Source organism: Paenibacillus sp. EB106-05-06-XG162, assembly GCF_058791655.1.
The window spans coordinates 1-115,343 of sequence record NZ_JBYTDT010000007.1; the positions used below are offsets into that span (position 1 = coordinate 1).

The window sequence follows — 115,343 nt, forward strand, 5'->3', positions numbered from 1 at the left end:
TGCATGTATTAGGCACGCCGCCAGCGTTCGTCCTGAGCCAGGATCAAACTCTCCAATAAAGTGTTTGACTTGCTCATTTAAAACTTCTGGCGAGATCATTGCTGATCTCATGTATTCTTTCAATCATTCGTTGTTCAGTTTTCAAAGATCAATGTCTTTCTCGTTGTCGCCGTTGTTCTCAGCAGCAACTTTTATAATATATCATGTTTGATTTCATAATGCAAGCTTTTTTTTGAATCTTTTTTAAAATCTCTTTTAAAGAAGATAAGCTGCGATATATTATTGTCCCGCCTCTCTTGGGCGGAATATTAATATATCACAGCTTATCTATATCAGTCAACTTTTTTTTAAAAATAAACCTTAACTTATAATCTCTTGGATATATAGGTTGCGCTCATGAACCAAATTAATAATCTGTCCTTTAACGGAAACCCATGGACGTGTCGGATGTTGATGATCTGAGAATACAATCTCCCCCATACGCCCATCATTCAATCGTACGATCATACCATTGTGGAACTGAGTTACACGATGAATAAATGTACGTACACAATCCGCATCCAATTTGCCGAAAGATTCTTCTGCAAGCAGCTCTAGCACCGAATAGGGCGATGCTGCTTTCTTGAACGCTCGATTCAACGTCATCGCATGGAAAATATCTGCTACAGCAACAATTTTGGCATAAGGATGAATCTGCTCCGATTTAACACCTAACGGGTAGCCCGAGGCATCAATCTTCTCATGATGCTGCAAGGCTGTCCTTTTGACCCCATCATTAATCGATGCAAGATTCTTAAGTAAGTTATATCCGTAGGTCGTATGACGCCGTACCTCTTCCGTCTCTTCGCTCGTTAATGCGATAGGCTTGAAGAGAATGTCCGGATCGACCTTGGCATTCCCAATATCGTGCAGCAATCCCGCTAAAGCAACCTGCATAAGTTCTTTCTGCGGGATACCCTTCCACTTCGCGAGCATATAAGAGGTTAAGGCTACGAGTACAGCATTGTGATACATGTACTCCTGCTCTTTCATCTGGCGAGGTGTGAAGGTTAGCACGTTATATTGCGATATCTGATCAATTAGTAATTCAAGTTGAGAACGCAGCTCCAGCACGGGAATATCATTCACGATAGCGCTCTTGAATGCCCGTTTGACCAATGAGACCATTTTCTCATATTGCTCATAAAAAGATAACGAGGCGGGAGTTGTCACAGAAGGAGTGACAGAATCACTCCCCTCCTCTATTTCTTGTGCCTTTAATTTGTCTTCCTGTCGATCAACCGCCACCTGCGTGATAAGAAAAGCTTGTAGGATTTCTAAATCACGCTGAAGAATGACTTTCCCCTTATGAAACAACAAACTACCGAGCGGAGTATGCACATCTTGTATGATTTTATCGCCTAGTTTCAGCCCTGATACCGTCACATTCGCCATTGTGGCTTCACTTCTCCCGTATATGCAACTACGATTGTCTATTCTTCTGAATCCCCTGGTTCTTCTGCATCTTGCACTTCTGTACCCGACTCAGCTGCTTCATCAACTGATTCTAGACCCTCTGCTTGATCCTGGAATTCCCCATTCGACTCTTCTTCTTCTTCACTCTTATCCGCGCGTGCTACCGTTGCAACCGAATCATCTTCACGGATATTAATCAATCTAACCCCTTGCGTATAACGTCCCATCGTGGAGATACCTGACATGCTCATCCGAATCAATGTGCCTGATTCCGTAATGATCATCAAGTCTTCTTCATTACGAACCACTTTGAGTCCTACAACAGGGCCATTCTTCTCCGTGACGTTAATGGTCTTAATCCCTTTACCGCCACGAGTCTGAGAACGATACTCTGTTGCTGGGGTACGTTTACCGTAACCTTTGGAAGTTACAATCAACACCTCAAGCTCCGGATCCACGATATCCATATCGATGACTTTATCATCTTCAGCAATGTTAATCCCTTTAACCCCGGTTGCGCTGCGTCCCATCGAACGAACATCGCTCTCGGAGAAGCGGATCGACATTCCTTGGCTTGTTCCCATAATAATCTCTTGATTACCGTCTGTTAACTTAACCCCGATCAGATCATCGTCTTCACGAAGATTAATCGCAATCAAGCCGCCCTTACGAATATTCGTATAATCATCAAGCGGTGTCTTCTTCACAATCCCTTGACGTGTCGCGAAGAACAAATATTCATCACTGTCAAATTTCTGGACTGGAATGACGGCATTAATCGTCTCACCCTGCTCGATATGAATCAAGTTGATGATTGGTGTCCCTCTAGCCGTACGGCTTAGATCTGGGATCTCATAACCCTTGATCTTGTACACCTTACCTTTATTCGTGAAGAACATGAGGTAATGATGCGTATTGGTTACGAAAAGATGCTCAACGAAGTCGTTGTCTTTCGTATCCATCCCAATAACACCTTTACCGCCGCGTCGTTGACTGCGGTATGTGTTCACTGGAAGACGCTTGATATAACCCGAATGGGTAATCGTCACGATCACATCTTCCTGTGGGATAAGATCCTCGTCCAAGATGCTCTCTTCACCAACCGTAATTTCGGTACGGCGCTCATCACCAAATCGTGTCTTGATCTCGTTCAATTCTTCACTAATGATATCGAGCACAAGCTGTTCATTCGCAAGAATCTCACGATACTCCGCAATCTTCAACATGAGTTCTTGGTACTCATTCTCGATCTTATCGCGTTCCAAACCGGTTAACCGGCGTAGACGCATATCGAGAATCGCTTGAGCCTGATCGAAACTTAGACCGAACCGAGTAATTAAGCCTTCACGCGCTTCTTCGTCTGACTTGGATCCACGAATCAATGCGATCACTTCATCGATATGATCAAGCGCAATACGAAGTCCCTCTAAAATATGAGCGCGAGCTTCTGCTTTCTTCAGATCGAACTCTGTACGACGACGGATAACGACCTTCTGATGCTCCAGGTAGTGATAGAGCATATCTTTCAAATTCAGAACTTTAGGCTGCTTATCGACTAGAGCAAGCATATTAATCCCGAAGTTCGTCTGCATCGCTGTATGTTTATAGAGATTATTCAATACCACATTCGGATTCACATCTTTACGAAGCTCAATCACGATGCGCATGCCGTTACGGTCGGATTCATCTCTTAAATCTGTTATTCCTTCTAATTTCTTCTCACGAACCAATTCAGCAATTTTCTCGACGAGACGCGCTTTGATGACTTGGTAAGGCAGTTCATGGACTACGATTCGTGCACGATTCCCGTTCTCTTCGATGGTTGCACGTGCGCGCATCGTAACCGATCCGCGTCCTGTGGCATAAGCTTGACGAATTCCTTCCCGTCCAAGGATATAGCCGGATGTTGGGAAATCAGGACCCTTTATGTAATCCATTAGTTCCATTGGCGTGATCTCAGGATTGTTAATCAGCGCCTGAACCCCATCAATAACTTCGGACAAGTTGTGTGGCGGAATATTCGTAGCCATCCCGACAGCGATCCCCGAAACCCCATTAACGAGCAAATTCGGAAAGCGAGCCGGCAAAACAACCGGTTCATGCTCTTCCCCGTCATAGTTCGGTGCAAAATCGACCGTTTCTTTGTTAATGTCGCGCAGCATTTCCATTGCAATCTTAGACAACCGTGCTTCGGTATAACGCATTGCCGCTGCAAAATCACCGTCAATGGAACCGAAGTTACCATGCCCGTCGATCAACATATATCGAAGCGAGAAATCTTGTGCCATCCGGACCATGGTCTCATAGACAGCCGAATCCCCGTGAGGATGATACTTACCGATAACTTCTCCGACGATTCTCGCCGATTTCTTGTACGGCTTGTCGGGCGACATGCCGAGCTCCGACATCGCGAACAAAATTCTACGGTGAACCGGCTTCAGACCATCGCGAACATCAGGTAAAGCACGGCTAGCAATGATGCTCATCGCATAATCCATGAAGGATTCGCGCATTTCAACACCAATGTCCCGATCTTTAATTTGCGAGCGTGTTTCTTCTGACATGCTGGACCTCCTCAAACTGTATATCCCTCAAAACATAATCCATTTATTTCTATTTGTTCCACCATCCAAGTACAATTAAACCTATGGACGATGGCGTCCGTGCAACGCGGCACAATACCTCTATTATACCATTGAATAAGATGATTGTCCTGCTGTTTTCATTTCTTTTCATGGTATTACCCTGTTTAAAAGAAAAGGAAGATGGTTCCCCATCTCCCCTGTGATCTAAATATCTAGGTTCTTAACATCTTTCGCATATTGATGAATGAAGTCACGTCTTGGTTCAACGTTATCTCCCATCAGTGCATCGAAGATCGCATCTGCTTCCATCGCGTCATCGATTGTCACTTGCAGCATCGAGCGGCTCTCAGGATCCATTGTCGTCTCCCACAGCTGCCCAGCATTCATCTCACCGAGACCTTTATAACGTTGGACATTATATTTCGCACCTTCGCCGAACTCCGCAATGATATCGTCACGTTCTTTTTCACTACCAGCGTAACGCACGACTTTATTACGTTCCACTTTGAATAGTGGCGGCTGCGCAATATAGATATAACCTGCATCAACCAACTTGCGCATGTAACGATAGAAGAACGTCAGAAGAAGTGTCCGAATATGCGCACCGTCGACATCGGCGTCCGTCATGATGATGATTTTATGATAACGTGCTTTCGCAAGATCAAAATCTTCACCAATTCCTGTACCTGCTGCCGTAATGATCGCACGAATCTCAAGGTTCGATAGAATCCGATCGAGGCGTGCCTTCTCAACGTTCAAAATCTTACCACGAAGCGGTAGAATCGCTTGGAAATGACGATCGCGTCCTTGCTTCGCCGAACCGCCCGCAGAGTCACCCTCTACGATGTACAATTCGCTGATCGAAGCATCCTTCGAGGAACAGTCTGCTAATTTCCCAGGCAATGAACTCACTTCAAGCGCACTCTTACGACGTGTCAGTTCACGAGCTTTCTTCGCAGCTTCACGTGCACGTGCGGCTTGTTGGCCCTTCTCAACGATTTTACGCGATACAGCAGGATTCTCATCCAAGAACTCCTGGAATTTCTCTGCGAAGAAGGATTCTACGATCCCGCGAACTTCACTGTTCCCGAGCTTCGTCTTCGTCTGACCTTCGAATTGCGGTTCAGGAATTTTCACGGAGATAATCGCCGTTAATCCTTCACGTACATCATCACCTGAGAAGTTGGAGTCATTATCCTTAAGCAAGTTCACACGACGTGCATAGTCGTTAATGATCCGCGTCAAGGCACTCTTGAAGCCCGATTCATGCGTTCCGCCCTCATGGGTATTGATATTATTGGCAAAAGAATAAATATTCTCGGTATAACCTTCATTGTATTGCAGCGCGACTTCCACTTGGATATTATCCTTCATTCCCTCAACGTAGATCGGCTGTTCATGCAATACTTCGCGGCTGCGGTTCAAATATTTAACGAATTCAATAATCCCGCCTTCGGCTTTGAATGTATGTGTCTGGCCTGAGCGCTCATCAAGAATAACAATGGAGATGCCTTTGTTCAAGAAGGCAAGCTCACGAACACGAGATACCAAGGTATCGTATTCATAGACCGTTGTATCTGTAAAGATCTCTGGATCCGGTTTAAATCGGATGGTTGTTCCCGTCTCATCCGACTCGCCAACCACTTTCATATCATATTGCGGCGTACCCCGACGGAATTCTTGTTGATAGATATGACCGTCACGTCGAACTTGAGCAATGAGTTGCTCTGACAACGCATTAACGACGGATACCCCTACCCCGTGCAAACCACCCGATACTTTATAGCCTTCACCACCGAATTTACCCCCGGCATGCAAAACGGTTAGAACAACTTCAAGTGTCGGACGCTTCAGCTTCGCATTCTCACCTACTGGAATACCGCGCCCATTATCAATAACGGTAATACTATTATCTTCATGAATAATAATTTGAATGGTGTCGCAATAACCGGCCAAAGCCTCATCAATACTATTATCGACTACTTCCCATACCAAATGATGAAGCCCTTTACCGCTGGTTGAGCCGATATACATCCCAGGACGTTTACGAACAGCCTCAAGCCCTTCGAGTACCTGAATCTGACTCTCATCATAAGTATTTTGGTTCATAGACATGCCCTTCACCTACTTCTATAGTTTCAATTCAACGAATCGAGGATTTTTACGCCCCCGCCGTAAAAGAGTTCGCTCTTTTTTTCAACGTCGTAGAGGAAATCGGGGAATAATATATTTTGCCTTTGGTGACAACGATGGATTTCGCTTCTTCCTCGCCGATTACTTCCACGTTCTTCTGCCCTTCCGCATGGGATAGAAATTGCTTCGAGCACTTAGATGATTTCTCAATGGATACATCGAAAATTGCTACGAGCTCTGACGAGCGAATCACCTTTTCCCCGCCTAAATGAATATACATCAGATTCCACTCCTCAAAGCCTTCTTCAAAAGGCTGATTTCAGTGCTTAACGCATTACATTTCCCGAACGGACATGGTAGATGTTCGCATCTTTCAGCTTGCTCGCATGAATGCTCTCGATACCTGTCGTCGTAATGAACGTCTGCACCTTGCTCTGGAACGTCTCGATCAACTGCGTTTGTCGATTCTGGTCAAGTTCTGACAGTACATCATCCAGCAGAAGTACCGGATATTCGCCAATTTCCTCATGAATGAGCTCAATCTCAGCTAATTTAAGCGATAGTGCGGTCGTGCGCTGTTGGCCTTGTGAACCGTACGTTTGAACTTCTTTATCGTTGATATAAAAAGAGAGATCATCGCGATGAGGCCCTACGAGGGTTATTCCACGCCGTATTTCCTGTTCCTTCATTTGTGATAACTTTATCATAAAATGCTCAAATAAGACAGCTTCATCTTCCGACCCGTCCATGGGGAAAGAAGGAAGGTAGCTAATCGAGAGCTCTTCAATACCGTTCGTAATCCCTTGATGAATCGATTTGGCCCACTGTTCTAATTTACTTATAAATTGTTTCCTTTTTTTGATGATTTTAACACCTTGTGTCACAAGCTGTTCGTTCCATACATCGAGCATCGCTTGGGAGGAGGCTCCTTGCTGCCATGCATTCTTAAGTACATTGTTACGCTGAACGACAATTTTCTGATATTGCTGGAGAGCGTAGAGGTAATTGGGCTGGACTTGACCGATCTCGATATCGAGGAACCGCCGGCGAATCCCAGGTGTCCCTTTGACAATTTCCAAGTCTTCCGGCGCGAACATGACAACATTGAGCGCCCCAATGAAATTGCTAAGCTTCTTCTGCTCGAGCCCGTTGATCTTCGCCTGCTTGCCTTGTTGGGCGAGATTGAGCTCGAGATGAACGGGCCCATACTTCTTATCCACAACTGCTTCGAGATGCGCTCTCGATTCTCCCCAGCCGATTAGTTCTTTGTTCTTATCCGTGCGATGCGATTTGGTCAGGGCAAGTACGAAGATCGCTTCAAGCAAATTCGTCTTGCCCTGCGCATTCTGACCAATGAAAATGTTCACTTTTTGGTCGGTATTTAGTTCTATCTCGGGAATATTGCGGTAGTTCTGCAGCCGAATGTTTTTAACGAACACGCCTTCGTCTCCCCTCGTGTCTGAATCGACAACTTATTACGAAAGCGTAGATCGTTCGACTTGAAACTCGCCATGCCCGTCCACTTTGACAATATCGGAGTCATATAGCTTGCGTCCGCGACGATTTTCAGGTTCTCCGTTGACCCATACTTGTTCCTCCTGCAGGAAAAACTTCGCGTGGCCTCCTGTTGCAATGCAGTCCGATAGCTTCAAGAATTGGCCTAATGTAATATATTCGGTCTTAATCGTAATCTTCTTCATCATCCCGTCCCTTTCAAAAAGCGATTCGTGGTGCCTAATTAGACTTGCGGTGTACGATACGGCAGGATCAGATGCAAGCTGTTCTGATGATCTGTCGGTTTAATGATGATCGGGCTCATGGCGCCTGTGAATCCAATAAATATATATTCGCTTTCGATGACTTTCAGCACGTCTAGCATATATTTGGAGTTAAATGTGATGCGAAGTGGCTCGCCGTTAAATTCACGCGCGTCCAACTGCTCTGTTACTTTACCAAGCTGTGTCGAGCTCGAAGAAATCTCGATGCTGCCGTCCTCTTTGGTCAAGAGTAGTACAATGTTCGTCTTTTCTTCGCGGGATAGCAAATAAGCACGATCAATTGCTTCCGTTAATTTTTTTGTATCCAGGACGAGTTCTGTTTTGTAATTCTGCGGAATAATTTTAGAAGTATCGGGATAAATGCCGTCCAATATACGCGAATAGAACAAGACACGATCGATTTTGAATAACACTTGGTTATCCGATACGACAATGTCGACAATTGTATTTTGATCCGGCACGATTTTGCTTAATTCATTTAAGGTTTTACCTGCAATAACAACATTGTTAAACCGAGCCTCGGATTCAACTTGGATCGTTGCCGTGCGGCTTGCTAAGCGGTGGCGGTCTGTTGCTGCAAATTTCAATTCATTGCCGGATAGATTCCAGAGGATCCCCGTTAGAATCGGTGTGCTTTCGTTCGTTGAAATTGCGAATACGGTTTGTTTGATCATCGTTTTGAGAAGATCCCCGTTAATACTGAGTACTTCGTTTTCTTCGATCGTTGGAAGTACAGGGAATTCTTCAGGATCCAGGCCGACCATTTGAATATCTGTTGCACCAGAACGGATAAACGTCTGGAAATGTTCTTTTACTTCAATTTCGATAAATTCTGACGGCAATTTCTTAATCATTTCGATAAAAAATTTAGCAGGCAATACGACGCTACCAATTTTCTCGATTTGAACGATGGTTTGTTTATCGTCTTCAACAGGAATAAAACTTTGAATCGAAATATCTGTATCACTTGCTGTTAAAGTTACCCCTTGGTAAGAAACATCGATTTTGATACCACTGAGAATGGGAATTGTAGTTCGACTGGAAATCGCCTTAGATACATTTTGTATCGAATCATTGAGTTCATGTTTTAAAATACTGATTTTCATGGGAATTCTCCTTTTACATTTTCCTTGGGAAAAATGAATTCGTACGACGCTGTGTATAGTTGTAATTCTTTAAATAATTATTAGTAATCGTAGTAGGCACCCTGAATATGTGGATAAGTGCCTTAAACGTCCAAAAATGAAGCCTATCCACATGTGTATAGATTGTGCATAGGCGTTTTTGTTTTGAAGTATAGGTGTTGATAGATTTTTAGAAGAAAACGTCATATCACGTAGGGTTTTTAATTTTCTCTGTGATGTTATTGATGATTTTATATAATTCCTGATCGTTCTTCAGATTTTGGCTGATTTTCTCATGGGCATGGATGACCGTCGTATGGTCGCGCCCGCCAAAAGCTTCGCCGATCTTCGGAAGGGAATAATCCGTTAATTCGCGTGAGAGATACATCGCAATTTGTCTCGGATAAGCAACCGCTTTGGTCCGCTTTCTTGCTTTGAAATCCTCGAGCTTCAAATTGTAGAATTCGCCGACTTTCTGTTGAATATGTTGAATCGTAATCATTCGCGGACGGGCAGATGGGATAATATCCTTGAGTGCTTCGGCTGCGAGATGCGATGTGATGTCTTCATTAATGAGCGAAGAATAGGCAACGACACGAATAAGAGCGCCCTCGAGCTCTCGAATGTTCGTATCAATTTGACTGGCAATATAGACCATGGCTTCATTCGGAATATCCAGATTCTCTGCTTTCGCTTTTTTCCGAAGAATTGCGATACGCGTCTCCAGATCCGGAGCCTGAATATCGGTAATTAAACCCCATTCAAACCGGGAACGAAGTCTTTCTTCCAATGTCGGTATTTCTTTCGGCGGCCGGTCACTGGAAATGATGATCTGCTTCCGTTCTTCATGCAGCGCATTGAAAGTATGGAAGAATTCCTCTTGTGTCCCGTCTTTCCCCGCTAGAAATTGAATATCATCGATCAGCAAAATATCGATGTTGCGGTATTTATTCCGGAAGCTTTCCCCACGGTTATCACGAATGGCATTAATAAATTCATTCGTAAATTTCTCAGATGAAAGATAGAGTACTTTGGCGGAAGGATTATGCTCCAATATAAATTGACCGATCGCATGCATTAAGTGCGTCTTGCCAAGACCAACGCCCCCATATAAGAAGAGCGGATTATAGGCTTTGGCCGGAGCTTCTGCTACGGCAAGCGACGCAGCATGGGCAAAACGGTTATTCGCACCAATAACAAATGTATCGAAGGTATACTTCGGATTTAACATATGAGGAAATGGTTCGTCTTGAACGACCGGCTCTGTAGCTGCCGTTAATGGTTGAGGTGGCAGTAGATCGATCTGTTTCGGTTCGTCGATGACAAACTTGACGTCAACTTTTTTGTCCAAATATTCAGAAATGGCAGATGCGACTAATTTGGTATAGCGGCTTTCAAGCCATTCTACTGCGAAAGAAGTCGGTGCCGATATGATGACGGAAGAATCACTCAGGGATACGAGTCGCGTTGCTTTAAACCAGGTATCAAAGCTGGGTTTGCTTAATTTTGTTTGGATGACAGACAAAATTTGATGCCATATTTCGTTCGTATGGCTGCTATCCACAGAAGTCACTCCTTATTATTATTTCAAATGTGGTTGTAGCCATGGGGGTGCCTTTTGAACAAGCTAAGCTTGTCCAATGTCGTAGAAAAAGAAAAAACGATGTAGAAATATCCACAAAATGCAGTATCGTGCAACTGATTTTGTACCCTTACATCGAAGTTTGTTCACAACGTTATCCACAGGCTGTTGATAAGATTGTTAATTTAAACGGCTATTCACAGCAAAAAGTAATCTAAGCATAGCAAAAAGAGGCTTGATTTTCAACGGATTCAAGGATTTTATCCACAAATTCAATAACTTGTGTATAATTTTTATATACAACACAAGATATTGTTTATAACTTGTTGAATAAACGACAAAGTTATCCAAAATGTGATTTTTATTATTCACAGGTTGTCCGCTGTGGGTAAGTTTTTGTCGAACAAATCTGTGTATATGTATTCGGGCAGGGCTGTGGATAATGTGAGTGGTATAGTTTATGGATCAAGGAAGAATGTCATACATTTGAGCGAATATCTTCTATATGGTATAAAGAGGGATTGGTTGACATTTGGAGCAGCCCATGATTTAATGGTATAAGGTGTTTTTTGAAGACCGATAATTGGAATTCCTTTGAGGAGGTGCAAATAAATGAGACCTACATTTAAACCAAATGTAAGTAAACGTAAAAAGGTTCATGGTTTCCGTAAGAGAATGAGCACGAAGAACGGCCGCAAGGTTTTAGCTGCTCGTCGTCTTAAAGGCAGAAACAAATTAAGCGCTTAGAGCGTATGATAAGACCACTTTTGGTGGTCTTTTTTTCATGTAAGGAGAAGAAATCGTATGCAATGGTACGGTTTATAAAGGTGTCTGTTGGTCGATACTGACAGTTGATCTAATCTCATGAGGCCAGAGGAGTTCGTCGTGCAAAAAAAACTGCGTTTAACTAATCGTGCAGACTTCACACGTGTCTATCGGCATGGCAAATCATTCGCCAATCATCAATTTGTGGTGTATTGGTTCAACAAGCCGGAAATCGATCGGTTTCGATTAGGCATCTCTGCAAGTAAAAAAATTGGGAATGCGGTCGTTCGCAATAGAATGCGTAGGCTCATTAAGGAAATTGTCCGTAAAAATGAAGCACGGATCATCGACCATGTCGATATGGTCTTTATTGTACGAAAAGGGGCTGTCCAGATGTCTTTTCAAGAGATGGAGAAGAGTATTCTGCATGTGCTCAAAAAAGCATCGCTCATTAAGCGGTCCCGCTAGCATGTGGACAGTTTCTTTGTTGTATTAAATATGTTATTATTTACATTGGAATCGGTAGGCGAAGAGAGGAGTTATGAATCTTGTTTCTGAATAAGCTACGTAACCGTAAATGGATTGTCCTCGTCGCACTTGTGATGCTGGTTGTCTTGCTCGCGGGCTGTACTTCGACAACACAACATGCATCGTTGACGACGGAAGAGATGAAAAACGGAGGATTTTGGCAGTCTAATGTCGTGTATTATTTCTCCTATGCACTGGATACATTCGCAAGATGGTTTGGCGGAGAGTATGGTCTAGCTATTCTAGTGCTCACGTTGATCGTACGTACGTTAATCTTACCACTCACAATCAAGCAAATGCGCAGTTCCAAAGCAATGCAAGAGATTCAGCCGGAAGTCAACAAGATCAAGCAGAAGTATAAAGACGATCCGAAGAAACAACAGGAAGAGACAATGAAGCTGTTCCAACAGAATTCAATCAATCCTCTTGCAGGATGTCTTCCATTACTTATTCAGATGCCGGTATTCATCGCACTGTATAATTCGATTTACATGAACATTCATATTAAAGAGCACGCTTTCTTATGGATGGAGCTGGGCAAACCAGATCATCTCTACATTCTACCGGTCATTGCGGCAATCACAACATTCGTACAATCGAAGATGATGCCAACGCAAGCGACGGGCGCAATGAAAATGATGTTCTTCATCTTCCCAGTATTGATCTTCGTGATGGCGATTCAGTTCCCAGCCGCGTTGCCACTCTATTGGATATACAGTAACCTTTATACAATTATTCAGAATTACTTCCTATATAAAAGAAAATCGGGTAAAGACAAGGAGGCCCTCCCTGCCAAATGAGAACAGTCGTAGCTTCAGGTAAATCGATTGAGGATGCAGTAAAGAACGGTTTAACCCAGTTGAATACAACTGAGGATCGCGTTTCGATTACAGTATTAGAGCAGCCGTCCAAAGGATTGTTCGGCCTCATCGGTGCCAGAGCAGCAAAGGTAGAATTAACGCTGTTCCCTGAGCCAGAGGCTGCAACGATTTCGGCGGTACAAGCTGTAGAGCCTGTTGCAGTGGAAGAGAAAGACGATACGTTCCCGGTAAGAGAAGCCATACGCTTTATTCAAGAAGTGGCAAGTACAATGGATTTAGAGATTGAAGTCGAGCATACACAAGATCGTGAAGGTCATGTCTTGAACATTACCGGATCCAATCTCGGATTGCTCATCGGGCGTCGAGGTCAGACCTTGGATGCGCTGCAGTATCTGACGAATATTGTCGTTAACCGATATTCGAAGAATCATCTGCGCGTTGTGCTCGATGCTGAATCGTTCCGCGACCGCCGCAGAAAGACGCTTGAGGATCTAGCGGATAGACTCGCTGGCCGAGTGATCCGGACTCGGAAAGAGGTCGTACTCGAACCGATGTCGCCGCAAGAGCGGAAAATGATTCACGCGAAGCTTCAAAATCATCCAAAAGTAAAAACATTTAGTAAAGGCGAAGAACCAAATCGCCGTGTGATTATTACACTTAAGTAGACGAAAATGCAATGACTCCTGGATCGATGCCGAGTCATTGCTTTTTTCATAGATGAAGAGGTGTTAGCATGATCAATGATACGATAGCAGCCATTGCAACAGCCGTAGGTGAGGGGAGTGTTGCGATTGTTCGCGTGAGCGGTCCAGAGTCGGTCACGATTGTCGATTCGATATTTGCCGCGAAAAATAAATTAACGCAAGTGGATTCCCATACGATTCACTATGGATATATTGTTAACCCGAATACGCGTGAGAAAATGGAAGAAGTGCTCGTGACCGTAATGCGTGCGCCGCGTTCCTTTACGATGGAAGATGTCGTTGAGATTAGTACACATGGCGGCGTGATCGCAGTCAAAAGAGTGATGGACATTTTACTGCAGCAGAATGTTCGTCTGGCTGAGCCCGGTGAATTCACAAAGCGCGCCTTCTTGAATGGCCGGATTGACTTATCTCAAGCCGAAGCCGTTATCGACTTAATACGTTCCAAATCAGAACGTGCGTTCTCGGCAGCGTTCAAGCAAGTACAAGGAAATTTGTCGAAAGAGATTGAAGCCCAAAGGTATACGTTGCTTGAGACGATGGCGCATATTGAAGTGAATATTGATTATCCAGAGCATGATGTCGAATCGCTGACGAGTGCGTTTATTCGTGAGAAATGTTCACAGGTGATGGAGAGTATCGAGAAGTTGTTAAGAACGGCGAATGAAGGCAAAATATTAAGGGAAGGGATCGTAACGGCGATTGTCGGACGTCCGAATGTCGGTAAATCTTCCTTATTAAATGCATTAGCCAAAGAGAGCAAGGCAATTGTTACGGATATTCCTGGGACAACGCGTGATGTGATTGAGGAATTCATTACGATTAATGGTATTCCGCTTAAGTTATTAGATACAGCGGGTATTCGCGAAACAGCGGATGTGGTCGAGCAAATTGGTGTCGAGCGGTCGAAATCTGCGCTTGAGGATGCGGATCTTGTCGTTTTGGTGATGAATCAGAATGAGCCGCTGCATGCCGATGACTTGCAACTGATGGAACAAATCAAGAGTAGACAAGTGATTGTCGTACTGAATAAAATGGATTTACCACGACAACTCGAGCTGCGTCAGATTGAAGAGATGTTCGAACCGGATCGGATTGTGAAGATGTCGGTTAAAGAGCAAGAGGGACTGGATGCATTAGAGGCAGCCATTGCCGGCATCTTCTTCAGCGGCGGTATTGAATCGAATGATTTGACCTATGTGAGCAATGTTCGACATATTGCATTGCTGAAAAAGGCCATTGTGTCACTTCAAGATGCGATTGGGGCAACGGAAGAGCATATTCCGATTGATTTGATCCAGATTGATGTAAGAGCGGCGTGGGAACAGTTAGGTGAAATTATTGGCGATGCAGTAGGCGATTCGCTGATTGATCAAATATTTAGTCAATTCTGTCTAGGTAAGTAATAAGGAGGATCGGAAAATGGGCTATTTAGCTGGGGAATATGATGTGATTGTCATCGGTGCAGGGCATGCAGGTGTTGAAGCTGCACTCGCATCTGCAAGGATGGGATGTGAGACTTTACTGCTCACAATCAATTTAGATATGGTGGCGTTTATGCCGTGTAATCCATCGATTGGTGGTCCGGCTAAAGGTCATGTCGTGCGTGAAATCGATGCCCTTGGGGGAGAGATGGGACGCAATATCGATAAGACGTTCATTCAGATGCGAATGCTGAATACAGGGAAGGGACCGGCTGTTCATGCCCTTCGGGCGCAAGCTGATAAATTCCTGTATCAACATGAGATGAAGAAGACGATTGAAGAGACGGCGCATTTAACACTTCGCCAAGGGATGGTAGAAGAGCTTATTGTTGAGGATGGCAAATGTGTAGGTGCTGTAACGAAGACAGGTGCGCAGTATCGTGCGAAGGCTGTTGTCTTAACGACAGGGACGTATCTACGCGGTAAGATCATCATGGGTGAACTGATGTATGAGAGCGGACCAAATAACCAACAGCCATCGGTTAGATTGTCTGAATCGCTTCGTGAGTTAGGACTACAGTTGGTTCGATTCAAAACAGGAACACCACCGCGTGTTCATAAAGATACGATTGACTTCTCCAAGACCGAAATTCAACCTGGTGATGAGCATCCGAAGTTCTTCTCCTTCGAGACGATTTCATCGAGCAATGAACAGCTCCCTTGTTGGTTGACGTACACATCATCTGCGACGCATCAGGTTATTAATGATAACTTGCACCGTGCACCAATGTTCTCGGGTGCGATTGAAGGGACAGGGCCACGTTATTGCCCTTCCATTGAAGATAAAATTGTACGGTTCAGCGATAAGCCAAAACATCAAATTTTCTTGGAGCCAGAAGGTAAAAATACATCGGAGTATTATGTACAAGGACTCTCGACTAGTATGCCAGAAGATGTACAATTGCAAATTCTTCGTTCGATTCCTGGCCTCGAGAAAGTCGATATGATGCGTACAGGGTATGCGATCGAATATGATGCTGTTGTGCCTACACAGCTTTATCCTTCTTTGGAAACGAAGCTGGTACCTGGACTATTCACAGCGGGACAAATTAACGGAACATCAGGGTATGAGGAAGCGGCAGGACAAGGAATTATGGCCGGAATTAATGCTGCTCGTAAAGTACAAGGCAAAGAAGCTGTCGTGTTAGATCGATCCCAAGGGTACATTGGCGTACTTATTGATGATCTGGTAACGAAGGGCACGAGCGAGCCTTATCGATTGCTGACATCTCGTGCAGAATATCGTCTTTTATTGCGCCATGACAATGCGGATCTTAGACTTACACCAATAGGGCATGAGATTGGTCTGATCACAGAAGAACGATATGCGAAATTTATGCATAAGAAGGAAATGGTCGAGCTAGAAATCGAGCGACTTCGCACGACGAAGATTCGCCCAGACGAGCAAGTGCAAGCGATGCTTGCTTCGGTCGGATCTGCACCATTAACGAATGGGGTGGACATTCTGACATTGCTTCGTCGACCTGAAGTGACTTATGCGCATATCGAACCGATTTCACCATCTTCGCATGAATTAACAGAAGAAATGAAAGAGCAAGTAGAAATTCAAATTAAATATTCGGGTTATATTGAGAAGCAATTACTACAAGTTGAACGTCTTCAGAAGATGGAGAAGAAGAAAATCCCGGATGATATTGATTACACCGACATTCATGGAATCGCGACAGAAGCGAAGCAGAAGCTGAATAAAATCCGTCCGATTTCCATTGGGCAGGCTTCACGGATTTCCGGCGTAACACCAGCAGACATTTCAATTCTGCTCGTATACTTGGAACACTATAACCGCGTAACAGCATCGAGAGGATAAATTATGGATCACATTCAAACTGTGTTTGCAGAACGGTTGGCGAAATATGATATTTCGCTGACCGAGCAACAACTCAATCAATTTGAGATTTATTTGAGAGAATTGGTCACTTGGAATGAGAAAATGAATTTAACGGGTATTACAGAAAGAGAGCAGGTCTATACGAAGCATTTCTACGACTCTGTATCACTTTCTTTCTTTTTGAATATGAAGGAGATAACGACAGTCGCAGATATTGGTTCTGGTGCAGGATTTCCGAGCATTCCTCTAAAAATCTGTTTCCCGCATTTAAAAGTTACGATTGTAGATTCGTTGAACAAGCGCATTCAATTTCTGAATCATTTAGTTGAGCAGCTCGGATTCTCCGATGTGCAATGCATTCATGGACGTGCAGAGGATGTTGCTCGACAATTCAAATATCGTGATTATTTCGATCTCGTAACCGCACGTGCGGTTGCGCGTCTTGCAGTCTTGAACGAATTCTGTCTTCCATTTGTAAGAGTTGGGGGAACCTTCGCAGCGATGAAGGGAACAGATCTGACAGATGAAATTAAGGAAGCTGCACGAAGCTTCAAAGAGTTGAAGGGCAGCGTTAATCGGGTTGAACATTTCAAACTCCCCGTAGAAGATTCAGATCGTCATATCGTTATCGTCGATAAGAAAGGCCCAACCTCAGCCAAATACCCTCGCAAAGCAGGAACGCCTTTAAAAAGTCCGCTCGTATAAATTTTCCGCAGCATAAGGAAAGAGATGTTTCACGTGGAACATTTCATGAAAATGTTGCTTCACGCCAAATGTCTGGCAGGAAAACGCGATAGAACTGGAGAATATATAGTAATAGAAGTAATTTGCTAGAAGAACCAACTTTGTCGTACTTCTAGGGACGTTATCCATGTGAGGCTATTCAGCTATGAAAAGCCTCATTCTCTTAATTTTTGTTTTTTATGAATTGAATATCGAAACGAATGCACGGATTTTGTTCATTGGCGAAAACATTTTTTGCGGTTGGATAGACATGCTGAAGTTTCTACTGGATCATGGTTTAGGTACATCGAGAGGCAAATGGATTGAAACGTAGCGGCGCTACTATTCCATGGAGTGAAGTGCGTGAGCTGTTTTTTCATGTGTTCTCTGAACGCAAGAATCCATCAGAACATTCATAGATTGATAGGGTAGAATCAACAAAACAGTGCCTGTTAGTTATCGTTCTGATTGCCATTCGAGTGCGATTATGAATTTAGGTGGTATCATACGAAATGAAAGAACAATTGTCTAAACTATTTGGAATCGCAGAAAAAAATAATCAGGATGAGATCAAGCAAATCCCGGTTGCGGAGATTGTTACAAGTCCTTATCAACCACGAACAATATTTGACGATGAAAAAATCGATGAACTATGCCAGACGATCAAAACGCATGGCGTGATTCAACCGATTGTTGTTCGTATGCGCAATGGGAAGTATGAGATTATTGCGGGGGAACGTCGTTGGCGGGCGGTTACGCGTCTTGGCCTGGATACGATTCCTGCAATTGTTCGCGAGTTCAATGACTCCCAAGCGGCGTCAATCGCCTTAATCGAGAACTTACAACGTGAAGGCTTAACTTCGATTGAAGAAGCGGTAGCGTATCAGAAATTAATGGATTTACATAGTCTAACGCAAGAGAGCTTGGCTCAGCGTCTGGGTAAGAGCCAATCGACCATTGCGAATAAAATTCGTCTATTAAATTTACCTGAATCTGTGAAATTGGCGCTGATGGAACGTCAAATTACGGAGCGTCATGCAAGAGCGCTGCTCTCACTTGATTCGGAAGAACTGCAATTAAAGGTATTGAATGATATAATAACAAAAGAACTAAATGTAAAACAGACGGAAACTCGTGTTGCCTTCTATAAAGAAGCGTTGCAGCCGAAGAACAAGTCCAAACGTATTTCATTCACGAAAGATGTACGTCTTGCTCTGAATACAATTCGTCAATCGATTGAGATGGTGTCCGGTACAGGGATGCAGATTAAAACCGATGAGAAAGATCATGAAGACCATTACGAGATTGTCATTAAAATTCCAAAAAGATCATAAAGAAGCTTCACGGTTCAGCGGTAGCGATGACTGCTGTCTTCTTGTTGATAAATTTGAGGTGAGAATGAGTGTCTAAAATCATAGCTGTAACCAACCAAAAGGGGGGCGTTGGTAAAACAACGACTTCTGTTAATTTATCAGCTGCACTTGCCACGCTCGGCAAACGAGTCTTATTGGTTGACATCGATCCGCAGGGGAATACAACAAGCGGTATCGGTGTGAATAAAGCAGACGTTACGAATTGCGTCTATGACGTAATAATTAATGATGTGCATCCGAAGGATGCGATTCTTCCAACTCAAATTCCAGGACTAAGTATTCTGCCGGCAACGATTCAACTAGCTGGTGCAGAAATTGAATTGGTTCCTACGATATCTCGTGAGGTTCGTCTTAAGAAGTCGCTTCACCTGGTGAAGCATATGTTCGATTATATTATTATTGATTGTCCGCCATCGCTCGGGATCCTAACGATCAATTCACTAACAGCGGCGGATTCGGTCATTATCCCGATTCAATGTGAATATTATGCGTTAGAAGGATTGAGTCAACTGCTGAATACGGTGCGGCTCGTTCAGAAACATTTAAATACGTCGTTGCAAATTGAAGGTGTCCTACTTACGATGTTCGATGCTCGAACCAATTTAGGCATTCAAGTGATTGAAGAGGTCAAAAAATATTTCCAGCAAAAAGTATATCAAACCGTTATTCCTCGCAACGTAAGGCTGAGTGAAGCCCCTTCGCATGGCGAGTCAATTATTACGTATGATCCGAGATCGAAAGGTGCGGAAGTGTACTTGGAACTTGCAAAGGAAGTGATATCAAGTGAATAAACGTCTAGGTAAAGGGTTGGATGCACTTATTCCATCATTGTCTATTCATGAAGATGACAAAGTAATCGAAATTATGTTAGGTCAATTACGTCCCAACCCGTATCAGCCGCGCAAGACATTTGATGAAGCTTCGATTCAAGAATTAGCCGAATCGATTAAGCAACATGGTGTTATTCAACCGATTATTGTTCGTAGTGTATTGAAGGGTTTTGAAATCATTGCAGGGGAACGTCGTTTCCGTGCTTCGCAATTATGCGGGAATGCTACAATTCCGGCGGTTGTTCGTAACTTTAATGACCAACAAGTGATGGAAATTGCACTAATCGAGAATCTCCAACGTGAGAATCTGAATGCCATTGAGGTTGCGGTTGCGTACCAAGGCTTAATGGATCAGTTCTCCTTAACGCAAGAGGAGCTATCGATGAAGGTTGGCAAGTCACGTTCACATATCGCTAATTTCTTGCGGTTACTGCAGCTCCCTGAAGAAGTGAAGGATTATGTTTCACGTGGAACATTATCGATGGGACATGCTCGTGCAATAGCCGGGGTCAAAGATGTCGGTAAGGTGAAAGAATTAGCCAAACTTACCATTAGCAATGAATGGAGTGTCCGGGAATTAGAGGAAGCCATTCAGAACCTAAGCGCGAATACAACGGCGGTTAAGGAAAAGGCGAAGGCAAAAAAACGCGATCCATACATTCATCAAGTAGAAGAATCTTTACGAGAACGATTCAAAACAACGGTCAAAATTAAGGCGAACAAAGATAAAGGTAAGATTGAACTAGCCTATTATAGTCAGCAAGATTTGGAACGGTTGTTAGAGTTGTTGGGCTAATGAATTAAGAATAAATGTTGCCAAGTAGCATGCCATTGAATTCTTCTGTGTGAAGGATTACACTAAGGTATGCTATTCTTTTTTTGGGGGAAAGAGGGGTGCGATTCTTGGAAGACTCAGTGCAACAACGCGTCATATATATGGACCATGCAGCAACATCATGGCCGAAGCCCGATCAGGTCGTCGAAGCTATGCGCAGCACTATGCTTATGTATGGTGCCAATCCAGGTCGGGGCAGTCATTCAATGGCGGTTCAAGCTAGTCGAGTGATCTTTCAGACAAGAAGAAATCTAGCAAAATTATTCGGGATTCGAAACCCGAATGATATCGCATTTACGATGAATACGACGATGGCACTTAATATGGCGATCCAGGGTGTGTTATCATCCGGAGATCATGTGATCGCAACGTCCATCGAACATAATTCGGTACGAAGACCCCTGGAGTATTTGAGACGTACGCGTGGGATAGAAGTAACGTATATCGAGACAGACACTGCAGGTAATCTGGATATGGCGAAGTTTAGAGAGTCATTCCAGCTACATACGAAACTGGTTATCTGCAGCCATAGTTCTAACCTGCTTGGGACGATCTTACCTATTGAAGAAATAGGACAATTCACACGATCTCAAGGTGCGTTCCTGCTTGTAGATGCTGCGCAGTCAGCTGGTATTCTGCCTATCGATGTAGAACGCATGGGGATCGATTTACTAGCCTTCCCAGGACACAAAGGGCTTCTGGGCCCTCAAGGGACTGGCGGGCTCTATATCGCCCCTCACGTCGATCTGGAGCCGCTCATGCGAGGGGGGACAGGCAGCCGTTCGGAAGACATGGAGCAGCCACTGGTACGACCGGATCGTTACGAGGCAGGAACACCGAATACAGTAGGGATTGCAGGATTAAATGAAGGGGTCAAATTTATTCTGAATGAGACCGTCGAAAAAATTCATACTAAAGAATGGTTGTTGACGAGGCTGCTGATGGAGGGATTAGAAACTCTTGAGGGTATCCAATTGTTAGGACCACCCAAGAATCAGCCACGGACGGGAATTGTCTCCTTTATTATTGAAGGCATAGATGCATCACAGATCGCTTTTCGTCTGGATCGCGAATATGGGATTGCCGTCAGATCGGGTATGCATTGCACACCATTAGCGCATGCATCTGCTGGAACACTGGATAGCGGAGCTGTACGTGTTAGCGTGGGTTATGCAACAACAGAAGAAGATATTTATGCCGTGATATCGGCAGTAAGACAGATCATTGAGGATTTTGCACGGTAGGGGAGAACAGATGAGATGGACACGATGATGTTAGAACAAATGCAGTGGATTATTATGGGTGTAATGGCTTTACTCATGATCATCGTATTGATCATGTTTATTGTCCAGGCTGTGAAGCTGAAGCGGTTAAGACAGAAGTATGATCTCATGATGGAAGGCACAGGTGTGAATGGACTTGAGGATGTCATCATTGAGATGAAAGAACATATTTATGCATTACGCGAAGGTCAATTGGAACATTCGAATCAAGTGAATGGGATCCATCAGCAAATGAAGAAGATGAAATCCAATGTTGGATTTCTACGATACAATCCTTTTCAAGGTCATGGCGCAGATCTCAGCTTCTCCTTAGCGATTGTGAACGATGAACAAGATGGAATTATCCTCAGTGGTCTCCATAGCCGTGATAATACGTATTTGTATGCCAAGCCTGTGGAGCAAGGTGAATCCAAATATCCTTTATCTACTGAAGAGATGGAGGCACTTAATCTCGCCCAGCGTAAGAGTTAAGCCGATGATGCCATTGTTTGACGGCCATATATAAGCTGTTCGCAATAATGTCCGATAGCTTCATGACGAGGCTCAGGCGGGTATTCTGCAGGACGAAGTATTCCATAAAGCCGCCTACATTGACGATCCCTGTAATGTGCATATCGCCGACAGGCGGCAATTGTTTGTGCACCCCTGCACCAGGCCGAACAGGTCCAGAAGCGACTTGGATATTCCCAACGCTGCTCGTCTGGCCGAGGCATGCGTCAATACCGATAATGAACGGATTCTTGACAGAGGATTCGATGTACTGTAATGTATCGCTTAAATTCACGGCATGAACCGGATGATCGAGCGTCCCATAGATCTCGAATAGAGGGCTGTTGAACTTCGAGAGCGCGGAACCGACGAGAGGTCCAAGACAGTCTCCTGTTGAACGATCTGTACCCACACATACAACCGTAATTGTACTCTCAGCAGGAATGGGTGTCAGGAAATCTACTATTCTGTTCGTGACGGCTGCATGAATGTGAGATTCGGTATGCGCAATTTTGAGAGATGGTAGTTCTTTAATCCGGCTAGAATACAGGGGAAAGGACATATGGGGTTAACCTCCGTCTATGATTTGTATTCCTAGTATATGGATGGAAGAGCCAATTTATACTTCGAAGTGTAGAAGAATCCATTCTATATAGAGAGAGTGAGGCAGAATTATGGGGGCATGGATGCTGATTGCTTTTGATTCAACCCAGCAGGCTTTACGTACGGAGATGCTCTTGGAGTTCTTAGATATTGAAATCGATATTTGTCCGACCCCGAAGGAAATTACAGCAGGTTGTGCGTTATCGATTCATTTCCCTGCGCAAGAGGTTGAATTGGTGAAGAGGACAATTATAGATGAACAGGTGGAGATCCGGGGGATTTTTGAGCAGCATGAGAATGAATATGTGTTAGTGGAAATGTAGTACAATGGGATAGGGAGTGGTGTAGTGGCTTATTATGCGCTTGCCGAAGAGACAGGTGAGATCATCGAACAGAATCTGAATTGGTTCCAGAAGAAAATATGGGGGCCAATAACAAACCCAAATCTATGGGAGAATATGATGTGGGAGATCCTTAAGGTGATCCTTATCATTATCGTATGCCGCGTGTTGATTCGTGTTCTTCATAAGGCAATTAACCATCTGATTATTAAAAAGGGCGATAACCGATTGCAGTTCACACCGAGACGGATGATTACGATCGGTAAATTGCTCAAAAATGTAACGACATATGTCATTAACTTCGTCATGATTCTCATGATTATTAGTGAGTGGAATATCGTAGATTTAAGACCTATTCTAGCGGGAGCCGGGGTACTCGGACTTGCGATTGGTTTCGGGGCTCAGAGTCTCGTGAAAGATATCATTACAGGGTTCTTCATTATCTTCGAGGACCAGTTCGCCGTCGGTGATGTGATCGAAGTGAATACGCATCGTGGAACCGTTGAAGTGATCGGTCTACGCTCAACGCGCATCCAGAGCTGGACAGGGGAAGTTTTCATTATTCCAAATGGGATGATCAATGAGGTCACGAACTTTTCATTGCATAATTCCGTCGCATTTATCGATATTTCGGTCGCTTATGAAGAGAACGTGGATGAAGCGATTGAGATTATGAAGAAGGCGATGCCTGAACTAAAGGAACGTAACTTAGATATGGTGAAAGTACCGGAAGTGCTCGGCGTGCAAATGATGAGCGCATCGGATGTGAAAATTCGGATTATTGCCGAGTGTAAACCATATACCCAAGCAGGTGTAGCACGATTTGTTAATATTGAAATGAAGCGGCTGCTCGATGCGCATGGCATTGAGATTCCATATCCGCGAATGGTGACGTATCACCGAGCTGAGAAGGAGGGATAGAGCGTGGAACGCAAACAATTCGAACTATGGGATGTCGTACAGATGAAGAAACCGCATCCGTGCGGAACCAATGAAATGGAGATTATTCGGATGGGGATGGATATCCGGGTCAAATGTATCGGTTGTCAGCATAGTGTTCTCATCCCTAGACAGAAATTCGAGAAGAATATGAAGAAAGTCCTTCGAAATTCGAAGCACATCAAACCTCCAACGGAAGGCTAAATTTTTGGGACAATCCTGTTGCAGAAAGCCTTAAAGTGTGATAGAATTAGTTTTGCTGCGGAAAGGTACCCAAGAGGCCCAAGGGGGCTGACTCGAAATCAGCTAGGCGTCGCAAGGCGTGCGTGGGTTCGAATCCCACTCTTTCCGCCACCTTCATATAATAAGCACAACCTCTCTACTCGGTAGGGAGGTTTTTTGTTGTTTATAATCCGAAGAGGAACTATTTTCCTGAAAGCGCGTACATACAGGTACAAACAATAAGTTCAAGAGGAGAGGTTTCAATGTTGAGCAAAACGACCGTTGTACCTAGAGTCAAACAACTGCAGTTTCAAGATTGGGAATTTGGATTATTTCTTCACTTTGGTCTTCGGACATTTTACGAGGGGTATGTGGATTTCGACGCAAGGGCGATGACACCAGAAGCATTCATGCCGACAGGTCTGGACTGCGATCAGTGGATTCGGAATGCGAAGGAAGCGGGAATGGAATACGCCGTGCTGACGGCCAAACATCATGATGGATTCTCGAACTGGCCTTCGAAATATACGAAGTTCTCGGTTGAATATTCACCATGGAAAAATGGACAAGGGGATGTCGTGCGTGAATTCGTCGAGGCATGCCGTAAATATGATGTGAAGCCAGGTCTTTATTATTCACCTTTCGATGGTTCAGCGGATTTCTATACGCAGGATGCGAAGGCATACGATGATTACTTCGTGAATCAGATCACCGAGCTGCTCGGTGATTATGACGATATCGATATTCTATGGTTCGATGGCTGTGGATCGGAAGGACATGAATATGATTGGCCGAGGATTATCCGAGAAATTCGCCGTCTCCAACCGAATATTCTCATCTTTAACATCGGGGATCCAGATTTCCGGTGGATTGGTAACGAAGACGGCATTGCACCAATTCCTACGTGGAATGTGACGGATTCCGTTGAATGGTCTATCCTCTCGGATAAGGAAGATGAACTTGGTGGCCAACTCTGGCTGCCGGCTGAATGTGATGTACAGCTGCGTTCCACTTGGTTCTATAGTGATCAGAATGAAGATACATTGAAATCGCTCGATGAGCTAATGGGGCTCTATTATCATTCCGTCGGTAGAGGGACCAATCTCCTGTTGAACATCGGTCCAGACCGCGAAGGTCTGCTACCAGCGATTGATGTTGAGAGGCTGGAGCAAATGGGTGATGAGGTTCGTCGTCGATTTGGTCAACCGATTGCAAATACTTCTGCTTTTGTAGAAGAGAAGCCGGGTACTTGGGTCTATCAGACAGATTCACCACATCTGATCGATCATGTTGTACTGCAGGAGAACTTGGAGCAGGGGGAGCGGGTTCGTCGATTTACGGTCTCCATCATCTCCAAAAAGACGCATAAGCAGGTACAGATCTATGAAGGAATCAATATGGGGCATAAAGCCATTATTCGTATCCCATCCGTATATGTCCGTGGTGTCATCATTGAGGTGACGGAGAGCGAGGGTACACCGATCCTACGGGAAGCTTCATTACACTATATAGGAGAATAAAAAAGAGCCACCGCATTCGATTGCGGTGGCTTTGTTCGTTGTTATGAGAATAAGTGTAATAATTCATCAAAAGACGTAATGATGGCGTCAGCGCCTTCTAATTCACCAGACTTGCGGAAGCCTGCATAATCGCAGCCAATGGCTGTGATCTGATTTTTTTTACCGGCTTCAATATCGGAAGAACGATCTCCGACCATCCATGCCGTAGGGACCTGATGGTTCTCAAGAAGAATGCGCACCAAATCGACTTTCGTCGCGGTTTGGTATTCACCGGCACTGTACAGACCTTCAAAGAGATGATCAATGCCCATATAGCGCGTCACATCCTTGACATAGCCTTCTAGGCCGTTGCTGCCGACAAATAGACGTATTCCTTGGTCCTTAAGTGACTGAAGCGTCTCTGCCACGCCAGCATAGAGCTTCCCTTGACCACGGTCCAACAAATCATTCTCATATTCGTGCATGAGTACATTCGCGCGTTCTCTCACCTCGAAGGAAGCGTTCGGCATGAGGCGTTCCCATATATGTTCAAGGAGCATGCCTAGGCAGCCCAGAATTTCTTGATCGCCGGGTACGTCGCCATGATATAGATCCTCTTCACGAAGTTTAGCGTATGTAAGACGAAATGCTTCAATAACGATCGTCTCTGTTTGAAATAACGTGCCATCGAGGTCAAATATCATTGCTGCAGGTTTCTGTAACATTTTTGTATCCTCCGTTATCTAGGTTTTCTATAGTCATAACATAATTGAAACGGAAGTACAACCAAGGCGGGGCCTAGCTTTGCCGTGTCAAGAGTGAAATAATTAAGAAATTTTCATCGTTTTTTAATAATGATAAGGAATGTGTTGTGCAGCTTAGGGTTAATAAAACGGTGGTACATCATGGAAAAGAGTTCTATGTTACAGTAGGCATGTGGTTAACGACGGACATTCAAGTTTTACAAAAATAAAATATTGTGCAGACGAAGAGGAGGAACTAAACATGAAGAATCCAACGAACAAACGTATTCATAAAACAGCGGTTGCTATGATGCTCAGTCTTTCGATTACTTTGTCGGCAGGGCTATTCATCCCAGCTCCATCCGCACAAGCAGCTCCTACGACGAATAGCTACTCAATTGCCATGGCAATTATGAACACAGGAGAGCAATTCCTAGGTGTTCCTTATAAATTTAGTGCTAAAGCAGGAAGAACGGATCAGTTCGATTGCTCGTCTTTCACGCAATATGTATTTAAGCAAAATGGCATTGATCTTCCGCGATCTTCTCGTGATCAAGCTAAGGTGGGTACGCCCGTAGCGAAGAGCGACCTCCAGGCAGGGGATTTGGTATTCTCGGATACGAATCATGATGGCAAGATCAATCATGTAAGTATTTATATGGGTGACGGTCGATTGCTTCATACGTATCGAGTAGGCATTGGCGTTGCGATTTCCAATTTTGAAGGCAGTACATGGGATAAGACTTTCGTTACCGCACGCCGTGTTATTCAGGACAATACGAACTTGAATTCCAATAACTAGAATTTAGATCAGCCCTGTGTTCATTTAAATGGATACAGGGCTTTATTCATGTCTTCAATAAGAGGAACAAATGTTTGACAGATGCAAACTTTTACCTATATCATATATAGACCGATTGTTATAATTCTGACCGAGGAGAAGGTTCGATGCGAGAAAAATCAAATACGCGAGATCACATTGTCGATATTGCGACCCGCTTATTTTTTGTGCAAGGGTACCATGCGACTGGCATGAATCAAATCATTCAGGAAAGCCATGCACCAAAGGGATCACTGTATTATTATTTTCCGAATGGGAAAGAAGAACTGGCACAAGTTTGTATTGAACAACAGCGGAAGAGCACGACGGAAATATTGCAGCTTAACTTCGTGAAGTCGGATGATTTTGCCTCTGGTGTGCAGGCATTCTTCTTAGGCCTTGCGAATGTAGTCGAGCGGCAGCAATTCCAAGGCGTGGCGCCAAGCTGCTTCTGGAACGCTGTCGAGACATCATGTATTAGCAATCGATTGCGTGAAGCCTGCCAAGAAACGTTCGATACGTGGAAATTGGTCATGATCGAGCGGCTCAGGGAAGAAGGCTGCGAGGGAGAGCGCGCAGAATCGATCGCAATGGGCATTATCTCGTTATTGGAGGGATCTTTTGTACTGGCACTGACTTATCGTAATACAGAGCCATTAATCAATGCTGCAAAGATCATACCCCAGCTAACGAGTGAAGCAAACTAAAAATAGAGAAAAAGATTGGGGATAGAAATGGAAGCTGCTGTACATGCAACAACGCAAAAGGAAGAACAATCGTATAAAGTCATGCCGATTATGATCTCACTCTTGATCAGTGGATTCATCGGTATGTTCAGTGAGACGGCGCTGAACATCGCGCTTAGTCAGTTGATGGAGATTCTCCAAATTACACCTGCAACAGCCCAATGGCTCACGACAGGGTTTCTGTTAACGCTCGGCATTCTCGTCCCGGTATCGGGCTTATTACTCCAATGGTTCACGACAAGGCAGTTATTTATCGCGTCGCTGTCGTTCTCGATCGCAGGGACGCTGGTAGCGGCGCTTGCGGGCAGTTTTGAAGTGTTATTAATTGCACGTGTGCTTCAGGCCGTAGGAACAGCTTTATTGCTGCCGCTGATGTTCAACACGATATTGGTTATTTTCCCGCCTGCAAAGCGTGGGGCTGCGATGGGGATTATTGGACTCGTGATTATGTTCGCGCCAGCGGTGGGACCGACGGCTGCAGGACTCGTTATTGAGCATTTGACGTGGAATTGGATCTTCTGGATTTCATTGCCGTTTCTTGTGATTGGACTCTTGTTCGGTATCGTGTATTTGCAGAATGTATCGACAGTTACGCGTCCTAAAATTGATATTCTCTCCATTATTCTATCGAGTATTGGATTTGGTGGTATCGTATTCGGCTTCAGTAAAGCGGGTGAAGAAGGGTGGACCAATCCCGTCGTGCTTATAACCATTGGTCTTGGGATCGTAGCGCTCGCGCTATTCTCGGTTCGTCAGCTTAAGATGAAGCAACCGATGATGGACTTGCGGGTGTTCAAATATCCCATGTTTGTGATCGGCACGTTGATGGTATTAATATGTATGATGATTATTCTCTCCACAGTGCTGATTCTTCCGCTCTATATGCAAAAAGGTATGGGATTATCTGCATTCACAGCGGGGCTTGTCCTGCTGCCGGGAGGTATTCTCAATGGACTGATGTCGCCGCTCATGGGCTCGCTATTCGATAAATACGGCCCGAAATGGTTGGTTATTCCAGGGTTAATCATTGCAGGTGTCTGCTTGTGGTTCTTCACAGGCATGACGACGACATCTGCGATTGCACTCATTATTGTGCTTCACTCTTGTCTCTTCATTGGTATCTCAATGGTATTCATGCCAGCGCAGACGAATGGACTCAATCAACTACCGCCATCGATGTATCCGGATGGAACGGCGGTTATGAATACATTACAGCAGGTTGCTGGAGCGATTGGGACAGCTGTGGCTGTCAGTATCTGGTCGCATGGGATAAGCGATTACTTGAAGACTTCTGCGAACCCTCAGGATCCGTCTCCGTTGGAAATGGTGAAAGGGATGACCGTAGGGGCGCAGAATTCATTCGTATTCGGATTAATTGTTGCCGTTGTTGGTCTTATCTTAGCGTTCTTCATTCGCCGCGTTCATGTGGAGAAACAGTCCATGAAGGGCCCGACGCACTAAAATTAGTTCATTAGAAACCAAAAAGGACCTTTTTAGGGGTCCTTTGTTGGTATCGGTGGTCAGTTAGTTGGAATTCTTGTCCTACATCATCATGGTTAGCTTGTTCGACGGATTGCTGTTACGCAATGCATCTCTAAGGTGTTACAGACGGTAGCCTGCGGCACATCCACTCGCTTTCTATGCTGAGTAACTAAAGATATCCTTCTTCGTGTTCATGTTCAACTGAATTGTTCAATGGAACTACACCTCGCTTGCACCGACAAGAGTTATTATGGACAATGGCCCGATTATTATACATTCGATTTTTAGATTTATTTATGGACACCAAAAAGGACCCTTGCGGGTCCTTTTTCTGGCTGTCGGTACGTTTAGTAGCATAAGAAATCATAAGATACACATCATCATTTTAGCTGTTACATGTGTTGCAGACGGTAGTCTTTAGCACATCCACTCGCTTTCTATGCTGAGTAATCAAAGGCTTCCTTCGTGTTCATGTTCGACTGAATTGTTCAATGGAACCACACCTCGCTTGTACCGACAACAGTATTATGGACCGAATCGGAGAAGATTATGCACACAATCTTTTATCATTTTTCGGCCCGTGTTGTTTAGTGCACCATTGCGTGGTGTTTCTTCTTCCATTTGCGGTCTTTGTTCGTCGTCTCTGGGAATGTGTCACCGCGTTTGAGTTCAATAATCTGCGGGTTCTGGATCTCTGTATGGAAGCTGGCTTCACCAACCTCCATGTACAAGCCGTTATTCGGCGCTTTGTCGCCGGGTTCGTATTCTGTTTTCTCGCCCATTCAGGCCACCTCCTTAAGGGATAAGTGCGTTCCACATTATTGTGAGTCAAAGCGAAGCCGATCATGAATGGAGAATTGTTCCCTTGAAGCTACCACAAACCGGTACTTGCAGGTCGCGGCTTAATTTGTTACACTATTTGGGTGCGAGTTTGACTCGTGCCCCTTGCTCTCAACTTGAATTGAGGGCCGCTAAGTCCAAGAGGAGGTGAAAAATATGCGCAAATATGAAGTGATGTACATTATTCGTACTGATATTGAGCAAGAAGTTGTTCAAGCAGCAGTCGAGAAATTCCAAGGCATCGTCTCCAACGGTGGGGGAGAGATTACAAAGCACGATGTGCTCGGTAAACGCCGTCTTGCGTATGAGATCAAGAAGTTCCGTGATGGACACTATGTCCTAGTTAACTTCACAGCTGAACCAGCTGTTGTTGCGGAACTTGAGCGTGTGATGAAAATTTCTGATGAAGTTATTCGTTACCTGATCACTCAAGATGTTGCTTAATTGAGACAAGCTTTTGTAATTGAACGTTGAAGGAGAGGATTGGATGTTAAACCGTGTTATTCTTATCGGTCGACTTACCCGTGACCCTGAATTGCGCTACACGCCAGCTGGTGTTGCAGTGACTCAATTCACCATTGCGGTAGATCGTCCGTTCTCGAACCAAGGCGGCGAACGTGAGGCGGATTTCATTCCAGTCGTTACGTGGAGACAACTTGCAGAGACTTGCGCAAATTACTTGCGTAAAGGTCGCTTAACCGCGGTAGAAGGTCGTATCCAAGTTCGTAATTATGACAATAACGAAGGTAAACGTGTATACGTGACAGAAGTTATTGCTGATAATGTTCGTTTCTTGGAGTCTGGAAATCGTGAAGGTGGCGGATCTCGCGAAGAGGCTCAAGGCTCAGGTGGTCTCGGCGGTGGCGGATTTGGCGGCGGAAGCAGTCAAGGAAGCAACCGGAATACATCGCGCAGCAACAACCAGGATCCTTTTTCGGATGACGGAAAACCGATCGATATATCGGATGATGATTTGCCATTTTAATTGGAAAGGACTGACAACGAATGAGCTTCAAGCAAAGAGATAATAATGAAGAGCGTGGCGAGAAGAAATTCGGCGGACGCCGTGGCGGACGCAACAAACGTCGCAAAGTTTGCTTCTTCACAGTTAACAAAATTACTCACATTGATTATAAAGATACGGATTTGCTTCGCAAATTCATCAGTGAGCGCGGAAAAATTCTTCCACGTCGTGTAACTGGTACAAGCGCGAAATACCAACGCTTGCTTACAATCGCGGTGAAACGTTCCCGTCAAATCGCATTGTTGCCATACACTACAGAGTAAGATCTGTGAACAAAGCCTGTCTGAGATGATTCTCAGCAGGCTTTTTATATAATTTCAGGGTAGAAAGCAGGTGCGAAGGATGGGGCTCGGACTCATTGTCGTCGAAGTCTGTGAGAGTAATGCAATGGCCGCTCTACCGCTGGAGGACCTGGAAGATGAATTTCCCGAGGTCGCCATCATGCGGACCGATTGCTTGAATATGTGCAGCTTATGTAAGGCGAAATCTTATGTCATGGTGGATAACCAACGGGTTGCTTCTGCGGACAGAGATACATGTCTAGTTAAGGTTAAGGAAGTTATTAAGCAGCATCTTGATCAGTTCTACGGAATTGAAGAATAACGGAAGATGATAGCCGCTGTTCCGATTTTGGAATGGCGGCTTTTTTGAAATGTTTTCGGGGGTATTTTGGCATGGAAGTCATGGAGAGGTTAAGTTACAATAGGATTGAAATTGAAGTACATTCCGATCGGATTCATAATGTTAATTGTTGGAGATGGAGGCTGTGAAATGAAAATATCAGTTGAAGGATTTTCGTTCTTCCATTTATTGCAGCAAGAAATGATAGACGTCTTTGGTTATTTGGAGAGCTTGAAATATCGATATCGGGTCGACGCGGCGGGGCTCTGGAACGGATATTTCGTGGATCGAAGTGAAGAAATCTGTAAGCTTCGGGAAGTGGATTACATACGCAAAATTAAGCTTGCACTCGCAGAGCGCTCAATGACTGTGCCGAGTCTGGCGATCGATGGGGCGCATATTTGGGATCCGAACCCAGAGAAGCGGGAGCTGCTCTATCAAAATGCGCTTGCGCATCTCGATGTTGCTGAATATTTAGGAGCTCAGACGGTACGCATTGATACAGGCGGCTTCGGATCAACAGATATGACCGAGGAACAGTTCGATTATACGACCAAGCGGTTCCAGGAACTTGCGCAGCGTGCCTATGACGGTGGCTATCGGATTGGACCCGAGAATCATAGCGGTCCTTCACGGATGCCGAAATGGATGGTGAAGCTCGCGCAAGCAGTGGATCACCCCGGCTATGGCTTCTTGCTTCATATGGGGAGGTGGGATAGCGATGTAGATGCAGGTGACTCGCTGATTGCCCCTTGGGTGCATCACGTTCATTTGGATCCGAAATTTGTGCACCCCCATCAAATTGAAGAGCGGATGCAGCTCTTATTCAACCATGGCTATGATGGCTACTGGGGGATTGAGTATTATGCCCAAGCTGCACCATATGCGGAAATTGAGAGCTATGTTAGCGCGGTCAAAGCGGCCTATTTGAAACAAATCGGAGTTATTATACGTTAAACGATAAGTCGTGCGCTTAACTGGTGTTATTTGGTTTTTTTGCGAATGGTTCTCTTTTTGTTGTACCATGGAGGTAGGCGTGGGTGAACTGCAGCCGGAAAGGAGATGCGTGTCCGAAGATTGTGCCCATAAATCACCGCAAATAATTGAACCACTGGGTAAGGCACAATAACCACATCACATCATCTTGTAGACAAAGGAAAATATTGATGAAGAAATTAAACATGAAAAAACGTTATATTGCGATCTCCCTTGTCGCGCTCGTATTGATTGGAGGATTCCTATTCCGCAAACAGCTCATGCTGCTCGGATTCGATTTATTCCTGTCAGGACAAGTGGAGAAGAAGCTAGAGGGTTCTTATGAGCCGATTGAAGGCAAACCGATCGAGAATAAAATTACGCCGGCAGGCGACCCGTTCTCCACGTTGCTGCTCGGGATTGATCAGCGCGGCAAGGAAGTCGGACGATCGGACACAATTATCTACACCGTGGCAAGACCTAAGGATGATAAGATATTGATGGTATCGATCCCGCGGGATACGTATGCTGAAATCGTGGGCAAAGATAAAGAAGATAAGATTAACCATGCCTATGCTTTTGGCGGGAAGAAGATGATCATCGATTCGGTTGCTAAGCTCGTGGATGAGCCAGTAGATCATTATGCGACGATAAATTTCCAAGGATTTATTGATGTGGTCGATGCATTAGGCGGCGTGGAGCTTCCGATTACGAAGGATATCGTGAATAAAGGTGCTGAGCATGAGAAATTTACGGTCAAAGGCGGCAAACCGATCTATTCGGGTCAGGAAGCACTATACTATGTACGCTACCGGGAAGATGATCATATCAATCGAAGCGAGCGCAATATGGTGTTCGTCAATGCAATTATGAATCGAATGACTCAACTGAACCAAATTACGAAGGTCCCTGAACTTATTTCAATTATGGGTGATAATTTTACAACGGATATTGAACCAAAGAAAATTATTGATCTGGCGAAGGACGTATTCACGGCCGATCATCGTGAAATATATAGTTATACATTAAAGGGAGAAGGCGGACGCAAAGCGAATCATATATGGTACTACATTCCAGATGAGAAGGACTTAGCGTATATTCACGGTCTGATCGATAATTGGATGGATCCGAACACGAAAACGGATCAATTGATGGTGCCAGCCAAGGAGAAGTAATTAGATACGCTGCACGGTCAAGAAACAGGAGGTTATGGGGAAACATGAATATTGCTTTTTTCTTGTTGCCGAAAAATGAGGTTGTCTGTCTGACACAAGAAAGTACCTTGCGGCAAGCATTAGAACGAATGGAATATCATCGGTATACTTCGGTACCGGTTCTTACAGAGGATGGAGAGTATGTCGGTACGTGTACGGAAGGCGATTTGCTCTGGTTCATGAAGAACTCATCCGGTAAGACGACCTTCGAGACGGCATCCAAAGTAGTCTTGAAGGATATTCCGCTTCGAGGCGCGAACAAGCCTGTGCGCATTGATTCAAATATGGAGGACTTGATTAGTCTCGCGAAGGTGCAGAACTTTGTGCCCGTCGTAGATGACATGAACAAGTTCATTGGGATTGTACGTCGCTCGGAGATTATCGGCTATTGCGAGAAGAAGGTTTTCGCGAATAAGGTATAAAACAAGTTTAAATTGTATCGGATGTACAAGGTTCAAGCGACTGCAGGGTCTACGGCACCAACGGGACAATGCAGTCTTTTTTATGATATAATCGAGAGTAAAGCGTTTTTATTCATGGAGAGAGTGTGGGTGACAAAGATGCAGAAAGAAATGGATTTGGCCAAGCGCGCCAAAGTGATTGAATGGCTGAAGACAGAAGTGCTCGATCACGTTTCACGACTGTTTAAATCTTTGTGGGAAGGCAGTACAACACGTGTCGTTGACAGTCTGTCCAGCTTAATCGTGAGCAGCTATATTCTAGGCCGCCGACTCGGTGTGCCCTATAAGGAATTAGATGACAGCATTCTTGAGAAACTTAAGAAACATAAGCAAGAAGGGCATCAGCTTGAAGACTGGTATCAAGACATCTCCGCGCTCGAAGAACATTTACGTAAGAGGTGAACACATTGAAAATGCGCTGGTCTTCGGCACTGTGGAGCGTCCTCGCTCTACTACTGATCTTGTCGCTATTTACCCCGTTCCAAATTGTAACGATTAGCTTTATCGCTATACCGATTGTTGTGCTCTATGCGACAACAAGTGTACGAGCATTTATCCTGCATATGCTCTGTGTGTACCTGGTTGCATTTCTGGCCATGGGAACCTTCGGCTCTGCTGCGATCTTGTTCGCCATTTATTTTACAATACCCGCCGTGGTTATGGGCCGTCTGTATCGCCGTAAAGCCTCAGCGATGGCTGTCTTCATCGGTGGTACGATCACCGTACTCGCGGAATCGATCATTATGTTGTTCGTCATGAACACGATCCTTGGCTTTGACTTCAACCTATATCTTGGGGAGACGGTTCGGGCAAGTCTCGAGCCGCTGCAAACTGCCAATCTCATGCCTGTTGGTTGGACGCCTAAGATGACGGATGATCTGGTTGCGATGATGACGCAAATGGTTCCATTCGCGCTGATCTTCAGCTCGCTCCTGATCGCGGCTGTCACGCATACCATAAGTCAGCGTATTCTAAATAGACAGGGAGTCGAAGCTTCGAAATTCAAGCCGCTCCACGAATGGATGCTGCCGAGATCGCTTATTTGGTACTATTTCATTGCGGTGCTCGCAGATATGTTCATTGCCGATACGGACACATCTTTCGTAACGGTTGTCTTGGTTAACTTATTGCCTTTATTAAAAATCGCGTTTATGGTCCAAACGGTATGTTTCTTCTTCTTCGTAGCGCATATTAAAAAATGGAATCGCATCCTGCCTATTCTGTTCGTGATTCCGCTCTTCATTTTCCCGCCGCTTCGGATTATCGGCTTGTTGGATATTGCTTTTCCAATTCGCCAAAGTTTGGTAAAACCTAAAATGTAGGGTGAGGAATGGATGCCTAAATATTTATTTCAGCGGTGGCACGGTTATCATATGGTGTGGGCATTCATCGTCATGATGGTCATGATGGTTGCGCTCGCATGGCATAACTGGGTGCTCGGTGTAGCAGGTCTTGTATTGATAGTGATCCTTGTGATCTTTGCATGGAATGCGGAGAAGAACTTCCGGAAAGACATGAATGAGTATATTGCTACTTTAACGTACCGCGTGAAGCGGACAGGTAATGACGTCATCAATGAGCTGCCTTTTGGCGTCGTGCTCTATGACGAAGAAAAACATGTGGAATGGCATAACCCGTATATGCTCCAGATGTTAGGACGAGAGACGCTCATTGGTGTCTCCTTGAAGGAATTGGTGCCCGGTCTGCAGATGCAGAAGGAAAAGGATAAAGAGCGAATCGTTCAGAGCGAGGTTGCGATTGGAGATCGAATTTTCCTTACTGTACCGAAGCAAGAGGAGCGCCTGATCTACTTCCAAGACGTGACGGATTATGTAACGCTTCGTCGTAGTTATGAAGCAGAGAAGCTCGTAATCGGCATCGTGATGCTCGATAATCTAGATGAGCTGACGCAGGGGTTAGATGATCAACAACGCGCAGCACTGCTATCTCGCGTAACGAATCATATTACGGAATGGGCGCATGATCATCAGATTTATATGAAACGGCTCACATCTGATCGGTATTTGATTCTATTGGATCATGAGATGCTCAAGGAAATAGAGATGACTCGTTTCGTTATTCTCGATGAGGTTCGTGAGCTCACGGTGGATAATAAGCTGCCGCTCACGCTTAGCATCGGGATTGCAGCGGGGATTGATAATATTATTGAGCTTGGCCAGTTGGCACAATCCAGCTTGGATATTGCACTAGGTCGCGGTGGTGACCAGGTGGCTGTCCGTGAAGGGCAGCGGCTATCATTCTATGGCGGTAAATCGAATGCGGTCGAGAAGCGGACACGGGTCCGTGTTCGCGTCATTGCCCATGCGCTTCGCGATTTCATGCAGGCGAGCGATAAAGTCATTATTATGGGCCACCGGATGCCGGATATGGATTCCGTCGGTGCGGCGATTGGCTTACTGAAAGCAGCCCAAGCACTCAATGTCGAAGCGTACATTGTGCTTGAGGGAGTGAATCCATCCATTGATCGTATGATCAGTTATATTAAGCAGAATGATGCGCTCTGGGAGCAATTTATTACCCCAGAACAAGCAGTGCAGAAGATGACAGCGAATACACTCGCGATCGTCGTAGATACGCACAAAGCTTCGATGGTGAAGGAGCCGCGGTTATTACAGCTGACGAATCGCGTCGTTGTGATCGACCATCACCGACGTGGGGAAGAGTTCCTGCAAGATGCCGTACTGATCTATATGGAACCTTATGCGTCCTCGACCTGTGAGCTTGTAACCGAGCTGCTGCAATATATTCATGATCGGATTATTTTCCAGCCGCTGGAGGCGACAGTGCTTCTTGCGGGGATTACGGTGGATACGAAGAACTTCTCGATGCGGACGGGCTCAAGAACGTTCGAGGCGGCTGGATTCTTACGGCGTAATGGCGCAGATACGATTATGATTCAGAATATGTTAAAAGAAAATCTCAAGGAATATATCGCAAAAGCGGAGGTCATGCGCCTCACGCAAATGCTGTACGGACATATCGCTGTAGCGGTTACAGAACCAGAACGTAAATTTTCTCAGTTGATGATTGCACAAGTTGCTGATACGCTATTAACCATGAACGATGTGCTGGCTTCCTTTGTCATTAGTGAACGGCCGGACGGTCATATTGGAATAAGCGCTCGTTCCCTCGGTCAAATGAATGTGCAAGTGGTGATGGAACGGCTCGGAGGCGGCGGGCATCTAACGAATGCCGCAGCGCAATTGGACGGAACACTATCAGAAGCCGAAGCGAAGTTGAAGCGGGTATTAGCTGAAATTGATGCGGAAGAGGGGTTATTCGAATGAAAGTTATATTCTTGAAAGATGTTAAGGGTCAAGGTAAAAAAGGCGAGGTTAAAGAGATCTCAGAAGGATACGCACAAAATTTCCTTCTACCAAGAGGGTTGGCACGTTTGGCGACGGAGGGGAATGTGAAGACGCTTGAACAGCAGAACCTGTCGGAACAGAAGCGTAAAGCACAAGAGAAGGCTGACGCAGAAGCGCTAGGGAAGACACTAGAGGAGACTGCAGTTATTATCAAAGCGAAGTCCGGCGAAGGCGGCCGTCTATTCGGTGCCATTACAAGCAAACAAATTGCTGAAGCGCTTGTGAAAATGAAATTTAAAGTGGATAAAAGAAAAATTGAATTGAACGATCCGATTCGTTCACTTGGAACGATGCACGTCACGATTAAATTGCATCCGGAAGTGAAGACACAGGTGAAAATTCAAATCGTGGAGGAATAATATGAGCGAGGATCTGAATCTGAATTTCAATCGTCTTCAGCCGCAGAACCTCGAAGCAGAGCAAGCCGTGCTTGGCGCGATCCTCCTCCAACCAGAAGCTCTGATTACCGTCATGGAGCGGGTGCGGGAAGAGGATTTCTATGATCCGCGGCACCAATTCATCTTTGAGTCGATGATTCAGCTGGGTGAGGAGAATCAGCCGGTCGACCTGATTACGCTGACTGCGAAATTGCAGGATAAACAGCAGCTTGAGGATATTGGGAATGTAACGTATCTCATGAAGCTGGCGAATGCGGTACCGACAGCAGCGAATGTTGACTACTATGCACAGATTATTGAAGAGAAATCGATGCTCCGCCGTCTGATTCGGACCGCGACGCAAATTGTGAATGACGGATACGCTTCTGGAGACGAAGTCAGCGATTTGTTAAGCGATGCGGAGCGTAAAATATTAGAAATATCGAACCGCAGGTCGGGAAGTGGGTTTATCGCGATCAAGGATGTCCTCATGGAGGTATTCGAGAACGTCGAGAACCTGAGTATAAATAAAGGCGGTACGACAGGGATTCCATCGGGGTTCACGGATCTTGATAAAATGACGGCAGGCTTCCAGCGGAATGACCTGATCATCGTTGCTGCGCGTCCTTCCGTAGGAAAGACGGCCTTCGCACTGAATGTAGCGCAGAACGTCGGCGTTCGGGCCAAAGAGACCGTCGCGATCTTCAGTCTCGAGATGTCCGCTGCACAGCTCGTACAGCGGATTGTCTGTGCCGAATCCAATGTCGATGCGACGCGTATGCGGACAGGGAATTTGGAGAATGATGATTGGGAGAAGCTTACGATGGCGATTGGTGCACTCGCAGAAGCGAACATCTTCATTGATGATACGCCTGGCATTACAGTCGCTGATATTCGTGCGAAATGCCGCCGGTTGAAGAAAGAACATGGACTAGGCATGATTATGATCGACTATTTGCAGTTGATTCATGGCCGAGGCAAGGCTGGCGAGAACCGTCAGCAGGAAGTATCCGAAATTTCCAGAACATTGAAGATGATTGCCCGTGAACTTGAAGTACCGGTCATTGCCTTGTCCCAGTTAAGTCGTGGCGTTGAGCAGCGGCAAGATAAACGGCCGATGATGTCTGACCTTCGGGAATCGGGTTCGATCGAGCAGGATGCCGATATCGTCGCGTTCTTATACCGTGACGATTATTATAATCAGGATTCAGAGAAAAAGAATATCATTGAGATCATTATTGCGAAACAGCGTAATGGCCCCGTAGGGACCGTCGAGCTTGTCTTCTTGAAGAACTTCAATAAGTTCGTCAATTATGAACGAACGCATCATGATCCAATGCCAGGTAGCGCTTAGACGAATGTCGGGTTATTCCCGAACATTCGTCTTATTTGCTTTAACATTGTTCGTATTTTATTGACTTTGCTAGGTAACACTGCTAAACTTAACATGCCGCGTAAAGCGGTACAAACTTGGTGTATGAACACCCGAAACGGGGGAATAAGTCTTGTCAACAGTTGTTGTTGTCGGAACCCAATGGGGAGACGAAGGTAAAGGTAAAATTACGGATTATTTAGCAGAGAGTGCTGATGTCGTTGCACGCTACCAAGGTGGTAACAATGCGGGGCACACCATTCTAATCGATAATAAAAAATATAAATTGAGCTTAATTCCATCCGGTGTATTCTATACGGATAAAATTTGTGTGATCGGAAACGGCATGGTCGTAAATCCGAAGGCATTGATCGAAGAAATCAACTATATCCATGAAAATGGATTTACAACAGATAACCTACGTATTAGCGATCGTGCACATGTCATCTTGCCATATCATATGGTCCTTGATGCATTAGAGGAAGATCGTAAAGGTCCGAACAAAATCGGTACGACACGCAAAGGGATTGGTCCAGCTTACATGGACAAAGCGGCGCGTAACGGAATCCGTATTGCGGATTTAATGGATGCAGCAGAGTTCGAGCTGAAGCTTCGTCATGCAGTACAAGAGAAGAATCAATTGATTCAACAAGTCTATGGCGCAGAACCACTGAACGCGGACGAAATCCTCAAAGAATACTTAGAATATGCAGAATTCATTCGTAAGTACGTAACCGATACTTCGGTTGTATTGAACGATGCGATTGATGCGGACAAGAGAGTATTGTTCGAAGGCGCACAAGGCGTCATGCTGGATATCGACCAAGGTACGTATCCATTCGTTACATCGTCGAATCCATCTGCGGGCGGCGTATGTATCGGTTCTGGCGTAGGTCCTTCGAAGATTCAACAAGTTATCGGGGTTGCCAAAGCGTATACAACGCGTGTAGGCGATGGCCCATTCCCAACGGAATTGAACAATGAAATTGGGGATGCGATTCGTGAAGCAGGACATGAGTACGGTACAGTTACGGGCCGTCCACGCCGTGTAGGCTGGTTCGACAGTGTTGTAGTCCGTCACGCGCGTCGTGTAAGTGGGATCACAGGCTTGTCCTTGAACTCGCTTGACGTATTAACAGGTCTTGAGACGGTTAAGATCTGCACAGGCTACAAATTCCGTGGTGAGATCATTACGCATTACCCTGCAAGCCTGAACATGCTCGCAGAGTGTGAAGCGGTATATGAAGAAATGCCAGGTTGGTCGGAAGATATTACTTCGGCGAAGACGCTTGCAGATTTGCCTGAGACGACTCGCAACTATGTGAATCGTGTATCCGAGCTGACAGGTATCCCAATCGCGATCTTCTCGGTTGGCCGTAACCGTGAGCAGACGAACCAAGTTCTACCGATCTACGTATAATTAATTTGTAATTATATCGCTCCAATCTTTCGCTTTTAGCGGGGGGTTGGAGCTTTTTTAATTTCGGGGACCCCCGCAAAGTACCTGATTCAGCTACGAAGTCGAGTCCCCACTTTGTGGGGTTATTTATTGCCCGGGAAAAGTGGAAGACGAGCAAGCAAGGTACATGGATAATCGAACTGGAAATCTTGTAAAATAAGTGTTGACCGCATCGGTCAACAGGAATATAATCGGAATTGACCATAGTGGTCAACGATGCAGGAGGTTATTATTTTATGGTTGCAAAATTTCTTAATCTGAACCCCGATAAACAAGAGCGAATTATGAATGCTGCGATGAAGGAATTCGCACAGAAAGGATATGAGAAGGCCTCAACGAATGAAATCGTGAAGGAAGCTGAAATATCGAAGGGGATCCTATTTCATTATTTCAAGAACAAGAAGGAAATGTTCCTCTTCCTGTACGACCGGTCGGTTGAATTGATGATGGAGGATTTCCTTGCGAAGCTGGACACTCTGGAGAAGGATTTATTCGTGAAGTGGCGGCAGGCCGCGATGTTGAAGCTGGACCTCATAACCAGGCATCCGGATCTGTTCGATTTCCTCCGCGTCGCTTATGTGGAGGATGCAGCGGAGATTAAAGACGATTTGAAGCAGCGCAATCATGACCTCATGTCCACGGGATTCAACGTGATGTTCAGTCATATCGATACGACGAAGTTCAAAGAGGGCACGGACGTTGATCGCACGCTCAACATTATATTCTGGACGCTCGAAGGATTCGGAGCACGCCAGCAGGATCGCATCAAGGCTTCGCCCTTTACGGAAGCAGATATGAATGAGCTGATCTCGGAACTGGATAAGTATATGGAAGTGCTGAAGCAAGCTTTTTACAAATAAATTGAGGGTGGAAAAGGAGTGTTCAGGATGCATGTTATTGAAGTCAATAACCTGACGAAAACCTACGGAAGCGCGAGAGGAATCACGAATTTGAGCTTTCAAGTCGAGCAAGGTGAAATCTTCGGATTCATCGGGCCGAACGGGGCGGGCAAATCAACGACCATTCGGACACTGCTCGGGCTGATCTATCCGACGAGCGGGAACGCAAAGATCTTCGGCAAGGATTGTATCCAATATGGCCCTGAGATAAAGAAGGAGATTGGCTATTTGCCCTCGGAAGTCTTCTATTACGACAACATGAAGGTGAAGGATCTGCTGCAATACTCTGCGAGCTTCTACAAGAAGGATTGCCGGAAGCGTATCGCTGAACTTGCAGGCATTATGGATCTGGATCTGAACAAGAAGATCGATGATCTATCTCTTGGGAACAAGAAGAAGGTCGGTATTGTCCAGGGACTGCTGCATGAGCCGAAGCTGATCATCCTCGATGAACCTACGAGCGGGCTCGACCCGTTGATGCAGCAGCGCTTCTTCGATCTGCTCGAAGCCGAGAATAAACGAGGGGCGACAATTCTGTTCTCATCGCATATCCTGAGTGAGGTACAGCGCCTATGTGATCGTGTTGCGATCATCAAAGAAGGTAAGTTGATTCAGCTCGAGAAGATCAGCACGCTGCAGGAGAATAACTATAAACGGTTCAAGCTGGAGACAAAGGCGCCTGTCAGTCCAGACTACTTCCAGTTAAACGGTGTGAACGAGCTGAAGGTTGAAGGAACGACCGTTTCATTCCTCTACAGAGGCAATGTGAATGCGATGATGAGTAAAATTGCTGCCATTGATCTGGCGAACATCCTGGTGGAGGAACCGGATCTGGAAGAGATCTTCATGCACTACTATGAGAAGGAGGACTAATCCATGAATATGGTCTTGCATGAACTCAAGGCTTATCGCAAATCGACCATCATATGGACGTGTACGCTCGTTGCGATGGTCGTGCTTCTCTTATCGATGTTCCCGACCTTCGCAAGGGATGCAGATCAGTTCAAATCGCTGCTGCAGACCATGCCGGAAGCGGTGCTAAAGGCCGTTGGCGTACAGATCGAGACGATTACCTCGATTCTCGGATTCTATGCTTATGTATTCATGTACATCTCACTCTGCGGCGCCATTCAGGCGATGAATTTAGGGACTTCGATCTTGTCGAAGGAGATGCGGGAGAAGACGGCGGATTTCCTGTTAACGAAGCCGGTAACCCGGACCCAAATCGTGACCTCCAAGCTGCTCGCAGCTCTCATCTCGCTTCTGATTACGAATGTTATCTATCTTGCTGCATCGACGATCATGGTATTGGCTGTGAAGAATGGTGACTTCGAGATGTCGAAGCTGATGATGATCTCCGTGACGTTATTTTTTATCCAATTGATATTCATGGCGTTAGGATTCTTCGTCTCGGTCCTGGTGCTTAAGATCAAATCCGTATTGCCGATCTCCCTTGGCACAGTATTCGCGTTCTTTATCATCGGCATGCTCGGTGCGACGACAGGGGATGGGGCGATTCGGTATTTCACGCCTTTTAAATATTTCGACCCGGCTTACATCGTGCAGTATGCCAGCTATGAGGGGCCATTCCTCTGGCTTGGGCTTGGAATTGTCGTGGCAGCCATCGCCATCAGTTATGTCGTGTATCGAAAGAGAGATATCCATGCCGTCTAAGGCTGCAGGCGATGCTGTAAGCTTGCGTATGGATAAAGGGAGGCTATAATCATGAATCTCTGGACTCGAGAAATGAAGGCGCATCGCAAGTCGCTCATTCTATGGTGTATCGGGATTATTGCCATGGTCGGTGCGAGTATGAGCAAATATGCGGGATTGTCGATGTCCGGTTCAGGTGCGTCGATGAATGAATTGATGGCGGATATGCCGAAATCGCTGCAGGCCGTCATGGGTGTCGGGACGTTTGATTTATCGAAGGCAAGTGGGTATTATGGGGCGATTTTCATTTACCTACTCTTAATGGCGACCATCCATGCCGCGATGCTCGGTGCGAATATCCTCTCCAAGGAAGAACGGGATAAGACAGCTGAGTTCCTGCTCGTGAAGCCGATCTCCCGCAGCCAGATGCTGACGTTTAAGCTCCTAGCTGCTCTGACGCAGCTCGTTATATTCAATCTCGTGATGCTGGGGAGTTCCATTCTCCTCGTGAACCCATACAGCCATGGGGAATCGGTGAATCAAGACATCATGCTGCTGATGGTCGGGATGTTCTTACTTCAATTGTTGTTCCTCGGGATTGGTCTAGCCATAGCCGGAGTGAGTCGGTATCCGAAACGGGCGGTCTCGATCTCAACGGCCATTCTGTTATTCACGTTCATTCTATCGATAGCGATCGATATTAGCGGGAATATCGATTGGATGAAATATTTGACGCCATTCAAATATTTCGATGCGAAGCATGTGATGTACGGCGGAGGGCTTGATGGACGATTTATCGGGCTGACGGCGCTGATCCTGGTGGGATCGCTTATCCTTACGTATGTGGGTTATAACAAACGAGATTTGCACGTGTAGACGTGTATAGGAACAGGGACTCCAATCTGAGCTGTGAAGGCAAAGGTTGGAGTTTTTTTTGCGGGAGGGAGGTACCTTCTCCTTACGGTAAGCTTTATACTGAGGGGGAGGTGATCGGGACGGTGAAAATTACGGAGGTAGCGAGTCAATTGAATGTATCCGCACGGGCGATTCGGTTCTATGAGGAGAAAGGGCTAATTACGCCGGACAAAGAACCGGGCAATCAATATCGCCTATTCACAGAGGAGCATATTGGACAGCTGAAGACGATTATTGCCCTTCGAGAAATCGGCGTGCCGGTAGAGCAAATTAAAGTAATGCTGGAGGGTCTGGATCAAGGAGATACGGCCCCTCTGCAAGATATACTCGAACAGCATCGGAATCAGCTTTATCGCGAATTTCTGGAGATGAAACAATTGATTGAGACGGCGGACCGCATGCTGGAGCGGGTACAGATGGAGCATAAAGTGGATCAGACTTGGCTCTATAGGATGGCGGAAGGCTCGAAGCGGCTTCGAGATTCCCGTAATGCATGGAAGGATCGGTGGGACTTCGACCAATTGGCAGCTATCTATGATGAGGAAGTCGAACAAGGTTCGCCTGCACATCTTAGACCTTTTGCGAAGGAGATTGGCGGGAAGTATGCGCTACTATTGGATCGGATGGTCGAATGGATCGCGCCCCGCGCAGGGGAACAAGGGCTGGATATTGGCATTGGAACGGGAAATTTGGCGGAACGATTTCTAGCGCAGGGTGCTATGATGTCGGGCCTGGATCAGTCGCAATCAATGCTGAACGAGAGTCGGCGCAAGCTTCCTAACCTACCGACAAGACTTGGGAATTGGTTATCGATCCCCTATTTCGAGCGGACCTTCGATTTCGTCGTGAGCAGCTTCACGCTCCATCATCTGACCGAGGAACAGAAGCCACTCGCTCTAGAAGAGATGACACGCGTGTTAAAGCCACGGGGCCGAATCTGTCTCGTCGATGTCATGTTCGAGCATGAGGAAGCCCGAGAACGATATCGGGAGATGAAGGAAGCCGAAGGGGATCAAGACGTATTGCGATCACTCCATGAGCGGATGTACGCTGATATATCGCAGCTCCTCGCTTGGTTGCGCGATCACGGCTATGTCACGATGCATCAAGCATATACTGAGGTTCTGCATGTGGTCTATGCGATTCGAGCTTCAGATTAGGGCTTGAGCTTCTCCTTACGAGAACCTCTATGCTGTGCAAGAATGCATGAACATAGAGGAGGAACTCGAATGAATCAGAAGGAGAAAAAACAGGGAATGAAGGAGACCGACGTGCAAGGAGCGGGCAGTCTTCGCAGTACGGAGGTATATGCGCTGCCCGTTGCAGAGCGTTATGATGCCTTAATTGCGAAGGAAGATCGTGCGAAGAACATTGATTATTTCCTAGGGAATGTCTGTGCAGGTGCAGGGAAAGATCTCGATGTGTTGGATCTAGGAGCAGGGACAGGCAGGCTGTCCTGTATTATAGCCCTCCATGTCAGGTCGATTACAGCCTTGGATGCATCCGAGGGGATGTTGAAGCGGGCGGAGGCGAAGCTCGCGGGGATAGGACTCCAGCACGTTCGAGTTCAGGTTGCAGATATGCGGGAGAGGCTCCCGCTTGAAGACCAGTCGGTAGATCTCGTGATGGCTGGCTGGAGTATTTGCTACTTGGCAAGCGCGAGCAATCCACAACATGAACTCCATTTGAAGCAGCTGATGCAGGAAATTCGGCGGGTGCTGAGACCGAAGGGGAAGATAATGATTCTAGAGACGCTGGGGACCGGCCATGCGCAGCCAGAGGCTCCGGATTTTCTCGTGAATTATATGAGGGCGTTGGAAGAGGAGTATCGCTTAACGAAGACGATTCTGGATACGAGCTTTGCGTTCGATTCGGTGCAGCAGGCGGCGCTGTTGTGCCGAGATTTTTTCGGAGATGCGTTGGGTGATCTAATTGAGCGGGAGAATAGCCCGATTGTTCCGTCTTGGACGGGCATATGGTTCGGAGAACTATCATCTAAGGAATAAGAAGTATATAATTCGAGTGATACTATGGAAGAATGGCAAGAAATGAAATATTTGTTATAGGCATGCGTCCAGGAACATGGTACAGTGGAGTTCGTCCAATTGGACAGAATTTCAATCGATAAGAGCAGGGCGATGTGATCGCCGCTTCTTATGTATCATTTTCTAACAGATAGGAAGGATTTATAACATGGCACAACCAGAGGAACAGTCACCTCGAGAACGCTGGATGAAACTCATACAGGATCTCTGCGTCACGATCATATGCGGGATACTCGTCGGGCTAGGTATTCAGTTATTCTTAACGCCTCATCAACTATTAAGCGGCGGTATTCCGGGGATCGCGATGATTATGCAATATGCAGCGAATTGGAATGTATCCCTCGTCTATTTCGTCCTGAACGTACCCGTCATCGTGTGGGGCTGGATTTCGCTCGGACGTAGGTTCATTCTACTCAGCTTGTTATCCGTCGTCGTTACGACGATCACCTTGCAATACATACCTGCCTATCATGTCACGTCAGACCCGATTATGGGAGCGATTGTTGGCGGAATTGTCATTGCGATTGGCGTAGGATATTCACTGCGTGTCGGAGGATCGACTGGCGGGTTCGATATTATTGGATTCATCGTGACGCAAAAAAGAGATTTCCCGCTTGGTACCGTGTTGTCGGTACTGAACTCGGTGATCATCGTGTTTCTCGGGTTCTTGGTCAGCTGGGATGTTGCATTCTATTCATTACTCTCCTTGTTCATTAAAGGCAAATGCATTGATATGATTCATGTGCGGCATATGAAGGTAACAGCATTTATCATTACGCAGAAGAGTGACCTCATGGCGGAAGAACTAATTAAGTTCCCGCATGGTATTACGATGGTGAAGGCATATGGATGTTACAGCCATACAGAGAACTACATGCTGATGACCGTAACGACGCGCAGTGAGCTGCCGGTTCTGCGCAAGCGTGTGCTTGAGGTAGACCCGAGAGCATTCATTAATATCGTCCAGACGGCAGAAGTGGTAGGAAGATTCCGCCGCGTCATCTAACTATATAGTAACGTCGTAACGCGCCTTCGGGCGCGTTTTTTATCTGTCTACAGTGTGAAAAAAATGTGCGTTACAGCGAATGTTACCCTACGTTTCCGTTAATACTAAGAAGTATGTCTGTTTGGTAGGAAATGGAGGAATGATCTTATGGTACGACTGCTTATGAAACTATCCAAGTTATTAGGTCTCGTTATTCTTGTCAGTTCATTAACGCTGATTACAACCGGATTGATAGTCAATTCGTATATAGATAGCGTATTGAAGAAATTTAACATCCAGCTCGAAGGCAAGCCATTCGCGCTGTCTTCGTTGTGGGGCGGAGGCAAGCCGAGCAGCACGGGCGCCGGCTCCGCTCCCGCGATGGCAGACGACGCGGCGGGGTCGTCTGCCAAGCCGCAAGATGGCGCCGTCCCCGCGTTTGGCGGGGTGACGGAGCCGCCAGCGGCAACTGGCAGCGGCCATGACGATGCCGCCGCTGGTGGGCGAGGCGCCCCTGCGGGAGGCGAAGCGCCGGGTGCCACGGGCGCAACTGGCAGCAGCAGCTCTGGCAAGGCGACGGCCGATCCTGCGCTGCCTCCTGCAACCACACCGAAGGAAGACGTGATCATCCCTTCGGATGCCATCGCCAAGGCGAAGGATGGCTTATCAAAGGAAGAGAAGGAGAAGGTATTCACGACACTGATCTCGAAAATTCCAGCGAATGAGCTTCAGACGGTTCTGAATGCCGTGGAGGATGGACTCACTGGAAGTGAATTGACCGAGGTAGAACAGATCATTGCCAAATATGTGAGCACCGAAGAATATGACAAATTGATAGAATTATTGAAGCAATAAACACGAGGGACAATATAGATTCCTTTGGACTGGAAAATTGTCTAACGTACAAGATATGGTATGCGGTTTCAAAATAAGAATCAATCCATAGTCAAACAGGCGAACGCCTGTTTGTTTTTGTCTTCAAAACCATGCCAAAAGACGCTGATTTGACATATTCGACAAATTATGGAACGTGCCTCTATTCCTACTCGTGGAGTTGAATTTGGTAGGAAAGCTGTGGTAAAGTAGTTTCGTTGAGCAAAAAGGTTAAAATTTTGACACTTTTTGCAGACCTGAAATGGAAAATACCACGCAAAGGAGAATAGTATGTCGGATGTAAATGAAAAATCACGTTTTACGTTACCAGCATGGCTGAAGCGTCCTAAGAAACAATTGATCATCGCCGTCGGTAGCTTGTTCTTCGTAGGTGTGGCTGCTTTTGCAGGCAACCAGTATGTAACAGCGAACACGGTCGAATATTATAAAGTATATATGAATGGCAAGGAAGTAGGCTCCGTCAACAACAAAGCGCTTGTGAATCAATTGGTTGCGCTGAAGACGAAGGAAGCGAAGAAGGACTACCCGAATGTACATATGTCGCTTAATGCAGATCAGATTAGCTACAGTACAACGAAGGAATACAAACCGACGGTGGATAATAACGAAACGTTAGCCAAGCTAGGCAAGCTTCTCGTGCCAACAGCAACGGGGGTTGCGCTTGAGATTAATGGCAAAGTCGTCGGAACGGTGAAGGATCAGGATACTGCAGATGCCATTCTCGCGAAGGTGAAGAGTCAATATGAGCCTGCCGCTAAAGCGCCAGCCAAACAAGTGAGAACGCTCTCTGTGAGCGCATCGCCGACGAACAACGTTAAAACACCGATGAAGCGTCTAGAGTCGATCGGTTTCAAAGAAGAAGTAGAGACGGTTCCCGTGAAGTCAGATCCGTCTAAGATTCTATCCGAGAAGGAAGCTTATCAGCTATTAACGAAGGGCGAAATTGCTCCGATTACCTACAAGGTTAAGGAAGGCGACACAATCTCAGGAATTGCACATAAATATGGCGTAACGCAAGGGGTTATCTATAAGAACAATCCAACGGTAGATGAGTTCACACTTAAAATTGGTCAAGAGATCGATCTAACGGTGACGAAGCCAGCGGTTACGGTTGCAACCGTCGAGAAAGTAACAGAGAATATTGTAATTGAGCCGCAGACGATTATCCAGAAGGATCCGAAGATGCGGGCAGGTGAGTCGAAGGTGATCCGTCAAGGGAAGCCAGGACTGAAGCAAATGTCGTATATGTTAACCAAGCATAACGGCGATCTGGTCATTGAACAATGGCTAGGACAGAAGGTTATTACGGCAGCCATTCCGGAAATTATTGTGCGCGGGACGAAGGTTGTTATTGGTGAAGGTTCAGGGAACTTCGCTTATCCTGTCTCAGGTGCGAGTTTATCGAGCCCATACGGTAAACGTTGGGGACGTATACACAAAGGGGTCGATTTGACCTCGTCAAACCATAATATTAAATCGGCAGATGACGGCGTCGTTACTTTTGCAGGTACGAAGAGTGGTTACGGGAATGTCATCATTATAGACCATAAGAACGGCTACCAGACGCTGTACGGACATCTGAGCAGCATTAAGGTGAAGAAGGGTGCAGTTGTGGAAAAAGGCCAGCTTATCGGTATTATGGGTAACACAGGACGTTCCACGGGTACGCATCTACATTTCGAAATTCATAAGAATGGTTCGTTACGGAATCCATTAAGTTATCTATAGTATTTGTGATTTTGTTGAGTATAGCACTTATATCGAATAATAAGGTTTGATCAGAGGAGAGCACCATGGAGCGGGTTACCGTTCACTGGTGTTTTTTTCTTTGTCTAGGACCTGCGAGTTGTTAGGAAAGGCTCGTCTCTATGTGTTAGAATAGAAGAATCATTGTATAGTTAGGGGCGGTTTATCCTATGATCGGAAAAATTCTTGTAGTCGATGATGAGCAGCCGATTGCCGATATATTGAAATTCAACTTGGAGAAAGAAGGCTACCAGGTCATTTGTGCGTTTGACGGGGGCGCGGCAGTGGAGCTTGCGTTGCAGGAACAGCCGGATTTGATCCTTCTTGATCTTATGTTGCCAGTAAAAGACGGCATGGATGTATGCCGCGAAGTGCGGCAGCATCTGCAGACACCGATTATTATGTTAACGGCGAAAGATACGGAGATCGATAAGGTGCTTGGTCTTGAGCTGGGGGCGGACGATTATGTGACGAAGCCGTTCAGTACACGGGAACTGCTCGCGCGTGTGAAGGCTCACCTGCGCCGTCAGACGAAGGTCGTACAGACTTCGGCGGTCGATTCTGCGGTCGAAGAGCGGCAGGGCGTTGCTTATTTCAATCTGTTCATTGATACGGATATGTACGTTGTCTATAAGAACGGCGAGCCGGTAGATTTGACGCACCGGGAATTTGAGCTTCTACACTACATGATCCGCAGCAGCGGGAAAGTGATGACCCGGGAGCATCTATTGCAAGCCGTATGGGGCTTCGAATACTTCGGCGATGTGCGGACGGTTGATGTGACGATTCGCCGCTTGCGCGAGAAGATTGAGGATGATCCAAGCAAACCGGAATTTATTACGACGCGTCGCGGTCTTGGTTATATGATGCGCAGCCCAAAAACAGGAGGACTGTAATTTCATGAAATGGGTACGTTTTTTTCGCACGATCCAAGCGAAGTTAATCATTATCTATGTGCTGCTCATCTTGATTGCGATGCAGCTCATTGGTGTGTATTTCGTGAGCGTGATGAAAAATTCGTTAACGAGCAGTTTTACGCGGGATTTGAATAGTAAAGGTGAGATGCTCTCCATCTATGCCGTACGATATTTGACACCGAAAGTGGACGAGCAGACGTCAGATTCCTTGAATATTGAAGGGTTGAATGACCTCGTACGAGACCTCATTAATATTAACGACGGGGAAATCCAGGTGCTGGATGCGTCGGGGAAAGTACTGACGACCTCGCTGCAAGCGCATCAGGCCTATATTGGCCGTAAAAATACTCAGACGGTTGTTAGCCGTGCTTTACAAGGTATTCGCGACAATGAAGACGAGATGATCGATGAGAACCGCGTGCGGAAGAAGATTGTAGCCAAGCCGGTTATGAATGGCACGAAGGTCGTAGGTGCGATTTATATCGTCGCTTCAATGAAGGAGCTCTACGATACGATCGAACGCATTAATAATATATTTGTCTCTGGGACATTGATCGCGCTTGGATTGACGGCTCTGCTCGGGGTCATACTGGCCCATACGATCACGAGCCCGATTAAGGAGATCACGAAGCATGCGACCGATGTCGCCGAAGGGAATTTCGAGCTGCGATCACCTGTCATGGGGAATGATGAGATCGGCCAGCTCAGTGAGGCGTTCAACTATATGACGCAGCGGCTTCACCATGCGTTATCCCTGCATGAGGAAGAAAAGGAGAAGCTGCAGTCGGTCCTCACCAATATGAGTGACGGCGTGCTTGCGACCGATGAACAGGGACATATCATTGTCATGAATCGTCGTGCGAAGGAGATGCTCCGGGTTGAGGAGCGGGGCGCGACAGACCAAGATATCACGGAGCTGCTCGGGATCTCGATGCAGCATATTAACACGATGGAGCAAGAGGCTAGACCTTCAATGCTGATGAATCTGGGCATCGACCAGGAGCAAGAACAGGAGCTAATCTTGCGTGTCATGTTCTCCACGATTCATCGCCGTGGCGAAGGGGTAACGGGAACCATCGTGGTTCTTCAAGACGTCACCGAGCAGGAAAAGCTGGAGCAATCACGGCGCGAGTTCGTCGCGAATGTATCGCATGAGCTGCGTACGCCACTTACGACGATTAAGAGCTACGTCGAAGCGCTCGATGACGGTGCACTTGAGGAGCCGCAGCTCGCAGGGAGATTCGTTGGTGTCATTCGGAACGAGACGGAGCGGATGATAAGGCTCGTTACGGACCTGCTGCATCTATCACGATTAGACTCGAAGCAGGCGATTCTGCGGAAGAAGCCGACGAATATGGTGGAGATGCTGGAGGAAGTGGCTGACCGGTTCTCCTTCCAGATGAAGCAGCGGCGAATTAAGCCCTCGATATTCATTGCGAATGGCGTTGATCAGGTTGTACTGGATCGGGATCAGATCGATCAGGTACTGGATAACTTGATGTCCAATGCGATTAAATACACGCCAGACGGCGGTGTCATTGAGCTGGAGGCGCATAAAGCAGGTAATGACCGCATTGCAATCTCAATCAAGGATACGGGGATGGGGATTCCGAAGAAGGACCTGGACCGTATTTTCGACCGTTTCTACCGCGTCGACAAGGCGAGGTCACGCAGTATGGGCGGTACGGGATTAGGGCTATCCATTGCCCGGGAAATTGTGAAGGCACATGGCGGAACGATTAGTCTTGAATCGGAGCTAGGCGTCGGCACCAAGGTGACGTTCACGATTTCCACACTGGATGAAGGAAGTGAGGCATCATGATGGAGAAATCCAAGACCCTTATCCTGACTTTCTTGGTCGTGCTTAGCTTGGTACAGAGCTACTTCCTATCCTACAGCATGCCGAATTTCGAGCCCATTCAGAAGTCCGAGAGCAGTTATGTGAAGACGGAAGAGATGGGGCCGGAAGAGAAGATCGAGAATCTGGTCTTTCCGGAGCAAATGGTACTGCATTTGGGCGGGGGCAAGCATACGGTATTCTCACCGGATTATATTTTTTACAAAGAAATCTTCAAACGTCTGCAAGGACGGAAATTCGATGGGTTCCAACGGACTTCCACGCACTTGCTTGACCTATCCCGTATTCGAAACGAAGATCCAGGGATCGAGCTGGTATACGGACAAGGTGTTCCTGTGACCTTGCTGCGCAAGGTGATGCAAATTCAAGGTGATCCTGAATTCGGGGATGAAATGATTAACCGCATCTGGATCTTCACCTCCGACGATAAGGAGACGGTACGCGCTCTGTTCTTCAGCAGCAGAAACCAGGTGGTCTATGAGGCAACGAAGGCCGATTTGACGGTGCAGGACGTGAAGCAGCACGTGGAATTCGGGCAAGCGTGGGACAGCTATCGTTTGTTGTATGATCAGTATTATCTGCCGGATAAGCCGCTGAATATGGTCCAAATTGAAGTGCCGTATGAGGTGTTCACGGCGGAGCAGATGCAGCATAATCTCTTCTTCGATCCGAGTACGACACGCAATATTAAGGAGAAGGATGGCTCGGAGATTTATACAGATAGTAAGCGGAGCTTGCAAGTACGTCCCGAACATCAATGGGTGACGTACTCGGACCCGGTTGCTCGGGTTGAGGGTGCGAATGACGTCAGCGAGAACGTACTCTCGGCCGTGCAGTTCGTGAATCAGCATGGGGGCTGGAACGGCACGCATCGGCTTTCGATTTCACCCGTTCAGGTGGATGGTACGGAAGTGGTCTTCCAGCAGTATTATGGCGGCTATCCGATTGTGACGGATTCGATGTTCCGCTTCGGCAACATTCGTCTGAGCGTGCAGCAGGGGGTTGTCACGAGCTATCAACGATCGCTCATTTACTTGGATGATCGTGCGTCACTGAAGCAGCTGCGGACGCTGCCAGGCGGCGATGAGCTCGCGATGATGTTCAAACGTTATCTCGATACTACGAATAATAAAGTGCAGTGGGTTTTCCCAGCATATCGCCCTTTCCTGACGGATAAAGTCATTCGGTTAATTCCGACGTGGGCGGTTCGTCTGGAAGATGGCTCGATGGATTATTTGAAATAACAGCAGGTTTTATCATTTTCACCGAAAAGGAGGGTGTCCATGGATTGGAGTCGTGCGAAGAGTGTCTTGATTCTTGCTTTTCTGATTCTCAATATTATTCTGGGGTACCAGTTATGGCTTGATGTAAGGGAGCAGCTCAGCTCCAATCTGGACTGGACCTCGCTGCCGGAAGATACGAAGAAACAAATGGAGATGAAGCTCATTCAGGTGCAGGGCAAGATCCCATCTGAGACACCGGCGCTCATCGAGCGGACGTTCCAGTTCGTCGATGAGGAGCAGAATACGAATCGGGTGGATCTGCCGGCACCGGTGTCGAGTCAGTTGATCTTCAATGAGAAGGAATTGCGTAAAGCGTTGAAGGATGAGGTTCCAACGATTGAGAGGTATGTCTTTGACCCGCCTACAAGCCCGCCTACGAGCCCGGATGGTGTATTCCGACTGCAGTATATGCTCGATAACAAGTGGCCGATGTTCGAAGTAAGCCTAGAGCTATTCTACGCGAATCAGAACATCGTGGCGTACCGGGAGAATAAGGTGGTTGAGCTCGAATCGAAGGAAAAAGCCGATAAGGAGCAGAAGGTGCTGCCGGCGACGAATGCACTGGGGATCTTGATTGAGAAGTTCCTGCCGACGGGCTCGGTTGTGAAGGAGATTAAGCTTGGATACCATGGGCAGGTCTATAATGAGACGCTCGTGACGGCGCCGGCATGGCGGATCGTACTTGAGAGCGGGGATATATACTTCGTGAATGCGATTAGCGCAGAAGTCTATCATCCTAAGGGAGAGCAGCAAAAGGAGTAGTGAAACATGGGGATGCAGTTTACCGTGTTGTCGAGTGGTTCCACCGGCAATGCGACAGTGATACAGAATGAGTCTGCGACGGTGCTCGTCGATGTCGGTCTGAGTATGAAACGAATGAACGAATTGTTCGAGGAACAAGGGGTTCAGCCTGCGAATATTGATGCGGTCATGATTACGCACGAGCATTCGGATCATATTAAGGGGCTTGGCGCACTGGCGCGTAAATATGATTTGCCGATCTATGCAAATGAGGCGACATGGGAAGCGTTAGAGAAGCATATTGGTAATATTGCAGAGGAAAAGAAGGTCGTGATGCAGACGGGGGAAGCGCTGGATTTCGGGACGTTGCGCGTGGAATCGTACGGCATTTCGCATGATGCAGCCGAGCCTGTCGGGTACTGTTTCTACGATGGCGAAGAGAAGTTGAGCCTTGCGACAGACTTAGGCTACATGAGCGATAAGGTGAAAGCGGCAATCTCGGATTCGGATGTCCTCGTGCTGGAGTCCAATCATGATGTGGAGATGCTGCGGATGGGCCGGTACCCTTGGAATATCAAGCGGCGTATCTTGAGCGATGTTGGGCATTTGTCCAATGAAGCGTCGGGCGAGGCACTGAGTCAGTTGATGACGGCGAAGCTGAAGCGAACGTATCTGGCACATTTAAGCCGAGAGCATAACTTGATGGATCTCGCCAAAATGACGGTACGGGATGTGATGGAGGATCATGGGCACTTTTTCAAGGAAAAAGAGTTCGAATTGAGAGATACGTACTATGATCGTCCTACGCCATGGGATAAGGTGGGAAAACCATAAGCTGATCGAGCTCATTGGCTTTGGCGGCGATTTCTTCGCGAGTGAACAGACCTTTGTCCACGAGCAATTCGATGAGTGTACAGAGGGCAAGCGTGTTACGGTAGTGCTCCTCCTTAAGGTCTGCGAGCTTCGCAACTACGTTCACATGATCCAAAGTGCGATTGGTCATTGTCATTGTAATTCGTCTCCTTTCAGGGGTTGGTTTATGTTATGATAGGGAAGAATCATAGAGAAGTAGATTTGTCGTCTTCTCTATAATCTAGCTTTTATCGTCTAGTATTATTGTAGGCAGTTAGGGGTCAAAACATTCCTACGATTTTTGCGAGATTGAGAGAGGGGATGACCCGAGTGAGCTTTTTCGATGATGATTTCTATTCACCGAAGGTTTCTAGGCCTATCAAAAAGTTAATTGCTCGTAGAGGTACACGTAAATTGGGTCCCAGAAGGCGTTGGTCAACGCTTCAAATATCGGTTGTGAGTTCAGTATGTAGTGCAGCTGTAGGGATTGTGTTATTCAGCTGGATTACAGGTGCTGGCGGCCATATCGAAGGGACAGCACGTGCAGGCTCGGGCATGGAGACGAAGAATCAGGGCGCGTTGTCGGGAGATCCGTTCGAACGAATTATTGATGTGTCTGATCAAGTGAGCCCGTCTGTTGTTAGCGTCGTAAACCGTCAGAAGAAAGATGATAAGACGGTGGATGCTGGGCTGGGTTCGGGGATTATTTTCAGAAAAGAAGAGGGCCGGGCACTCATTCTCACGAATGCGCATGTTATAGAAGGTGCGAATGCTGTGCAGGTGGTTCTTAACAATAATGCAAGGAAAATATCGGCTACGGTCGTCGGGAAGGATCATACGACGGATATTGCGGTCTTGTCGGTGGAAGATGATAACCTGCCGGAAGCTGCTGTAATTGGGGATTCAACGAAGCTGCGGCGCGGCGAGATGGTGCTCGCGATCGGCAATGCGCTTGGACTTGGTGATTCTCTATCATACGGGATCATCAGTAAGACACTCCAGGTCGTCCCTGTATCGCTGAATGGTGATGGCACGTACGATTGGGAGGCAGAGGTCATTCAGACCGATGCGGCGATCAATGAAGGCAATAGCGGCGGCGCGCTGGTGAATTTGCAGGGGCAAGTGATCGGTGTGAACTCGATGAAGATCGCTGATGTTGGCGTCGAAGGCATTGGCTTCGCAATTCCGATCAATCAGGCGATGAAGATTGCCAATGAGATCATCCAAGAAGGCCGCGTCATTCGCGCCTACATGGGTGTCTATACGATTGATCTGAACAATGAATATGCGCCGATTACGGAGGAGCAGCGGAAGAGTCTGAAGCTGCCGTCGTCCGTGAAGGACGGCGTGATCGTCATGGAAGCGAGCGGGCCTTCGGAGACGGCAGGACTCGAGCTGAATGATGTCATTGTGAAGCTGGATAACGAGGAGATCACATCAACGCTTGATCTTCGTAAGTATCTGTATGAGCATAAGAAAGTCGGCGATACGATGCTGGTCTCGTATTATCGGGAAGGCAAAGGAATGACCACAGAAGTGAAGTTAACCGATCGTCCTCAGGAGTAGACCGGGGCCGAATCGGATACGCTAATAGCAGCTAAGAGAAAGAGGGACATGTGCATGTATGTCGTATGTAAAGATCACGTTGAATTAGCCATCGATCGATTTGTCGATGAATTCGAGGATGCACCGGATGTGGTGGATCTGAACGAGGTGGATTTCCCGCAGTGGAAGCCGCCGGTCAAATGCATGGAATGCGAGCATGAAGCGAAATTCTTAATTGTGTAGGTGAAGGGCCCGAGAGATCGGGCTCTTTTTTTTTTGTGCGTTGAGGGCTGTGGATATGTCGGTAAAAGGGCGTTTTGGGTAAAAATAAAAGATATCCACAGGGTTTCGGGTGGATTTTTACTAGGTGGAGGTTGTTGATAACTCCATCTATTGGTGTTGGGCCGAGGGAGATGTATGGTGAATGGCATGTAGAGGATTATGGGAAACTGTAAAGGGTGAGAATGGTTATGAAGGTAATTTGATTCGTCTCATATTTCAAAGGGGATTCTAGGACCTATAGAATCGGTCTTGTGTTTATTCTCGATATTAATGGTTTTGCATGATTTACAGCTGGATGAGGATCGCCTTCTGTCCACGCAGCAGGCGGCAACCCGTTTAAATCGATTTTTCATCCTACAGTACACCTTTATAATAGAAAAATCGTTCTGACAGCACCCTATCATGGTCTGTTTTTGGGTAAATTCGTGAGCAAGAAGGGGTCAAATTTGTGAATTTTATACATTACATATACATAACATTAATATTGAAGTTCATGTCACGTATTTTCGAGTCATTTGTAACAAAAACCCATATGATGTCACTTTCTATTTCATCCCCTCCCTCTTTTTGCGTTTTTTCACCCTATTTTGACGATTTTCACTGGATTTCGCCCTGTTTTTCTATCCAAATTCCGCGACGATTCGATTTTGTAAGATATTAGGTGTCGTTCACCAGATCACCACTATCGATATTATAGTATTACTTTATAGAACTACTAAGGTAGTGATTAGCATATATTCATCTCAAATCCCTTGCCTGTGATATAATAATGCGATTATATGGGTCGATGCCAACAACGTTAGAAGGAGCGATATTCGTTGAATATACAGATCGTGTGTGTAGGAAAATTGAAGGAAAAATACCTCGTTCAGGGGATTGCAGAGTATAGTAAGCGTCTTGCGCCGTATGTTAAATTAACCGTACATGAGGTACCTGATGAGAAAGCGCCGGAGAACATGAGTGATGCAGAAATGCGCCAAGTGCAAGAGAAGGAAGGCGATAAGATTCTAGCACATATCAAGCCCGATACTCATGTCGTGGCCTTGGCCATCGGCGGCCAATTGTGGTCGAGTGAGGATCTCGCAGTACACATGGACAAGCTGGGCACCTATGGTACGAGCACGATTGCTTATGTCATCGGGGGCTCGAACGGCCTGTCCGAGGCGGTGTTGTCTCACGCGCAGTCGAAGTTGTCCTTCGGCCGTATGACGCTGCCGCACCAATTGATGCGGCTTGTGCTCGTGGAGCAGATTTATCGAGCGGTGAAGATTAATCGGGGGGAACCGTACCATAAGTGACGGCAACGATTTTACCCTGCTCATGGTCGTATTGGAGTATGGGGAGCTTAGCATGGAATCACCAATGGAACTAATAACGGAGCCGCAGTGCATGTAGTTTCTATCCCGAGGTTGTATTAAACTACGCGGATTACCTGCTGGATGAGGTTGGTGTACCGCCAGTCGAGAAGGTTGATTCTTATAGGAGCTGGATACTGGACTCCAATCCGAGTAATACGAAGGACTTTGATCGCTTGGAATATAAGTGGCGAGTATACGCAGCGGAGGCTGGTTTGGTTGACGGCTCTGATTTGAAACAAAGCGTTTTCGGCGCATGATACGATAGGATTTTCACTGAGATGAAATAGGAGAGTTTGTAGGCTAGAGCGGGATAGAGGATGAAAATCCCCTCTCGCTTTTTGGGTTGCGCCGAGGATAAAGAAGCTTAGGCGTATCTATTCTACATTACGACGATTATGTCCAAGAAGGAGCTACGTCGCAGCCAAGACAAGCTGAAGGAACAGAAGTCGGTGAGTACAACGGTCGAGGAGATCAACTATCAAGTCTTTTATTATCCAGTAACCGAAAATCACACGATCACTGTACTGGCGCAAGGAGAGAATGAAAATCGATCAAATAGAGGGAAAACTGATAGCAATAGAGAAAAGTTATTAAATTAAAGAAATTTTTTAAAAAAACCGAATACAGAGAGGTTAAATCGCAATGAAAAAGGATACAAATTTTAACCTTTTACCAGACATGTCTAATGACAGCTATTGTCGAAAGATCAAAGACCGCTTGCCTGTGATGTAACAGAGCTTGTGCCTGAAGGGAATAGGGATTATGGCTTAAAAGAAATAAAGGGAGAAAGGACAACTATTCTATGAAAGCTGCTTTAATGGAGAGACTAACGACGTTCCTTCATCGAGAGGATAATAGCACACTACTAGGCATTCCAGCGAAACAAGAGGAAATTGTTAATGCACAGCAGCGTTTGAATGTAAGCTTTCATGAGGACTATTTACATTTTATCCAGACTTTCGGAGGGGCATATGCAGGGCTTGCCGTACATGCATTCTCAAATGGCTCCAGCCTCGGAAACGAAACGGTTGTCGATTTGACTCTTGGGGCCCGTGAACAATTTAATAACCCACCCTTTGCAGAAGTTTTACGCACCAGCTATGCCATTTCTATAGATGGCTCCGGTAATCCGATTATCATCAATGAAGCAGGAAACGTCTTTATTTGTTACCACGATAATGGGGAGTTCGAGTTATTAGCGGTTTCCTTTGAGGCGCTAATTGAGGAGCTTTTTTTTGAATGGTGATATCTGTGAAAAGGACTATGCTTCTATTAATAATAGATAAGGCGTGAGAGAAACTTGAGCAAATCACTTGATAATAATAAACGAATGGCACCACTATGGCTTATGTATCCATACATAGGAAGGTACAGTATAGGTTGGAGAATGGGGATGGGCGAGAGTTATAAGTATGAATTTGGAGATTGGTTTTCTGCATTAAGCATTGAAGATCAGAATAACTATCATGAAATGTTTCCAGAACCTAAAGGTTGGCTTGGCTGGTACGAAGAAGATCATCTTGATGAAGATTGTTATGATAATGAAGGTGACCTGCTTTGGAATGTTGAAGGCAAACCCGTTTATTCGATGAATTGGATACGTGAAAAAGTTAAAAGTGGTGAAGAATTACAATATTTATTCTTTTGGGGACACCAACCAAGTAGTAACGGTCATATTACAACATCTTGCTTAAGTCAGTGGTGGAAAGAACAATTTGTAATTGAGACCCATACATATTGCTGTATGGAACAATATATGATGGCAGAAAAAGCAACCGTTTTTGACGATAAGGATATGCTCGAAAGGATTTTAAATAGCGATAATCCGAAAGAAATCAAAGCGTTAGGCAGGAAAGTAACCAACTTTGATGAGGCAAAATGGATAAGCAAACGAAATTCCATTGTGCTAAACGGCAACTATGCCAAGTTTCTACAGAACCCTAAGCTGATGCAATTTCTATTACAAACAGAAAATAAAATATTAGTAGAAGCCAGTCCATATGACAACATATGGGGTATAGGCATGTCTTCTGATCATAATTCAGTTAATGATCCTTTGGAATGGAAGGGTCAAAACTTGTTAGGCTTTGCTTTAATGGAAGTGCGAGATGAACTCAGGCGGATAAGTAAACATTACAGTGAGCTAAACATAAACGAACTACATGAGGAGGAAATAAAGATGGATAACGATCTATTGGAACAGCTCACGCTTTGGCATAACGAGAATAAGTATAAAAAGATCATCACAACAATTAAGAAAATACCCGAAGCAGACAGAGACTATGACTTGGTTTGCCATTTGGGAAGAGCATTGAATAACCAAGGAGAATATAGTGAAGCTATCAACTGTTTCTTATCTGTGCAAGAACAAGGTGAGCACGACTCTCTTTGGCATTTTCGAATCGGATATGCTTATTATTACCTTAAACAGTATAAGGGAGCGATCGTTGCTTTTGAACAATGTGTAGCGCTAGACCCTAAAGATTCACAAGCCAGCATGTTTTTGAAAATGAGTCTCAATGCCGATAATAGTGCAGGAAATGAAACCACCCCTATCATGAACGTTAAAAAAGAGATGAGGTATGATCCCCGTTTGTCAGAGGTTAATGAAAAAATAGATCCATTTATGCTAGTTATACATAGTGATGAAAGCCTATCAATGATTTTAAATGTTGGAACCTATAAGCATGAGCTTTTTCAAACACGTGCCGAAGAAGGATTTGAGGGAAGTGGATATGATTGGGCTTCATTAGCAACCGTGTTTCTTGCAGAACTAATGCCTCATTTCGTTGATGTCATACGATTTGACCCAGAAGGCAGTATGTTTGCTGCATACACAGACAATAGAGATTCCATGTTCAGTTTTGCCATCGCTTTTAAGGATGCTTGTGAAGATGACACATTAATAAAAGACTTATTTTCACGAGCTATATTAGATTGATCGGTCGAATACAAGGGGATTTATTATGAATTTTTCTATTACGGAACATTGGAATGTTGATAAGCATGAACTGCCTGGATTTAATTGCATTCTCTTTCCAAACGGTACGATAACCCTTTTAAATTGTTATTGTACATATAACCCCAACACAAATGAACGCAACTTTTTCTGCTCACCTTTGTGTGACACAAGCCTTGAAAGCTTAGCAAAGTATAATGAGGACTGTTGGACGGTCGTTGATGCATGGGTCAGTATTGAGTATCAAGGCGGGAAAATCTGTGGCGGTGATGGGGCAATGGGAAATGAAGGCTTCATTGCCTGTACGGATGCTGAAGACCGTTTGGTATGGGGTATATTTTTTGAAAATTCAAACCCTATTAGAAGCTTAGAAATTAAAGATAAAATCCTAATAGCTATTAATGAACATACCGAACTACAAATTGAAATCAACTTAGAAAACCTCACCCAAATTAAAATGACTTCTATAACGGATTAATGAGGCTGGAACGAAATGATTAACCAGTAGGAGCAAAGTCTTGATACAAGAGGGGATTGAGTTGGATCGCAGGCTATGCGAAAGCCGGCATAGCCGTAAGTGTCAAAGAAGGACTTGTATCCGGGAAAAGTGACCGAGTATCGCTCCTGCCGATCCAATGACACGAGCTGAGGTAGCGACGATTTTGCAAAAATTGCTGCGGAAATCGGGATTCATCGATTAGTGCAACCGCTCAAGACAATAACAAATAACGAGAGGGAAGCTTTCTGATAAGAATTAGACATCTTATTTAGAAAGCTGTGATTCCTGTTATTGTATTAGGATTGATCGGGTATCAAATATTGCATTCAATCACATAACGATTATAAGTCTACGGAAACAGCATTTATTACGTTAACGGGTACGATAGTTGAATCATCAATAATAAGGCCGCCGATTACTTCGGCGGCTTTCTGTGTAGATGTATGAAAGCAGAATCGGATATTGAAAGGTTCGTAACTATGCGCCCGCCATGCTCCTTCTTACTTTTCGCCGATAGCCCCGTTAAGCTGAACCGTATCATAAGTAACGGCAAGTTTTTCATGATAAAATAAGTATGGAGTATCGAAATTGGGAGGTGTTTTGTGGGATCTATCTTTAAGAGCGGAGCAACCGAAAAAGAATACTATCTTTGTTATCAAAGAAGTTTAGATATGTTTGAAATGGAAATGACGTCACGTTATATCCCGACAACATTCGGAGATACACATGTACTATGTTTCGGTGATACGAGTAAGAAACCATTGTTTCTCCTTCATGGAATGACAATGAGTAGTACGATGTGGTTTCCCAATATGAAACAGCTGATTCAAGAACGCTGTGTTTATGCCGTTGACGTTATGGGTGATTTCGGTAAAAGCAAGCCAGAAGTTGCCATAAAGAATAGGAGGGCCGCCCACCAGTGGATTCTTGAAGTTTTGAACGCCATGCAGTTCAATAAGGTGGATTTGGCAGGTCACTCGATGGGCGGGTTCTTATCTTTAAATTTTTCGCTTGCATATCCAGATCGCGTATCAAAATTAATGCTTTATGCTCCAGCCGGTACTTTCCATAGAATAAGTTTGAAATTCTTCACAAAGATTTACCCTGCATTATTGTTTCATACAGAGCTGTGGATCGACAATGCTTTTAAATGGTTCTCAGGCAAGGGGGAGCCATTAGACCCTGTATTTCGTGCCCAAGTCATTGCGGGTTATCGTCATGCGAAACCACTTCTGCAGGTAATGCCCTCTGTATTTGATAAAGAGGAATTCCAAAGTTACAATATTCCTACTCTGCTCCTTATAGGAGATAAAGAAGTAATATACCCGGCCGAGAAGGCAATAGCAAATGCTAGACGTTTAATTCCTAATCTTGAGACCCATTTAATTGCTGGGGCAAGTCATTCCCTGACTATGGAGCATGCGGATGTTGTGAACGAACTAACACTTCTCTTCTTGCAAAAGGAGAATGACAATATAATGGGCTAAAACTTGCCGTTACAGACAGCGCGGAGAACCTTATCACAAGTAACATTGTTCCAGACAGTTCAATCAATTAACCGGGATGACATTGCGGGGGTATATCTGAGGACTTGAAGGATCAGCGGGTTCTGGATGTTGCCGTAAAGTATGGACTCTCATCACAAGAGGCGTTTACACGAGCATTCAACAAGGCTATTCAGCTCACCCCTGCAGCCTCCCCAAAAGCTTCCCGGCCTATTCCGTTGGCTATTCGTCAGGAGGTAGTAAGGAACTTTGACCCCCAAGGGAGAGCCATACAAATGGATTGAAGTTGGTTGTAAACAGTGTTACTCTTACAACGATAAACTCAAACTCTATGCTCTACGATACTTTCAATAATAGTCACAAATTTAGTAATAAAGAAAGGTAATACCATGATAAAAGTTGAAAACTTATCCTTCTCATTTCCACAAAAAGAACTATATACAAACATTTCATTTACGTTAGAAGAGGCACAGCATTGCGCTTTTATAGGAACAAGTGGCAGTGGTAAAAGTACACTGATCGATATACTGATGGATCCAGAAAGATATTTGTTCGAGGGCAAGTTAGAGATAGATCCAACCTGCACAATTGGGTATGTAAGTCAGTTCTCTCAACTAGACAGAACGAAAGAAACAACCGTTTTTGAATATATTGGAGAAGAATTTATTAAAATACAAAATGAAATACAATCTCTTTGTACTGAAATGGAAACATCATCGGATATTGAGCCGTTACTCGAAAAGTACCAATTAGCTTTAGACGCGTTTGATGCAATCGGCGGCGATAATTTTGAAAGCAACATTAATAAAAAACTAAATCTAGCAAACCTCATGAAGCTAAAAGATGTTAGGGTATCCGAACTGAGTGGTGGAGAATTCAAACTTATTCAAGTGATGAAGGAGATGCTTAGTAGTCCCGACTTGATGGTTATGGATGAGCCCGATGTATTTTTAGATTTTGAAAACCTAAATGCGCTTAAAAATCTTATTAATTCTCACAAAGGCATACTGCTAGTTGTTACCCACAACCGATATCTATTGAATCATTGTTTCAACAAAATTATTCACCTTGAAAACATGGAGATCCAAGAGTTTGATGGGCGATATATTGAGTATAATTTCTCATTACTTCAGACAAAAATTGAGTTGCAAGAAATCGCAGTCGCTGAACAAGAAGAAATTGAGAGATACGATAACATTATTGATAATCTAAGAGCTATCGCAACTATTAATTCAGAAGCATCTAGAGGGAGAGCGTTAAAAGCTAGAGTTAGATTTCAAGAGAGATTGGAAGCGCGTAGAATTAAAGCGCCATTTGTTGATATTAAGCAACCGAATATTAGTTTTGATATTGATCATGAGATTGAAGACACCATTGTTATAAATGTCAATAATTATAGTGTTGCCTTTGATGAGCTGCTGTTAGACAATGTTAGCTTTGAGATAAAATCTACGGATAAAGTAGCCATTATCGGTCCAAACGGTACCGGAAAAACGACTTTACTCCGAGATATCTTTAACAATAATCATGATTCCATTGAAATAAATGCGGATGCTAAAGTGACTTATCTATCTCAGCTTCAAGGCGAAGTGTTAAAGGATTCTAATACAATACTAGAAGAATTCATTGATGCTGGGTTTAGCACTTATGATGAGGTTAGATCGTATATATCTCACTATGGCTTTGAAGGAGAAATCGTTAATCAGAAGATAGCATCTTTATCTGGTGGAGAAAAAAATATACTCCAATTGGCTAAAGTTTCTGCTAGTAAGGCAAACGTATTGCTTCTTGACGAACCTACAAGCCATTTAGACACCTATACGCAAATCGCGCTGGAAAAAGCCATTGAAGATTATAAAGGTGCGATTCTCATGATATCTCATGATTTCTATTCTGTTGTAAATGGTATGGATTATGTATTAATCATTGAAGATAAGACGATTAGAAAAATGACTATGCGAAAATTTAAACAGATGATTTATGCTAGTCATTTTGATAAAGACTATTTAGAAGCGGAACAAAACAAAAAAGCAGTTGAAATGAAAATAGAATTGGCTTTAAAAGATACTGATTTCGAACTTGCAAAAGTATTAGTTGATGAGCTAGAAGAGCTGATTAAGTTGCTTTAAAATTACGACCCTCTGATTGAAATGAAGACCCCACAGGAATTAGAAGAGAAGGCACCCGATCGGGTGCCTTCTCTTTCGCTCAATGATATGCTGAACCGTACCATAAACGCTACGAGCTGAAGTTGAGAAACCTAACCGTCTGCCTAAGTGATTAGTGGGGCGGGGTCCCAAGCGAAGTGGATAGGGCCGCAGGATCAACCGTCTGGTGCTGCATATTTCCGCACGTCCGGATCGAATGTCACGTTATTGAACGGATCCAACTCCACGTGGGTGCTTCCGCGATCGTCAGTCAGCACGAGCAAGCGCGAGCCGATAATGGGGACGCGCTCGGCGCTGGTGCGCATGTGTGCTAAAACGACACATGTCTTACCATCGACGATGTAACTTACCTCGACCGTGAATATTGGGAGATTGAAGAGCCATACGTTAGTAAAGTTCACGGCGGTCAGCGTTCCGATGAATGACGATCCCTCCATGCGGAGGCGCTCGATGTCCGCCTGACGCCGTCGGGCGTGGGCGATCGATCCTGGTAGCCGCAGGAGCAAGATCGCGGTCCAGAGGGCAAAGCCAGCTCCGACGACTGCGCCGAGCTCTGGCGGAATCGTTGGCGACGTTGCTATCGCTTCGAGGTTGAAGGGTCGCGATGGATCGCTTGTCAGCGTCCAGAGCAGGAGGATTGCCGCGACGATGACAAGTCCTCCTGTGAAAGCTAGCCTTGCGAACAGGCCGCCGATCCTGGTCTGTCCGAACTGCTCGACCGCTCTGGAGTACACTTCGCTTGTCGCACCGATCGAGACGAAGAGCAGCACCACAGCGACGCCCACCGTGACCGGATGACCGAGGAATATGCTGATCGCCGGTGTCGGCGCTAGGCCGAGCAGGGCGCCGAACGGCACGGAGCCAGTTAGTGCCCACAGTGCAGAAGATGCGAGCAACCACGGCAGCAGTGGAACCACTCGTCCTATGCGTCTTCCCGGCTCTAGCGCAGTCATCCGTCCGTTCCTGTCTGTGGTGGAGAACAATGGCAGCGTCATGATGTGCTCTTGCTGCCCGTGCTTCTGTTGCCCCTCTTCAGCATCCCGCATCAACATAACCCTCCCGAATAAGATTCTCGTACCTTGAGCGGTGGAAGGGAAGTCCCTTCGGTGTGGCTGGGTAGATCAAATAATAAATGGATGACTGGATAAAAATTCATCTTATCAATGCTTCATATATAGCCATACACACCGTCACTCCTATAAAATTTTCTATATTTTACCACGCAAATGTTGTCCACTGTAAATACTCCATGTAAAAAAAATTCTTGACTAAATTGTAGTTATAGACAACGTGGAGAGCCGTATCATAAGTAGCGGCGAATAAATGGGGTGTTTGCGAGGGAATTATTGTGGGTAGTGGAATAGAGTGTGTTTTAACCCCTTCGACCTTTTGGTTTAAGGGGTTTTGCTTTGAAAAGAGACAATTATTTCGCCATATATTTCCACTATGTGATATCATAAAATTGATGAGGAATTATGTGGAGTTGAATGACTACTCATTAAAAGAAGAAAAAAAATCTGATCGATAGTGCGTTACAGACGGTAGTGAAAACCGTCTGTTTTTATTTGATTAACTTGTGGACTACTTTATTGTTGAAAGGACGGTCTTTGAGTGACAAAACACAAGAAAAAAATGAAAAGGATCAACAAGATTCTCCTGAATGCGATAGGTGGAATTATACTTATTTTGGTTGTTTTCGCGGGTTATGTTTATTTCTTTATGCTTGAAAAGCCTGCTGAACCGGATAAATGGGCTGCAGCTGAGCGCTATGTCTGGAGTAAAATCAAGTTTGACCAGGATGCACAAGTCATTTCTGCCGACGGTTCGGAGTACTATTTACTTGCCAATAAGGGAGCAGCTGCTGAAAATAAATTGATCATTTATTTTTCTGGGGGCGGTGTGGCCTGGGATGCGGTGACTGCCGCGCATCCGATCAGTCTGGGTAACGTAATAAAGAACGGTAAGATCAAATATTACTTTCCGAACATTCCATTCTTTAAGGTAAGTACGCTTGGCGGCCTGTTGAAAAATAATAACCCTGACAATCCGTTCAAGGGTTGGAATATTGTATATATCCCTTATTCTACTGGTGATCTGCATATCGGGAATGCATTCAAGGAATATACGGACGCCAAAGGCAAGCCGTTCACAATGCGTTACAACGGTCAAGCCAATACGCGCGCAGCATTGGAATGGATTACAAACCATTTCGCTGCGCCGGAAAAGATCCTCGTTGCGGGAGAAAGCGCCGGAGGATTCGGAGCTGCCTTCTGGGCGCCTGAGATTGCGAAACGCTACCCGGCTGCCCGCATTTATCAATATTCGGACAGCTCCTACTTAAATGCCGACCGCTGGCCAGATATTATCGATAACGAATGGAAGGCCAACTTTGCAGCAACTTTTGGTTATGAAGTCCACGGCGATTTAATTTCGTCCGTATTCGCGGCGAACCGCAAGCTGCTCCCGGACAATGCGATACTTTTGCAGTCTAATACGCTTTATGATGAGCTGCTGTTCGACTTTGAAAAGGATCTGAATGGTGACGTTTCGGACGATGGCGAATATGTGCATCGCTGGTCGGCGCGTATGCTGGAATCTGCCCGAGAGCTAACTGAAGTATTGCCAGGCTACTATTATTACATCACGGATTACGGTCTTAACGAGAAGACGGGCAGGACACCACATACACTCTCCCCATTAAATCATTTCTACAATGCTGAACAGGACGGGGTAAAGCTGATGAAGTGGCTGGACGATGCCGTGAATAAGGATGAATATTACTCCGTGGGTCGGCATTTTGTAGCACGATAGTTGAATCTTCAACAACTAGGCCGCCGAGTATTTCGACGGCCTTCGGTGCATGTGTATGAAGGCTTGATTCAGGCGTTAAGCTGAACCGTATCATAAGTAACGCATTTTTTTGGTATAAAAGGGTAATAACCCTTCGGGAATAAGGGTTTTTCTAGAGTTTCAGCAAAGTGCTAGTACTCTACGTGAACAGCAATACCCTTCTCCACAAGGCAGTCATCATTAAATTTCTGTTATACCTCTTTGCTCAAATACATTCATTACTTGTGCCATAGCGCTGCATGCTTTTGGAAAACCAACATAAGCGGCACAGTGAATAACGAGTTCAACGATTTCTTTTGGGCTCATCCCCACATTGAGCGCTGCATTAAGATGAAAACCCATTTGCTCAAAAGCACCCTGCGAAATTAATGCTGTCAGCGTAATTGTTTCTCTTTGCTTATAATCCAATGTTTCTCTGGAGTAGATTTCTCCAAAACCAAACGAAACTAGAAAATCTGCAAAATCGGGATAGAATTTTTCGAACAATTCTATCGCTTTCAAGCCTGGTGCTCCAACCATCTCATTCAGAACTTCAATTCCCTTGTTATAGTGATCTGAATCTCTACTCATATTTATCCCCTCTTCATTGTTGGTGGAATTTCGAATGGATCAATCATAGCCTCAATAACAACCGTTCTATTTGCAAGTTTAGCTTGTTCTATCGCATCTGCTAGCTCCTCAGCATCGAAACATTTGAAAGAAAGAGCCCCCATGGATTCTGAAAACTTTTGAACATCTAACATCGTGTTATAAACAGTTCCCACAGCTTTTCCTAAGTGCAAAGTCATTCCTGTATCAACCATATCGATTTTGCCATTATTGAAAACGACAAAAATGACATTAGCACCGTAGTTTACAGCAGTAGAAATCTCAGTTCCATGCATAAACGTGCATCCGTCCCCGGTTAAGCAAACAATCTTAGCTTTGGGATTTGAAAGCTTGGCTCCAATAGAATACCCTATAGCATGGCCCATTGTACCGAACACATCATCAAAATAAAAAGTACCGGGTATCTTAACATCGTAATATTTTATACCGTAAAACGTATGACTCCCATCATCGCCAAAAATGATAGTATCTTCATCTAAAGTTGCGCTCATCACTTTAACAGCTTCAACTGCAGACATTGGAGTTTTACTTTCAGTAGAAGGTTCTTTGATTTTATAATCATTCATATTAAAGGGCATTTTAGTTATTTCTTTGTAATTAAGTTTATCAAATAACGCATTTAGATTTGTTTTAATATCACCAACAATAGGTAATGTTTCTACTTGAATAGTTTTACCTATGAAAGTTTGGTCAAAATCAAAATGAATGACGTTTTTTGGAAAATTGGAAGGTTTTAGGCCGGCAACTGACATATCTGAAAGTTTAGTTCCAATGACGATCATCAAATCTAAACCGCATTCAACGTATGTACTAGATTCCCCAGTCCCCCCAAGACCGTAAGCCCCCAATGACAAATGGTGATTACTCTCAAATACGCCCTTACCTCCTGGCGTGGTCATGACTGGAATGTTGAAAATCTCGGCTAACATTTTCACTTCTCGATATGCCCTGCTTGAATGTACGCCTTTGCCTAAAAAAATAACTTTTTTACCAGGACGATTTATTAAATCCTTACACTTATCTAAGTTTGGAGCAACAGGGTAAATAACCTCCGGTAAGTCAATTTCAAACTCAGCTATACTTTCAGCTAAAACGTCTGCAGCTATGGATAGATGAACCGGGCCTTTAACTCCTGAGTAGGCTTTTTCTATGGCATGCTGAAAATAAGATTGAAAAGTATCCGCTCTTTCCACTCTGGCGCTAAACTTTGTCACAGGCTCAAACATTTTAACAATATCCGTTCCAAACATCGTTGAGTCTTGGCCTAATGCTTTACCTGAATCTTTGATAGAGGGATGTCCGGTAATAAATAAAACAGGAAGATGAGATGCTTTTGCTTGACCGGCAGATGTCAAAAGATTAGTACCACCTGGACCCGATGTTCCAATAGCAACGGCCAATTTATTAGTCATTAATGCATAACCAGCAGCCTCGAATCCAGCCCCCGACTCATGTTTGGACAATACGAACTCAATACCGTTATTATATAAATCAAGAATGAGTGGAGTGACTGGTTTGCCTGGAATGCCAAATATGTGGTTGATCCCCCACTTTTTAAAGTGGATTGCTAATATCTCGGAAATTTTTTTCATTTTAACCATCCATTTCGACTGAGTAATTGATTTTTATATCGTCATTCAGTTGATAAAACGACTTTTCAAAATCATCGACAGAAAGAGGCTTACTAAAATAATATCCTTGAATAACATCGCATTTTTTCATTTGTAAAAAATTGAGCTGATCTTTTGTTTCTACACCCTCTGCTACAACATCTAAATTTAAATTGTGTGCCATTGAAATAATTGTGCTAACAATATTTGAATCATTTTTATCCAACATGATGTCTCTGACAAAGGATTTGTCTATTTTTAAAGTATGAATAGGGAACTTCTTTAAATAATTCAAAGAGCTGTAACCGGTACCGAAATCATCAATACTAATTCTTACTCCTAAAGCGTTCAATTGACCCAAAACGTTTATCGCACGCTCAACATCCATGGTCATCGTCTCCGTAATTTCTAACTCCAAATAATTAGGATCCATACCAGTTTCAATTAACGTATTGGAAATGACTTCAACTAAGTTATCCTTTAAAAATTGCTGTGAAGAAAGATTGACCGCTATTCTAAATTTAGGAAACCCCATTTCAACCCACCGCTTACTTTGATCACAGACCTCACGTAATACCCATTCACCAACTTGAGAAATTAATCCGTTTTCCTCTAAAATCGGAATAAATACATCTGGCGATACAATACCATAGTCTGGACTGTTCCATCTTAGGAGAGCTTCTGCTCCAATGATTTTCTTATTAATTAAGTCAACTTGCGGTTGATAGTACACGATAAATTCTTTATTTTCTAAAGCCTCTCTTAATGAAACTTCCAATGATAGTTTATCTTTTTCATTAGAATTGGACTTCATATTTGAATCGAATAGGGTATAATTATTTCTTCCCTTTGATTTCGACTTATACATTGCATTATCTGCGTAAACCATGAACGTTTCAGCGTCAGTCCCATCATTGGGATAGATTGCTATACCGATACTCGCAGTTACATGGAACTTGGAACCATTAATCGTGAAGGGAGTGTCAAATAAGTCAATAATTTGCTTACCTATGTGAGTAACTTCTTTTTGCCCATTAAGGTTATGAAATAAGAAAATGAATTCGTCTCCACCCATTCTGAATACCTTTCCATTATCACCTAAAAATTGTGTCAGTTTACTGGAAACTTGCTTTAGTAATATATCACCATTAGAATGTCCAAAAGCATCATTAATCGTTTTAAAGTGATCTAAATCCAAGAACATAAGTGCCAAATCAATATTTGTGCCAGAAGTTAGAGATGAAGAAATATGATCATTTAATGTTTCATGAAGTGAGCGTCTATTTGGTAATGATGTTAATTCATCGTGATAGGCTAAATAGTTGTGCCGTTCTTCATTTAAATAACGTTCTGTAATATCTCTAAGTTGAGAGTATGAACCAATAAAATTATTTGTTTCATCATAGATGGGTTGAGCGTCGAATAAACAAACTACTTTTTGATTATCTACGGTTCTTAAAATCATTTGCACATTATCAAAACTCTGTTTGTTTTGTATTACTTGTTTCATGTGACTACTTACTAGACATTCTGGGTTGTGTTCACTTCTATCAACAATATTGGTATCTTTGAGAATACTGAATGATTTGACCACAAAATCGTTCACTGAATTAATGATGCCATCAGCATTTGTGATGATAATGCCATTTCTATTTCTATTAACCATAATCTGATTTAACATATTTAACTTTCTATTCTGTTTCCTAAGTAAAAGCTCTCTCTCAATAGAGTCAACTACTGTAGATAACATGGTTAAGAAAAATGGATTATGCAATTCAGTTGCAGTCATAATACATATACTTCCGAGTAAATTGTTGTTATCTGTATAATGAAAGGCCACTCCATAGCATGCTGAGCCATGAAGGATCGTATGGTAATGATTTGAACCTATGATTTGAACCGGATGGCGTTGTTGAAGAGATAAGCTCACGACATTCGTACCCATATCTTCTTGAGTAAATTGTGCACCTACTTGTATACCTAATTGTTGAATTGTTTTTTTTATGGTTTCATCGCCAACCATATGTAGCAAATATCCATTTTCGTCAGATATTACAATTATTATAGGTGTTCCGCTTAATGAGTTTAAAATCTTTTTTGAGAAAAAATCAACAACGGATAAAATTTCACTATACGTGTTTCTTTTTTTCAACAATTCTTGTTCTGACATAGAACGTTTCGGTATTCTAATTTCATTTGGATCCATTCCTGCTTCAATACATCTCCGCTTAGACTCAACAATATAGTCCTGTTCATGATTCAGTTGTGTCATTATTATCACCACCGTTAATTTTTAGCTTTTTATTTAACGTGAATCCATGAACTCTACTTCATGAAATACATAGAAGCTATCAATTTTACTGTTTTTAAACATCCGAGACATAACCAGTTTGTGAGTGAACGCAGAATCTATTTCTAGTAATCATATCTTCCATTCTTATTCGACAAAAAAAGACATTACCCTGCAACAATAAATTTAGGACTTTAGCAATAATTGATATTGCAGTTAAGGTTGCCTAACTTTATCCAAGGGATCTGGCTGGGTGTGTGACCGAGGAGTTGATGGAAGGTAGATCCTTCGAGTCTCGTAAAGAGGGTTGGAAACGGGCAAAAAGATTACAGGCTGGAGAGATTGCGTAATCGGACGTTTTCGATGATGAAAAATATAGTAAACCAAAATGGAGTCAACCTTATTGGTTGGCTCCATTTCGATTACGCTTGCTTATCGTTAGCAAGGGGAAACTTTAGAAGGTACTGACTTTACTCGTATCCGGACACCAGCGGGATGAGCGATAAAAACGGATCAATATATCAACCGCTTCTTCCGTTCGCAGATGGGTGAGTGCTTCCGCTGCATAAGCTCTGACGTAACGGTCATTGCTGTAAAGCGCTTGCTCCAAGGAACGGACAACTTCTTGTACATAGCCTGATTTACCTATGCGAAGCAGGGAGAGCGCTGCCGTATATCCGATTTTATTGGTAATGTAGGTCTGAGATGCTGCGTAATTCACCGTCTTATTCGCTTGTGAAGCATCGTTAGTTTCGCATTTTAGAGAATCCATCAATACATTTGCTAATGCCGAAACTGCCTGTTCACCAGTATGCTTGATCATACCTAATGATTCAACGGCATTTCGACGAACCCATTCGCTCTCATCCTGTAAGCTTGCGATAAGTGAGGATACCACTTCATCCTCGGATGATCCGATCATCCCGAGTACAAAGATCGCCAACGCCCTGTGCTTCTCATCCTCATGCTTCATAACACGAAGAAGCTCGGGAATTGCCGCGATGCCAGCACCTTGCAATCCATATGCAGCCCGTACTGCTGTCAGGTTCGATCCGTTAATGATTTGCCCGATCAGCTCCTCGATCCCTTGTGTACCAAGTTGTCCAAGCTCATAGGCTGCATTCAAAGAGGTGATTTCCTCCTCTGCCTCAAGCTCTTCCCGTAATGCCAACAATCGCTCTTCACTTATTGTGCCAGCTTGCTTGGCCGATTGTTCTCCGCGAAGCCAATCCCATACGTCTTGCCATAAATTCAAGTGGATTGCTGGCGTTCCTTCCGGCACAATCATCTCACTGCTCTGATGATTCCAGGTCGGAATCTCCGGTGCGCTCAATCTGAGAAATTGAAACTTAAGCATATAACGATCTAGTTCGGATACATTAAGCGAAGCTTTATGCCACAAGTCGAAATGCACGAGTACCATAGTGCCCGCTTTCCCTGTGGGAAGCAGTGTCTCACCGCGGTCGCCGAGAAATTTTTCGTAGTATTGGGTGCCTGGCATGATTGCAGTAGGTCCTAAATCTTCGGTAATATCGTGGGTGTAATAGAAGATCATCGCCCACCAAGGTCGATGGCTGCGCATGGAAGACCAATAGCCGTCTTTATGCCATTGCCCGCCACCTGGCGTCGCATTTCCCGGTTGGTTGTAATGACAGTGGCGATGTGGATGCATGTAATAATCAGAACCTAGTACACTGCTTAAGGCTCCCTTGACAGTAGGTGTATCGAAAAGCTGCTGTATGTCCGGAACACGAGGTAGTATATTGTTTCCAGGATTACCCTCATTATGCATAACGTAATTGATTTGGTTCATGATGCTCTGATGAAGCTGTTGCGGAATATCGTTCTGAAGTACAAGATAGCCTTTCGTAATAAATTGCATCATTTGCTCATCAGTCAACAAATAGTTACTTTCTAACATGGTAGTACCTCCTTGGAAATCTATCTACATTCTTCTAAATGTTACAACGCAATGCGATTTTTGTATTTGCAAAATCGTCAATTATTTATACAATCGTCATATCAATTATTAAATTTTTGAACAAGGTGGTGATCGTCTATGGATTTCGCCAACTTACATCCTTACGTGTACTATGCAACCAGGTATCCATTCTCCATGGGACAGTCTGCCAACAATCGGATCTGTTATGCCTCCTCACTTTATTTGATCAGTGAGGGCAAAGGTGTCATTCATACGTGTGGTCGTACTTATGAAGCAACAGTTGGCTCTCTCGTATACATACCAGCAGGGCAGCCCCATCATTGGGTTGCCGACAAAGAAGATCCGATGGTCCACATCTGCTGCTATTTCGACTGGTCATACATAGATCGTCGGGTCGAGTTCATCGATCCTAGTAGGATTTGTTATGATGAATCTACTCTTGTTCCAGCTTTAATCGGACCAGCTTTTCCCTTTTCTTTACCCGAGCATATGAATGTCGAGAATTTGCGCTTGTGGATAGATTACTTTGAAAAGTTTTATATCGAAAATAAATATACAAACGAGCGGACGTTCGTTCGCAGCTTAAAGGTGCAGAGCAATTTCCAGCAGTTTATCGAGTTTTACCTCACATTTGCGCTGAAAGAGGAGCATATCCCCAATCTTCGCATGTCCAAGTTGCTCGAGCGATTGGATCAGGACTTGATACAAGGCAGTCTGCAGCCTTTGGAAGTCTATTACAGAGAGCTACGCATAAGCCGTGGTTACTTTTTTGAATTGTTCAAACAGGCAACTGGATTGCCACCTACACAGTATGTCACCCAATTCAGAATTAATCGGGCGAAGGACGACCTCCTATTTACGAATCTGAGCATTACTGAGATCGCAGATAAGCATGGTTTTTCATCTTTGCATTATTTTTCGAAGCTATTCCGCAAATTAATTGGACTATCACCACGGGAATACCGAGAAGAGAACAGCAAAGTGTGATGATGAAGCTTCCCCTAAGAAATTGGCAAAAGACCGCCCTATGGAATTAAGGAAACATTAGATTAACGTAAAGCGTTTAAATAATATAGTCATTCTAGAAGGAGAAGAGGGCAATGAAAGTAAAAAGGAGTTTGCGAGTGTTACTTCCAATTTTGGGGGCGTGTACGATCTTTGTCGGAACTGCTGTGGCTAGCAATTCTGTTGGTCTGTTCGTTAATGGTAAAGCGCTGAGTCCTAAAGAAACTAAACTTGATCATTCGGTAAACATTCAAACAGGAATTACAAAGGATATGGTTGAAGATTGGATACGAAAGCAAGGCAATGAAAAGAGGGACTATTATTTTGATGGTTTATCCTTTGAAGAAATGAATGTAGATGGGGATTCCGAACCAGAAGTACTTGTGCGAATTGATGGAGGGGTACATCTTGGTGATTTCTTCATCTTTGACAAACAGTCCAACGGTTCATATACATTAATCTTTGAGAAACCGTGGCAAGTCGAATCTTGGAACATTGAGAATTTTCGAGCTGATGGAATGAATCCTTTATTTAATATCGTCACGCGCACAGGCGGAACAGATGCCGATGTTAGAGAATCTCATCTAATGTATATGAACGATTCTGGAGTATGGACAGAAGCTTGGAAAGGTACTCTTAAAGACCGCTCTGTATTTCAAGGTAAATATCATGTTGCTATGGGTAGTTACCAGTTCAATGATGATAATGGGGAACTTTTCTATTGGCAGACCGAAATGGACGCATCCTTAGAGGACAACAAGCAAGAGGGAGACTCAAAGACCATGATGAAGATTTTTAATCTTCAACAGGGAAAGTTTATTGAGAAGAAGTGAGTATCTAACGAAACAAAGGGACATCCTTCCACAGGATGTCCTTTTTTCGAAACTTGCCGTTACAGACAGCGCGGAGAACCGTATCATAAGTGACGGCGAAAAATCGGGGTACTCTTCAGGAATGAGTTATGTTTGCCTTATAGCCGATGAAGGATATCCCGCAAACTGGTCGCCCATTCCCGAGGCATATCGAAAAAAGAAATGTGATGGCCTGGAAAAGTGGCCATTTCGCAGCCAAGTTTCTCCGCTAAGACTGGAACGGTCCGTCCGTAATATTTCCTTTTATCCAACGTCATCTTGCCTGCGGCTACGGCAATTTTCACCCCGTTTTGCTTAATCTTCTCGATATCGGGCATATAATTTACGCTAGGGATCATCTCATACCGGATTAAGAAGCTTTCATTGTTCGCCTTCGCAACCCGCTGTTGAAAATCTTTCGGAACCGTCTTAAAAGCGCTGAACGGAATGGACAGGGATAAATTGAATCTGAAGCTGGCTGCTTGAACACCAAATCGGAATGAGGTCCGATAAACGTTCGCAAAAAATCTTTGCCACTTCTTAGAATCTGGAAGGAGTCTTACGACGGGCGGTTCGTGGACCACCATCGCTTTGACCGCTTGCGGATGCCTTGCCGCCATTTCTAGCGCGAAGATGGCACCTCCGCTATTCCCGAAAACATAAGCTGACGGATGACCGACTGCTTTCAACACTGCAACCGCATCTCTGGCTTGTTGGCTAACCTCGAAATTTTGCGGTTCGTTCCGAGTGCTTCGCGAATTACCGCGACGGTCATATGTGATTACCTGGTATTCGTCGGCGAGAATATCAGCCACGTACGTGTAAAATCCGGCATCTCCACTTCCGCCCGAAATCATAATAAGCAGCTCGCCCTCTCCCCGGATTTCATAATAGAGTTCGTTTCCTTCGGTTTTTACGAATCCCGAACTTACCATGTACGATCCCTCCCGTATTTAAGTCATCTACGTTTCAAAAATGGATATGAACTTCGCACCAATGCAAGAGCTCCCCAAAACAAGACAAGCGCCAAAACAGGATGAAGGGCGCCGGCGATTCCATGCGCCGTATAGTATTGAATGTTGAAAAGGAGGAACAAACCGAGACTCCCCCAGATCATCCTCCAGGAAAGCTTCCCGAAGATTCCAAGAAAAAATAGGATTACCGAAATGTATTCAAACATATGAACGAATGTTCGGTGCCATTTCCATGCTTCCGAGTTACCGAACAACGCCATCCCAGCCAGATATACTTGTGCGATGATACATATGAACAATGCCAAGGCAAGAAGGGAGAAAGCCATCCTGCATATCCTTAGCCGTGAAGGCTCTGTTTGATTGCCTTCCACCATTTAATTCAACCTCCTTTCATCAGATGTAATTGTCCAAACCCATTTTTTTAAGCTCTTCGGTGATTTGGCCGTAAATTTTCTGTAACATCTGAATCATTTGGTCTTTTTCCACTTCACTTAACGGACTGAAAAAACTGCTGTCTCTTTCTATTCTTGTTTCATGCATCATTTCGTGTTCCTTATATATCTCTCTGCCGATGTCTGTGAGCCTGAAGTAAATCTCCTTCTTATTCTCAGGCTTTTGGTAGCGTTCAATAGCCCCCATTTCGATCAATCGTTTTGTCACCTTGCTAATTGCACCTCTGGTGACTTGAAAGGATCTCGCCAATTTGGACACGTTGGGGTCCTGCATTTTCTCGATAAGATCGATGCAGTGAACTTCCATAAATGTGTTCTCACGCATGAACTTATACTTTTTCTCTTCCATCGTTTTGATCAAGTTATGTCTTTCCGAAACGCGATTGAAAATTCGGCTTAATTCTTCATTGATGATCATGACGCACCTCAATATTGTATACTTAGGAAACAATATCATATTAATTCGTTTTGTTTCCAATGTCAACAAAAAATGATCTTGAGAAGAATAGAGTGGGAACTTTATTAGGATGCGATATGATCGCACCTCCCCAACTTCACAACACCCAATATTTTACTATCTACTAAGCAAACTTCAGGTGTTATACTAATCTGTTGATAGCGTAACGGATATACATTATGCCTGTTCTTATCAAGAAGCTCGAGGTAATTTAAACATAATACAGTCATCAGAGGGAGTGATCGTCATGAAGAAACGTATTGCTGTACGTTTATTTATTTGTATTTTTGTCCTAAGTTTGGTCGTTCCAGGACAAGCTTCAATGGAAGCATTTAGCCAAGAATCGATTATTAAAGATGGAAATCTCGAAAAAGCGATTCGTTCATGGATAGTTAAAAAAGACGATGAACCACTTACCAAAGCGGATTTAGAATCTCTCACCGTTGTATCTTTATCAGGTAAAGGAATTAAAGATCTGCAGGGATTGGAGTATGCCGTCAATATCACGGATCTCGATTTAGACATTAATGAAATTACTGATCTTACACCGCTAAAGAAACTCTCAAAGATCCATACTCTCAGCCTCAAAGCCAATCAGATCTCATCGATTGAGGAATTGTCAGCTCTGAAGGCTTTGAAGTATCTAGAAGTAAGCTGGAATCAGATATCATCCTTGGATGTAGTGAAACAATTGCCTCACCTAATCGAGTTGGACGCCGACCATAATCAAATTTCGAATGTTCAAGCACTCTCTAGTGCCGCAGAATTAGCGTATTTGAAAATGAGCGACAACGCGATAGAAGACGTAGTTCCCCTCGGCAACATGAAGAAGCTGACATATCTTAATGTGTCTTACAATAAGATTAAGGATTTTTCGCCGCTACGGAAGCTATCCAAAAGTCTGACGTATCTGGGGATTAGCGGAAACCGGGTTACTGATCTTAAGCTGCTAGAAGGATTCAACAATCTCGAAGGTCTCTCTGCCAACAACAATAACATCGAGAGTCTTGCCCCTTTAGCGAAATTAACTAACTTGTCTACATTGGATCTATCCTCCAACGAGATTAAAGATTTAGACCCGTTAAAACAATTGAACAAGCTAGATATCCTCTACTTGGATAACAACCGAGTGTGGAATTTGGAACCGTTAAGAAATTTGAAATCCTTAAGAATTCTAAATTTGAACAATAACCGGGTATGGGATCTGGAGCCGATTCAAAATAATAGTTATGACTTTCATTGGGATACGGGGGCAGAACGCTACGGACTGCAGTTGAACGATAACTACTTGGACTTAAGCCAAGGAACCCAAACCTATAAAATATTTAACAAATTGAATGCGGATCGTTATGATATTATGTCTCAGCGTAAGACTCAACGCTTGATGATCGGCAGCAAGACAGCCTATGTGGGCGACAGTATCTACAATATAACAGCAGCGCCATTCATTCAGACAGGCCGTACCTACGTACCTATTCGTTTCATTTCCGAGAAACTTGGGGCAAAGGTGAATTGGAACCAGAGTACGAAAGAGGTAACGATTCAAAAGGACGGTAAAACGATTCGTTGGTCTGTGGGGAATAAGCAAGTTAAGATAAACCAGCAAACTATGATGTCCGACGCTCCTTTACTACTGAGAAATAACAGCGCCTTTGTTCCTGTACGCTTTGTGTCGGAGCAGCTTAATACTTCTGTTGAATATTTAGGTAGCAAAAAAATGGTCATCATATTCGAGAATAAGACCGCATAAAGAATTCAATCTAGGCGCATTGATCTAATAGATAGATCAAGCGTCTTTTTTTGTGTTAGATTGTTTAATTTTACGGACCTTTCTTGTTAAATGAATTTCATTTTCATGAAATTATTTCATAATATATTGAATGTCGCTCTTATATATATTACATTATTCATAAATATGAAATTTAGGGTGAAGTCATGAATATAGGGATGGAAATAAAGAAACTGAGGACTGTTAAAGGAATTACTTTGAAAGAGTTAAGTGAAAAAAGCGAACTATCTGTTGGGTTTCTGTCTCAATTAGAAAGGGGGCTTACGACCATAGCGGTTGATTCACTTGAAAAACTAGCTGATATTTTGGAAGTACATTTGACACACTTTTTTGATTATCCGCTTAAAAGGAAAGATATGGTACTCAGAAGTTATGAACAAGAAATAATGGATTCAGTAGAAGGTGGCTTTATTAAATATAGTTTAAGTACAGATTTGGAAAATAAACAACTTGTTCCGAGACTTATAGAAATTCTTCCTCAAATGAAAGATGAAGAAATATTATCCTATAAGCATGAGGGAGAAGAGTTCATTTATGTATTAGAGGGTATATTAACAGTCTACATAAATGGTACGAGGCATGAAGTGTATCCTGGTGACAGTGTTCATATGGACTCAAATATTGCACACAATTGGGCTAATTATACGAACAAAAAGGTCCAGCTTATCGCTGTTAATACGCCTAATTATATCTACAATAGTCGGTTTAACAATGGATAAATTTATATTTTATCTCATCGGTTCTTTTTTTGTAATCGGAGCTATTGATTATATTACCGGAAATCACTTGAAACTGGGTGGGAAATTTGAGGAAGGTATAAAGACCATGGGGGCTTTAGGGCTTGGCATGATAGGGATACTTTCTTTAGCCCCTATATTTACAAATTTCTTATCTGGTGCGATTATTCCAATCTGTAGAGTGCTTCATTTAGATCCTTCTATCGTTCCTGCAGCATTGTTAGCTGTAGATATGGGGGGCTATCAAATGGCTAATAAGCTAGCATTGACAACGGAAATGGGGGCATTCTCAGGAATTATCATCGCATCTACTTTAGGAGCCACAATTAGTTTTTCAATCCCCGTCGCGTTAGGGATGCTCTCTAAAGAGGATGAAAGATATTTTTCTAAGGGTGTGCTGGTTGGAATTATTACTATACCGATAGGATGTCTTGCAGCAGGCTTATGGCAAAAAATAAATTTCGGCATATTAGTATGGAATCTGGCACCTATATTTGTTTTTGCCATTATTTTAGGGGTCGGATTATTAAAAGCTCCTCATGTTTTTATAAAAGTTTTTAATGGTTTTGGAAAGCTTATCATGATTTTGAGTACTGTTGGATTGCTTTTACAAGGTATAGATTTGATATTTGGTGTAAGGCTTGTCTCAGGATTAGCACCCCTATCTGAATGTACAGTTATCGTAGGCAAAATCGCATTGGTCTTAGGTGGAGCATATCCTATGCTAGCATTTATCAATCGAATTTTTAAAAATAGTTTTGAAAAAATAGGGGAGAAATTTGGAATTAATTCCGTGTCAGTAGCAGGCATTCTAGGAAATTTGGCTAGTAATCTGTTGATATTTGGAACATATAAGGAAATGAATCCTAAAGGAAAAGTGGTATGTGCTGCCTTTGGAGTAAGTGGAGCATTTGTATTTGGTGGTCAACTTGGCTTTGTGTCAGGAGTAGCCCCTGAAATGTTAGGAGCGTTTATCATATCAAAGCTTTCAGCCGGAATCATTAGTATCGTACTAGCCGTATGGCTGTATGATCGTGAAAGTAAAGAATTTAGCCTTAAGAAAAATGGAGGTATTCGTAATGATTATCAGGGATAGGGTCGAAAAGTTAAGGCAGCTAATGAAAGAAAATCAAATGGATGCTTATATTATTCCTAGTTTTGATGCACATCAAAGTGAATATGTAGCAGAACATTGGAAATCTAGACAATGGATATCGGGATTTACAGGGTCTGCAGGTACTGTAGTTATTACATTAAAGGATGCGGGGTTATGGACAGACGGCAGATATTATATTCAAGCTGAACAGCAGCTTGAGGGATCAGGCATCAGATTATTTAGAATGATGGATCCTGGGGTACCCTCTTATACCAAATGGCTAGCAGATGTTCTTAATGAAGGAAGCATTGTGGGCTTTGATGGAAATGTTTTTTCAACGAATATGGTTAAAAATATGGAAAAAGATCTAGCAGCAAAGAGAATCGAATTAAAAATGAATCAAGATTTCATCGGTGATCTGTGGGAAGATCGACCGGAGATTCCTAAAGGATCAATTTTTACTCATGACGTAAAATATGCAGGCAAATCACGAGTAGAAAAATTAAATGAAGTAAGAGAAGAAATGAAAAATATAGGTGCCAATTATTATATTTTAACTTCCCTTGATGACATTGCATGGCTTTTGAATATAAGAGGAGCCGATGTGCCTAACAATCCAGTTGTAATAGCAAATGTAATCGTAGCAGAACATAAATGTTATTTATTTATTGATTCTTGCAAGGTTCCCACTTTGGTTAAAGCAGAACTGGAGGCTGAAGGAATCGAGTTAAAAGCGAATCATGAAATACACACATTCTTGGAGAATCTTCCAAGCGGAGATGCAATTATGTTAGATTCGAATAAAACAAATATCAGGTTACATCATGCCATAAACAGTAATACAAAGAAAATTGAAAGTCCTGACATCACGACTAATTTAAAAGCTATTAAAAATGAAGTTGAGATAAAAAATTTAAAATGGTGTGAAATAAAAGATGGTTTAGCCATGGTGAAATTTATAAAATGGCTAAAAAACGTTGTAGATAAAGAAGAAATTACAGAGATTACTGCAGAAGAAAGATTAGAAGATTTCAGAAGGGGGCAGGATGGATTTGTTGGACCTAGCTTTGATACGATAGCAGGTTATAAAGAACATGCTGCGATGATGCATTATAAAGCCAATAAAGAAACGCAATATACGCTTAAGCATGAAGGTCTATTCTTAATTGATTCAGGCGGACAGTATTACGATGGAACAACAGATATTACACGAACAATTGTGTTAGGAAAACTTACCGATGAACAAAAAAGAGATTATACTTTGGTGTTAAAAGGATTTATTGCATTAAGCTCAGTAAAATATTTATATGGAGCAACAGGCTCTAACTTAGATGTTTTAGCAAGACAGCCCATCTGGCAGTATGGATTGGACTATAAATGCGGGACAGGACATGGCGTAGGTTTTTTCTTGAATGTTCATGAAGGGCCACAAAGCATACGAAATAATAATCATGTTACATTAGAAAAAAGCATGATTATTACGAATGAACCGGGAATATACCTCGAAGGTAAATATGGAATTAGAATTGAAAATATGATGTTAGTCGTTGAAGACGAGAAAACAGCGTTTGGTCAATTTATGAAGTTTGAAGCCATCACGTATTGCCCTATTGATTTAGCCGGTATCCAGATGGATATGTTAACAGAGAGTGAAAAGCAATGGTTAAACAATTATCATCAAGAGGTATACACCAAGCTAGCTCCTTATTTAAATGAAGAAGAGAGAGTATGGCTAAGGGAAGAAACTAGGGAAATATAAATAGAATATTATCTTTTGATTAAGGATGGGCACCCATAGGGGTGCTCATTTTTTCACAGATAGACACGTTAAGTAGAACCGTATTATAAGTATGGCGAATTAGCTAAAAAGTGCTGTTACAATTAGCTTCGTCGGGGGAGAAATCCAAGAAACCGTGACTTAAACGTCAGGGATCAGTTGACACAATCCAAAGAGGTGTTCGCACGGGCCAAGCTGCTGCAGGGTAGGCCGGTATGCATCACTCTGCATAGCGGAAAGACCTACGTCGGCTACATTACCGACGTCAACAGCAGCGGCTTGACGCTGGCTAGCGCCGGAGCTCGGCCGCGCACCTCATCCGGGAATCAAGGCTCCCGGCCTTGTCAGCGCAGAGCCGGCTCCCATGCCTCGGGCAGACGTCCTGGTAGTCGGCGAAGCGGCGCACGCAAGTCTTACGTCCGTTCCCACTCCCGCAAGCCGGACGCCCAGGTATCGACCTTTCTGCCGATGATGGGCTCGCTGCTCGGGGGATTAGGCGGCTGAATCACCGTAACCGGAAGAGGAGTAGCCCTTTTGGACGGACCAAGGGGCTATCCTTGATTCACGAGTTCATTCCACCATGACAAAGCAGGAACAGTCATCTCCCCATTCAATGCAACGGTATCACCAATTTGAGGAGTTATGAGGTTCACATTTGCTTTCTTTGCTTCAATTATGGCTCGTTCAATCGGTTCCGTCCAACCATGATAAGCAAGGGTAAAGGCTCCCCAATGAATTAACATCATATTTTTCCCATTTACATCCTTATGAGCCTTCACAGCTTCTTCAGGAGTCATATGGACCCAAGACCAACGCCTGTCATACTGTCCACCTTCAATTAATGCTAGATCAAATGGGCCATACTTTTTCCCGATATCTATAAAATGCGTATCGTAGCCACCATCACCACTGGTAAAGAAACGGGTTTTCTTACCGAGAATGACCCATCCGCCCCATAAAGTCGTATCCCGATTAAAAAGCCCTCTTCCAGAGAAGTGTTTAGAAGGAGTCAATGCAACGGTTAAACCTTGGAACTCCGTTTCGTCCCACCAATTCAGTTCAGTAATTTTTTCTTTTGCAACGCCCCATCGGAGCAAGTGAGCACTTACACCATAAGGAACAAAAAAATGTCTGACCCTGTCCTTAAGCTTTCGTATAGAGGGATAATCTAAGTGGTCGTAGTGATCATGGGTAATAAAAACCGCATCGATTGGCGGTAATTCATCAACAATATACAGTATATCTTCGCTGTAGCGTTTGCTTCCTGCAAAAGAAACAGGTGAAGCCACAGGCCCAAGCATCGGGTCTACAAATAGCTTTTTATTATCGATACTGATTAAGAAAGAAGAGTGTCCAAACCAAGTTAAGCTATCTTCTTTACTTTTGATTTTGCTCCAATCCAATTTCGTAACAGGGAGTTTGACGGAAGGCTTGCGGTCTTGAGCCCTTGAAATCGAATCCTTTATTAGTGAGAAATAATCGGATGCACTCATGGCTAGACTGGTTGGCACCTGATTAACAAACTTCCCGTTTACATAGTTATCAAACCTGCTATATTGTTCTTTTTGGTCGTTACTTGGGTTGCCACCGAGTACTGGAATCATATTGCTTTCACATTTCCTTCCCCTAAGAGCTCGCCGTTAACCGCAATCCGGTTGGTGCCGTTGGACTTGGCGAGATACATCGATTGGTCCGCCGCGCGAATGAGATCGAGCTCCGTCTTGCCCTCTGCCCATAGCGTACAGCCGACGCTGGTAGACATCGGCAGCTGTAGCCCCTTAATCCGCATCGGCGACTCTAGCTGCTCGATCAAACGCTTGGCAACCTGCACCGTGCCGTCGTAGTCGTTCTGCAGCCATGCCGCCACCACGAACTCATCGCCGCCGACGCGCGCAATTAGATCAGATTCGTGAACTGCATTCTTGATGCGATTCGCGAATTCTACAAGCACGAGATCGCCGACTTCATGTCCGTAAGTATCGTTGCATTGCTTGAACTTATTCAAATCGAGGTAGAACATCCCGAATAAGCCTTCTTCTCGACTGGCCCGATTAATCCAGCCTTGGATTCGATCGCTAAAGCCTCTACGATTCAGCAATCCCGTCAGAATGTCGCGCTCTGTCAATTGAATGAGCTCGGTCTCTAGTTTTTCGCGTCTATCAATTTCGGCTCTTAATTGAACCAATAATTGCTCGTAATCGTTCAGAATCCGAATTTTGTCGTCGTAGTTGATTTGCTTGCCTAGCTCCGAGCCCAGGGCGAGTGATAACAATTGCAATGTCTCGATATTGCGACTGGTGAAAGCATCAGGGCGGTCGGAGATGACTTTCAGCACACCGACGGCGTTGCTAGATTCGAATAGAGGAACGCAGACCATGCTCCGTGCGCCGACTTTCATTGTCGCTTCTTTGTTGACGCGGTCGTCTTGCTGCGTATCTGGCGAATACAAGATCTCTTTCTCCGTTACACACAAACCCGACAAACTGCCGTTCTTATTTATTCGTATTCCGAGGTGAGGCTGCAAAGTGCCGCTGACGGCGGCATAAACCATTTCATCGCCTGCCAGCATCTCGATAGTAGAACCGTCGGCATCGGTTAATAAGCACATCCGATCGCAGATCGTCTGCATAAACTGCTTCAGATCAAAGTTAGATAACAGCATCTGCTGTTGGATTTCCATGATGACTTTAAGGTGAGGGTTCTCAAACATCGTCCCAATTCCTCCATGCTTCGCAAAGTAATCTGTCGGCCATTATTAGGTAATATGCTAGCATTTTTAGCTAGGTTTGTCAGCAGAGTACCTAGAGGGGAGAAGAACGACAATCATTTCCAACTTGTGGTATGATTTCACTAGCAGCAAATATGTTTCATGAAGAATGATCAGGAACAAAAACATACTAGGAGAGTGACTAAGGCTATACAACCATATCAACTTCTATCTGAACTCCTATCCCGAATAGAAGAGAATGTTTCTGGTACGAGCGAGACAGAATATCTGAATGATCTCCCGGTCTCTACGGTTCATTTGCGTCGGCTTTTCAAGTTCGCTTTCGGCGTGCCGCTACAAAGCTATATTCGCTCTCGAAAACTGGCCGTCAGCTTAGAGAATTTGATGCAAACGAAGAAGCGGGTCCTCGACATTGCCATTGAATGCGGTTATGAACATGAACAAACCTACATACGCGCGTTTAAACGTGAATATGGGATAACGCCAGGCGAATGCAGGGAATCCGGCAAAAACATTCACGTAACGCCTCCTCTGTATCTTTTCCCCAAGAACGATGTTTGCGGAAATATGGTATACGGGCCGGAGCTGGTCATGATATCATCCTTTCATGTCATCGGGCGAAGGTATCAAATTGAGATCGCTGAAGCGCCGACCCAAGCGCCCGAAGCTGCCAAACAGTTCTGGTGGGACAAGCGGCATCATGTGCCTAAGCCGGTGGAACCCAATATCTATTACGGTCTAACGAGGACACCTGATCCATCGCTTAGTTGGACGTATTATCTGCCGTCTATGCGTGTAACGGATCTGAACGATATTCCTGACGGCTTCACAGGCGACACCGTCCCAGCTACCATGTGCGTCGGCTTTCGGTATATTGGGAACCATCATTACGAGGAGATTAGCGAACTACGCGCAGAGGCGCTGTATACTGCCATCGATAAGCTTGCCAAGGAGCACAACGGGAGATACGAGCTTCTGGATAGCGAATTCTTCTTCGAAAAAATTGATACGGATGCATATGATGGGGAGTATTGCCAAATGGAATGGTTTGCGCCCATCAGAGTGAAGATCACTTAAAATGATCAAAAAAGTCCATTGAGCTTGCCGCGATTGAGGTATGCTCTTTTTGTATTCATAAATAGATGTTTGTTACGAAGAGGAGAGATAGTTATAAATTATAACGAAGTTGTTGCAATCGGAGATACCTATTTACTTACAGTCGTATCAGAGATGTTCGGATTAGAAGGTTATGAATTCCAGCTGATTCCGGCACATGATGGAGGGCGGAATGTCGTATATACCTGTGAAAAAGAGGGCGAAGGCGCTAAAATACTCAGAATCGCTTTCTTACCAGACAGGAGCCGAGAAGATTTCCTAGGCGAAGTGGAATTTGTTCGGTATCTATTTGAGCACGGAGGTAGTGTCTCAAATGTCATCAGTTCCCGGAATGGGAATCTGCTGGAGGAGATCACCCACAATAACCACACCTTTTTTGTCTGCCTGTTCGAAAAGGCTAAGGGAAAATTGCTTGTAGAAAATAATTATCGGTACCGAGAAGGGGCTCCAATGACCGAATATTATTATAACTGCGGCAAGGCCTTGGGGAGACTGCACCACATATCGAAAGGATATACGCCTGTCCATCGCCGGTATAGCTTTTTTGACAAATACAATGCCGAATATATCGATAAACTGATACCGGGTTCCTTATCTCTGCTTAAGGAGAAGATGGTAGAGCTCCTTGATACCTTACAAGGATTGGATAGGGACCAGGAGACTTTTGGTATGATCCATTTTGATTACAACGATGGGAATTATTCTATAGATTTTGATACCGGGCAAATAACGGTATATGATTTCGATAATTCTTGTTACTGTTGGTATATGTTTGACTTGGCCAGTCTCTGGTCAAGCGGAATGGGCTGGATACAATTTGAACCCGATGCCGGCACGCGCCAAAAGTTTATGGATGATTATTTTACAACAGCCCTCGAGGGATACAGATCTGAGACCAGGGTCGAAGATTCAATGCTCGAAAAATTGCCCTTATTTATCCAAGTAAACCTCATGGAGAATATTATAGATGCATTCGAGGTCATGTGGAACAATGGCGAAGAGCCGGAGTGTGATGAGAGAGTGTCGTATCTCATAAAATGCATGGAAGAAGATATATCATATAGAGGATTTTTCGATAAAATTTATTCGTGTGATGAACCCTTTGCGTATGAAGAACGAAAGATTTAGTCTTTTTGTTGCGGCTTGGGCTTGATCCTTCCGCCCTATAACCCAGATCTGAATTTTAAAGCCCATGTGAGTTTTGCCTCGCAAGGGCCTTTTTCATGAGATTGTATGCAATTATGAATCGTGCGGAATCTCCGGATTGAAGAGTTAGGATGCCTGGGCACTGATTCCAGTGTTTTTTATGTGATACTATAAGTTAAAAGGCTAGAAGTTGGCAATTCGGAACGGAGGGAAAGCTTGCTTAAGTGGAATAGCAATGTATGGGGAAAGCTGACAGGACCGTATTGTTCTGCAGACAACGTACCAGTGTTATTGCAGCAGCTAGTGCAGGAATATAGCCAGGAAGTTTTTGACGAACTCTTTCAGGAGTATTTGTTCCATCAAAATACGATCTATACGGCCACTTATGCGGCGATGCCGTTTTTGGCACAGCTAGCATGCTCCACATCGGATGCGGAAGTGCGCAAAGAACTGTTCATCAATTGCGGTATCATCGAGGCAAGCCGTGATGGGCGAGATGAGGCGCCATTCCCAGCATCTTGGGCTGAATTAGCTGAGGATGTAGGCAACTCCGTTTGTACGGAATTGTATCGTGAATATGTAGAGGCAATTGGCAAGCTCAGGGCGCTTACCCAGGAAGTATTCGCCTATACAGCCCAACATCCCATAGATGAGATAGAGAAGCGTTACATTCTTGTTGCGGATGCTGCTTATCGGGGCTCATATATCCCTGCCAATATGTTGATGACGTTTAGCATCGGTGATGAGTATGTGGTCATGTGTCCGGCTTGCGAGGAAGATGTGTTCTTATGGCCTAACGAAGATCATGCAGGAATTCTTCATGCCTATGAACATGATCCCGTTTTTCACACTGGCCAGGAACCACATCCAATCGTTCCGGCAGCGTCATTTGCAGATGAAGAAGTACGCGCACTAGCGGAGCGGGCGGCAGCGATCGGAGAGCACACATTGGCGGGGCATCTGCATTATTTAGCGGGAGAAACATTATGCCCATCCTGCCGTGAGAAAATTTCCGTATGGCCGGCTTTGCTTCGCAATTTTACAATGTAGATAAAAGCCGATTTTTCACCTTTTATAAAGGAGGAAGAATCGGCTTTTTCGAACTATACAATCGTTAAATGGTATTCTTGACTGTCCGAGAGTTTCCTTTGACCATCATGCTGCCAATAGCATAGAAAATAGCAGAAGTAACAAGGCCAACGACAGCCACGGATAGCTCCGGTGCGTAGAAGTTTACAACTAATGAGATTGCTGCAGACAAGATCCACACGATAAATGCCATTGGTCTCCAGGATACTAAATCAGCAGACTCATTTTTGCGAAAAACCAAACGGTCCATAATCATAATGGAACCAATTGGTGGAATAATGACCCCAAGAAGGACAAGCCAGTCGAAAAAGTGATTATAGATACCGGATATCGCAGCGATAAGACCAACGACACCAATAATAAGCGTGATTGTTCTCATTTTTTTACCGGTCATATGTGACCAGCCCACAGCGCCATTATACAAGCAGTGTGTACCTACAGAACCTAAATTGATAAATACGAACAGAATGGATAAGATCGTGAGAAGTGGACCGTGTCCCGCTAGTACAGACATAAAGTCGCCGCCAGTAGAAGTCGCATTAGGAATAACCCCCGTTGCTACAACAATTCCCCCAACAAGTTCCGCAATGAAGTTCCCGATTGGGAAAGCGAAAATGACGGATAAAGCACCTTCGCGGCCGTTTTTTGCCCAACGTGTGAAATCGGCTGTCATGGTGCCAGAATCGGCAAATCCAGCGAATACTAAGGTAACAGCAGCTCCAAAAGACATAGCGCCGGTTACTTGCGGTTGGTAATTCAAAATGTCAGATTGACCGCTTTTTACAGCCATAGCAATGACAATGATTGCAATAATAATGTAGAAGGGTGCAGCAATCCAGCCAAGGACGGACAACGCTTTAATACCAACATAAGTAATAGCGACATAGAGGATTCCGCCGACAATCGTCATTAATAAAAGGCTGGCGCCAAATGATCCATGCATGGTGGAACCGGTAAGGCCTACTTGTAGGGCGAACCACCCGATAACGACCGTAGACAGTAAACCGGAAATGATATAATATCCGGAACGTCCAAAGGTTTTTTGCGCTGTCAGTGAAAAGTTCATTCCAGAACGACCGGCATCATAGCTTAGCAGACCAACCATGACGAACAGAAGCAGGTTGCCAAGGAGCATGGCTAATGCACCGGCTTTAAATCCAAGCTGTGCCGTAATCAGTCCGCCAATGACAGCACTGGTTAGAACCATTGGAAAACCAAACCAGACCGCTGCGACAGAGGATAATTTTTTTCGATACGCTTGAGGAACAGGTGCGTGTTCAAATTCCGGATCTAGTAGTTTTTTATCAACATTTTCGGTTGACATACTTTTTCCCTCATTTCGTATGGTTTTATGATCACTTTAACTCACTTCATAAAAGCGCTTACTTTCAGTGCTTATTGTAGGTGAGGATGGGTCTCGCGTCATTGTATAATGAGACCAAAAATTGATGGCTTCTATTGGGCATAATGTACAATCATAGGTACTCTATTTTTAATTATGGTAAATATATGAATAACGGAGGTACATATGAGAGAATTCGAACAATTAACAAGCATTGCGTCAGCGAATGAATTTATCCAGCGCCATAAACTATCGTTTCTCTTTATTTTCGGCACCGATTGTAGTGTCTGTCATGCATTACAGCCGCAGGTCCAGAGATTAATGATGAATTACCCCGAAATCGCACTGGGGGCGATCAATGCACAAGAAGTAAAAGAAGTCGCCGGGAAGTTCTCTATTTTCACTATTCCTGTTCTATTGCTTCATGTGGAGGGAAAAGAATATATACGAGAAGCGCGAATCGTGCATCTGGATCTGTTCGACGAAAAAATCCGCAAGATCTATGATTTCGTGACGGGATAAGGAGGAATAATTTTCTTGTACGTAGAATAGAGAATGGGGTCGAATTATGTAAATAGACATGGGATAACAAGGTCTTTAGTCGCAGAAGGAGGCAGGCAATTATGGCTGTAGTCGAAGTCGTCAAGTTCGATGGACCGCCGGACTTGTTCGTCTGGAAATATCCAAATCAGGAATTGGGCACTTGGACTCAATTGATCGTCAACGAGACGCAGGAAGTGGTGCTGTTCAAGGGGGGAAAGGCACTCGATCTGTTCGGGCCTGGCCGGCATACGCTCCAAACGGCGAACATTCCATTCGTTCAGTCGCTCGTCAATTTGCCGTTCGGCGGCCGTTCGCCGTTCACGGCGGAAGTATGGTACGTCAATAAAATCAATTCCTTGGACGTGAAGTGGGGAACGGCTTCGCCGCTTCAATTGCAGGATCCGAAATACCAGGTTATTCTTTCCGTCCGATCGTACGGGCAATTCGGCGTGCAGATCGAGGATTCACGCAAGTTTCTGATCAAGCTGATCGGCACGCTGCCGGCGTTCGATAAGGATGCGCTGGTGAAATATTTCCGCAGTCTTCTGATCATGAACATTAACGAGCTGATAACGACCTATTTGTCTTTAAAGAAAATCAGCATTTTGGAAATCAACGCTTACATTGCGGAGATCGCCAAACATATCGAGGAAAGAATCGGGCCGGTCTTTCAGGAGTACGGCATCAAGCTACTCAACTTCTACATCGATTCGATCAATACGCCTGACAATGATCCAGCGACGATCCGGCTTAAGGAAGCGTTGGCCAAAAAAGCCGAGATGGACATTATCGGCTATACGTACCAGCAGCAAAGGACGTTCGATACGCTCGAGGGAGCGGCAAGGAACGAAGGCGCAGGCAGCTCTGGCGTAATGAACGCGGGAATTGGACTCGGCATGGGCTTCAATGTCGGCGGTGCGGTCGGCGGCCAAATGGCTGGTCTGACTCAGCAGATGAACGTAACGGCCGGGAAACCGTGCCCGCAGTGCCACGCGGTCAATCGAGAAGACTCTCGTTTCTGCAACGGTTGTGGCTATTCGTTCGTTTCGGCGGCGCCTGCTCCGGTCGCGGGTCCAAAAGAGACGATGTGCAGCGTATGCAGCAACTCTTTTCCCGCGACCGCGAAATTTTGCCCGCATTGCGGCGATGAGAACCGTCCGTGTCCGAACTGCGGATCGGACAACCCCGCCGAAGCGGAAGATTGCGTGAAATGCGGACATACCATCGGCATCAAGCCGTGTCTGAGCTGCGGGGACCCACTAATCCCCGGCGCGAAGTTCTGTCCCAACTGCGGAGCGGGCGCGGTGTTGAAATGCGGCCAATGTCAGCATGAAGTGAAGCCAGGTCAAAAATTTTGTTTGGAATGCGGCAACAAGCTCATTCCATAAGGAGGTTTGGCATGAACAACTTCCGATTATACGCGGGGGTATGGACCTTTATTTACGTATGCGCGCTTGTGCTGACAGTCGCGCTCCTATTCTGGATAGGGCTGCCGTTCTCGCGTCCCGGCCATCTTGGGATCTCCTTCGGGGCGTTGACGCTGGCCGAGACGGCGGTATACGGAACGGCTCTTTTCGGGATTTTCTTGAAAAAACGAAATGGGAGCTTGACGATCGGCTATTCGGCGTTCGTAACGGTCTCGACGCTTTACTTGATTGCGTCGGTGGTCATCGTCATCCTGTTCTCGCTGGTACTCGATGTGCCGATTCTGTCTTACGCCCTTATTCATTTGATCGCACTTGCCGCCGCCGGAATCGCCACGGGCCTGGCAGCGTTCGCCTTCCGCAAGTCGGAACAGGACGATAACGTCACCGCCCAGACGCAGCTTGTGCAAGACATGCAGCATGCGCTGCGCGATGCCGCGCGTCAATTGCGGGACGAGGAAGAAGGAGAATTGCTGCGTGAGCTAGAGCGGCTAGAAGAAAAAGTCCGGTTCAGCGACCCGGTATCCCATAAAGCGATGCTGGATGCCGACCGCCGGCTGGTTGCCGAGGCGGAGCGGCTGGCGACCGACTTTCGCCGCTATGCGGAACAGTCCGAGCGGGCGGAGGCTGACTTGTTCGGCCGTCGAATCCGCGATCTTTCGGATTTGCTGACGGATCGCAACGAGAAGCTGATTCAACGAAAATAACGAACGGAGGATTGCTTGTGCATACGCCGGCAAATGCAAAAATTCACGGGGCGTTCATATTGCTCGGTTTCTTGATTTTTTTTCCGATTGGAATCGTCTTGCTCATTATCCGATACGTGCTTCACGCGAAGTACAATCATTTGAGGATAAGGGACTATAAGCTGACGGGACATGCTCTGTTGACGCTGTTCGGACTCATGATGATTATTTTGTTGTCGGGTACGACCAGCGATCGATTTGCGGGCTTCATCGGATTTTTTGTTTTATTGGGAATACCTGCTATTATCTTTTATGCTGCTGCTTCTTCCAAGAGGAAGAAAATGGATGCGTTGTACAAAATGTACCGGCTCATCCTTGAGCAAGGAAATGGTTCGATCGCCGTTCTGTCCCAATCGACCGGCGTATCGCCCGAAAAAGTACTCGAGGACATCCGCTATATGATCGCTACCGGCCAGCTTCCCAACGCCAGCATCGATGGTAGCGGGAATATTGTACTGCTAGGTCGGCCACCGAAGACGGGAATGCATGGGAATAACTTCGCTGCTGCCCAGGTGGCCGCGGCTGAGCAAGCTTCTTTCACGGGTGCACCTAAAAGCGTAGTCTGCTCCGGATGCGGCGCTACGGTAAATCTGTATCCAGGCCAGCCGCCGGAATGCGAATTTTGCGGAACTGTTCTGAACGTCGGGTAAGGCGGACCTGGTTGACGAGGTACAAAGTGAAACGGATCATATAAGCAAATACACCAAAAAGGAGCTGTCGAAGACGCTCCTTTTGTTTTTTCGTAGATAGATCGGAAGAATTATCTTCCTCCAATATCATTCCGTAGTTATAAAATAGGATTCCCCTAGAAGTTCCTTCACTTGATAGCTGCTTGGTGAAAGTTCCTTTTCAACAAAAGCGTTGATTTCCGACTTTTCAATATCATACATAACTTCAATTTCTTTAGAAAATAATAGCTTTTCTTTTTCAAGCAAGTTAGAAAGGGATGGTTGTTGTTTTGGTTGTATTTCTTCCGTATTTAGAATTTGCTGTAGACCCTCAACATAGGATTCTAACGGACGGCTGCCGACGATTTTCAATCCTTTCTTGTCCTCGTTGATCATAATGATCGTCGGGAAACCTCTAACGCCAAGGCTTCTAGCGAGACCAAAATCTTCATTCAATAATTGTTGGCCGGATTGTTGCTCGGCATCTTCGACAATGGCTTCTCCATCAAGACCTAACTGATTTACGATGTCAATCATGATGGATTCCTCGGCGATATTTCGATTGAATACGAAGAGAGCTTCTCGTGATCGTCTTAAGTAATCATAGGCTAATGCATCGTTATGATTTTTTTGAATCACTTTAAATACACGGGAAGGCGGGTAGGAGGATTGGACTGGATGGTCGAGCATTAGTGAACCGTCAATCGGCATGCGCGAATATGCTCCAACCTCTCTCCAGTGACCGTAGACATCAGCAGGTCCGGATATTCCGTTACGGGGGTCGACAGGCTCATCGCTCCATTTCTCCAACAATCCACCCATAACCGTATGAAAGTTGAAATAATGCCCATACTGCTCTTTAAATCGTCGAAGAACGGGATCAAGCGCCCAGCAGTGAGAGCAGATTGGGTCCGTTACATAATACACTTCAATGGATTTCTGGGGTTGATTAAAATCGATCATCTCCATATCTTCCTCCCCCGCTACGCCGCATACACCTGTCTCTAAATCACACATCAGATGATGATTGTTCGCCATTCGTTTATCCTCAATTGTCATGATGGTTGCCTCCCTGCAGTGGTTGTTTTTCCACCATTCTAGCTATAATCAATCGATCGGAACACCAATAGATCAGTCCATTTGTCGTTTATGCAACACATTGATACAATTGTTTAAAAAGTCGGAGGGACATGATATGACGCAATCCAAGATCGATCCCCGAGTTTTACGAACTCGCAAGTTAATCATGGACTCTTTTATTGAACTTTCAGGTAAAAAAGAGTTCAAGGATATTACCGTTAAGGATATTACAACAGAGGCTAAGATAAATCGCGCAACGTTCTATTATCATTTTGAAGATATATATGACCTGCTCGACAAATCATTATCGGAAGTATTATTGATTAATTTGAACGTCATCGATTTCGAGAAAAGCGAACTAAATGAAGCATCGATTATTGATATCTTCGTAGCCATAACGGACTTCCAAAAAGCTTTATCCAACCGGTGTCATAGAGGATACGATGAGACCATCGCCCGCATTATTAGGGAGCAACTCGAAATCATTTTCTACGGCATGCTGCGAAAACAACAAACAGAGGAGAAGGCATCTCTTAAAGTGACAGCTGTCATTTTAAGTTGGGGCATTTATGGCGCTTCTGTGGAGTGGAGAAGAAATTGTAACGAATCATCGCCGGAAGCATTTATTAAGTCGGCCATTCCTTTTCTGATGTCTGGGATTGAACACGTGTAAGGCTGCTATCATGTCGTAATGAAGATGAAGAATGAATTTATTCCAATTGTAAGGATGATCTGCATATGAAAATTTTATTGGTTGAAGATGATAAGACGATTGCGTCGGGTCTGGAATATTCGCTGCAGCAGGATGGTTATCTGACCGTTCTCTGCCATGATGTCGCCTCAGCCAAAAGGGTGCTCGCAGATGACATTGATCAATTCGCTTTATGCTTGTTCGATTTACAGCTTCCGGACGGAAGCGGGTATGAATTGTGCAAGATGGTGAAGGAGCGGCGAGACATCCCGGTCATCTTTTTAACGGTGATTGACGATGAGGTCAATGTCGTAATGGGGCTCGATATGGGAGCCGACGATTATATTACCAAGCCTTTTCGAGTTCGCGAGCTGCTCTCCCGGATCAAGTCCGTCCTGCGGAGATACCAGAAGCCGTCCAACACCAAAGCGATCATAGATATGGACAACGTGCGAATCAACACGCTGGAAGGCAAAGTACATAAAAACGGCGCCGAAATTTCGCTCACCGCCTTAGAGTATCGCTTGTTGCTGATCTTCGGCAGCCACATCGGACAGGTTCTCACAAGGAATCAGCTTCTAGAGCAAATCTGGGACGTGGCCGGCGACTTCGTGAACGACAATACGTTAACGGTGTATATCAAAAGACTGAGGGAGAAGTTGGAGGATGATCCCGGGCATCCGACTTTGATCAAAACAGTACGCGGCTTAGGCTATAAGGTCGGTGATTAAATGCTGCGCAATCGAGAAATTCAACGAATATTGCTCATTATGGGCTTGATCAGCTTAACAGCGCTCGTCATCGCTGCTTTCATCTCGTCCGTCACAGTGGCGCTCGTCTTCATCCTATCCTTGCTGCTTATTGGCACAAGTTTGATATTCACGAGATGGAGATATCGCGAGCTAGCGAAGCTGTCCGTCTATTTGCGGGAAATTAGCAACGGCAACGATTCCCTTGACGTTCGCGATAATCAAGAGGGCGAGCTGAGCATTCTCAAGAATGAGATTTACAAAGTGACGCTCATGCTATCGGAGCACCGGTCGCTATTACAGCGGGACAAAATTCAACTGACGGATGCCATCTCCGATATTTCACATCAGCTCAAAACGCCACTTACCTCCATGACGGTGATGGCGGATTTGTTAAGCGCCCCTGACCTGCCTCCGGCCAAAAGATCGGAGTTCACCCATCATATCCGCGTCCAGCTTGATCGCATCGATTGGCTAGTTTCTTCCTTACTCAAGCTATCGAAAATGGACGCGAAGACCATCCCATTCAAAAAAGATCGAATACGCATTAAAAACCTGATCCAAAAGGCATTAGAGCCGGTACTGATTCCGATGGATATTAAGGGACAGTCGGTTTCCATCGCGGGCGATGACGACGTCTCTTTTGTCGGCGATTTCAATTGGACTGCTGAAGCGGTCATCAATATTTTGAAGAACGGCGTGGAGCATACACCGGAAGGCGGGCTGATCTCCATCGCATTTACCGAGAACACGCTATTTACGGAGATTGTCATTGAAGACAACGGCAAAGGCATTCCGAAAGAAGATTTGCCTTATATTTTCAAACGTTTTTACAAAGGAAAGAACGCTGGCGAAGGAAGCATCGGCATCGGACTTGCGATGGCTCACAGTATCATTGCGAGCCAGAACGGCATGATCGATGTGACGAGTGCCAGCGGGAAGGGTACGCAGTTTCGGATTAAATTTTATAAGCAAGTGATTTAACGGAAACCCGTAAGTGACTGAATTGTCACCTCCATCGTCACTGGAAAGTCATTTTAGACAGATAAAATGATATTCATCAGCTAAGCGATGGAGGTAAGACAATGCAATTGAAGCAACACCGTAAGATGATTATGGCCATCACGATAGGTTATACCCTGTTGATTCTTTATTTTTTGTTTTTCGCTTTCGGTAGAGTAGGCAAGGTTGACCAAATCACGGAGTACACCTTTATTTTTTTACCTGACGATTTTTTTAGGCTGCCTGGTCTATCTGATCTTCTACATCCTACGCTGATGGATTTAGTGGGTTTCGGGAACATCGCAGCCTTCATCCCTTTTGGGATCTTGATTCCGTTGTTATTTCGGACCAACTTTATTCGATTCATGGCATGGTTCATCCTATCCATTCTCGTGCTGGAGACGATTCAGGCACTTACGTTCCTCGGCAGCTTCGATATAAATGACGTCATACAGAACGCATCGGGCGCAGCCATCGGCTTCGGGGCGCACAAACTTGGTTTTCGTATGAAAAGCGATTGGAGAAATGTGGTTGCTACGGGTGTTTACAGTGTTGTCTTGATGCTCGGGGTATGGGGGGGATTTGGGCTGGTTGACCAAGCGTTCACCAAAGAAATGGGCCCCTTTATGGCGATCAACGAATTGAAAGATAGCACCGGAAACCCATTAACGGGTACCAGACGGTACAGTCTCAAGATTAGCGGTCAAAACGTGGAACCCCGATACACGTGGGGCAATAAGGAGGAGTTATGGAGAGGTGTAAAATGAATTCTATTCATGAACGAGAAAAGAAATTTACTAAACAGCAAATTATATTACTTACTTTAATAATTGGTTATTATTCCCTTTTAATAATGACTACCACATTTGGTCGTTCAGCTGAGAATATCTTTGTAAGAACAATTGATTTTGATGTACTGGGCGAGTATCAACAAGCGTGGAATCAATTTTCATTTAATTCTTTTTTTCATATCATTGTGAATATAGGTATGCTGTTTCCGTTAGGGATTTTATTACCTTTATGTAGTGAAGTTTTCTTAAAAGCAAAATGGATGTTAATCAGTTCAGTGACAACATCTTTATTTATTGAAACTCTACAATTTATAACACTTCGTGGAAGTGCGGAATTAGACGATTTACTTCATAATACCGTAGGAATGATGCTAGGGTATTGCGTATTAAATATAGCTCTTATTATTGTGAAAAAAAAGGGATCATACAAACAAATCGTCAAATATTTAATCTTACCCACTGCAGTAAGCTTCGTCGCACTTGTAATAATTATTTCGTATCAAATGAAGGAATTTGGTAATATGCCATTTGATCCTTATGGGAAAACGGATATGTCCCATGTCACTATACAAACATCACTAGAGTTAAGTGATGAAGGTAAAAAAATGCCTGTTTACGATTCCAAAGGTCAAAAAGTGCGAGACGTTGAAATTATTTCTCCAAATGAAGCATTTCAAAAGTTGAAACATGGAGACATTTATCCTATGGGACCTTTCGGAGCGGGTGAAGAATTTGAAGGTGAGACATTAGTCATTACTGAGTATCATCTAGAGCACGCCACGGATACAAAAGGGTTTTCTCAACCTGTATATATTTTTCGCGTAAAGTTAAAAGATAATGACTTAGATCTTATGGCTCCACCTATTTCCGCAAGGAAATAATGTGAAATGAAACTCAAGAAAAGGAGGTATAGCCATGGAAATTTTAAAAATCGAGCATCTGTCTAAAATATACGGCAAAGGTGAATCGGCAGTGAAGGCGCTTGACGATGTTTCTTTCTCGGTTCAAAAAGGCGAATTCGTCGCGATTATCGGTCCGTCCGGATCGGGGAAATCAACGCTCCTCCATATGCTGGGCGGCGTGGATCGGCCGACTGGCGGCAGCGTGTATGTTCAGGATACGGACATGTATGCCTTGAACGAAACGCAGCTGGCCATTTTCAGGCGCAGGCAAATCGGCCTGATCTACCAGTTCTTCAATCTAATTCCCGTCCTGACGGTGGAAGAGAATATGACGTTGCCGCTCTTACTGGATAAGCAAAAGGTAGATCAAAAGCAATTGGATGGCCTTGTGAATACGTTGAATTTGCAGCATCGACTAAACCACCTGCCGAATCAGTTATCGGGTGGGCAGCAGCAACGGGTCTCGATCGGCAGAGCACTCATCGGCAATCCTGCGATCATGCTGGCCGACGAACCAACCGGGAATCTGGACAGCAAGAATAGCAGCGAGATCGTCGACTTATTGAAAATGTTGAATAAAACCTATCAGCAGACGCTGATCGTTATTACGCACGACGAACGAATCGCCTTGCAAGCCGACAGGATCATTTCGATTGAAGACGGGAGGATTGCCAAAGACGAGGTGATACGGCGATGAATATTGTTAATACGCTAACGATCCGGCATCTGAAGCAGAACAAGAGACGAACACTCGTAACCATCATCGGCGTTATCATTTCGGTTGCCATGGTGACGGCTGTCGCTACGCTTGTGTTTTCCTTTTCGGATTTAATGATCAGACAAGCCATTGCGGATACAGGAGAGTGGCATGTCCAATATCAAGATGTCACCAAAGAACAGTTTGCGGCGATACAGGGCGATGATGCAACCAAAGCCGTAGCGATCACAAGAGATCTTGGATTTGCCCTACTAGAAGGGGGGCAAAATCCCAATAAGCCGTACTTGTTCATCAAGGCATATGACGCGCAAGGTTTCGCGCAATTTCAGGTTGAACTAAGCAAGGGGCGTCTTCCGCTTACGGACAAGGAAGTTGTTATCTCCGAACCCGTTGCAATGAACGGCAAAGTGAAGTACGAAATCGGCGATCGTCTAACCCTTCGTGTCGGCGAACGATTCGAACAAGGGGGCGATCGTCCTCTCGATCAGACCGAACCGCTGCGTAGGGAAGACGGCACACTGACGGAAACGTTGCAGCATATCAAGACAAAGGAGTATACGGTGGTAGGCTTCATTAAGCGTCCCGTATGGGAACCAGCCTGGTCCCCAGGGTATACGATCCTTAGCTATGTCGATGAAAATAGCATCGGGGCAAATGATCGAGTCGATGCGTCGGTGGTGTTACAGCGTGTCAATCCGTTCTTGTTCGCTCATGCGGAGGATTTGGCTGAGAAAAACCATATGGAGTCCGTCCAATATAATAACAGTTTGCTTAGTTATTACGGCTTGTCCAAAAGTAGTAGCTCGTCCAGCATGATGTTCTTCTTATTGGCGATCATTATGGCGATCATTATGATCGGCTCGGTGTCGCTGATCTATAATGCTTTTGCCATATCCGTCTCGGAACGTTCCCGCCATTTAGGGATGCTGGCGAGCGTGGGGGCAACGAAAAGGCAGAAGCGTAATTCGGTGCTTTTTGAAGGTGTCGTCATTGGATTGATCAGCATTCCCATGGGCATCCTATGCGGTCTTGCCGGGATGGGGATCACTTTTTGGTTCATGAATTCCATGATTCGAGGGGCATTATGGACCAATGAAAAGCTGACGCTTATCGTCACGCCGTTATCGCTCTTGATTACTTGTGTTGTGTCGATGCTGACGATTTTCATTTCGACGTACCTTCCGGCGATCAAGGCATCCAAGGTATCCGCGATGGACGCGATTCGCCAAACCACCGACGTTAAGCTTACGGCCAAAGCCGTGAGAACGTCGAAGTTCATTCGCAAGCTCTTCGGGATCGAAGCGGAAATCGGATTGAAAAACTTAAAACGGAACAAACGGAGATATCATGCCATCGTATTTTCGCTCGTCATCAGCATCTTTTTGTTTCTGACGGTATCGTTTTTTACGGCCGGCCTGACACAATCCCTGGAACTGTCGCGGGAAGGCATCAATTATGATATTGAAGTGTTGCACAGCAACGGAAAAATAATAGACGACCGGTTGATACAATCGATTGTATCCCTAGATGGCGTCACGGAATATAACGTGATTCGTGAGGCGTATAAGAATGCTTGGGTCGATGAAGCGTTCATCGCCGATGAATTGAAAGAGAAGGTAAAGAAGGACAAGAGCTTACTGCAAGACGGCAAATACCCTTACGATATTAAGATTCATGCATTGGACGATTCGAGCCTGAAAGCCTATGCCAGAGCGGTCGGCGCAGATTACGAACAGCTGATGGATCCGAATCATCCTGCCGCGATCGTGGTGGATAGGATTCACTACAAAGATATGGACACGGGAAAATACGTCCAGACGAAGGCCATCTATACGAATGTCGGAGAGCATATCGCGTTAACGAACTTCTATAAAGAAAATGGGAAAGAAGCGAAGGCAAACGAAGTGACCGTTGCCGCGTTGACGGATCAAGCTCCGATGGGGATGAGCCCGATAGAAGTAGGCGGGTTAAATATGATCGTGTCGGAACGCGTCATGAATCGATTGGCAGACGGCGATCTTGGTAACGTTCAGATGTACCTCCATTTGAAAAGTACGGATCCGCTGCGAACGCAGCAGGAAATCGAAGAGATGCAGGAGACCAATCTGAATGTCTACAATGTATATCAATCCAGAAAAAGCGAAGAACAGCAGATTCTATTGATGTCCGTCTTTTCTTATGGTTTTATCGTATTAATCTCTGCGATTTCCATTGCGAACATTTTTAATACGATCTCGACGGGCGTGTCCCTTCGCAAACGAGAATTTGCGATGCTGAAATCCGTCGGCATGACGCCAAAGGGCTTTGCGAAAATGATGAATTATGAAAGTGTTTTTTACGGGGTTAAGTCGCTGCTGTTCGGGCTTCCCGCCAGTTTCGTCGTGATGTATCTGATCTATAGAGCATTTTCTAACAAATTCAGCTACGGGTTCACCCTTCCATGGATGAGCATTCTGTCTGTCATTGTCGCCGTATTTGTCATAGTCGGTTCCGCCATGTTATATTCCGGCGCGAAAGTGAAAAAGGAAAACATTATTGATGCGTTACAGCAAGAGAATATATGATAGCAATAGGCCCTGACTTGATTGAAGTCAGGGCTTGTTTCGTTCTGGTGAGTCTCAACGCCGCTACGCACGCGGATTTTGTTTTGTGATTGTAGAGGGCGATGATTTTGCTCGGTACCAGGCAAAGGACTCGGTTATGATATCGAGCAATGCAAGCACGACGATGGCGTTTACGAGCCATTCTTTCACCCTGGGCCAGTTCGACACTAGGGTTTTGAAGTCATTTCCATCGGTGGGTAGAAGGTTCGAGGCGGTCAAATCTTGGATGAAATGAGGATTCCATAGCGCTTTATCCGCAAGCATGATGCACACAAGTATCGTTGGAATAATCGTCATCACGATATGGAAAACCAGCAACTTGCTCGATCTATAACGCACAATAATTCGGACGATTTGCTTCATAATGATAAATGCAGCCACGATCCACAGAAGCGGTGAGTAGTGTCGGAATACATCGATGTTCAGGAACGGAACGGTCGTGAGCACGCCATCGTGGTTCCTCCAAATCCCGAGCAGATCGGTCAAATAGAGACAAACCACCATGACCACAATGGTAAAAAAGATGCCTAAGATTGGCCTTCTCCTTTTGATTTTCAGCTCTGCGTCCGGAATCTGCGGCAAATCGGAGGGCTTCCACGCTTTATTCCTGCTGCTGTTACTGGAGGTATTTCTCCGCTGCCTATACTCCATCCAAGCGAATACAACGGTGACCCAAGCGAATCCTTGTGCAACACCCGTAACTAGAGAGGTCAGGTAGCTTGTCACCGGGTCTAGCATCCCCGAATGTGAAAGGAATGTCTCGATGGTGAAAACAGCGGTAATTCCTATGACAATCGAGGCCAACACAATCTTGAGCGTAGTCAAGTAAGTGTCGATCAACATCGGGCCGATCAAGTAACGCTCATACCCACGATACTTCGCGGCCAGCTCATTCGGAGGGCCTAGCTCAAGCAGCACGCTTTCGACATCATCTTTAGATACTTGGCCAGTCGGTATACGCTCCTCCAGCATATCTTCAATCAGACTTTGCAACTCCTGTTTAATATCCTCTCTTTGTTGCTCGGGCAAACGCTGTGTCACCGCATAAATATAACGGTCAATGACTTCCATGCTACTCTCCTCCTCCAAGATCAGTCAAAATGACATCCATGCTGGCGACGAGCTTCCGCCACTCCTGGTACAGTCCCGTATATACTTCCTTCCCGAACGGGCTGAGCAAATAGTATTTACGAGGACGCGAATCATTCGTATCCCATCTGCTCTCGAGCAGCCCTTGCTTCTCCAGTCTACGAAGCAAGGGGTACAAGGTGCCGGGATCAACGGCGATTCCTTTTTCCTCCAATAAGGGTACGAGAGAATAGCCATACCGCGGTTCGGACAATTGACTGAGAACACCAATGACAATCGTGCCTCGCCGCAGCTCGCTTAATAAACCCATTATCGTTTCATTTACATCCGCCATATGATCAGCTCCTGGAAAATATTATACTGTGTACCACACACTATTGTAAATGGAACAGTATCATTATTTTTACTTGAGTATTCATGTAGCGAATCCATTAAATTCAAGCTGATTTTCCTCATCATGTTCGTGAGCTCCATCTTGGATATCGGCGAGGAGGTCATTGCAGTTTTCTTGCATTTTGAATGGTTTATACTCATCAGAAGCTGGATTTCATGGTAATATAGTATGCAAACATTACCAATTCATAGTGATGGAGGCGCATACGTATGGACCAACAATTGCAGCAAGAGGGGTATTTCGGGGAGTTCGGGGGCAGCTTTGTTCCGCCGGAATTGCAGGAAGTGCTAGATTATTTGAGTGAGCAATTTTACAAGTTTCGAGAGGACCCGGAATTCAAAGAAGAGCTTAGCTATTACCTGCGTGAATATGTTGGTCGCAAGAGCCCGCTAACGTATGCAGAGCGGCTGTCCGAAGCTTGGGGCGGACCCAAGATTTACTTAAAGCGTGAGGATTTGAATCATACCGGCGCGCATAAGATTAACAACGCGATTGGCCAGATTCTGCTCGCGAAGCGGATGGGGGCGAAGCGGATTATCGCCGAGACCGGTGCCGGACAGCACGGTGTCGCTACCGCAACGGCCTGCGCCATGTTTAACATGGAATGCGTCATTTACATGGGAGCTGAAGATACGCGTCGCCAAGCGCTCAATGTGTTCCGGATGGAACTGCTCGGCGCAACTGTTATTCCGGTTCATAAAGGCCAGGGACGATTGAAGGACGCGGTGGATGAAGCGTTAGACGATCTGGTTCGCAACTACCAAAATACATTTTATCTGCTCGGATCTGCAGTTGGCCCGCATCCATTCCCGACAATGGTCAAGCACTTCCAAGCCGTCATCAGCGAAGAGTCTAAGCAGCAGATTATCGAGAAGGAAGGCCGTCTGCCGGATGCGGTGGTGGCCTGCGCAGGCGGCGGCAGCAATGCGATTGGCGCATTCGCACACTACATCGACGAGCCGAGCGTTCGCTTGATTGGTGTTGAACCGGATAAAGCGCCATCCTTAACCCAAGGTGTGCCTAGCATCATTCATGGCTTCAAATGCTTAGTTCTGCTGGACGAAGAAGGTCAGCCGCAGAAGACCTATTCGATCGCTGCGGGGCTCGATTATCCGGGTATCGGGCCGGAACATAGCCACTTGAAAGTGACAGGACGGGCCGAATATGCGACCGTCACGAATGAGGAAGTACTGGAAGCCTTCCAGGAGCTGTCCCGCACGGAGGGCATCATTCCTGCTCTAGAGAGCGCGCACGCGGTTGCATACGCCAAGAAGCTGGCACCGACGATGAGTCGGGATCAGATTCTCATCGTGAATCTGTCTGGCCGTGGGGACAAGGATGTTGAACAAGTGTATCAGATGCTCAAATAATAGACGTGAGTGCAGTGGCCGCCAGGGAGTTGATCTGGCGGCTTTGCCGGTTTGCTTTTAAAATTTTTTTCTTGAAATGTAGAAATCGGATTAACCGAAACGACATTGTAGTGAAGTCGAATTCTAATACGGTTTTAAAGGGAGGAGCTTTCGCATGAATTACACTTTGATGTTTTACGAGAGTCAAGAGGATTTTGCGGCAAGGACGGATCTAGCCAAGCAACAAGAATACTTGGCAGGCTGGACGCACTACGTGCATGCTTTGCGACAGGCAGGAATCGTGGTATTCGGTTCGGGTCTATGTGCTCCTGAGACAGCTGGGACGATGAAACGGCGCGGCGGTGAGATGGTGGTTCAGGACGGACCATTTCCCGAGACGAAAGAACAGCTTGGTGGGATATTCGTGATTGATGTTCCGGACTTTGATACTGCGCTAGAGTGGGCTGCGCGAGGGCCGGTCGATACGGTTGAGGTCAGACAGAATCTTCCCGCGTTGAAGTAATCATTCTATGGACACGAATCAGGTCATTGAAGAAACGGCACGTGATGCTTATGGGCGATTGCTCTCCTATATGGCTGTAAATTGGCGGGACCTGCACGCTGTCGAGGATGCCATTGGAGACGCTTTTCTCGCTGCGCTAGAAACCTGGCCCAAGGTTGGCGTTCCGGATAAGCCTGAAGCATGGCTGATTACTGCCGCCCGTAGGCGGCTGATCGACCGTGCCCGCCGCACCCGTATTTCCGAAAATTCGCTGCCGACACTCCTTGCCATGTCCGAGGATGCGCAACGTCTTGCTTCTTCAAGCGCTGACTTTCCGGACGAACGATTGAGGATGATGTTTCTATGTACGCATCCGGCAATTGATCCAGTGATGCGTACACCGCTTATGCTGCAGACGGTGCTTGGCATCGATGCAGCTCGAATTGCGACTGCATTCATTATCAAGCCCTCCACCATGAGCCAGCGTCTTACTCGGACCAAAGCAAAAATTCGTGCTGAGCGGATCACTTTTGAAATGCCTGATGCAGAAGAGATCCCGGATCGTCTCGAATCCGTTCTGGAGGCCATTTATGCTGCCTACGGGAGCGGGTGGGATGAAGCAGCCATTGCCGGTTCGCCTCGCAGGAGATTGGCGGAGGAAGCGATCTACCTGGGAAGGCTGCTTCTCCAATTCGTTCCCCGTGAACCGGAAGTTCAAGGTCTGTTGGCGCTCATGCTGCACTGCGAGGCGCGCCGTGAGGCACGATATGATGACGAGGGGAACTATGTTCCCCTCTCTGAGCAAAAATGTACGCGATGGGAACAAGGCTTGGTCATGGAGGCGGAGCGTTATCTGCATACCGCATCGCAAGCTGGTGGAATCGGCCGCTTTCAACTCATGGCCGCGATTCAATCGGTGCATGCGCAGCGATTATGGACTGGACGTATCGAGTGGGAGGCGATTGCTCAGTTATACGAGGGCCTCATTCGTATGCATCCAACACTGGGCGCATTAGTCGGACGTGCCGCCGCGGTCGCGGAGGCATATGGATCGGAACGCGGTGTGACCTTGCTGGAAGCTATTCCATCTGAAGAAGTGGTGAATTATCAGCCCTATTGGGTGCTTGCGGGGCATTTGTACAAGCGGATGCATCGAATAGAAGATGCCCGTTCTGCTTATAGCCGTGCTATTGGACTAAGCATAGACGGTTCTGTACGACAATTTCTGAGCCGCCAAGTTTCCGCGATATAAATGTAGCATCGATATAAAATCTTTTAAGGCACCCTGCTAGGGTGCCTTAACTTGCTCGATGAGTGCAGCCCCTTCCGTATTAGCGAAAGGGGCTAGTCGTTCATTTTTTCAACAAGGTCTTAAAATGTTCTATTTCACCTTTATGAGAATCAACTGTCTTACCCTCTGTAACGTTCCAGTCACTTTCCAATAGCGCAATGATTTCTTCAAGCTTATCAATCGATTTATCGTATTTTCCTTGAATTTCATAGATGTGCGAAATGGCGATCAATGCATCCGTATATTTAGGATTTGGTTGTAGCTCGTGACCTTTGGAATAGCATTCAATGGCTTCGTCATATCTGCATAGTTTCGCCATACAGTCTGCTCTAGAGGACCACGCCCGCCAATCCTGCGGATACAGTTCGGTCATCTGCTCCCAGAGAATAAGTGCCTGAGGCAGGTTACATTCTTCCTTGCATATCAGACCTCCGTAGAGTTGATACAAGTAACTTGGATGGAATTCATTCAATCTTTCTAACGCTTCTTTAGCCTCTGCACATCTGCCATCTGCAAGCAAGTAGTTCATCAGCCACACATAACCACGCCAGTAATCTGGATGATTTGTCACAAAATTTGTATAGTACGCGATGAGTTTATGGCGGTTGGAGAAGTTCCAGTCCAATATGACTCCATTCTCGGCATCTCGTAAAGCGTTATGATTCCTTTTATGAGTTGGAGATAGTATCAGTGCATCCTTGGCGAAATGGGAAGCCAATTCACGGTGCTCCCCTGAACGATGAATGTGCAACTCAGCCAGCAATGTGAGACATTGGGCTTGCTTTTCGTCATCATTAAGTTTTTCCTTAAGGAATTGTTCAGCATAGGTAAAATCCTCTTTTGATATAAAATGTTCATTACTAATCATATTTTCTATTCGTTCTAAATGGGTATCATCGGTTAATGCAAACAGCTCGTCAATGGTAACACCTAAAATCACAGATAGCCTTGGAAGCAATTGTATGTCAGGCATGGTTACATTGTTTTCCCACTTGGATATGGCTTGGGAAGATATATTCAGTTGTGTCGCAAGTTCTTCTTGGGTCATTCCTTTTTGTAAACGAAGTGCCTTGATTTTTTTGCCGATCTCAACATTCAATGGATTTAACCTCCCGTTTCTATCTTGTCGACTAGTCAATTGCATTATAACTTTTTGTATAAAATACCCTCAATGACCGCTTGGTTAAACGAATGAGCTTATCCGTTACATTAGTTGTTTTATAGCTTACTAAGCTTTTATTTTTTGAGAGAATAAGCAGTTTTCCTTACTTGTAAACTTGCCGTTATAGACAGCGCGGAGAACCGTACCACAAATAGGCACGTTGACAAAACATTTGAACGTGATTAGTATTAGAAAATATTTAAATTAGTTGTGAGAAAACCACTATCGAGGTTATTCAAAGATGAGCGACCGCGTTTAGAGGTAGGTTTTATCGCCAAATAGAATTTTTTAGTTTCGATATGTCGAAACTTTTATAAATTCTATTGTGGTAAAAAACAAAATAGTAAACAAGCTATGATTGCTATGGATCGTACTATAGCAGGAGCAGCTTCTGGAGAGACCGTGGAATTCCACGGCGCCGAAGGGTTCACAATCTCAGGCAAAAGGACAGAAGAGTATTAAATATCTACTTTGTTATATTTGAATAGGTATAACAAGTCTTATTTATTATTCTTTTGATCAAGAGATTGGAGCGCATCCAATCTCTTTTTTTATGCGTGAATAATTGTTAATTACTTCACATGAATGGTTTTTTACTTGAATAAGGGGGAATATGCTATGGCACAACAGGAATTGAAGAGAGGTTTAGAGAATCGGCATGTTCAACTTATTGCTATTGGCGGAACCATTGGTACCGGGTTATTTTTAGGATCAGGCAAAGCGATTCAACTGGCAGGGCCATCCATTATCTTTGCTTATCTTATCGTGGGTATTGCCATTTTTTTCGTGATGAGGGCACTAGGGGAGCTCTTGTTGTCGAAAGTCGGGTATCAATCTTTTACAGACATTGCTGAGGACTATCTTGGACCACGGGCCGCGTTCGTAACCGGATGGACCTATTGGTTCTGTTGGATCATGACGGCCATGGCCGATGTGATTGCTGTCGGGGTATACGTGAAATATTGGTTTGATATCCCGCAGTGGATCCCTGCAGTCATCTGTTTAATCATATTATTATCACTCAATCTATTAACGGTTAAAAGTTTCGGGGAATTGGAATTTTGGTTTGCTCTAATCAAGGTCGTGACAATTCTGGCGCTGATTGCTATTGGTGTTGTGTTGCTGGTCATCGGATTCAAAACAGATGCAGGAACGGTGAGTGTCACAAATATTTGGGGGAACGGGGGATGGTTTCCAAACGGAGTTTCGGGATTCTTACTTTCATTCCAAATGGTTGTTTTTGCCTATGTCGGTGTGGAGCTAGTGGGTGTATCTGCAGCGGAGACAACCAATCCGGAAAAAAATATCCCGTCGGCGATTAATAAAATTCCGTTAAGAATTCTATTCTTCTACGTCGGTGCATTGATCGTCCTATTATGCATTAACCCATGGACGGAACTCAATCCATCCGAAAGTCCTTTTGTTAAAACGTTTGCTTTGGTCGGGATTCCTATTGCCGCAGGAATTATTAACTTTGTCGTACTAACGTCAGCCGCTTCAGCTTGCAACAGCGGGATGTTCTCAACAAGTCGGATCTTATATAATTTGAGCAAGAAAGGCCAAGCTCAAACCGGTTTTGCCAAACTAAATAAAAATCATGTACCCAGTAACGCGTTATTCATATCTACGCTTGTCCTATCTGTCGGAGCTCTTCTGAGTAAGCTTATTCCGGAGCAAGCTTTTGGAATCGTGACAACCACTAGTGCCATTTGTTTTATCTGGGTATGGGGTGTCATTCTAATTTGTCATTTGCGGTATAAAAAAACACAGCCGGAATTACAGGCAAAATCGAAATTTAAGGCACCGTTTACGCCATTTATTAATTATGTTGTCCTAACGTTGTTTGCCATCATTCTCATGATTATGCTGTATGCTGAAGAGACGCGTCCGGCCTTATTGTTGACACCAATATGGTTTGTTCTATTATTTACTTTGTATGCGAGCAGAAGAAGGAAGGAACAGCGTAACAAGCTATCAGGAAAGAATCAACAATCAACAGATGCCTGACCTATGCGATGCTAGTGTTGTATTAACGTGCCTTTTGATTTCTCGGAGTAACTTGGCCTTGCCGCAGGCAAGGCCTGTTTCTGCATGTATGACTAACATACATGAGTCATCTTCCTCACAAATGAAAGAAACGCGATCATTTTAAATTAACGGGTTGCTGTTGTGTAACACAATGAATCATACCACCATCTTTATAAAGTTCTCTCACGTCAATGCCAATAACCTTACGGTCAGGGTATAGTTTCTGGATGGTATCGTTAGCTATTTTGTCATTAGGATCATGATAATTTGGCACTAATACAACGGTATTTCCAATGTAATAATTGATATATGAACCTCTGTACCCCAAATTTTTTCCGTTATCTAGCACGACATTGTTTTTGGTAATTGGTAAATACGCATATTGATAAGGCTTGTCAAAGGCATTCTTAGCGTTCATTAATGTATTAATATCCTTATTGGAGACGCCCCATTCTTCTAAATCCTCTTCTTTCATTGTAATCAGTGTAGATTTATTATAAAACTTAGCAAAACCATCAATATGGAAATCTGTAATATCCAGATCTGGTACACCATCTAACCAAATAAAATTCGTAACACCAAGATTTTCTTCTATCACTTCTTCAATTTCTGCTTCTGATAATTTAGGATTTCTATTTTTGTTCGTAACCGCACTACGTGTCGATAAAAATGTACCATGACCATCTAACTCAAATGCGCCACCTTCAAGTACGACTTCATTGAGATCGATGCGTTCCATACCCAACTGTTTGCTTAGTTTGTTCCCAATGGAGGCATCTTTTTTATACGGGGTTTTCTTGCCCCATCCATTAAAGCCCCAGTCCATAAGTTTAAGATTTTTATCTTTGTCATATACAAAAATCGGAGCCGTATCTCTTGCCCATACATCGTCCGTAGGAATAATATAGAAGTCAATTTTGTCCATATCTATACCCTCATCATATAGAAGATCATAAATATATTCTTTTTCGTATTTATCGTAGGCGATAATATGAACATTTTCCCCTTCGCTTAGAGCGCTTGCCATCTCGATCCAAATGGATTCAAGCTTTTCTTTATGACCATTACCATAGGTAAAGTCATGAGGCCATTGCAACCAAGTGCCTTCATGCTTGCTGCTCTCATCAGGCATGGTGTAGTAACCTACATTTTGTTTTTTCATGTTTTGACCCTCATCCGCTTTACTTTGCGTACACCCTAATAAGATCCCAGCCATTAATAAAGCCCCAGTGCACAATACAATCATCTTATTCATGTTCAAATCTCCTTAAGTTCTAGTTGCTTTCTCTTGTAGTAGAATAAGCTTTGACATTGTGTCAAGGTCAAGCCATTATTGTCTTGCTTCGTTGATGATGGGAAAACAGACTTGTGTCACATACTCCTCCACAGGGCAGTCACATTCTGAACCTTTCAAGTAAGTTTCATAAGGCGGCCCATTCAAATCGTAGCCATTGTTTTCTATCCATTCTTCAAGCGCCATATGCGCGTACCCAATATAGTCATAGCTTCCGATATGCAAGGTCGTAGCAACAAACTTTTGGGGGAGTGTTTTTATTTCCCAATCACATGATGCATCTTCGTCATTTCCCTGCACGATCGGGATCATCAATTCTAAGCTGAATAAAAATATCCAAAATTAGGTTAAAAAACAGTTGACTTCATAATTCCCCTCATGGTACATTGTGCATGCACAACATACACAATTTGATGAGGAGGTACGGTATGCTGGCATTAGACATCCGAAATTTAAATAAGAAATACCCCAATTTTCAGTTAAAAGACGTATCGTTTCAACTGGAAAAGGGCTATATTATGGGTTTTATCGGAGCCAATGGCGCAGGGAAAACAACCACGATAAAATCGATTTTGAAAATGATTCATATCGATAGCGGTGAGGTGTGCATTTTGGGTAAGAACATCGCCGAACACGAAATCGAATTGAAGCAAGAAATCGGATACGCATTCGGCGACATCGATTTCTATACGCGCAGCAAGGTGAAAACGTTGACCAATGTCATTAAGAAGTTCTACAAGAATTGGGATGATGGAGCCTATTACAACTATCTGAGAAGATTCAAATTAGATGAAAATAAAAAAATAGCCGAATTGTCGACGGGGATGAAAGTAAAGTACAGCTTAGCCCTTGCTCTATCCCATGGCGCGAAGCTTCTCGTCCTTGATGAACCGACAAGCGGACTCGATCCGGTCGCTAGAGACGATCTGTTAGATATTTTTCAAGAACTCATCGTTGATGGCGAAATCAGCATTCTTTTCTCTACTCACATTACATCCGACTTGGAGAAATGCGCTGATTATATTACGTTCATCGAAAACGGGCAAATTATCGCCAGTTCTGAGAAAAACGAATTTATGGAGTCGTATCGTTTACTTAGTGGTAGCGAGAGTCAGTTGCAACAAGTGAAGGACCAGTTGATTTCCTACAAAATCAATTCTTTCGGCTTTACGGGATTGATCCATTCCAGAGACTTCGACCCTTCTTCCGATATTAGAGCAACGACGCCGAGTCTTGAGGAGATTATGATTTATTTCGCGAAAAAGGAGGATATGTATGTATAACTTGGTGATGAAGGATTTGAAATTAGGAGTAAATCCTTGGTTCTTTGCACTTCCTTTACTCATGGGCGCCTTAATGCTTGTTCCTGGTTGGCTCTATTTTCTCGTCCCTCTGTATTTTTGTTGGATAACGATACCGAATATGTTTGCCGGGTTTAGAACGCAGAACGATTTGATGTTTACCACGATGATGCCCGTAACCAAAAAAGACATCGTGAAAGCCAGGGTAACCGTTATTGTCATCCTGGAATTATTACATCTTGTTCTTGCGATGATCTATGGCATGATCACGATCCGCCTATACCCGAATCTGACCTACTATTTCTTCGCACCGCATATGGGTTTTTGGGGACTATGTTTTGTCATGCTCGCGATCTTCAACGTGATCTTTATATCCATGTATTACAAGACCGCGTATAAGTATGGCGGGGCGGCGGCGGCATCCATTACGGCCGCTATGCTGTTTGCCGGAGTTGCACAATGGCTCGGAATCCAGAATTCTTTTATCTCTGACACGTTCAATGGTAGCGGAGTTGACAATACGGCGCTTCAAATATCGATTTTGATCGCAGGAATCGTGATATTTATTGCATTCACTATGATTG

At 44.7% G+C, this 115,343-nt stretch carries 108 protein-coding genes, 1 tRNA gene, 1 rRNA gene, 3 pseudogenes and 1 riboswitch (1 of these 114 running past the window's edge); of the genes and pseudogenes, 83 read left to right on the forward strand and 30 right to left on the reverse strand.

Annotation, left to right across the window (positions count from 1 at the left end; all coding sequences use genetic code 11):
* The 9 genes from AC3WU2_RS16125 to dnaA all read right to left on the reverse strand — a co-directional run.
* Positions 1-59, reverse strand: a 16S ribosomal RNA gene (locus tag AC3WU2_RS16125); the annotation flags it as partial.
* A gap of 301 nt (positions 60-360) precedes the next feature.
* Positions 361-1,434 carry an HD-GYP domain-containing protein gene (locus tag AC3WU2_RS16130; RefSeq protein WP_492455869.1) on the reverse strand — a complete coding sequence of 358 codons (1,074 nt, stop codon included), beginning with the start codon at positions 1,432-1,434 and terminating at the stop codon, positions 361-363.
* Between the two features lie 38 nt (positions 1,435-1,472).
* A complete protein-coding gene (gene gyrA, locus AC3WU2_RS16135; RefSeq protein ID WP_492455871.1) occupies positions 1,473-4,019 on the reverse strand; it encodes a DNA gyrase subunit A in 2,547 nt (848 codons plus the stop codon).
* Between the two features lie 225 nt (positions 4,020-4,244).
* Positions 4,245-6,155, reverse strand: a complete 1,911-nt coding sequence (gene gyrB / locus AC3WU2_RS16140) for a DNA topoisomerase (ATP-hydrolyzing) subunit B (RefSeq protein ID WP_492455873.1) — start codon at positions 6,153-6,155, stop codon at positions 4,245-4,247.
* Positions 6,156-6,201: 46 nt separating this feature from the next.
* Positions 6,202-6,453: an extracellular matrix regulator RemB gene (remB, locus tag AC3WU2_RS16145; protein ID WP_018754146.1), complete on the reverse strand. Its 252-nt coding sequence runs from the start codon at positions 6,451-6,453 to the stop codon at positions 6,202-6,204.
* Positions 6,454-6,499: 46 nt separating this feature from the next.
* Positions 6,500-7,612 (reverse strand): DNA replication/repair protein RecF, encoded by a 1,113-nt coding sequence (recF, locus tag AC3WU2_RS16150; RefSeq protein WP_379351752.1) that lies wholly within the window; start codon positions 7,610-7,612, stop codon positions 6,500-6,502.
* Between the two features lie 36 nt (positions 7,613-7,648).
* Positions 7,649-7,873 carry a S4 domain-containing protein YaaA gene (gene yaaA, locus AC3WU2_RS16155; protein ID WP_492456339.1) on the reverse strand — a complete coding sequence of 75 codons (225 nt, stop codon included), beginning with the start codon at positions 7,871-7,873 and terminating at the stop codon, positions 7,649-7,651.
* A 38-nt stretch (positions 7,874-7,911) separates the two neighbouring features.
* Positions 7,912-9,057, reverse strand: a complete 1,146-nt coding sequence (dnaN, locus tag AC3WU2_RS16160; RefSeq protein WP_018754149.1) for a DNA polymerase III subunit beta — start codon at positions 9,055-9,057, stop codon at positions 7,912-7,914.
* Between the two features lie 226 nt (positions 9,058-9,283).
* Positions 9,284-10,639 (reverse strand): chromosomal replication initiator protein DnaA, encoded by a 1,356-nt coding sequence (gene dnaA / locus AC3WU2_RS16165; RefSeq protein ID WP_018754150.1) that lies wholly within the window; start codon positions 10,637-10,639, stop codon positions 9,284-9,286.
* Positions 10,640-11,269: 630 nt separating this feature from the next.
* Between dnaA and rpmH the strand changes: the two genes are divergently transcribed.
* The 12 genes from rpmH to AC3WU2_RS16225 all read left to right on the forward strand — a co-directional run bounded on the left by rpmH (position 11,270) and on the right by AC3WU2_RS16225 (position 22,323).
* On the forward strand, positions 11,270-11,404 hold the full coding sequence (gene rpmH / locus AC3WU2_RS16170) for a 50S ribosomal protein L34 (RefSeq protein WP_018754151.1): 135 nt from the start codon (positions 11,270-11,272) through the stop codon (positions 11,402-11,404).
* 138 nt (positions 11,405-11,542) lie between these two features.
* Positions 11,543-11,890: a ribonuclease P protein component gene (gene rnpA / locus AC3WU2_RS16175; protein WP_492455878.1), complete on the forward strand. Its 348-nt coding sequence runs from the start codon at positions 11,543-11,545 to the stop codon at positions 11,888-11,890.
* Positions 11,891-11,970: 80 nt separating this feature from the next.
* The gene (locus AC3WU2_RS16180) at positions 11,971-12,750 is read left to right on the forward strand and encodes a YidC/Oxa1 family membrane protein insertase (protein ID WP_018754153.1); all 780 of its coding nucleotides are present in this window, start codon (positions 11,971-11,973) and stop codon (positions 12,748-12,750) included.
* Positions 12,747-13,436: an RNA-binding cell elongation regulator Jag/EloR gene (gene jag, locus AC3WU2_RS16185; RefSeq protein WP_018754154.1), complete on the forward strand. Its 690-nt coding sequence runs from the start codon at positions 12,747-12,749 to the stop codon at positions 13,434-13,436. The genes AC3WU2_RS16180 and jag overlap by 4 nt, the downstream gene beginning before the upstream one ends.
* Before the next feature lie 68 nt (positions 13,437-13,504).
* Positions 13,505-14,881 (forward strand): tRNA uridine-5-carboxymethylaminomethyl(34) synthesis GTPase MnmE, encoded by a 1,377-nt coding sequence (gene mnmE, locus AC3WU2_RS16190; RefSeq protein WP_492455880.1) that lies wholly within the window; start codon positions 13,505-13,507, stop codon positions 14,879-14,881.
* 16 nt (positions 14,882-14,897) lie between these two features.
* Positions 14,898-16,787 (forward strand): tRNA uridine-5-carboxymethylaminomethyl(34) synthesis enzyme MnmG, encoded by a 1,890-nt coding sequence (gene mnmG, locus AC3WU2_RS16195; RefSeq protein WP_492455882.1) that lies wholly within the window; start codon positions 14,898-14,900, stop codon positions 16,785-16,787.
* Positions 16,788-16,790: 3 nt separating this feature from the next.
* A complete protein-coding gene (gene rsmG, locus AC3WU2_RS16200; RefSeq protein ID WP_492455884.1) occupies positions 16,791-17,513 on the forward strand; it encodes a 16S rRNA (guanine(527)-N(7))-methyltransferase RsmG in 723 nt (240 codons plus the stop codon).
* 530 nt (positions 17,514-18,043) lie between these two features.
* Positions 18,044-18,865, forward strand: a complete 822-nt coding sequence (noc, locus tag AC3WU2_RS16205) for a nucleoid occlusion protein (protein ID WP_492455886.1) — start codon at positions 18,044-18,046, stop codon at positions 18,863-18,865.
* 68 nt (positions 18,866-18,933) lie between these two features.
* The gene (locus tag AC3WU2_RS16210) at positions 18,934-19,695 is read left to right on the forward strand and encodes a ParA family protein (RefSeq protein WP_018754160.1); all 762 of its coding nucleotides are present in this window, start codon (positions 18,934-18,936) and stop codon (positions 19,693-19,695) included.
* Positions 19,688-20,530, forward strand: a complete 843-nt coding sequence (locus tag AC3WU2_RS16215) for a ParB/RepB/Spo0J family partition protein (protein ID WP_018754161.1) — start codon at positions 19,688-19,690, stop codon at positions 20,528-20,530. The genes AC3WU2_RS16210 and AC3WU2_RS16215 overlap by 8 nt, the downstream gene beginning before the upstream one ends.
* 140 nt (positions 20,531-20,670) lie before the next feature.
* On the forward strand, positions 20,671-21,813 hold the full coding sequence (locus AC3WU2_RS16220) for an aminotransferase class V-fold PLP-dependent enzyme (RefSeq protein ID WP_492456342.1): 1,143 nt from the start codon (positions 20,671-20,673) through the stop codon (positions 21,811-21,813).
* Positions 21,814-21,828: 15 nt separating this feature from the next.
* Positions 21,829-22,323 (forward strand): DUF4446 family protein, encoded by a 495-nt coding sequence (locus tag AC3WU2_RS16225; RefSeq protein ID WP_492455889.1) that lies wholly within the window; start codon positions 21,829-21,831, stop codon positions 22,321-22,323.
* Here the strand turns inward: AC3WU2_RS16225 and yyaC are convergent.
* Positions 22,298-22,903, reverse strand: a complete 606-nt coding sequence (gene yyaC, locus AC3WU2_RS16230) for a spore protease YyaC (RefSeq protein ID WP_314590205.1) — start codon at positions 22,901-22,903, stop codon at positions 22,298-22,300. The genes AC3WU2_RS16225 and yyaC overlap by 26 nt on opposite strands.
* A gap of 112 nt (positions 22,904-23,015) precedes the next feature.
* Here yyaC and AC3WU2_RS16235 point away from each other — a divergent pair, with 112 nt between their 5' ends.
* The 5 genes from AC3WU2_RS16235 to AC3WU2_RS16255 all read left to right on the forward strand — a co-directional run bounded on the left by AC3WU2_RS16235 (position 23,016) and on the right by AC3WU2_RS16255 (position 25,966).
* Positions 23,016-23,267 carry a putative Se/S carrier protein gene (locus AC3WU2_RS16235; protein ID WP_492455892.1) on the forward strand — a complete coding sequence of 84 codons (252 nt, stop codon included), beginning with the start codon at positions 23,016-23,018 and terminating at the stop codon, positions 23,265-23,267.
* 24 nt (positions 23,268-23,291) lie between these two features.
* Positions 23,292-24,206, forward strand: a complete 915-nt coding sequence (locus AC3WU2_RS16240; protein ID WP_492455894.1) for a mechanosensitive ion channel family protein — start codon at positions 23,292-23,294, stop codon at positions 24,204-24,206.
* 3 nt (positions 24,207-24,209) lie between these two features.
* Positions 24,210-24,428: a DUF951 domain-containing protein gene (locus AC3WU2_RS16245; RefSeq protein ID WP_492455896.1), complete on the forward strand. Its 219-nt coding sequence runs from the start codon at positions 24,210-24,212 to the stop codon at positions 24,426-24,428.
* 59 nt (positions 24,429-24,487) lie between these two features.
* Positions 24,488-24,578 (forward strand) — tRNA-Ser (locus tag AC3WU2_RS16250).
* A gap of 131 nt (positions 24,579-24,709) precedes the next feature.
* The gene (locus tag AC3WU2_RS16255) at positions 24,710-25,966 is read left to right on the forward strand and encodes an alpha-L-fucosidase (RefSeq protein ID WP_492455898.1); all 1,257 of its coding nucleotides are present in this window, start codon (positions 24,710-24,712) and stop codon (positions 25,964-25,966) included.
* 41 nt (positions 25,967-26,007) lie between these two features.
* Here the strand turns inward: AC3WU2_RS16255 and AC3WU2_RS16260 are convergent, their stop codons facing one another.
* Positions 26,008-26,670: an HAD family hydrolase gene (locus AC3WU2_RS16260; RefSeq protein WP_492455900.1), complete on the reverse strand. Its 663-nt coding sequence runs from the start codon at positions 26,668-26,670 to the stop codon at positions 26,008-26,010.
* 280 nt (positions 26,671-26,950) lie between these two features.
* Between AC3WU2_RS16260 and AC3WU2_RS16265 the strand changes: the two genes are divergently transcribed.
* The 3 genes from AC3WU2_RS16265 to AC3WU2_RS16275 all read left to right on the forward strand — a co-directional run bounded on the left by AC3WU2_RS16265 (position 26,951) and on the right by AC3WU2_RS16275 (position 29,715).
* Positions 26,951-27,490, forward strand: a complete 540-nt coding sequence (locus AC3WU2_RS16265; RefSeq protein WP_492455902.1) for a C40 family peptidase — start codon at positions 26,951-26,953, stop codon at positions 27,488-27,490.
* 146 nt (positions 27,491-27,636) lie between these two features.
* Entirely contained in the window at positions 27,637-28,215 is a 579-nt protein-coding gene (locus AC3WU2_RS16270; protein ID WP_492455904.1) for a TetR/AcrR family transcriptional regulator, read from the forward strand.
* Positions 28,216-28,242: 27 nt separating this feature from the next.
* The gene (locus tag AC3WU2_RS16275) at positions 28,243-29,715 is read left to right on the forward strand and encodes a DHA2 family efflux MFS transporter permease subunit (RefSeq protein WP_492455906.1); all 1,473 of its coding nucleotides are present in this window, start codon (positions 28,243-28,245) and stop codon (positions 29,713-29,715) included.
* A gap of 608 nt (positions 29,716-30,323) precedes the next feature.
* Here AC3WU2_RS16275 and AC3WU2_RS16280 read toward each other — a convergent pair.
* Positions 30,324-30,518, reverse strand: coding sequence for a YjzC family protein (locus tag AC3WU2_RS16280; protein ID WP_018754173.1), 195 nt, complete (start codon positions 30,516-30,518; stop codon positions 30,324-30,326).
* 214 nt (positions 30,519-30,732) lie between these two features.
* Here AC3WU2_RS16280 and rpsF point away from each other — a divergent pair, with 214 nt between their 5' ends.
* The 27 genes from rpsF (at position 30,733) to AC3WU2_RS16415 (ending at position 56,238) form a co-directional block, all read left to right on the forward strand.
* A complete protein-coding gene (rpsF, locus tag AC3WU2_RS16285) occupies positions 30,733-31,020 on the forward strand; it encodes a 30S ribosomal protein S6 (RefSeq protein WP_018754174.1) in 288 nt (95 codons plus the stop codon).
* A gap of 43 nt (positions 31,021-31,063) precedes the next feature.
* Positions 31,064-31,561 carry a single-stranded DNA-binding protein gene (ssb, locus tag AC3WU2_RS16290; RefSeq protein WP_492455909.1) on the forward strand — a complete coding sequence of 166 codons (498 nt, stop codon included), beginning with the start codon at positions 31,064-31,066 and terminating at the stop codon, positions 31,559-31,561.
* 20 nt (positions 31,562-31,581) lie between these two features.
* Positions 31,582-31,863: a 30S ribosomal protein S18 gene (rpsR, locus tag AC3WU2_RS16295; protein ID WP_018754176.1), complete on the forward strand. Its 282-nt coding sequence runs from the start codon at positions 31,582-31,584 to the stop codon at positions 31,861-31,863.
* Positions 31,864-31,942: 79 nt separating this feature from the next.
* Positions 31,943-32,203 carry a DUF1450 domain-containing protein gene (locus tag AC3WU2_RS16300; protein WP_018754177.1) on the forward strand — a complete coding sequence of 87 codons (261 nt, stop codon included), beginning with the start codon at positions 31,943-31,945 and terminating at the stop codon, positions 32,201-32,203.
* Between the two features lie 168 nt (positions 32,204-32,371).
* On the forward strand, positions 32,372-33,178 hold the full coding sequence (locus AC3WU2_RS16305; protein WP_018754178.1) for a sugar phosphate isomerase/epimerase family protein: 807 nt from the start codon (positions 32,372-32,374) through the stop codon (positions 33,176-33,178).
* 224 nt (positions 33,179-33,402) lie between these two features.
* Positions 33,403-34,371, forward strand: coding sequence for an LCP family protein (locus AC3WU2_RS16310; RefSeq protein ID WP_492455912.1), 969 nt, complete (start codon positions 33,403-33,405; stop codon positions 34,369-34,371).
* 44 nt (positions 34,372-34,415) lie between these two features.
* A complete protein-coding gene (locus tag AC3WU2_RS16315) occupies positions 34,416-34,832 on the forward strand; it encodes a CBS domain-containing protein (protein WP_018754180.1) in 417 nt (138 codons plus the stop codon).
* A gap of 138 nt (positions 34,833-34,970) precedes the next feature.
* Positions 34,971-35,273 carry a MazG-like family protein gene (locus AC3WU2_RS16320; RefSeq protein ID WP_026263646.1) on the forward strand — a complete coding sequence of 101 codons (303 nt, stop codon included), beginning with the start codon at positions 34,971-34,973 and terminating at the stop codon, positions 35,271-35,273.
* Positions 35,274-35,284: 11 nt separating this feature from the next.
* The gene (locus AC3WU2_RS16325; protein ID WP_245583720.1) at positions 35,285-36,193 is read left to right on the forward strand and encodes a DUF2232 domain-containing protein; all 909 of its coding nucleotides are present in this window, start codon (positions 35,285-35,287) and stop codon (positions 36,191-36,193) included.
* 12 nt (positions 36,194-36,205) lie between these two features.
* Positions 36,206-38,179, forward strand: a complete 1,974-nt coding sequence (locus AC3WU2_RS16330; RefSeq protein WP_492455915.1) for a DHH family phosphoesterase — start codon at positions 36,206-36,208, stop codon at positions 38,177-38,179.
* A complete protein-coding gene (gene rplI, locus AC3WU2_RS16335; protein WP_492455917.1) occupies positions 38,176-38,619 on the forward strand; it encodes a 50S ribosomal protein L9 in 444 nt (147 codons plus the stop codon). Before AC3WU2_RS16330 ends, rplI begins: the two co-directional genes overlap by 4 nt.
* 1 nt (position 38,620) lies before the next feature.
* Entirely contained in the window at positions 38,621-39,991 is a 1,371-nt protein-coding gene (dnaB, locus tag AC3WU2_RS16340; RefSeq protein WP_018754185.1) for a replicative DNA helicase, read from the forward strand.
* A 151-nt stretch (positions 39,992-40,142) separates the two neighbouring features.
* A complete protein-coding gene (locus AC3WU2_RS16345) occupies positions 40,143-41,429 on the forward strand; it encodes an adenylosuccinate synthase (RefSeq protein WP_492455920.1) in 1,287 nt (428 codons plus the stop codon).
* 275 nt (positions 41,430-41,704) lie between these two features.
* Positions 41,705-42,328, forward strand: coding sequence for a TetR/AcrR family transcriptional regulator (locus AC3WU2_RS16350; protein ID WP_492455922.1), 624 nt, complete (start codon positions 41,705-41,707; stop codon positions 42,326-42,328).
* 27 nt (positions 42,329-42,355) lie between these two features.
* Positions 42,356-43,240, forward strand: a complete 885-nt coding sequence (locus AC3WU2_RS16355) for an ABC transporter ATP-binding protein (RefSeq protein ID WP_018754188.1) — start codon at positions 42,356-42,358, stop codon at positions 43,238-43,240.
* 3 nt (positions 43,241-43,243) lie between these two features.
* Complete coding sequence (locus AC3WU2_RS16360; protein ID WP_492455925.1) at positions 43,244-44,041, forward strand: ABC transporter permease subunit; 798 nt, start codon at positions 43,244-43,246, stop codon at positions 44,039-44,041.
* Positions 44,042-44,092: 51 nt separating this feature from the next.
* Positions 44,093-44,896, forward strand: a complete 804-nt coding sequence (locus AC3WU2_RS16365) for an ABC transporter permease subunit (protein WP_492455927.1) — start codon at positions 44,093-44,095, stop codon at positions 44,894-44,896.
* 122 nt (positions 44,897-45,018) lie between these two features.
* Positions 45,019-46,095, forward strand: coding sequence for a MerR family transcriptional regulator (locus AC3WU2_RS16370; RefSeq protein WP_492455929.1), 1,077 nt, complete (start codon positions 45,019-45,021; stop codon positions 46,093-46,095).
* Positions 46,096-46,164: 69 nt separating this feature from the next.
* The gene (locus AC3WU2_RS16375) at positions 46,165-46,941 is read left to right on the forward strand and encodes a class I SAM-dependent methyltransferase (protein ID WP_492455931.1); all 777 of its coding nucleotides are present in this window, start codon (positions 46,165-46,167) and stop codon (positions 46,939-46,941) included.
* A 187-nt stretch (positions 46,942-47,128) separates the two neighbouring features.
* Positions 47,129-47,986 carry a YitT family protein gene (locus AC3WU2_RS16380; RefSeq protein ID WP_492455933.1) on the forward strand — a complete coding sequence of 286 codons (858 nt, stop codon included), beginning with the start codon at positions 47,129-47,131 and terminating at the stop codon, positions 47,984-47,986.
* A 147-nt stretch (positions 47,987-48,133) separates the two neighbouring features.
* A complete protein-coding gene (locus tag AC3WU2_RS16385) occupies positions 48,134-48,820 on the forward strand; it encodes a hypothetical protein (RefSeq protein ID WP_492455935.1) in 687 nt (228 codons plus the stop codon).
* Between the two features lie 309 nt (positions 48,821-49,129).
* On the forward strand, positions 49,130-50,587 hold the full coding sequence (locus AC3WU2_RS16390; protein ID WP_492455937.1) for a peptidoglycan DD-metalloendopeptidase family protein: 1,458 nt from the start codon (positions 49,130-49,132) through the stop codon (positions 50,585-50,587).
* A 188-nt stretch (positions 50,588-50,775) separates the two neighbouring features.
* The gene (yycF, locus tag AC3WU2_RS16395; RefSeq protein ID WP_018754196.1) at positions 50,776-51,501 is read left to right on the forward strand and encodes a response regulator YycF; all 726 of its coding nucleotides are present in this window, start codon (positions 50,776-50,778) and stop codon (positions 51,499-51,501) included.
* A 4-nt stretch (positions 51,502-51,505) separates the two neighbouring features.
* On the forward strand, positions 51,506-53,344 hold the full coding sequence (gene walK, locus AC3WU2_RS16400) for a cell wall metabolism sensor histidine kinase WalK (protein ID WP_492455940.1): 1,839 nt from the start codon (positions 51,506-51,508) through the stop codon (positions 53,342-53,344).
* Positions 53,341-54,624 carry a YycH family regulatory protein gene (locus AC3WU2_RS16405; protein ID WP_492455942.1) on the forward strand — a complete coding sequence of 428 codons (1,284 nt, stop codon included), beginning with the start codon at positions 53,341-53,343 and terminating at the stop codon, positions 54,622-54,624. The genes walK and AC3WU2_RS16405 overlap by 4 nt, the downstream gene beginning before the upstream one ends.
* 39 nt (positions 54,625-54,663) lie before the next feature.
* The gene (yycI, locus tag AC3WU2_RS16410; protein ID WP_018754199.1) at positions 54,664-55,425 is read left to right on the forward strand and encodes a two-component system regulatory protein YycI; all 762 of its coding nucleotides are present in this window, start codon (positions 54,664-54,666) and stop codon (positions 55,423-55,425) included.
* A 6-nt stretch (positions 55,426-55,431) separates the two neighbouring features.
* The gene (locus AC3WU2_RS16415) at positions 55,432-56,238 is read left to right on the forward strand and encodes an MBL fold metallo-hydrolase (RefSeq protein ID WP_379351713.1); all 807 of its coding nucleotides are present in this window, start codon (positions 55,432-55,434) and stop codon (positions 56,236-56,238) included.
* Here the strand turns inward: AC3WU2_RS16415 and AC3WU2_RS16420 are convergent.
* Positions 56,207-56,413: a hypothetical protein gene (locus tag AC3WU2_RS16420; RefSeq protein ID WP_492455946.1), complete on the reverse strand. Its 207-nt coding sequence runs from the start codon at positions 56,411-56,413 to the stop codon at positions 56,207-56,209. The two genes, AC3WU2_RS16415 and AC3WU2_RS16420, sit on opposite strands and share 32 nt — an antisense overlap.
* Positions 56,414-56,586: 173 nt before the next feature.
* Between AC3WU2_RS16420 and AC3WU2_RS16425 the strand changes: the two genes are divergently transcribed.
* The 8 genes from AC3WU2_RS16425 to AC3WU2_RS16460 all read left to right on the forward strand — a co-directional run bounded on the left by AC3WU2_RS16425 (position 56,587) and on the right by AC3WU2_RS16460 (position 66,533).
* On the forward strand, positions 56,587-57,822 hold the full coding sequence (locus tag AC3WU2_RS16425; protein ID WP_492455948.1) for a S1C family serine protease: 1,236 nt from the start codon (positions 56,587-56,589) through the stop codon (positions 57,820-57,822).
* Positions 57,823-57,876: 54 nt separating this feature from the next.
* Positions 57,877-58,044 carry a CxxH/CxxC protein gene (locus AC3WU2_RS16430; RefSeq protein ID WP_018754203.1) on the forward strand — a complete coding sequence of 56 codons (168 nt, stop codon included), beginning with the start codon at positions 57,877-57,879 and terminating at the stop codon, positions 58,042-58,044.
* Positions 58,045-58,901: 857 nt separating this feature from the next.
* The gene (gene rlmH / locus AC3WU2_RS16435) at positions 58,902-59,381 is read left to right on the forward strand and encodes a 23S rRNA (pseudouridine(1915)-N(3))-methyltransferase RlmH (protein ID WP_492455951.1); all 480 of its coding nucleotides are present in this window, start codon (positions 58,902-58,904) and stop codon (positions 59,379-59,381) included.
* A gap of 862 nt (positions 59,382-60,243) precedes the next feature.
* The gene (locus AC3WU2_RS16440; RefSeq protein ID WP_492455953.1) at positions 60,244-60,687 is read left to right on the forward strand and encodes an SMI1/KNR4 family protein; all 444 of its coding nucleotides are present in this window, start codon (positions 60,244-60,246) and stop codon (positions 60,685-60,687) included.
* Positions 60,688-60,834: 147 nt separating this feature from the next.
* Complete coding sequence (gene ybiA / locus AC3WU2_RS16445) at positions 60,835-62,382, forward strand: riboflavin biosynthesis intermediates N-glycosidase (RefSeq protein ID WP_492455955.1); 1,548 nt, start codon at positions 60,835-60,837, stop codon at positions 62,380-62,382.
* Between the two features lie 25 nt (positions 62,383-62,407).
* The gene (locus AC3WU2_RS16450) at positions 62,408-62,878 is read left to right on the forward strand and encodes a hypothetical protein (RefSeq protein ID WP_492455957.1); all 471 of its coding nucleotides are present in this window, start codon (positions 62,408-62,410) and stop codon (positions 62,876-62,878) included.
* A gap of 623 nt (positions 62,879-63,501) precedes the next feature.
* The gene (locus AC3WU2_RS16455; RefSeq protein ID WP_492455959.1) at positions 63,502-64,386 is read left to right on the forward strand and encodes an alpha/beta fold hydrolase; all 885 of its coding nucleotides are present in this window, start codon (positions 63,502-63,504) and stop codon (positions 64,384-64,386) included.
* Between the two features lie 407 nt (positions 64,387-64,793).
* Positions 64,794-66,533, forward strand: coding sequence for an ABC-F family ATP-binding cassette domain-containing protein (locus AC3WU2_RS16460; protein WP_492455961.1), 1,740 nt, complete (start codon positions 64,794-64,796; stop codon positions 66,531-66,533).
* A gap of 194 nt (positions 66,534-66,727) precedes the next feature.
* Here AC3WU2_RS16460 and AC3WU2_RS16465 read toward each other — a convergent pair whose 3' ends face one another.
* Positions 66,728-67,618: a hypothetical protein gene (locus AC3WU2_RS16465; RefSeq protein WP_492455963.1), complete on the reverse strand. Its 891-nt coding sequence runs from the start codon at positions 67,616-67,618 to the stop codon at positions 66,728-66,730.
* A 565-nt stretch (positions 67,619-68,183) separates the two neighbouring features.
* Here AC3WU2_RS16465 and AC3WU2_RS16470 point away from each other — a divergent pair.
* A complete protein-coding gene (locus AC3WU2_RS16470) occupies positions 68,184-69,383 on the forward strand; it encodes a pectin acetylesterase-family hydrolase (protein ID WP_492455965.1) in 1,200 nt (399 codons plus the stop codon).
* A gap of 219 nt (positions 69,384-69,602) precedes the next feature.
* Here AC3WU2_RS16470 and AC3WU2_RS16475 read toward each other — a convergent pair whose 3' ends face one another.
* From AC3WU2_RS16475 to AC3WU2_RS16490, 4 genes are all read right to left on the reverse strand, one after another.
* The gene (locus tag AC3WU2_RS16475; protein WP_492455967.1) at positions 69,603-69,992 is read right to left on the reverse strand and encodes a carboxymuconolactone decarboxylase family protein; all 390 of its coding nucleotides are present in this window, start codon (positions 69,990-69,992) and stop codon (positions 69,603-69,605) included.
* A gap of 2 nt (positions 69,993-69,994) precedes the next feature.
* The gene (locus AC3WU2_RS16480) at positions 69,995-71,623 is read right to left on the reverse strand and encodes a thiamine pyrophosphate-binding protein (protein ID WP_492455969.1); all 1,629 of its coding nucleotides are present in this window, start codon (positions 71,621-71,623) and stop codon (positions 69,995-69,997) included.
* Between the two features lies 1 nt (position 71,624).
* Positions 71,625-73,913 (reverse strand): putative bifunctional diguanylate cyclase/phosphodiesterase, encoded by a 2,289-nt coding sequence (locus tag AC3WU2_RS16485; protein ID WP_492455971.1) that lies wholly within the window; start codon positions 73,911-73,913, stop codon positions 71,625-71,627.
* Positions 73,914-74,385: 472 nt separating this feature from the next.
* Positions 74,386-75,852, reverse strand: a complete 1,467-nt coding sequence (locus AC3WU2_RS16490; RefSeq protein ID WP_492455973.1) for a HEAT repeat domain-containing protein — start codon at positions 75,850-75,852, stop codon at positions 74,386-74,388.
* 138 nt (positions 75,853-75,990) lie between these two features.
* On the opposite strand from AC3WU2_RS16490, the gene AC3WU2_RS16495 reads away from it, so the two are divergent.
* On the forward strand, positions 75,991-76,860 hold the full coding sequence (locus AC3WU2_RS16495; RefSeq protein ID WP_492455975.1) for a helix-turn-helix transcriptional regulator: 870 nt from the start codon (positions 75,991-75,993) through the stop codon (positions 76,858-76,860).
* Between the two features lie 113 nt (positions 76,861-76,973).
* A complete protein-coding gene (locus tag AC3WU2_RS16500) occupies positions 76,974-77,711 on the forward strand; it encodes a hypothetical protein (protein WP_492455977.1) in 738 nt (245 codons plus the stop codon).
* Between the two features lie 137 nt (positions 77,712-77,848).
* On the opposite strand, the gene AC3WU2_RS16505 is transcribed toward AC3WU2_RS16500, so the two are convergent.
* The 3 genes from AC3WU2_RS16505 to AC3WU2_RS16515 are packed head-to-tail and all read right to left on the reverse strand — an operon-like array spanning position 77,849 to position 79,573.
* Positions 77,849-78,664 carry an alpha/beta fold hydrolase gene (locus AC3WU2_RS16505; RefSeq protein WP_492455979.1) on the reverse strand — a complete coding sequence of 272 codons (816 nt, stop codon included), beginning with the start codon at positions 78,662-78,664 and terminating at the stop codon, positions 77,849-77,851.
* Positions 78,665-78,687: 23 nt separating this feature from the next.
* Positions 78,688-79,077, reverse strand: coding sequence for a DUF6220 domain-containing protein (locus tag AC3WU2_RS16510; protein ID WP_492455981.1), 390 nt, complete (start codon positions 79,075-79,077; stop codon positions 78,688-78,690).
* Positions 79,078-79,096: 19 nt separating this feature from the next.
* Positions 79,097-79,573, reverse strand: coding sequence for a MarR family transcriptional regulator (locus tag AC3WU2_RS16515; RefSeq protein WP_492455983.1), 477 nt, complete (start codon positions 79,571-79,573; stop codon positions 79,097-79,099).
* Between the two features lie 286 nt (positions 79,574-79,859).
* Here AC3WU2_RS16515 and AC3WU2_RS16520 point away from each other — a divergent pair, with 286 nt between their 5' ends.
* From AC3WU2_RS16520 to AC3WU2_RS16540, 5 genes and pseudogenes are all read left to right on the forward strand, one after another.
* Complete coding sequence (locus AC3WU2_RS16520; protein WP_492455985.1) at positions 79,860-81,362, forward strand: leucine-rich repeat domain-containing protein; 1,503 nt, start codon at positions 79,860-79,862, stop codon at positions 81,360-81,362.
* A gap of 185 nt (positions 81,363-81,547) precedes the next feature.
* The gene (locus tag AC3WU2_RS16525) at positions 81,548-82,120 is read left to right on the forward strand and encodes a helix-turn-helix domain-containing protein (protein ID WP_492455987.1); all 573 of its coding nucleotides are present in this window, start codon (positions 81,548-81,550) and stop codon (positions 82,118-82,120) included.
* Positions 82,113-83,234 carry an ethanolamine utilization protein EutH gene (gene eutH, locus AC3WU2_RS16530; RefSeq protein WP_492455989.1) on the forward strand — a complete coding sequence of 374 codons (1,122 nt, stop codon included), beginning with the start codon at positions 82,113-82,115 and terminating at the stop codon, positions 83,232-83,234. Before AC3WU2_RS16525 ends, eutH begins: the two co-directional genes overlap by 8 nt.
* The gene (locus AC3WU2_RS16535) at positions 83,218-84,993 is read left to right on the forward strand and encodes an aminopeptidase P family protein (RefSeq protein WP_492455991.1); all 1,776 of its coding nucleotides are present in this window, start codon (positions 83,218-83,220) and stop codon (positions 84,991-84,993) included. Before eutH ends, AC3WU2_RS16535 begins: the two co-directional genes overlap by 17 nt.
* A gap of 177 nt (positions 84,994-85,170) precedes the next feature.
* Positions 85,171-85,512 (forward strand): annotated as a pseudogene (locus AC3WU2_RS16540) (hypothetical protein); the annotation flags it as partial.
* 50 nt (positions 85,513-85,562) lie between these two features.
* Here AC3WU2_RS16540 and AC3WU2_RS16545 read toward each other — a convergent pair.
* A complete protein-coding gene (locus AC3WU2_RS16545; RefSeq protein WP_492455993.1) occupies positions 85,563-86,615 on the reverse strand; it encodes an MBL fold metallo-hydrolase in 1,053 nt (350 codons plus the stop codon).
* On the reverse strand, positions 86,612-87,721 hold the full coding sequence (locus AC3WU2_RS16550) for a sensor domain-containing diguanylate cyclase (protein ID WP_492455996.1): 1,110 nt from the start codon (positions 87,719-87,721) through the stop codon (positions 86,612-86,614). Before AC3WU2_RS16550 ends, AC3WU2_RS16545 begins: the two co-directional genes overlap by 4 nt.
* Before the next feature lie 195 nt (positions 87,722-87,916).
* On the opposite strand from AC3WU2_RS16550, the gene AC3WU2_RS16555 reads away from it, so the two are divergent.
* The 3 genes from AC3WU2_RS16555 to AC3WU2_RS16565 all read left to right on the forward strand — a co-directional run bounded on the left by AC3WU2_RS16555 (position 87,917) and on the right by AC3WU2_RS16565 (position 91,051).
* Entirely contained in the window at positions 87,917-88,816 is a 900-nt protein-coding gene (locus AC3WU2_RS16555; protein ID WP_492455998.1) for a helix-turn-helix domain-containing protein, read from the forward strand.
* Between the two features lie 33 nt (positions 88,817-88,849).
* Complete coding sequence (locus AC3WU2_RS16560) at positions 88,850-89,983, forward strand: phosphotransferase enzyme family protein (RefSeq protein ID WP_492456000.1); 1,134 nt, start codon at positions 88,850-88,852, stop codon at positions 89,981-89,983.
* 234 nt (positions 89,984-90,217) lie between these two features.
* Positions 90,218-91,051 (forward strand): hypothetical protein, encoded by an 834-nt coding sequence (locus AC3WU2_RS16565; protein WP_492456002.1) that lies wholly within the window; start codon positions 90,218-90,220, stop codon positions 91,049-91,051.
* 64 nt (positions 91,052-91,115) lie between these two features.
* Here AC3WU2_RS16565 and AC3WU2_RS16570 read toward each other — a convergent pair whose 3' ends face one another.
* Positions 91,116-92,414 carry a purine-cytosine permease family protein gene (locus tag AC3WU2_RS16570; RefSeq protein WP_492456004.1) on the reverse strand — a complete coding sequence of 433 codons (1,299 nt, stop codon included), beginning with the start codon at positions 92,412-92,414 and terminating at the stop codon, positions 91,116-91,118.
* 204 nt (positions 92,415-92,618) lie between these two features.
* Between AC3WU2_RS16570 and AC3WU2_RS16575 the strand changes: the two genes are divergently transcribed.
* From AC3WU2_RS16575 to AC3WU2_RS16590, 4 genes are all read left to right on the forward strand, one after another.
* On the forward strand, positions 92,619-92,954 hold the full coding sequence (locus tag AC3WU2_RS16575) for a thioredoxin family protein (protein WP_492456006.1): 336 nt from the start codon (positions 92,619-92,621) through the stop codon (positions 92,952-92,954).
* Positions 92,955-93,055: 101 nt separating this feature from the next.
* A complete protein-coding gene (locus tag AC3WU2_RS16580; protein WP_492456008.1) occupies positions 93,056-94,363 on the forward strand; it encodes an SPFH domain-containing protein in 1,308 nt (435 codons plus the stop codon).
* Between the two features lie 11 nt (positions 94,364-94,374).
* Positions 94,375-95,106 (forward strand): hypothetical protein, encoded by a 732-nt coding sequence (locus AC3WU2_RS16585; RefSeq protein ID WP_492456010.1) that lies wholly within the window; start codon positions 94,375-94,377, stop codon positions 95,104-95,106.
* Between the two features lie 17 nt (positions 95,107-95,123).
* Positions 95,124-95,795, forward strand: coding sequence for a hypothetical protein (locus tag AC3WU2_RS16590; protein WP_492456012.1), 672 nt, complete (start codon positions 95,124-95,126; stop codon positions 95,793-95,795).
* A 126-nt stretch (positions 95,796-95,921) separates the two neighbouring features.
* Here the strand turns inward: AC3WU2_RS16590 and AC3WU2_RS16595 are convergent, their stop codons facing one another.
* Positions 95,922-96,872, reverse strand: coding sequence for a DsbA family protein (locus AC3WU2_RS16595; RefSeq protein WP_492456014.1), 951 nt, complete (start codon positions 96,870-96,872; stop codon positions 95,922-95,924).
* Positions 96,873-97,008: 136 nt separating this feature from the next.
* Here AC3WU2_RS16595 and AC3WU2_RS16600 point away from each other — a divergent pair, with 136 nt between their 5' ends.
* From AC3WU2_RS16600 to AC3WU2_RS16630, 7 genes and pseudogenes are all read left to right on the forward strand, one after another.
* Positions 97,009-97,566, forward strand: a complete 558-nt coding sequence (locus AC3WU2_RS16600; protein ID WP_492456016.1) for a TetR/AcrR family transcriptional regulator — start codon at positions 97,009-97,011, stop codon at positions 97,564-97,566.
* Between the two features lie 65 nt (positions 97,567-97,631).
* Positions 97,632-98,315, forward strand: coding sequence for a response regulator transcription factor (locus AC3WU2_RS16605; RefSeq protein WP_492456018.1), 684 nt, complete (start codon positions 97,632-97,634; stop codon positions 98,313-98,315).
* Entirely contained in the window at positions 98,316-99,317 is a 1,002-nt protein-coding gene (locus tag AC3WU2_RS16610) for a sensor histidine kinase (RefSeq protein WP_492456020.1), read from the forward strand.
* A 101-nt stretch (positions 99,318-99,418) separates the two neighbouring features.
* Positions 99,419-100,087 (forward strand): annotated as a pseudogene (locus AC3WU2_RS16615) (VanZ family protein); the annotation flags it as partial.
* Between the two features lie 11 nt (positions 100,088-100,098).
* Positions 100,099-101,007, forward strand: a complete 909-nt coding sequence (locus AC3WU2_RS16620; RefSeq protein WP_492456022.1) for a VanZ family protein — start codon at positions 100,099-100,101, stop codon at positions 101,005-101,007.
* Positions 101,008-101,041: 34 nt separating this feature from the next.
* A complete protein-coding gene (locus tag AC3WU2_RS16625; protein WP_492456024.1) occupies positions 101,042-101,725 on the forward strand; it encodes an ABC transporter ATP-binding protein in 684 nt (227 codons plus the stop codon).
* Positions 101,722-104,310 carry an ABC transporter permease gene (locus AC3WU2_RS16630; protein WP_492456026.1) on the forward strand — a complete coding sequence of 863 codons (2,589 nt, stop codon included), beginning with the start codon at positions 101,722-101,724 and terminating at the stop codon, positions 104,308-104,310. Before AC3WU2_RS16625 ends, AC3WU2_RS16630 begins: the two co-directional genes overlap by 4 nt.
* Positions 104,311-104,373: 63 nt before the next feature.
* On the opposite strand, the gene AC3WU2_RS16635 is transcribed toward AC3WU2_RS16630, so the two are convergent.
* Both AC3WU2_RS16635 and AC3WU2_RS16640 read right to left on the reverse strand, forming a co-directional pair.
* The gene (locus AC3WU2_RS16635) at positions 104,374-105,420 is read right to left on the reverse strand and encodes an HAAS signaling domain-containing protein (RefSeq protein WP_492456028.1); all 1,047 of its coding nucleotides are present in this window, start codon (positions 105,418-105,420) and stop codon (positions 104,374-104,376) included.
* A gap of 1 nt (position 105,421) precedes the next feature.
* A complete protein-coding gene (locus tag AC3WU2_RS16640) occupies positions 105,422-105,772 on the reverse strand; it encodes a PadR family transcriptional regulator (RefSeq protein WP_492456030.1) in 351 nt (116 codons plus the stop codon).
* A gap of 269 nt (positions 105,773-106,041) precedes the next feature.
* Here AC3WU2_RS16640 and trpB point away from each other — a divergent pair, with 269 nt between their 5' ends.
* From trpB to AC3WU2_RS16655, 3 genes are all read left to right on the forward strand, one after another.
* Positions 106,042-107,202: a tryptophan synthase subunit beta gene (gene trpB / locus AC3WU2_RS16645; protein ID WP_492456032.1), complete on the forward strand. Its 1,161-nt coding sequence runs from the start codon at positions 106,042-106,044 to the stop codon at positions 107,200-107,202.
* Between the two features lie 154 nt (positions 107,203-107,356).
* Positions 107,357-107,704: a YciI family protein gene (locus AC3WU2_RS16650; RefSeq protein WP_492456034.1), complete on the forward strand. Its 348-nt coding sequence runs from the start codon at positions 107,357-107,359 to the stop codon at positions 107,702-107,704.
* 7 nt (positions 107,705-107,711) lie between these two features.
* Positions 107,712-108,935, forward strand: a complete 1,224-nt coding sequence (locus tag AC3WU2_RS16655) for an RNA polymerase sigma factor (protein ID WP_492456036.1) — start codon at positions 107,712-107,714, stop codon at positions 108,933-108,935.
* A gap of 100 nt (positions 108,936-109,035) precedes the next feature.
* Here the strand turns inward: AC3WU2_RS16655 and AC3WU2_RS16660 are convergent, their stop codons facing one another.
* Entirely contained in the window at positions 109,036-110,073 is a 1,038-nt protein-coding gene (locus AC3WU2_RS16660) for a helix-turn-helix domain-containing protein (protein WP_492456038.1), read from the reverse strand.
* 444 nt (positions 110,074-110,517) lie between these two features.
* Positions 110,518-110,597: riboswitch (glycine riboswitch) on the forward strand.
* Positions 110,598-110,754: 157 nt separating this feature from the next.
* Here AC3WU2_RS16660 and AC3WU2_RS16665 point away from each other — a divergent pair.
* Complete coding sequence (locus AC3WU2_RS16665) at positions 110,755-112,143, forward strand: amino acid permease (protein WP_492456040.1); 1,389 nt, start codon at positions 110,755-110,757, stop codon at positions 112,141-112,143.
* 136 nt (positions 112,144-112,279) lie between these two features.
* Here AC3WU2_RS16665 and AC3WU2_RS16670 read toward each other — a convergent pair whose 3' ends face one another.
* Entirely contained in the window at positions 112,280-113,419 is a 1,140-nt protein-coding gene (locus AC3WU2_RS16670) for an agmatine deiminase family protein (RefSeq protein ID WP_492456042.1), read from the reverse strand.
* Between the two features lie 75 nt (positions 113,420-113,494).
* A pseudogene (locus AC3WU2_RS16675) lies at positions 113,495-113,779 on the reverse strand (GyrI-like domain-containing protein); the annotation flags it as partial.
* A gap of 107 nt (positions 113,780-113,886) precedes the next feature.
* Here AC3WU2_RS16675 and AC3WU2_RS16680 point away from each other — a divergent pair.
* Both AC3WU2_RS16680 and AC3WU2_RS16685 read left to right on the forward strand, forming a co-directional pair.
* The gene (locus AC3WU2_RS16680) at positions 113,887-114,741 is read left to right on the forward strand and encodes an ABC transporter ATP-binding protein (RefSeq protein ID WP_492456044.1); all 855 of its coding nucleotides are present in this window, start codon (positions 113,887-113,889) and stop codon (positions 114,739-114,741) included.
* Positions 114,734-115,343, forward strand: the 5' portion of a protein-coding gene (locus AC3WU2_RS16685; protein ID WP_492456046.1) for an ABC-2 transporter permease. It continues 47 nt past the right edge of the window; the window shows 610 of its 657 coding nt (coding positions 1-610); it begins with the start codon at positions 114,734-114,736; the stop codon falls past the right edge of the window. The genes AC3WU2_RS16680 and AC3WU2_RS16685 overlap by 8 nt, the downstream gene beginning before the upstream one ends.

Excerpts from the sequence above, each read along its gene's own strand:
- AC3WU2_RS16465 (WP_492455963.1), bottom strand. The coding sequence starts at position 67,618 with ATGCGGGATGCTGAAGAGGGGCAACAGAAGCACGGGCAGCAAGAGCAC.
- AC3WU2_RS16365 (WP_492455927.1), top strand. The coding sequence starts at position 44,093 with ATGAATCTCTGGACTCGAGAAATGAAGGCGCATCGCAAGTCGCTCATT.
- AC3WU2_RS16535 (WP_492455991.1), top strand. The coding sequence starts at position 83,218 with ATGATTATCAGGGATAGGGTCGAAAAGTTAAGGCAGCTAATGAAAGAA.
- AC3WU2_RS16635 (WP_492456028.1), bottom strand. The coding sequence starts at position 105,420 with ATGGAAGTCATTGACCGTTATATTTATGCGGTGACACAGCGTTTGCCC.
- AC3WU2_RS16300 (WP_018754177.1), top strand. The coding sequence starts at position 31,943 with ATGGGGCTCGGACTCATTGTCGTCGAAGTCTGTGAGAGTAATGCAATG.
- AC3WU2_RS16350 (WP_492455922.1), top strand. The coding sequence starts at position 41,705 with ATGGTTGCAAAATTTCTTAATCTGAACCCCGATAAACAAGAGCGAATT.
- AC3WU2_RS16275 (WP_492455906.1), top strand. The coding sequence starts at position 28,243 with ATGGAAGCTGCTGTACATGCAACAACGCAAAAGGAAGAACAATCGTAT.
- AC3WU2_RS16525 (WP_492455987.1), top strand. The coding sequence starts at position 81,548 with ATGAATATAGGGATGGAAATAAAGAAACTGAGGACTGTTAAAGGAATT.
- rpmH (WP_018754151.1), top strand. The coding sequence starts at position 11,270 with ATGAGACCTACATTTAAACCAAATGTAAGTAAACGTAAAAAGGTTCAT.
- AC3WU2_RS16325 (WP_245583720.1), top strand. The coding sequence starts at position 35,285 with ATGCGCTGGTCTTCGGCACTGTGGAGCGTCCTCGCTCTACTACTGATC.
- AC3WU2_RS16485 (WP_492455971.1), bottom strand. The coding sequence starts at position 73,913 with ATGACACAACTGAATCATGAACAGGACTATATTGTTGAGTCTAAGCGG.
- AC3WU2_RS16620 (WP_492456022.1), top strand. The coding sequence starts at position 100,099 with ATGAATTCTATTCATGAACGAGAAAAGAAATTTACTAAACAGCAAATT.
- rsmG (WP_492455884.1), top strand. The coding sequence starts at position 16,791 with ATGGATCACATTCAAACTGTGTTTGCAGAACGGTTGGCGAAATATGAT.
- gyrB (WP_492455873.1), bottom strand. The coding sequence starts at position 6,155 with ATGTCTATGAACCAAAATACTTATGATGAGAGTCAGATTCAGGTACTC.
- AC3WU2_RS16625 (WP_492456024.1), top strand. The coding sequence starts at position 101,042 with ATGGAAATTTTAAAAATCGAGCATCTGTCTAAAATATACGGCAAAGGT.
- yycF (WP_018754196.1), top strand. The coding sequence starts at position 50,776 with ATGATCGGAAAAATTCTTGTAGTCGATGATGAGCAGCCGATTGCCGAT.
- ybiA (WP_492455955.1), top strand. The coding sequence starts at position 60,835 with ATGGGCGAGAGTTATAAGTATGAATTTGGAGATTGGTTTTCTGCATTA.
- yaaA (WP_492456339.1), bottom strand. The coding sequence starts at position 7,873 with ATGAAGAAGATTACGATTAAGACCGAATATATTACATTAGGCCAATTC.
- rplI (WP_492455917.1), top strand. The coding sequence starts at position 38,176 with ATGAAAGTTATATTCTTGAAAGATGTTAAGGGTCAAGGTAAAAAAGGC.
- AC3WU2_RS16570 (WP_492456004.1), bottom strand. The coding sequence starts at position 92,414 with ATGTCAACCGAAAATGTTGATAAAAAACTACTAGATCCGGAATTTGAA.
- AC3WU2_RS16225 (WP_492455889.1), top strand. The coding sequence starts at position 21,829 with ATGGACACGATGATGTTAGAACAAATGCAGTGGATTATTATGGGTGTA.
- eutH (WP_492455989.1), top strand. The coding sequence starts at position 82,113 with ATGGATAAATTTATATTTTATCTCATCGGTTCTTTTTTTGTAATCGGA.
- AC3WU2_RS16420 (WP_492455946.1), bottom strand. The coding sequence starts at position 56,413 with ATGACAATGACCAATCGCACTTTGGATCATGTGAACGTAGTTGCGAAG.
- AC3WU2_RS16665 (WP_492456040.1), top strand. The coding sequence starts at position 110,755 with ATGGCACAACAGGAATTGAAGAGAGGTTTAGAGAATCGGCATGTTCAA.
- AC3WU2_RS16220 (WP_492456342.1), top strand. The coding sequence starts at position 20,671 with ATGGACCATGCAGCAACATCATGGCCGAAGCCCGATCAGGTCGTCGAA.
- mnmG (WP_492455882.1), top strand. The coding sequence starts at position 14,898 with ATGGGCTATTTAGCTGGGGAATATGATGTGATTGTCATCGGTGCAGGG.
- AC3WU2_RS16280 (WP_018754173.1), bottom strand. The coding sequence starts at position 30,518 with ATGGGCGAGAAAACAGAATACGAACCCGGCGACAAAGCGCCGAATAAC.
- AC3WU2_RS16380 (WP_492455933.1), top strand. The coding sequence starts at position 47,129 with ATGGCACAACCAGAGGAACAGTCACCTCGAGAACGCTGGATGAAACTC.
- rpsR (WP_018754176.1), top strand. The coding sequence starts at position 31,582 with ATGAGCTTCAAGCAAAGAGATAATAATGAAGAGCGTGGCGAGAAGAAA.
- AC3WU2_RS16630 (WP_492456026.1), top strand. The coding sequence starts at position 101,722 with ATGAATATTGTTAATACGCTAACGATCCGGCATCTGAAGCAGAACAAG.
- AC3WU2_RS16405 (WP_492455942.1), top strand. The coding sequence starts at position 53,341 with ATGATGGAGAAATCCAAGACCCTTATCCTGACTTTCTTGGTCGTGCTT.
- AC3WU2_RS16255 (WP_492455898.1), top strand. The coding sequence starts at position 24,710 with ATGTTGAGCAAAACGACCGTTGTACCTAGAGTCAAACAACTGCAGTTT.
- AC3WU2_RS16580 (WP_492456008.1), top strand. The coding sequence starts at position 93,056 with ATGGCTGTAGTCGAAGTCGTCAAGTTCGATGGACCGCCGGACTTGTTC.
- AC3WU2_RS16670 (WP_492456042.1), bottom strand. The coding sequence starts at position 113,419 with ATGAATAAGATGATTGTATTGTGCACTGGGGCTTTATTAATGGCTGGG.
- AC3WU2_RS16390 (WP_492455937.1), top strand. The coding sequence starts at position 49,130 with ATGTCGGATGTAAATGAAAAATCACGTTTTACGTTACCAGCATGGCTG.
- AC3WU2_RS16320 (WP_026263646.1), top strand. The coding sequence starts at position 34,971 with ATGCAGAAAGAAATGGATTTGGCCAAGCGCGCCAAAGTGATTGAATGG.
- AC3WU2_RS16260 (WP_492455900.1), bottom strand. The coding sequence starts at position 26,670 with ATGTTACAGAAACCTGCAGCAATGATATTTGACCTCGATGGCACGTTA.
- AC3WU2_RS16575 (WP_492456006.1), top strand. The coding sequence starts at position 92,619 with ATGAGAGAATTCGAACAATTAACAAGCATTGCGTCAGCGAATGAATTT.
- remB (WP_018754146.1), bottom strand. The coding sequence starts at position 6,453 with ATGTATATTCATTTAGGCGGGGAAAAGGTGATTCGCTCGTCAGAGCTC.
- AC3WU2_RS16385 (WP_492455935.1), top strand. The coding sequence starts at position 48,134 with ATGGTACGACTGCTTATGAAACTATCCAAGTTATTAGGTCTCGTTATT.
- dnaN (WP_018754149.1), bottom strand. The coding sequence starts at position 9,057 with ATGAAAATCAGTATTTTAAAACATGAACTCAATGATTCGATACAAAAT.
- AC3WU2_RS16130 (WP_492455869.1), bottom strand. The coding sequence starts at position 1,434 with ATGGCGAATGTGACGGTATCAGGGCTGAAACTAGGCGATAAAATCATA.
- rpsF (WP_018754174.1), top strand. The coding sequence starts at position 30,733 with ATGCGCAAATATGAAGTGATGTACATTATTCGTACTGATATTGAGCAA.
- AC3WU2_RS16520 (WP_492455985.1), top strand. The coding sequence starts at position 79,860 with ATGAAGAAACGTATTGCTGTACGTTTATTTATTTGTATTTTTGTCCTA.
- AC3WU2_RS16310 (WP_492455912.1), top strand. The coding sequence starts at position 33,403 with ATGAAAAAACGTTATATTGCGATCTCCCTTGTCGCGCTCGTATTGATT.
- AC3WU2_RS16415 (WP_379351713.1), top strand. The coding sequence starts at position 55,432 with ATGGGGATGCAGTTTACCGTGTTGTCGAGTGGTTCCACCGGCAATGCG.
- AC3WU2_RS16550 (WP_492455996.1), bottom strand. The coding sequence starts at position 87,721 with ATGTTTGAGAACCCTCACCTTAAAGTCATCATGGAAATCCAACAGCAG.
- AC3WU2_RS16235 (WP_492455892.1), top strand. The coding sequence starts at position 23,016 with ATGGGGGCATGGATGCTGATTGCTTTTGATTCAACCCAGCAGGCTTTA.
- AC3WU2_RS16545 (WP_492455993.1), bottom strand. The coding sequence starts at position 86,615 with ATGATTCCAGTACTCGGTGGCAACCCAAGTAACGACCAAAAAGAACAA.
- AC3WU2_RS16450 (WP_492455957.1), top strand. The coding sequence starts at position 62,408 with ATGAATTTTTCTATTACGGAACATTGGAATGTTGATAAGCATGAACTG.
- dnaB (WP_018754185.1), top strand. The coding sequence starts at position 38,621 with ATGAGCGAGGATCTGAATCTGAATTTCAATCGTCTTCAGCCGCAGAAC.
- AC3WU2_RS16480 (WP_492455969.1), bottom strand. The coding sequence starts at position 71,623 with ATGAAAAAAATTTCCGAGATATTAGCAATCCACTTTAAAAAGTGGGGG.
- trpB (WP_492456032.1), top strand. The coding sequence starts at position 106,042 with ATGGACCAACAATTGCAGCAAGAGGGGTATTTCGGGGAGTTCGGGGGC.
- AC3WU2_RS16495 (WP_492455975.1), top strand. The coding sequence starts at position 75,991 with ATGGATTTCGCCAACTTACATCCTTACGTGTACTATGCAACCAGGTAT.
- yyaC (WP_314590205.1), bottom strand. The coding sequence starts at position 22,903 with ATGTCCTTTCCCCTGTATTCTAGCCGGATTAAAGAACTACCATCTCTC.
- AC3WU2_RS16515 (WP_492455983.1), bottom strand. The coding sequence starts at position 79,573 with ATGATCATCAATGAAGAATTAAGCCGAATTTTCAATCGCGTTTCGGAA.
- AC3WU2_RS16490 (WP_492455973.1), bottom strand. The coding sequence starts at position 75,852 with ATGTTAGAAAGTAACTATTTGTTGACTGATGAGCAAATGATGCAATTT.
- AC3WU2_RS16505 (WP_492455979.1), bottom strand. The coding sequence starts at position 78,664 with ATGGTAAGTTCGGGATTCGTAAAAACCGAAGGAAACGAACTCTATTAT.
- walK (WP_492455940.1), top strand. The coding sequence starts at position 51,506 with ATGAAATGGGTACGTTTTTTTCGCACGATCCAAGCGAAGTTAATCATT.
- AC3WU2_RS16315 (WP_018754180.1), top strand. The coding sequence starts at position 34,416 with ATGAATATTGCTTTTTTCTTGTTGCCGAAAAATGAGGTTGTCTGTCTG.
- AC3WU2_RS16270 (WP_492455904.1), top strand. The coding sequence starts at position 27,637 with ATGCGAGAAAAATCAAATACGCGAGATCACATTGTCGATATTGCGACC.
- AC3WU2_RS16360 (WP_492455925.1), top strand. The coding sequence starts at position 43,244 with ATGAATATGGTCTTGCATGAACTCAAGGCTTATCGCAAATCGACCATC.
- AC3WU2_RS16355 (WP_018754188.1), top strand. The coding sequence starts at position 42,356 with ATGCATGTTATTGAAGTCAATAACCTGACGAAAACCTACGGAAGCGCG.
- AC3WU2_RS16440 (WP_492455953.1), top strand. The coding sequence starts at position 60,244 with ATGAAAGCTGCTTTAATGGAGAGACTAACGACGTTCCTTCATCGAGAG.
- AC3WU2_RS16475 (WP_492455967.1), bottom strand. The coding sequence starts at position 69,992 with ATGAGTAGAGATTCAGATCACTATAACAAGGGAATTGAAGTTCTGAAT.
- AC3WU2_RS16330 (WP_492455915.1), top strand. The coding sequence starts at position 36,206 with ATGCCTAAATATTTATTTCAGCGGTGGCACGGTTATCATATGGTGTGG.
- yycI (WP_018754199.1), top strand. The coding sequence starts at position 54,664 with ATGGATTGGAGTCGTGCGAAGAGTGTCTTGATTCTTGCTTTTCTGATT.
- AC3WU2_RS16375 (WP_492455931.1), top strand. The coding sequence starts at position 46,165 with ATGAATCAGAAGGAGAAAAAACAGGGAATGAAGGAGACCGACGTGCAA.
- AC3WU2_RS16585 (WP_492456010.1), top strand. The coding sequence starts at position 94,375 with ATGAACAACTTCCGATTATACGCGGGGGTATGGACCTTTATTTACGTA.
- gyrA (WP_492455871.1), bottom strand. The coding sequence starts at position 4,019 with ATGTCAGAAGAAACACGCTCGCAAATTAAAGATCGGGACATTGGTGTT.
- AC3WU2_RS16610 (WP_492456020.1), top strand. The coding sequence starts at position 98,316 with ATGCTGCGCAATCGAGAAATTCAACGAATATTGCTCATTATGGGCTTG.
- AC3WU2_RS16595 (WP_492456014.1), bottom strand. The coding sequence starts at position 96,872 with ATGACAATTGAGGATAAACGAATGGCGAACAATCATCATCTGATGTGT.
- AC3WU2_RS16655 (WP_492456036.1), top strand. The coding sequence starts at position 107,712 with ATGGACACGAATCAGGTCATTGAAGAAACGGCACGTGATGCTTATGGG.
- AC3WU2_RS16650 (WP_492456034.1), top strand. The coding sequence starts at position 107,357 with ATGAATTACACTTTGATGTTTTACGAGAGTCAAGAGGATTTTGCGGCA.
- noc (WP_492455886.1), top strand. The coding sequence starts at position 18,044 with ATGAAAGAACAATTGTCTAAACTATTTGGAATCGCAGAAAAAAATAAT.
- AC3WU2_RS16500 (WP_492455977.1), top strand. The coding sequence starts at position 76,974 with ATGAAAGTAAAAAGGAGTTTGCGAGTGTTACTTCCAATTTTGGGGGCG.
- AC3WU2_RS16460 (WP_492455961.1), top strand. The coding sequence starts at position 64,794 with ATGATAAAAGTTGAAAACTTATCCTTCTCATTTCCACAAAAAGAACTA.
- AC3WU2_RS16510 (WP_492455981.1), bottom strand. The coding sequence starts at position 79,077 with ATGGTGGAAGGCAATCAAACAGAGCCTTCACGGCTAAGGATATGCAGG.
- jag (WP_018754154.1), top strand. The coding sequence starts at position 12,747 with ATGAGAACAGTCGTAGCTTCAGGTAAATCGATTGAGGATGCAGTAAAG.
- AC3WU2_RS16265 (WP_492455902.1), top strand. The coding sequence starts at position 26,951 with ATGAAGAATCCAACGAACAAACGTATTCATAAAACAGCGGTTGCTATG.
- AC3WU2_RS16430 (WP_018754203.1), top strand. The coding sequence starts at position 57,877 with ATGTATGTCGTATGTAAAGATCACGTTGAATTAGCCATCGATCGATTT.
- AC3WU2_RS16640 (WP_492456030.1), bottom strand. The coding sequence starts at position 105,772 with ATGGCGGATGTAAATGAAACGATAATGGGTTTATTAAGCGAGCTGCGG.
- AC3WU2_RS16680 (WP_492456044.1), top strand. The coding sequence starts at position 113,887 with ATGCTGGCATTAGACATCCGAAATTTAAATAAGAAATACCCCAATTTT.
- mnmE (WP_492455880.1), top strand. The coding sequence starts at position 13,505 with ATGATCAATGATACGATAGCAGCCATTGCAACAGCCGTAGGTGAGGGG.
- ssb (WP_492455909.1), top strand. The coding sequence starts at position 31,064 with ATGTTAAACCGTGTTATTCTTATCGGTCGACTTACCCGTGACCCTGAA.
- AC3WU2_RS16605 (WP_492456018.1), top strand. The coding sequence starts at position 97,632 with ATGAAAATTTTATTGGTTGAAGATGATAAGACGATTGCGTCGGGTCTG.
- AC3WU2_RS16600 (WP_492456016.1), top strand. The coding sequence starts at position 97,009 with ATGACGCAATCCAAGATCGATCCCCGAGTTTTACGAACTCGCAAGTTA.
- AC3WU2_RS16305 (WP_018754178.1), top strand. The coding sequence starts at position 32,372 with ATGAAAATATCAGTTGAAGGATTTTCGTTCTTCCATTTATTGCAGCAA.